This is a genomic window from Rubripirellula lacrimiformis (assembly GCF_007741535.1).
Lineage (GTDB): Bacteria > Planctomycetota > Planctomycetia > Pirellulales > Pirellulaceae > Rubripirellula > Rubripirellula lacrimiformis.
The window spans coordinates 2133846-2249188 of sequence record NZ_CP036525.1; the positions used below are offsets into that span (position 1 = coordinate 2133846).

At 57.7% G+C, this 115343-nt stretch carries 99 protein-coding genes; 69 read left to right on the plus strand and 30 right to left on the minus strand.

Annotated features, from left to right (window positions below; translation table 11 throughout):
• The first annotated feature begins 78 nt into the window (after nucleotides 1–78).
• A complete protein-coding gene (locus K227x_RS07480; RefSeq protein WP_145168948.1) occupies nucleotides 79–2421 on the plus strand; it encodes a TolC family protein in 2343 nt (780 codons plus the stop codon).
• A 382-nt stretch (nucleotides 2422–2803) separates the two neighbouring features.
• On the opposite strand, the gene K227x_RS07485 is transcribed toward K227x_RS07480, so the two are convergent.
• A complete protein-coding gene (locus tag K227x_RS07485; RefSeq protein ID WP_246146647.1) occupies nucleotides 2804–3082 on the minus strand; it encodes a WYL domain-containing protein in 279 nt (92 codons plus the stop codon).
• Nucleotides 3083–3592: 510 nt separating this feature from the next.
• Entirely contained in the window at nucleotides 3593–4579 is a 987-nt protein-coding gene (locus tag K227x_RS07495; RefSeq protein ID WP_246146649.1) for an NHL repeat-containing protein, read from the minus strand.
• Between the two features lie 142 nt (nucleotides 4580–4721).
• Between K227x_RS07495 and K227x_RS07500 the strand changes: the two genes are divergently transcribed.
• The 4 genes from K227x_RS07500 to K227x_RS07515 all read left to right on the plus strand — a co-directional run bounded on the left by K227x_RS07500 (nucleotide 4722) and on the right by K227x_RS07515 (nucleotide 8369).
• Nucleotides 4722–5918 carry an L-threonylcarbamoyladenylate synthase gene (locus K227x_RS07500; RefSeq protein ID WP_218933838.1) on the plus strand — a complete coding sequence of 399 codons (1197 nt, stop codon included), beginning with the start codon at nucleotides 4722–4724 and terminating at the stop codon, nucleotides 5916–5918.
• Nucleotides 5919–5967: 49 nt separating this feature from the next.
• Entirely contained in the window at nucleotides 5968–6447 is a 480-nt protein-coding gene (gene rpiB / locus K227x_RS07505) for a ribose 5-phosphate isomerase B (protein WP_246146651.1), read from the plus strand.
• Nucleotides 6444–7487, plus strand: coding sequence for a DNA polymerase III subunit (locus tag K227x_RS07510; RefSeq protein ID WP_246146652.1), 1044 nt, complete (start codon nucleotides 6444–6446; stop codon nucleotides 7485–7487). The genes rpiB and K227x_RS07510 overlap by 4 nt, the downstream gene beginning before the upstream one ends.
• A 150-nt stretch (nucleotides 7488–7637) precedes the next feature.
• Nucleotides 7638–8369, plus strand: coding sequence for a family 16 glycoside hydrolase (locus K227x_RS07515; RefSeq protein WP_218933839.1), 732 nt, complete (start codon nucleotides 7638–7640; stop codon nucleotides 8367–8369).
• A gap of 1 nt (nucleotide 8370) precedes the next feature.
• On the opposite strand, the gene K227x_RS07520 is transcribed toward K227x_RS07515, so the two are convergent.
• Nucleotides 8371–9216 carry a sugar phosphate isomerase/epimerase family protein gene (locus tag K227x_RS07520; protein ID WP_145177432.1) on the minus strand — a complete coding sequence of 282 codons (846 nt, stop codon included), beginning with the start codon at nucleotides 9214–9216 and terminating at the stop codon, nucleotides 8371–8373.
• Between the two features lie 50 nt (nucleotides 9217–9266).
• Entirely contained in the window at nucleotides 9267–10064 is a 798-nt protein-coding gene (locus K227x_RS07525; protein ID WP_145168950.1) for an SDR family NAD(P)-dependent oxidoreductase, read from the minus strand.
• A 217-nt stretch (nucleotides 10065–10281) separates the two neighbouring features.
• On the opposite strand from K227x_RS07525, the gene K227x_RS07530 reads away from it, so the two are divergent.
• The 13 genes from K227x_RS07530 (at nucleotide 10282) to K227x_RS07590 (ending at nucleotide 19372) form a co-directional block, all read left to right on the plus strand.
• The gene (locus tag K227x_RS07530; RefSeq protein ID WP_246146653.1) at nucleotides 10282–11088 is read left to right on the plus strand and encodes a DeoR/GlpR family DNA-binding transcription regulator; all 807 of its coding nucleotides are present in this window, start codon (nucleotides 10282–10284) and stop codon (nucleotides 11086–11088) included.
• 108 nt (nucleotides 11089–11196) lie between these two features.
• Complete coding sequence (pduL, locus tag K227x_RS07535; protein ID WP_145168951.1) at nucleotides 11197–11931, plus strand: phosphate propanoyltransferase; 735 nt, start codon at nucleotides 11197–11199, stop codon at nucleotides 11929–11931.
• 84 nt (nucleotides 11932–12015) lie between these two features.
• Entirely contained in the window at nucleotides 12016–12309 is a 294-nt protein-coding gene (locus K227x_RS07540; protein ID WP_145168952.1) for a BMC domain-containing protein, read from the plus strand.
• Between the two features lie 65 nt (nucleotides 12310–12374).
• Entirely contained in the window at nucleotides 12375–12644 is a 270-nt protein-coding gene (locus K227x_RS07545; protein WP_145168953.1) for a BMC domain-containing protein, read from the plus strand.
• Nucleotides 12645–12777: 133 nt separating this feature from the next.
• A complete protein-coding gene (locus K227x_RS07550) occupies nucleotides 12778–13965 on the plus strand; it encodes an acetate/propionate family kinase (protein WP_145168954.1) in 1188 nt (395 codons plus the stop codon).
• Nucleotides 13966–14000: 35 nt separating this feature from the next.
• Nucleotides 14001–14315 (plus strand): EutN/CcmL family microcompartment protein, encoded by a 315-nt coding sequence (locus K227x_RS07555; protein ID WP_145168955.1) that lies wholly within the window; start codon nucleotides 14001–14003, stop codon nucleotides 14313–14315.
• A 2-nt stretch (nucleotides 14316–14317) separates the two neighbouring features.
• Entirely contained in the window at nucleotides 14318–15739 is a 1422-nt protein-coding gene (locus tag K227x_RS07560) for an aldehyde dehydrogenase family protein (protein WP_145168956.1), read from the plus strand.
• A gap of 3 nt (nucleotides 15740–15742) precedes the next feature.
• Nucleotides 15743–15997 carry a EutN/CcmL family microcompartment protein gene (locus K227x_RS07565; protein ID WP_145168957.1) on the plus strand — a complete coding sequence of 85 codons (255 nt, stop codon included), beginning with the start codon at nucleotides 15743–15745 and terminating at the stop codon, nucleotides 15995–15997.
• Nucleotides 15998–16002: 5 nt separating this feature from the next.
• Complete coding sequence (locus K227x_RS07570) at nucleotides 16003–16668, plus strand: hypothetical protein (protein WP_145168958.1); 666 nt, start codon at nucleotides 16003–16005, stop codon at nucleotides 16666–16668.
• Nucleotides 16665–16946 carry a EutN/CcmL family microcompartment protein gene (locus tag K227x_RS07575; RefSeq protein WP_145168959.1) on the plus strand — a complete coding sequence of 94 codons (282 nt, stop codon included), beginning with the start codon at nucleotides 16665–16667 and terminating at the stop codon, nucleotides 16944–16946. Before K227x_RS07570 ends, K227x_RS07575 begins: the two co-directional genes overlap by 4 nt.
• 81 nt (nucleotides 16947–17027) lie before the next feature.
• Nucleotides 17028–17888, plus strand: a complete 861-nt coding sequence (locus K227x_RS07580) for a class II aldolase/adducin family protein (protein ID WP_145168960.1) — start codon at nucleotides 17028–17030, stop codon at nucleotides 17886–17888.
• Between the two features lie 65 nt (nucleotides 17889–17953).
• Nucleotides 17954–18889 carry a lactate/malate dehydrogenase family protein gene (locus tag K227x_RS07585; protein ID WP_145168961.1) on the plus strand — a complete coding sequence of 312 codons (936 nt, stop codon included), beginning with the start codon at nucleotides 17954–17956 and terminating at the stop codon, nucleotides 18887–18889.
• Between the two features lie 231 nt (nucleotides 18890–19120).
• On the plus strand, nucleotides 19121–19372 hold the full coding sequence (locus tag K227x_RS07590) for a hypothetical protein (RefSeq protein ID WP_145168962.1): 252 nt from the start codon (nucleotides 19121–19123) through the stop codon (nucleotides 19370–19372).
• Here the strand turns inward: K227x_RS07590 and K227x_RS07595 are convergent.
• Nucleotides 19369–20607: an anti-sigma factor family protein gene (locus K227x_RS07595; protein WP_145168963.1), complete on the minus strand. Its 1239-nt coding sequence runs from the start codon at nucleotides 20605–20607 to the stop codon at nucleotides 19369–19371. The two genes, K227x_RS07590 and K227x_RS07595, sit on opposite strands and share 4 nt — an antisense overlap.
• Nucleotides 20608–21074: 467 nt before the next feature.
• On the opposite strand from K227x_RS07595, the gene K227x_RS07600 reads away from it, so the two are divergent.
• Nucleotides 21075–21908: a class I SAM-dependent methyltransferase gene (locus K227x_RS07600; RefSeq protein WP_145177438.1), complete on the plus strand. Its 834-nt coding sequence runs from the start codon at nucleotides 21075–21077 to the stop codon at nucleotides 21906–21908.
• A gap of 146 nt (nucleotides 21909–22054) precedes the next feature.
• On the opposite strand, the gene K227x_RS07605 is transcribed toward K227x_RS07600, so the two are convergent.
• Nucleotides 22055–23227: a type III polyketide synthase gene (locus K227x_RS07605; protein WP_145168964.1), complete on the minus strand. Its 1173-nt coding sequence runs from the start codon at nucleotides 23225–23227 to the stop codon at nucleotides 22055–22057.
• 640 nt (nucleotides 23228–23867) lie between these two features.
• Here K227x_RS07605 and K227x_RS07610 point away from each other — a divergent pair.
• The 6 genes from K227x_RS07610 (at nucleotide 23868) to K227x_RS07635 (ending at nucleotide 31873) form a co-directional block, all read left to right on the plus strand.
• Nucleotides 23868–25721, plus strand: a complete 1854-nt coding sequence (locus tag K227x_RS07610) for a sigma 54-interacting transcriptional regulator (RefSeq protein WP_246146654.1) — start codon at nucleotides 23868–23870, stop codon at nucleotides 25719–25721.
• 2 nt (nucleotides 25722–25723) lie between these two features.
• Complete coding sequence (locus K227x_RS07615) at nucleotides 25724–26980, plus strand: glycosyltransferase (RefSeq protein ID WP_145168965.1); 1257 nt, start codon at nucleotides 25724–25726, stop codon at nucleotides 26978–26980.
• A 79-nt stretch (nucleotides 26981–27059) separates the two neighbouring features.
• Nucleotides 27060–28634: a sulfatase gene (locus tag K227x_RS07620; protein WP_145168966.1), complete on the plus strand. Its 1575-nt coding sequence runs from the start codon at nucleotides 27060–27062 to the stop codon at nucleotides 28632–28634.
• Nucleotides 28635–28685: 51 nt separating this feature from the next.
• Entirely contained in the window at nucleotides 28686–30017 is a 1332-nt protein-coding gene (locus K227x_RS07625) for a Gfo/Idh/MocA family protein (protein ID WP_145168967.1), read from the plus strand.
• Between the two features lie 124 nt (nucleotides 30018–30141).
• A complete protein-coding gene (locus K227x_RS07630) occupies nucleotides 30142–31191 on the plus strand; it encodes a leucine-rich repeat domain-containing protein (protein ID WP_246146655.1) in 1050 nt (349 codons plus the stop codon).
• Nucleotides 31178–31873, plus strand: coding sequence for a DUF2238 domain-containing protein (locus K227x_RS07635; protein WP_246146656.1), 696 nt, complete (start codon nucleotides 31178–31180; stop codon nucleotides 31871–31873). Before K227x_RS07630 ends, K227x_RS07635 begins: the two co-directional genes overlap by 14 nt.
• An 8-nt stretch (nucleotides 31874–31881) precedes the next feature.
• On the opposite strand, the gene K227x_RS07640 is transcribed toward K227x_RS07635, so the two are convergent.
• Entirely contained in the window at nucleotides 31882–33066 is a 1185-nt protein-coding gene (locus K227x_RS07640; RefSeq protein ID WP_218933840.1) for an FG-GAP repeat domain-containing protein, read from the minus strand.
• A 171-nt stretch (nucleotides 33067–33237) separates the two neighbouring features.
• Between K227x_RS07640 and K227x_RS07645 the strand changes: the two genes are divergently transcribed.
• On the plus strand, nucleotides 33238–33846 hold the full coding sequence (locus tag K227x_RS07645; RefSeq protein WP_145168969.1) for a thymidine kinase: 609 nt from the start codon (nucleotides 33238–33240) through the stop codon (nucleotides 33844–33846).
• A gap of 47 nt (nucleotides 33847–33893) precedes the next feature.
• On the opposite strand, the gene K227x_RS07650 is transcribed toward K227x_RS07645, so the two are convergent.
• The gene (locus tag K227x_RS07650; RefSeq protein WP_145168970.1) at nucleotides 33894–34601 is read right to left on the minus strand and encodes a 3-keto-disaccharide hydrolase; all 708 of its coding nucleotides are present in this window, start codon (nucleotides 34599–34601) and stop codon (nucleotides 33894–33896) included.
• Nucleotides 34598–35827, minus strand: a complete 1230-nt coding sequence (locus K227x_RS07655) for a peroxiredoxin family protein (RefSeq protein ID WP_145168971.1) — start codon at nucleotides 35825–35827, stop codon at nucleotides 34598–34600. The genes K227x_RS07650 and K227x_RS07655 overlap by 4 nt, the downstream gene beginning before the upstream one ends.
• 534 nt (nucleotides 35828–36361) lie before the next feature.
• Here K227x_RS07655 and K227x_RS07660 point away from each other — a divergent pair.
• Nucleotides 36362–37531 (plus strand): major royal jelly family protein, encoded by a 1170-nt coding sequence (locus K227x_RS07660; RefSeq protein ID WP_246146657.1) that lies wholly within the window; start codon nucleotides 36362–36364, stop codon nucleotides 37529–37531.
• A 163-nt stretch (nucleotides 37532–37694) separates the two neighbouring features.
• Nucleotides 37695–38480, plus strand: coding sequence for a glycine betaine ABC transporter substrate-binding protein (locus tag K227x_RS07665; RefSeq protein ID WP_145168972.1), 786 nt, complete (start codon nucleotides 37695–37697; stop codon nucleotides 38478–38480).
• Nucleotides 38481–38700: 220 nt separating this feature from the next.
• On the opposite strand, the gene K227x_RS07670 is transcribed toward K227x_RS07665, so the two are convergent.
• From K227x_RS07670 to ilvN, 3 genes are all read right to left on the minus strand, one after another.
• The gene (locus tag K227x_RS07670) at nucleotides 38701–39309 is read right to left on the minus strand and encodes a DUF4254 domain-containing protein (protein WP_145168973.1); all 609 of its coding nucleotides are present in this window, start codon (nucleotides 39307–39309) and stop codon (nucleotides 38701–38703) included.
• A 3-nt stretch (nucleotides 39310–39312) separates the two neighbouring features.
• A complete protein-coding gene (gene ilvC, locus K227x_RS07675) occupies nucleotides 39313–40317 on the minus strand; it encodes a ketol-acid reductoisomerase (protein ID WP_145168974.1) in 1005 nt (334 codons plus the stop codon).
• Between the two features lie 208 nt (nucleotides 40318–40525).
• Nucleotides 40526–41065: an acetolactate synthase small subunit gene (gene ilvN / locus K227x_RS07680; RefSeq protein WP_145168975.1), complete on the minus strand. Its 540-nt coding sequence runs from the start codon at nucleotides 41063–41065 to the stop codon at nucleotides 40526–40528.
• 212 nt (nucleotides 41066–41277) lie between these two features.
• Between ilvN and K227x_RS07685 the strand changes: the two genes are divergently transcribed.
• From K227x_RS07685 to K227x_RS07715, 6 genes are all read left to right on the plus strand, one after another.
• Complete coding sequence (locus K227x_RS07685; RefSeq protein ID WP_145168976.1) at nucleotides 41278–42081, plus strand: segregation and condensation protein A; 804 nt, start codon at nucleotides 41278–41280, stop codon at nucleotides 42079–42081.
• Between the two features lie 1346 nt (nucleotides 42082–43427).
• Nucleotides 43428–44267 carry an MBL fold metallo-hydrolase gene (locus K227x_RS07695; RefSeq protein WP_145168977.1) on the plus strand — a complete coding sequence of 280 codons (840 nt, stop codon included), beginning with the start codon at nucleotides 43428–43430 and terminating at the stop codon, nucleotides 44265–44267.
• Complete coding sequence (gene hemW, locus K227x_RS07700) at nucleotides 44258–45418, plus strand: radical SAM family heme chaperone HemW (RefSeq protein WP_145168978.1); 1161 nt, start codon at nucleotides 44258–44260, stop codon at nucleotides 45416–45418. Before K227x_RS07695 ends, hemW begins: the two co-directional genes overlap by 10 nt.
• Nucleotides 45419–45690: 272 nt before the next feature.
• Nucleotides 45691–46293, plus strand: a complete 603-nt coding sequence (locus K227x_RS07705; protein WP_145168979.1) for a hypothetical protein — start codon at nucleotides 45691–45693, stop codon at nucleotides 46291–46293.
• A gap of 125 nt (nucleotides 46294–46418) precedes the next feature.
• On the plus strand, nucleotides 46419–49343 hold the full coding sequence (locus K227x_RS07710; protein ID WP_145168980.1) for a DUF1553 domain-containing protein: 2925 nt from the start codon (nucleotides 46419–46421) through the stop codon (nucleotides 49341–49343).
• Between the two features lie 6 nt (nucleotides 49344–49349).
• Complete coding sequence (locus K227x_RS07715) at nucleotides 49350–50762, plus strand: DUF1501 domain-containing protein (protein ID WP_145168981.1); 1413 nt, start codon at nucleotides 49350–49352, stop codon at nucleotides 50760–50762.
• Nucleotides 50763–50815: 53 nt separating this feature from the next.
• On the opposite strand, the gene K227x_RS07720 is transcribed toward K227x_RS07715, so the two are convergent.
• From K227x_RS07720 to K227x_RS07730, 3 genes are all read right to left on the minus strand, one after another.
• Nucleotides 50816–51271: a hypothetical protein gene (locus tag K227x_RS07720; protein WP_145168982.1), complete on the minus strand. Its 456-nt coding sequence runs from the start codon at nucleotides 51269–51271 to the stop codon at nucleotides 50816–50818.
• Nucleotides 51272–51330: 59 nt separating this feature from the next.
• On the minus strand, nucleotides 51331–51555 hold the full coding sequence (locus tag K227x_RS07725) for a hypothetical protein (RefSeq protein ID WP_145168983.1): 225 nt from the start codon (nucleotides 51553–51555) through the stop codon (nucleotides 51331–51333).
• Nucleotides 51556–51669: 114 nt separating this feature from the next.
• On the minus strand, nucleotides 51670–53493 hold the full coding sequence (locus tag K227x_RS07730) for a WD40 repeat domain-containing protein (RefSeq protein WP_218933841.1): 1824 nt from the start codon (nucleotides 53491–53493) through the stop codon (nucleotides 51670–51672).
• A 128-nt stretch (nucleotides 53494–53621) separates the two neighbouring features.
• On the opposite strand from K227x_RS07730, the gene K227x_RS30325 reads away from it, so the two are divergent.
• Nucleotides 53622–54245 (plus strand): hypothetical protein, encoded by a 624-nt coding sequence (locus K227x_RS30325; protein WP_218933842.1) that lies wholly within the window; start codon nucleotides 53622–53624, stop codon nucleotides 54243–54245.
• On the opposite strand, the gene K227x_RS07740 is transcribed toward K227x_RS30325, so the two are convergent.
• Complete coding sequence (locus K227x_RS07740) at nucleotides 54233–55312, minus strand: DUF1570 domain-containing protein (RefSeq protein ID WP_145168985.1); 1080 nt, start codon at nucleotides 55310–55312, stop codon at nucleotides 54233–54235. The two genes, K227x_RS30325 and K227x_RS07740, sit on opposite strands and share 13 nt — an antisense overlap.
• A gap of 163 nt (nucleotides 55313–55475) precedes the next feature.
• On the opposite strand from K227x_RS07740, the gene K227x_RS07745 reads away from it, so the two are divergent.
• Nucleotides 55476–56846, plus strand: coding sequence for a hypothetical protein (locus K227x_RS07745; protein ID WP_246146658.1), 1371 nt, complete (start codon nucleotides 55476–55478; stop codon nucleotides 56844–56846).
• A complete protein-coding gene (locus K227x_RS07750) occupies nucleotides 56843–57991 on the plus strand; it encodes a peptidylprolyl isomerase (RefSeq protein WP_145168986.1) in 1149 nt (382 codons plus the stop codon). Before K227x_RS07745 ends, K227x_RS07750 begins: the two co-directional genes overlap by 4 nt.
• A gap of 133 nt (nucleotides 57992–58124) precedes the next feature.
• On the opposite strand, the gene K227x_RS07755 is transcribed toward K227x_RS07750, so the two are convergent.
• Nucleotides 58125–59615, minus strand: a complete 1491-nt coding sequence (locus K227x_RS07755) for a hypothetical protein (protein WP_145168987.1) — start codon at nucleotides 59613–59615, stop codon at nucleotides 58125–58127.
• Between the two features lie 474 nt (nucleotides 59616–60089).
• On the opposite strand from K227x_RS07755, the gene K227x_RS07760 reads away from it, so the two are divergent.
• The 10 genes from K227x_RS07760 to K227x_RS07805 all read left to right on the plus strand — a co-directional run bounded on the left by K227x_RS07760 (nucleotide 60090) and on the right by K227x_RS07805 (nucleotide 70272).
• Nucleotides 60090–60548, plus strand: coding sequence for a type II secretion system protein GspG (locus K227x_RS07760; protein WP_145168988.1), 459 nt, complete (start codon nucleotides 60090–60092; stop codon nucleotides 60546–60548).
• Complete coding sequence (locus K227x_RS07765) at nucleotides 60478–61218, plus strand: prepilin-type N-terminal cleavage/methylation domain-containing protein (RefSeq protein ID WP_218933843.1); 741 nt, start codon at nucleotides 60478–60480, stop codon at nucleotides 61216–61218. The genes K227x_RS07760 and K227x_RS07765 overlap by 71 nt, the downstream gene beginning before the upstream one ends.
• Nucleotides 61215–61682, plus strand: a complete 468-nt coding sequence (locus K227x_RS07770; RefSeq protein ID WP_145168990.1) for a prepilin-type N-terminal cleavage/methylation domain-containing protein — start codon at nucleotides 61215–61217, stop codon at nucleotides 61680–61682. Before K227x_RS07765 ends, K227x_RS07770 begins: the two co-directional genes overlap by 4 nt.
• A complete protein-coding gene (locus tag K227x_RS07775) occupies nucleotides 61679–62692 on the plus strand; it encodes a prepilin-type cleavage/methylation domain-containing protein (protein WP_145168991.1) in 1014 nt (337 codons plus the stop codon). The genes K227x_RS07770 and K227x_RS07775 overlap by 4 nt, the downstream gene beginning before the upstream one ends.
• A gap of 41 nt (nucleotides 62693–62733) precedes the next feature.
• On the plus strand, nucleotides 62734–64404 hold the full coding sequence (locus tag K227x_RS07780; protein ID WP_218933844.1) for a type II secretion system minor pseudopilin: 1671 nt from the start codon (nucleotides 62734–62736) through the stop codon (nucleotides 64402–64404).
• Nucleotides 64405–64464: 60 nt separating this feature from the next.
• Entirely contained in the window at nucleotides 64465–66213 is a 1749-nt protein-coding gene (gene pilM / locus K227x_RS07785) for a type IV pilus biogenesis protein PilM (protein WP_145168992.1), read from the plus strand.
• On the plus strand, nucleotides 66210–67391 hold the full coding sequence (locus K227x_RS07790; protein WP_145168993.1) for a cadherin repeat domain-containing protein: 1182 nt from the start codon (nucleotides 66210–66212) through the stop codon (nucleotides 67389–67391). The genes pilM and K227x_RS07790 overlap by 4 nt, the downstream gene beginning before the upstream one ends.
• Nucleotides 67392–67478: 87 nt before the next feature.
• Nucleotides 67479–68240: an ABC transporter ATP-binding protein gene (locus tag K227x_RS07795; protein ID WP_246146659.1), complete on the plus strand. Its 762-nt coding sequence runs from the start codon at nucleotides 67479–67481 to the stop codon at nucleotides 68238–68240.
• On the plus strand, nucleotides 68237–69043 hold the full coding sequence (locus K227x_RS07800) for an ABC transporter permease (RefSeq protein ID WP_246146660.1): 807 nt from the start codon (nucleotides 68237–68239) through the stop codon (nucleotides 69041–69043). Before K227x_RS07795 ends, K227x_RS07800 begins: the two co-directional genes overlap by 4 nt.
• 251 nt (nucleotides 69044–69294) lie before the next feature.
• Entirely contained in the window at nucleotides 69295–70272 is a 978-nt protein-coding gene (locus K227x_RS07805) for an ABC transporter substrate-binding protein (protein ID WP_246146661.1), read from the plus strand.
• A gap of 157 nt (nucleotides 70273–70429) precedes the next feature.
• Here the strand turns inward: K227x_RS07805 and asnS are convergent, their stop codons facing one another.
• From asnS to K227x_RS07820, 3 genes are all read right to left on the minus strand, one after another.
• Nucleotides 70430–71824, minus strand: a complete 1395-nt coding sequence (gene asnS, locus K227x_RS07810) for an asparagine--tRNA ligase (RefSeq protein ID WP_145168995.1) — start codon at nucleotides 71822–71824, stop codon at nucleotides 70430–70432.
• Nucleotides 71825–71878: 54 nt separating this feature from the next.
• Complete coding sequence (locus K227x_RS07815; RefSeq protein WP_145177465.1) at nucleotides 71879–73606, minus strand: divalent metal cation transporter; 1728 nt, start codon at nucleotides 73604–73606, stop codon at nucleotides 71879–71881.
• Nucleotides 73607–73826: 220 nt separating this feature from the next.
• Nucleotides 73827–74897, minus strand: a complete 1071-nt coding sequence (locus K227x_RS07820) for an FAD-dependent oxidoreductase (protein ID WP_246146662.1) — start codon at nucleotides 74895–74897, stop codon at nucleotides 73827–73829.
• Between the two features lie 162 nt (nucleotides 74898–75059).
• Between K227x_RS07820 and K227x_RS07825 the strand changes: the two genes are divergently transcribed.
• Nucleotides 75060–77030, plus strand: a complete 1971-nt coding sequence (locus K227x_RS07825; RefSeq protein WP_145168997.1) for a carbon starvation CstA family protein — start codon at nucleotides 75060–75062, stop codon at nucleotides 77028–77030.
• A gap of 126 nt (nucleotides 77031–77156) precedes the next feature.
• Here K227x_RS07825 and K227x_RS07830 read toward each other — a convergent pair whose 3' ends face one another.
• Nucleotides 77157–78059, minus strand: coding sequence for a thiamine-phosphate kinase (locus K227x_RS07830; RefSeq protein WP_145168998.1), 903 nt, complete (start codon nucleotides 78057–78059; stop codon nucleotides 77157–77159).
• 299 nt (nucleotides 78060–78358) lie between these two features.
• Between K227x_RS07830 and K227x_RS07835 the strand changes: the two genes are divergently transcribed.
• From K227x_RS07835 to K227x_RS07850, 4 genes are all read left to right on the plus strand, one after another.
• Nucleotides 78359–79831 carry an aldehyde dehydrogenase family protein gene (locus tag K227x_RS07835; RefSeq protein ID WP_145168999.1) on the plus strand — a complete coding sequence of 491 codons (1473 nt, stop codon included), beginning with the start codon at nucleotides 78359–78361 and terminating at the stop codon, nucleotides 79829–79831.
• 454 nt (nucleotides 79832–80285) lie between these two features.
• The gene (locus K227x_RS07840) at nucleotides 80286–81719 is read left to right on the plus strand and encodes a DUF58 domain-containing protein (RefSeq protein ID WP_145169000.1); all 1434 of its coding nucleotides are present in this window, start codon (nucleotides 80286–80288) and stop codon (nucleotides 81717–81719) included.
• 71 nt (nucleotides 81720–81790) lie between these two features.
• Nucleotides 81791–83221, plus strand: coding sequence for an arylsulfatase (locus tag K227x_RS07845; protein ID WP_218933845.1), 1431 nt, complete (start codon nucleotides 81791–81793; stop codon nucleotides 83219–83221).
• A gap of 157 nt (nucleotides 83222–83378) precedes the next feature.
• On the plus strand, nucleotides 83379–84338 hold the full coding sequence (locus tag K227x_RS07850; RefSeq protein WP_145169002.1) for a metallophosphoesterase: 960 nt from the start codon (nucleotides 83379–83381) through the stop codon (nucleotides 84336–84338).
• 165 nt (nucleotides 84339–84503) lie between these two features.
• Here K227x_RS07850 and K227x_RS07855 read toward each other — a convergent pair whose 3' ends face one another.
• From K227x_RS07855 to K227x_RS07880, 6 genes are all read right to left on the minus strand, one after another.
• A complete protein-coding gene (locus tag K227x_RS07855) occupies nucleotides 84504–85394 on the minus strand; it encodes a sugar phosphate isomerase/epimerase family protein (protein WP_145169003.1) in 891 nt (296 codons plus the stop codon).
• 65 nt (nucleotides 85395–85459) lie between these two features.
• Nucleotides 85460–86485 carry a zinc-binding dehydrogenase gene (locus tag K227x_RS07860; RefSeq protein ID WP_145169004.1) on the minus strand — a complete coding sequence of 342 codons (1026 nt, stop codon included), beginning with the start codon at nucleotides 86483–86485 and terminating at the stop codon, nucleotides 85460–85462.
• Between the two features lie 68 nt (nucleotides 86486–86553).
• Nucleotides 86554–87249: an orotidine 5'-phosphate decarboxylase / HUMPS family protein gene (locus tag K227x_RS07865; RefSeq protein ID WP_145169005.1), complete on the minus strand. Its 696-nt coding sequence runs from the start codon at nucleotides 87247–87249 to the stop codon at nucleotides 86554–86556.
• A gap of 129 nt (nucleotides 87250–87378) precedes the next feature.
• The gene (mqnC, locus tag K227x_RS07870; RefSeq protein ID WP_145169006.1) at nucleotides 87379–88527 is read right to left on the minus strand and encodes a cyclic dehypoxanthinyl futalosine synthase; all 1149 of its coding nucleotides are present in this window, start codon (nucleotides 88525–88527) and stop codon (nucleotides 87379–87381) included.
• A 39-nt stretch (nucleotides 88528–88566) separates the two neighbouring features.
• Nucleotides 88567–89349 (minus strand): menaquinone biosynthetic enzyme MqnA/MqnD family protein, encoded by a 783-nt coding sequence (locus K227x_RS07875; protein ID WP_145169007.1) that lies wholly within the window; start codon nucleotides 89347–89349, stop codon nucleotides 88567–88569.
• Between the two features lie 59 nt (nucleotides 89350–89408).
• Nucleotides 89409–90083, minus strand: a complete 675-nt coding sequence (locus K227x_RS07880; protein ID WP_246146663.1) for an RluA family pseudouridine synthase — start codon at nucleotides 90081–90083, stop codon at nucleotides 89409–89411.
• 466 nt (nucleotides 90084–90549) lie between these two features.
• On the opposite strand from K227x_RS07880, the gene K227x_RS07890 reads away from it, so the two are divergent.
• The 9 genes from K227x_RS07890 (at nucleotide 90550) to K227x_RS07930 (ending at nucleotide 103829) form a co-directional block, all read left to right on the plus strand.
• Complete coding sequence (locus K227x_RS07890) at nucleotides 90550–91305, plus strand: hypothetical protein (RefSeq protein WP_145169008.1); 756 nt, start codon at nucleotides 90550–90552, stop codon at nucleotides 91303–91305.
• Nucleotides 91306–91473: 168 nt separating this feature from the next.
• Complete coding sequence (locus K227x_RS07895) at nucleotides 91474–92907, plus strand: phytoene desaturase family protein (RefSeq protein WP_145169009.1); 1434 nt, start codon at nucleotides 91474–91476, stop codon at nucleotides 92905–92907.
• 82 nt (nucleotides 92908–92989) lie between these two features.
• Nucleotides 92990–93820 carry a fumarylacetoacetate hydrolase family protein gene (locus K227x_RS07900; RefSeq protein WP_145169010.1) on the plus strand — a complete coding sequence of 277 codons (831 nt, stop codon included), beginning with the start codon at nucleotides 92990–92992 and terminating at the stop codon, nucleotides 93818–93820.
• 186 nt (nucleotides 93821–94006) lie between these two features.
• Nucleotides 94007–96163 (plus strand): efflux RND transporter periplasmic adaptor subunit, encoded by a 2157-nt coding sequence (locus tag K227x_RS07905; protein WP_218933846.1) that lies wholly within the window; start codon nucleotides 94007–94009, stop codon nucleotides 96161–96163.
• Nucleotides 96160–97101, plus strand: coding sequence for an efflux RND transporter periplasmic adaptor subunit (locus K227x_RS07910; RefSeq protein ID WP_145169012.1), 942 nt, complete (start codon nucleotides 96160–96162; stop codon nucleotides 97099–97101). The genes K227x_RS07905 and K227x_RS07910 overlap by 4 nt, the downstream gene beginning before the upstream one ends.
• A gap of 80 nt (nucleotides 97102–97181) precedes the next feature.
• Nucleotides 97182–99161, plus strand: coding sequence for a zinc metalloprotease (locus tag K227x_RS07915; protein ID WP_218933847.1), 1980 nt, complete (start codon nucleotides 97182–97184; stop codon nucleotides 99159–99161).
• On the plus strand, nucleotides 99151–99747 hold the full coding sequence (locus K227x_RS07920; RefSeq protein WP_246146664.1) for a peptide chain release factor family protein: 597 nt from the start codon (nucleotides 99151–99153) through the stop codon (nucleotides 99745–99747). Before K227x_RS07915 ends, K227x_RS07920 begins: the two co-directional genes overlap by 11 nt.
• A gap of 90 nt (nucleotides 99748–99837) precedes the next feature.
• Complete coding sequence (locus K227x_RS07925) at nucleotides 99838–102102, plus strand: FAD-dependent oxidoreductase (protein ID WP_145169014.1); 2265 nt, start codon at nucleotides 99838–99840, stop codon at nucleotides 102100–102102.
• A 56-nt stretch (nucleotides 102103–102158) separates the two neighbouring features.
• On the plus strand, nucleotides 102159–103829 hold the full coding sequence (locus K227x_RS07930; RefSeq protein ID WP_218933848.1) for an FMN-binding protein: 1671 nt from the start codon (nucleotides 102159–102161) through the stop codon (nucleotides 103827–103829).
• Between the two features lie 27 nt (nucleotides 103830–103856).
• Here K227x_RS07930 and K227x_RS07935 read toward each other — a convergent pair whose 3' ends face one another.
• Nucleotides 103857–104633 carry a (5-formylfuran-3-yl)methyl phosphate synthase gene (locus K227x_RS07935; RefSeq protein ID WP_145169016.1) on the minus strand — a complete coding sequence of 259 codons (777 nt, stop codon included), beginning with the start codon at nucleotides 104631–104633 and terminating at the stop codon, nucleotides 103857–103859.
• A gap of 133 nt (nucleotides 104634–104766) precedes the next feature.
• On the opposite strand from K227x_RS07935, the gene K227x_RS07940 reads away from it, so the two are divergent.
• Nucleotides 104767–105957 (plus strand): ribonuclease D, encoded by a 1191-nt coding sequence (locus K227x_RS07940; RefSeq protein ID WP_145169017.1) that lies wholly within the window; start codon nucleotides 104767–104769, stop codon nucleotides 105955–105957.
• 684 nt (nucleotides 105958–106641) lie between these two features.
• Here the strand turns inward: K227x_RS07940 and mntR are convergent.
• The gene (mntR, locus tag K227x_RS07945) at nucleotides 106642–107052 is read right to left on the minus strand and encodes a manganese-binding transcriptional regulator MntR (protein WP_145169018.1); all 411 of its coding nucleotides are present in this window, start codon (nucleotides 107050–107052) and stop codon (nucleotides 106642–106644) included.
• Between the two features lie 218 nt (nucleotides 107053–107270).
• Here mntR and K227x_RS07950 point away from each other — a divergent pair, with 218 nt between their 5' ends.
• From K227x_RS07950 to K227x_RS07965, 5 genes are all read left to right on the plus strand, one after another.
• Nucleotides 107271–108395 (plus strand): DUF1559 domain-containing protein, encoded by a 1125-nt coding sequence (locus K227x_RS07950; protein WP_145169019.1) that lies wholly within the window; start codon nucleotides 107271–107273, stop codon nucleotides 108393–108395.
• Nucleotides 108396–108445: 50 nt separating this feature from the next.
• On the plus strand, nucleotides 108446–108721 hold the full coding sequence (locus K227x_RS07955) for a hypothetical protein (protein ID WP_246146665.1): 276 nt from the start codon (nucleotides 108446–108448) through the stop codon (nucleotides 108719–108721).
• 1043 nt (nucleotides 108722–109764) lie between these two features.
• Nucleotides 109765–109917 (plus strand): hypothetical protein, encoded by a 153-nt coding sequence (locus K227x_RS31090; protein ID WP_246146666.1) that lies wholly within the window; start codon nucleotides 109765–109767, stop codon nucleotides 109915–109917.
• A 5-nt stretch (nucleotides 109918–109922) separates the two neighbouring features.
• Nucleotides 109923–110477 carry a hypothetical protein gene (locus tag K227x_RS07960; protein WP_246146832.1) on the plus strand — a complete coding sequence of 185 codons (555 nt, stop codon included), beginning with the start codon at nucleotides 109923–109925 and terminating at the stop codon, nucleotides 110475–110477.
• A gap of 220 nt (nucleotides 110478–110697) precedes the next feature.
• Nucleotides 110698–111168 (plus strand): hypothetical protein, encoded by a 471-nt coding sequence (locus K227x_RS07965; RefSeq protein WP_246146667.1) that lies wholly within the window; start codon nucleotides 110698–110700, stop codon nucleotides 111166–111168.
• A gap of 1114 nt (nucleotides 111169–112282) precedes the next feature.
• Here the strand turns inward: K227x_RS07965 and K227x_RS30330 are convergent.
• Nucleotides 112283–112447 (minus strand): hypothetical protein, encoded by a 165-nt coding sequence (locus tag K227x_RS30330; RefSeq protein WP_218933849.1) that lies wholly within the window; start codon nucleotides 112445–112447, stop codon nucleotides 112283–112285.
• Between the two features lie 2 nt (nucleotides 112448–112449).
• Between K227x_RS30330 and K227x_RS30335 the strand changes: the two genes are divergently transcribed.
• Together K227x_RS30335 and K227x_RS07975 are read left to right on the plus strand one after the other, a co-directional pair.
• Nucleotides 112450–112617: a hypothetical protein gene (locus K227x_RS30335; protein ID WP_218933850.1), complete on the plus strand. Its 168-nt coding sequence runs from the start codon at nucleotides 112450–112452 to the stop codon at nucleotides 112615–112617.
• A 746-nt stretch (nucleotides 112618–113363) separates the two neighbouring features.
• A complete protein-coding gene (locus K227x_RS07975) occupies nucleotides 113364–114056 on the plus strand; it encodes a PEP-CTERM sorting domain-containing protein (protein WP_145169024.1) in 693 nt (230 codons plus the stop codon).
• Nucleotides 114057–115343: the final 1287 nt, after the last annotated feature.

The window sequence follows — 115343 nt, forward strand, 5'->3', positions numbered from 1 at the left end:
GGGAACATGCCATAGTCGCGTGGTGCGACTGTTGGTGTCGGCATGTTTTACGGCGGCACGACCCCGGAAGTCTAAACAATGAATCGCGTTCTGATTCGACAAGCAACTTACGTGCAACTGGTTCTCGCTGTCCTGATGGCGACGGGCTGTTCGACGACTCAACCGTTCTTTGCGGGCGAGTCACCGGACTTGCAGTACTATCTGAACACCGCGACACGGATCGAGTATCCCGATGTCGAAGTGGACAGCTTGCCTGAAACCACCTTGGCCACTCAGCCCCTGATGATCGGCAATCACGATTATCAGTTTTGGGATTTGACGGTCGAAGAATGCGTTTCGATCGCTCTGCAAAATGCCAAGTTCTTTGTCACCACCGGCGGCAACGCCGAGTTCCGACAAAACGTGGCGGCACAGTTCACCAGTGCCAGCGCCGATCAGTTGGGCAGCATCTACGACGTCGCCATTCAACAGTCGACGACTCAGTCGGTTCCGTTGACCGTCGACAGCAGCGGCAACCGCGTCCTGCCACGAGGCGTTCTGCGAGCCAATCAAGTCGGCGGAGTCGAAGATGCATTGGCCGAATTTGATGCCCAAGCCAGCGGGTTCATCAACTACGGCACCACCGACCGACCTCGCAACACCGGCGCACTGAATACCGTCAACCCGCAACTGTTCAATGCGACTGACGTCACTCAGCAAGCCGCGATCAGCAAACGATTCGCAACCGGTGGTGTCGCCACCGTGCGTCAACAAATCATCTACTCGCGAAACAACGCCGAAGTCGGCCCGATCTCGCGAGCCACTGCCAGCGATTACACCGCCGTCGTCGAAGCCCAAGTGCAACACCCGCTGATGCGGAACCGTGGCACTCTGATCAACGGTATCCCGGTTGTGTTGGCTAGCTTGAACGAAGACATCTCGATCGCCGACTTTGAAATCCAAGTTCGTAACTTGGTCCGCGACGTCGAAGTGACCTATTGGAGTCTGTACGTCGCCTATCGGGGCGTATCGACAGCCGTGATCGGTCGTAACAGTGCGATGGCAACGGCCAACTTTGCCGAACTGAATCTGAAGAACGGTACCGGTACGATCCAAGAACTGAAACAGGCTCAAGAACAGTACTACAGTTTCCGTTCGCGTTTGGAAGGTGCCCTGTCGGGATCCAACCTGCCAGGCGACGACCGCTTCGGAGTGTATGGCAACGAACGTGCACTGCGTGAACTGATGGGCCTTGCACCCACCGATGGACGCTTGATCCGACCGATCCAAGAACCGACTTTGGCCCGCGTGGAATACGACTGGGACGAAATCACGACTCAAATGCTTTACTTGAGCCCGGAACTGCGTAAAGGACGCACCGTGATCAAGCAACGCGAACTCGAACAGATGTCGGCCAAGAACCAGTTGCTGCCCGAAGTCAACTTGTCGCTGCTGTACCGCTTTGTGGGTGTCGGTGACGAACTAGGATTCGGTTCACGCACCGATGTCCCTGGTCCGCTGCCCGGCAGCAGTGCCTTGAACGATTTGACCGGTGGCGACTACCAGGAAGGTGTGCTTCGATTGGACATCACTCCACCGGCGATCGGTGGCCGCCGCGAACGGGCTCGCATCCGTGGGTCGCAACTGCGGTTGCACCAATCGCGTGCCTTTTTGCAGGACGCCGAACGTTTGATGGTCAGCCAAATCAGCGATGCCGTTGCCAAGGCTGCCACTCACTATGGACAGATGCAATCCAACGCCCAGCGTTGGCAGGCTGCGGAGACCGAAGTCGAAGCTCGATTGACCGAGTTCAAGGGTGGACGAAGCACGATCAACGTGGTGCTGCAAAGTCAGCAACGCAAAGCCGAAGCCGAAATCACCTACTACCGTGCACTTGGCGAATACAACAAGTCGCTGAACTATGTCGACTACCTCAAAGGCACCTTGTTGGCGAACAGCAACATCACGCTGGCCGAAGGCCCTTGGAACAAGAAGGCATACTGGGACGCGTTGGAACGAGCACGTGAACGAAGTGCTGGCAAGAAGGTCGTCTACGGAGTCAGCCGACCCGGAGTCGTCCGCCAAGGCCCTGTCCGTGATGCGGATTCCGTACCGGCTGCGATCGGCAGCGGTGTTGATCCAAGCGGACAACTGCCACCCGGCATGACCTGGCAAGAAGAAGACGCAATGTCCCAGTCGATCAATGCACCCCTGCAGTCGCCGCTGAGCGACATGGGATCAACGATCGACGAAATGATGCAACCCAGCATCCAGTCCGAACCAACCTTGGCACCCCTGCCATCACCTGATTCGTTGCCCGATCGTTTGAACGATGCCGGCGACATTCAACAAATGGGCTACCAAGGTCACGTCGGCGACGTGCAGATCGATGGGGCACCTGTCCCCGTCCGACGCACGCCACTACCAACTCAGGTTCGATAACCATCGGACCAACCGTAAATCTCTGGGCGGAGGCTTGCGAGGACTACCGATTCTAGCGCGTCGGAAAATATAGTTCTCGTACACGAAAAGCTTGAGCACGCTGAAAAGCGTCTCGAGCTTTTTGTCGTTGACGGATGGAGAATTCGTAAACGCCGCCAGCCGCCGCTGGCCATGACTTGCCAGCGATTTCTCTAACAGAACCGAATGGTGAATCGGCACGTGGCACTGCGACGGCCCGATCGGCGGCATGACCGCCCGTCGGGGCGGCGCAGTGCTTGGACCGGTGCGACCACTGGTTGTCCGCTTGCAATCGAGACCTGCGGATGCATGCCTGTTTGGCGGCGGCAAGTTTGCGTGATTGTCACGTCGCTGCATTGCGATTTTAGTGGCTTGCGCACAGTTCTCTCGCTCCATCAACCGAAGTCATCGGGACCGGCATCATCACATCCGTCGCAGGGACCAAACGGATGTTCTTGCAGCGTGAAAGCTGGAATTGACGCGGTTGTTCGCGGCATAAGCACAGCCCCAAAAATCGGTAGCTGCCCATGAACTTGATGGGGCTAACGACGCGGTGAGTGCGATTGCCCTTGGCGTCTGCATAGTCCATCTCAATGACGTAGTTGTCGCAATCTTGCATGGCTTGACGAAGTAAGCGATTCATCGTGTTTCCCCCCGGAAAGTGTTCTGTTGGCTCTCTGACACTTTTAGTATTGGCCGGCCCCGTGACACGTATGGTCACGCGGTGGGGAACAAGTTTCGCGAACTCGCGTTTTGGCTGCCGATAGCGATGTCGATCGCGATCGGGGGGGGGAGAGCAGCGAGCGGTCTGGATTGCGGAGCCCGGTTCAGGCAGGAACCGTCGCCTTTCAGGACGCGTGCAGCAGAGAAGTTCGAGTTTAAGTTCGAGTTCGAGTTTAAGTTGTCCTCGAGAATGCGATTCGAATGCCCGTGCCCGTGCCCGTGCCCGTGCTCGAACTTGAACTCGAACTTGAACTCGAACTCGTGCTCGAACTCGTGCTCGAACTCGAACTCGAACTCGAACTCGAACTCGAACTCGAACTCGAACTCGAACTCGAACTCGAACTCGAACTCGAACTCGAACTCGAACTCGAACTCGAACTCGAACGCTTCCCCGTTCGAATCACCAACTCTATCAACCTAAACCGACGCTCTAACCCGGCATTTGGATCCGTTGAACCCGGTGGTTATTGCTGTCCAGAACATGGACGCGATTTTTCGAATCCACCACGATCCCCCAGGGTTGGTTCAGCATTCCGGGCTCAAAACCGGGGCCTCCCCAGCTGGCGATCCAGTCGCCCTGGGGGCTCAGTCGCTGGACCCGGTTGTTCTTGTATTCGACGACCAGCACGCTGCCGTCGGCAGCGATCGCCAGATCGTAGGGATAATAGAACTGGCGATGTTCGGTGCCCGGCCCGCCCCAGACGTCGATCAACCGAGGCGTCTCTTCGCGGATGTCGAATCGCTGGATACGGTGATTGCAGGCATCGGCGACCCACATCACGTCGTTGTGGATCACCAGGCTTTGCGGGCGTACAAATTTCCCCGGTGTATCGCCGGTGCCGCCCCACTGGGTGACGAATTTTCCATCGGGATCAAATTTTTGGATGCGATCCGAGGCGTTGTATTCGCCCATATAAACGAAGCCGTGTCGGTCGCTAACGGCATCGGTAACGAATGCGAATTCGCCCGGCAACGGGCCCGCGGTGCCGCCGATCTGTTGATCCTGAAGCAGTTGGCCTTCGGGCGTATAAGCCAGCATTCGATAGTAATGGGTGTCGGCGACCAGAATTCGGGCTTGTCCGGACGGATTGGAATCGGCTGCTTGGAACGACAGTCCGGTCGGCCGGCCATTTTCCGTTTCCGGGGTCTGCCAGGATCGGATTGGCTGGCCGTCGGTGTCAAAAACCTGGATTCGTCCGGTGGTGTCGACGATGTAAAGTTGGTCAGCATCGTCGATCGTGATCGCGCGAGGTTTGACGAATCGGCCCGTACTGATTCCGTGCCGACCCCAAACCAATTCGGGGATATCGCCCGAACCGGTGGGGACGCAGCCGCCGGTTCCAGCAGCCATGATGCCGGCGGCCGAGAATCCGAGGCTGCGGATCAGCGTATGCGTGATAAAATCGCGTCGATCCAATGGATCGGTCCGTCGGGGCGATGGAGGCCTAGAATGCATCAAAGATGGGCCGACTTGTGAAGGCGATTCGGTGGCTTTTACAATGGTTGGTTGTCAGTTCAGTTTACCCGACAGGTGGCCGAGAGGTCATGTAGCGTCTTCTATGTCCAAAATTCTTGACCTCCGGGCGACCGATGACCCTCGCGACATCGTCCACCGATCGGTCCAGGCGTTGGTGGAGGGCAGCGTTGTAGGGGTGCCCACGGATACCGTTTACGGGTTGGCGGCCAGTGCGTTATCGGAAACCGCTCTCGAACGATTGTGCGAAATCAAAGGCCGCGACAAGGCATCTCCGCTCGCTATCTCAGTGGCCAGCCGCGAGGCGGCGGAAGATTTTTATTGCGGAATCGCCCCGCTGGCCCGTCGTTTGGCTTCGCGATGTTGGCCAGGACCGTTGACTTTGGTGATCCCCTGCGAATCATCTCACTCAGCCGTCCGACAATTGCCCGCCGCAGTCCAGGAACGAATTCGTGGAGAATTCGGCTGTGTCGGTTTTCGCGTGGTCGACCATCGCGTGATCACGCATATCCACCGTTTTTTGTCGGCTCCATTGCTGTTGACCAGTGCGAATTTGACGGGCCAGCCCGTTGCTACGACCGCCGAACAAGTCGAACAGCAATTGGGGGGGCAGATACCACTGCTGCTCGATGACGGCCCGACGCGTTATGGTGGTGCGTCGACGGTGGCCCGCGTTCGGGGCAACCAAATGGAAATCCTTCGCGAAGGGGGTATCGAACGAGCCGCTATGAATCAATTTATCAAGCCGATTATCGCTCTGGTCTGCACCGGAAACACCTGCCGCAGCCCGATGGCAGAAACGTTGCTGCGCGACCAGTTGGCGAAGAAACTGGGCTGTGAAGACGCCGTTCGTGTGCTTTCGGCTGGCGTTGCAGCGTCGACCGGCAGCGGAGCGACACCGCAAGCGATTGAGGTGATGGGGCGACGTGGTCTGGATTTGACTGGGCACAGCAGTCGGCCGCTGGATGATTCGGTCATGGGAGTCGCCGATTTGGTGCTGACGATGACTCGCGGTCACCGGGCTGCCATCCTGGCCGCTTGGCCGGGCCTGCACGATCGCGTGTTCACGCTTCGTCGCGATGGCGGGGATATCGCCGATCCCGTCGGGATGCCGGTCGATGTCTACGAAGGGTGTGCCGACCAAATCAGCAGCGAATTGTCCGCCTGGATCGAAGCCCTGGATGACGACTTTTTCCCTGACTCGGACTCCGCACAGACATCGTCCAGCCAGCCCACACCACCGACTGACGCCTCGTCAGATTCCGATTCCAACCAAGCGTAGAAACGAGATCACCGTGTTCAAAATAGCTATTGGAAGCGACCACCGCGGCGTGAAAATCAAGAATCGCTTGGTGCAGTCACTGACCACCGCCGGCTACACCATTTTGGATGCCGGTACCCACAGTGATGCAGCCGTTGATTATCCCGACATCGCCATGCAGGTGGCTGCCAAGGTCAGTGCCGGACAGGCCGATCGCGGTATCTTGATCTGCGGAACCGGGATCGGGATGTCGATTGCCGCTAACAAATTTGACGGTGTGCGAGCGGCGTCCTGTTATGACGAAGTCATGGTGGAAATCAGCCGCCGACACAATGACGTGAACATCCTGTGTTTGCCCGGTGACATGATCGGTGACCGGCCGATTGATGATCTGGTCCTGATGTGGTTGCAAACGGACTTCGATGGTGGACGCCATGCGGTCCGCATCACCAAAATTTCGGAACTGGAACGTCGCGGAACATCGCCAACACCAGCCAGTCCATCGTCTCAGAACTCATCGTCACCTGCGGCGTCCTCTGAATCAGCATGACAACCGAAACCGCCACCAAGATGACCGATTGGTCGACGCTGATCGGACATGATCAGGTCCGCCAGTGGTTCGCTGCTGCGATCAAACAGAATCGGCTCGGTGGCAGCTTCTTGTTCGTCGGATCACCGGGGATTGGCAAACGGACGGTTGCCAATTTGTTGGCTCGGACGCTGCTTTGCCAACGTAGCGAAGCTGCCGCCATGAACCCCTGTGGGGTGTGCCCGTCGTGTTTGCAAGTCGAAGCCGGCACGCACCCGGACGTGGTTCGAGTCGCCAAGCCAGCCGACAAAAGTCTGATTCCCGTTGAACTGCTGATCGGTTCACGCGAGGCTCGGATGCAGGAAGGTTTTTGCCGAGACCTGCGGCTGCGTCCTAGTCTGGGAAGTCGCAAAGTTGCAATCCTAGAGGACGCGGACTATCTGAACGAAGAAGGCGCGAACTGTTTGCTGAAAACTTTGGAAGAACCCCCGGCGGGCGCCATCGTGGTGCTGGTGGGGACCAGCGAACAGCGACAGTTGCCCACCATTCGATCACGTTGCCAAATTCTGCGAATGGGGCCTCTGTCGGTGGCCGACGCGTCGCTGTTGCTGCGGAAGGTTCACGGCGTCGAAGCGGACGACCAGCAAATCGCGTCCGCCATGGACGTGGCGGGCGGAGACATCGAAGTTGCCATCCGGTTGCTAAGCGGTGAATCGGATCAACTTCGGCACGCCGTCACCGCCCAGTTGGACGCCGAGTATCCCGATCCGGTGGGATTGGCTCGAGTCGTGACGGCCCACGTCGATGCGGCCGGAAAAGACGCCGGGAAACGCCGCGGTGCGATGCGCGATGTGTTTTCGATGGCGGTCCAGCACTTTCGCCGGCAAATGCGAGCCGGTGCCCTGCAAGGCGATGTCTCGCCATTGACTCTGGCCCGATTGGACCGCTGTGTGCGAGCCCTGCGGGAAGTCGATCGAAGTGCCAATCAGGCGACCTTGATCGAGTGCTTTGCCGCTGACATTGCGTCGGGAGTCACCGGGGACCGAGGCGAAATCGGATAAAACCGTCGATTTGACTTCGAATGCGTCGTCGCGGGACTCGCCAGAATTCTTGCGGAATAAGATGAATGGCGTCGTCCGCTACGTCGGTTCTGCCCTCGGATTCCGTTTCCGGTCACTCTCCTACGCACCTCTTCCAGTGAGAAATTTAAGATGCTGATTTACCGTTTTGCGATGTCGGTCTGCTGTGGCATGATCATTCCATTCGCGGGCGCACATGCCGATGCACCGGAAGAACGTGTGTTGTTCGCTGACGATTTTCAGCGCCAGGAATCGGAACCACATTTGGAACAGGTGGGCAACGGTTGGGGGACCAACAGTCGGGCCCGAGCCAAAGGGAACAAGCAGGTCGACTTGGCCGATGGTGCGATGCATATCACCAGGCATGCCGAGGCCGATCACGGCGTCTCGGTCACACAGGATGTGGCGTTTCGGGATGCCACGATTCAAATGCGATTCAAAATCGGTCCGAAAGACGATCTAGGAATCAACATTGCCGACATGCAGGAGAAGTCGGTTCATGCCGGGCACCTGTGCATGGCCCGCATCCGAACCAATCAGATCGAGATCACGGACCTGAAGACTGGGAAGATGAATCTGGAACTTCGCAAGCGACGCTTGGAGAAAACGTCCGATGATGCCGACGCAAAGTTGGTGGCCCAAAAGTCCAAGCGTACCAAGGTTCAGTTGGCTGCCGATCAATGGCACGATCTTGCCGTCACCATTGCCGGTGACGAGATGACCGTTTCGATCGATGGAAAAAAAGTGGATAGCTTTGCATCGCCCGGCATCGCACACGCCACCAAACGCAGATTGCGATTGGCTGTGGGGCGCGATGCCTGGGTCGACGACGTGCGAATCACCACGCCCGATCCGGCCAAGTAGTTTAGCCCAGGATTTCGCTTCGCAGGCGAGTCAGCAAATCGATGGCGCTGCCGATTTCGGCTTTCTGTCGCTCGGGATCCTGCGGGATTTCGCGTTCGATCGTTAGCGGGCCTTCGTAGCCAATCTCTTTCAGCGTTTTCAAATACGCTTCCATGTTGACGTCACCTTCGCCAAGCGGCACTTCACAGCCCCAGGTCTTGCCGGGCTGGTCGCTCCAGGTCCCGTCTTTGCAGTGGATGCTGCGGACGTGTTTGCCCACTTTACGCAGGGCTTCGATCGGTTCGCCCGTGCCGTACAGGATCATATTGGCCGGATCGAAATTGATCTTCAGGTTCGATCGATCGACGTGCTGGATGAATTCGAGCAGCCCGTCAGCGGTTTCCTGTCCGGTTTCCAGGTGCAGGTACTGGTCGTTGCTGGCCGCGTGATCGCACAGTTCTTGGGTGACTGCGACAATCCCGTCGTAACCGGATTCCGATGGGCCTTCGGGCACAAATCCCAGGTGCAGTGCGATCGCGTCACAGCCCAGGTGCTTCGAAAAGTCCGAGATGTCTTTCATCTCTTGCAGCCGGCTTTGCCGGGTTGCTTCGGGGACCAATCCAATGGTTTTGACAACCGTTGGGATGTCGGCATAGCTTTCGCCGTCGAAGCCACCAAAGACCGCAGTGCACTGAACATTCATGTCAGCCAATTGGCTGGCAAGAGCACGGGCAGAGTCGGCGGTTCGCTTGTCCGGATGCGGTGCGTGAAGCTGAATGGTCGGCAGCTTCAATTCCGAGATCACATTCCAAGCGACCCCCAAGCCTGCGTCGACGGATGCAAATACTCCGATAGGCCATGATTCCATCATTCTTCCTCGATTGTAGGTGGGCTGTGTGTAGGTGGGCTGTGCAGGATTCAGTTGGTTCCAGCTGGCTTTTCCTTCGTCCGGTACATCTCGCGCCACGGCAGTTGGATTCCGCCGTCGATCGTTAGCGTGCTGCCGGTGATGTACTGGCTTTTCGGATCACAAAGGAAGACGACACCGTAGCCGATTTCGTCGGGAGCCCCCAATCGGCCCATCGGCAGTTTTTCGCCTTCGCGTTGCAGTGTTTCTTCCGAGAAAAATTTGCGTTCGCCCGGCGTGTCCGTCCAGCCCGGGTGAATGATGTTGACGCGAATGCCATGGTGGGCCAATTCGCAGGCCGCGGTACGCGCCATTTGATCATTGGCTGCTTTGGCCATGTTGTAGGCCATCGCACCGGGGATTGCCATGTGCGCGTGGGGGCTGCTGATGACAACGATGTTGCCGCCACCCGCTTCGATTAACTTCTGTGCACCCGACCGGACCAGGTAGAACGCCCCCCACATGCTGATGTCGATGGTCTTGCGGAATTCGTCCAAGTCCGATTCCAGCATTAGGTGACGATCGCTGTAAGCCGCGTTGCTGATCACGATGTCCAAGCCGCCCATCTTGGCCGCGGATTCGTCAACCAATCGCTCGACTTCGGATTGAATCGCTAGATCCGCTTGGATCGCGTGCGCTTTCCCACCGGCAGCTTTGCACAGTTCAACCACCTCGTTGGCTTCCTCGGGATGGCTGCGATAATTGATGATCACCTCTGCCCCGGCGGTGGCCAGCTGGATCGCGATACCGCGCCCAATGCCGCGAGACGATCCCGAGACAATCGCTCGTTTTCCATTCAAATCGGTCATATCAATGTCGTAGTGGCTGGGGGACGAATCAGGTGTCGAAGTGCTCGGAAACAGCCTAACGGCCGATCGCGTTAGGGTCGATATCCCCGCGACAAATGAAAATGTTGCGAATATTCTGTCAAAACACCTTCTGGGTGATTGTTTTCTGTCATCGATGAGAGAAAACTATCGCTGTGTGAAGATGGCTGTTCTAGGTGGCCTTGGATGGAGATCGTGGGTGCGAAGCCAACCCATTAGCGCAAAGCGACGCGACCGACTTCGTGACCTGGTTCAGGCTCGCGGGTTTGCGTCGTTGGGCGAATTGGCGGCTTCTTTGGAAGTCAGCGAGTCCACGATTCGGCGTGATTTGGAACAGCTGGAAAAGGATGGCCATGCACGGCGTACCCACGGCGGCGCGTTTTGGACGGGGGATCCGGACACGATGGAGGTCTTCCAGACCCGTCGCGACGATTCCTGGCCGGCCAAGGTCGCGATCGGCGTCGCGGCATCGTCGATGATCGAAGACCACGACACCATTTTGTTGGATGGAGGCAGTACGACCTACGAATTGGCACGCCACTTGGTCCAGCGACCTCTGCAAGTGGTGACCAACAGCCTGCCGGTGGCTCACCTTTTATCGGCCAGCGAATCGATCGACTTGGTCATGATCGGCGGCTGTGTGCGAGGGCGAACGGCGGTGACGATTGGGCCGATGGCCGACACGATGCTGCGAAGCATCAACGTCGGCAAAGCGTTTTTGTCGGTCGCTGGAATCACCGAGCGAGGGTTTTTCAACAGCAACATGATGTTGGTGGAAAGCGAAAAAGTGATGATCGAGGCGGCTGACCGGACGATCGTGGTCGCCGACAGCAGCAAGTTCGGAAAAGTCAGTCTAAGCCGACTGTGCGGATTGCAGGACGTGGACACGGTGGTCACGGACGCCGGACTGCAAAGCGAATGGAAACAGCATCTGGAAATGGCAGACGTCGAACTAGTCTTGGCGTCTAAGAGCGAACACAAATCAACTCACCTAAAAACATCGTGATCACGCGACCCGAGGTCCTTCCAACGGGCGCTCGGGCCGCATCACCACTGTGGTCACACCCTGAATATCGTGATCCCGCATTCCATGCAAACGAGCTAATTCACCCCTATGAATTCATCCATCATTGATCGAAGCGTGATTGAACAGTTGGTTCGTGGCGCTCTGCGCCAAACGGGCAGTTCGTCTTCGGCACCCGCGACCGCGGCTGCGGCCCGGGTCGCCAATCCGGCCGGTTGGGTCGACGGAAAACCGAATTTGCGAGTCAGCATTTCGGCCCGTCACTGCCACCTAACCGATGAACACGTCGAGACGTTGTTTGGCCCCGGCGCCGTGCTGGTTCCCGAAAAAGACCTGTATCAGGATGGGTTCTATGCGGCCCAGCAGACCGTCATGGTCGTGGGCCCACGCCGCCGAATGTTGGGCAGCGTCCGCGTGCTAGGTCCGACCCGTCCCTTCAGCCAGGTTGAACTGGCGCTGACCGATTCGATTTCGCTGGGCATCGACGCACCGGTTCGCCACAGCGGCCAGATCGACGGCACGCCCGGATGCGTGTTGGTGGGGCCGGTTGGCAGCGTCCAACTGGACCAAGGCGTCATTCGCGCCGCCCGACACGTGCACATGAACCTGTCCGACTGCGATTACTATGACGTCAAAAACGGCGACATGATGCAGTTGAAAATCACCAGTCCCGATTGCAGCGTCAGTTTTGAAGACGTGCTGGTCCGTGCCGACAAGGCCGCCAAGTTAGAGGTCCACATCGACACGGACGAAGGCAACGCATGCAATCTGGATGCGGCGACTGAGGTTGTGCTGAAGAAGAGCGGCTGCGGCTGCCAAAAATAAACGACGTCAGTGCTGGAACATCATCTAGCACTGAAAACCAATACCAAACTCCTACTTTCCCTCCTTTTCAAAGGTAGTTTTACGATGGCAAAAGTTAGCGAAGCGCTCGGCATGATCGAGACCAAGGGATTCATTTCCTTGGTGGAAGCATGCGATGCGATGATGAAGGCAGCAAACGTTCAATTCATGGGCTGGGACAAGGTCGGCAGCGGCCTGTGCAGCGCATTCGTCACCGGCGATGTGGCCGCGGTCAAAGCCGCCACCGACGCTGGTGCTGCCGCAGCAGGACGCGTGGGTGAAGTCGTCAGCGTGCAAGTGATTCCTCGACCGCACGAAGACATCGCCAAGATCCTGAAGACCCCACCAGCCAAGAAGTAATTCGGCTTCGAATGCTTTCTTTGACGACCTATCCAACACAAATACCACTTTGAAGTAGCTCTCTTATGAACGATGCAATCGGGTTGATCGAAACCAAAGGCTTGTTGCCCCTGATCGAAGCCACCGACGCCATGGCGAAGGCCGCAAACGTCCAAATCGTAAAACGAGTCGACATTGGCGGCGCGTATGTTACGACCGTCGTCAGCGGTGACGTCGGCAGCGTCCGCGCAGCAGTCGAAGCCGGTGCAGCAGCAGCTGCCCAAGTCGGCGAATTGGTCGGCAGCCACATCATCGCTCGGCCTGCCGAAGGTCTTGCTGCCGCGTTGTTGTCCTAAACCTCCAACGCAGCCTTAGGCAGTCGCGACACGTCGTTTGCGCTGTGTCAGTCGTTTGGCCGGGCTAGGAGCCCGTGTCGTACTGTGCATGTTTCCCAACCCCTTTTTCAGACTCCCCTGGACGGAATAACCAGTGCTAGTTCTTGTAGCGAATCTAGGATCGACCAGCTTCAAGTATCGATTATTCGATATGGCCGACGAACGTTGTTTGGCGCGAGGTGCGGTGGACCGCATCGGTGATGCGCAAAGCGAATGTTCTGTTGAAATCGGTGATTGGAAAGAAACACGTACCATGCCGGTGCCGGATCACGGTGTGGCAGTGGCGGCGTGTTTGGAACAATTGACGGACCCTGAACATGGCGCACTGAAAGATGCATCGGAGGTTGCCGCGATTGGATTCAAGGCAGTTCACGGTGGTCGGTTGTCAGGTGTGTTTGTGGTCGACGACGAAGTGCTAGATGCGATGGCAGAGATGAACGCGGCTGCGCCCGCGCACAATCCGCCTTACATCGCGGCGATGAAGTTGTTGCGAGATCGGTTCCCCAACCTGCCGTTGGTGGCCGCCTTCGAAACCGACTTTCATCGCACCATTCCGGCAGCTCGTCGTGAATATGCGATCCCACGGGATTGGGCGGACCAGTTCCATATCCGGCGTTACGGATTCCACGGTGCCAGCCATCGGTTCATTGCCGGTCGGGTGGCTCAGTTGCTTGGTCGTAGCGATGCACGCGTGATTTCGTGTCACTTGGGCGGCAGCAGTTCGTTGACCGCGATCCAAAACGGAAACAGCGTGATGACGACCATGGGCATGACCCCGCAGACGGGAGTGCCTCAGAACAACCGGGTCGGCGACTTCGACCCATTTGCGTTGCCATTGATCATCCAGCGAACCGGCATGACGTTGGACGAAGTGCTCACCCGCTTGGCCAGCCAAGGTGGTCTGCTGGGGCTTAGCGACAACAGTGGCGACATGCGAGATCTGGAAACGGCTGCCGCGGCCGGTGACCAGAAATCTCAGTTGGCACTGGACGTCTTTGTTGAAGAGGTTCGTCGTCACATGGGCGGCATGATCGTTGCCATGGGCGGCGTTGACGCGATCGTGTTTACCGGTGGCATCGGCGAGAAAGGAAAAGAGGTTCGGGCGGCGATCTGCGCGAATCTGGAACAGCTTGGCGTTGTGGTGGACCGCGCTGCCAACGAAGCCATTGATGGCGAAGGGAACTTTCATGACAGCGACAGTCGTACGCAGTTGTGGGTGATCCCGACCAACGAAGAAGTGATCGTGGCCCGGCAAACTGTCGAGCGGTTGCAAACCTCTTAAGTCCAACGGTGAGTGCCGAAAGGCCTTTTTGAAACATGTTCATCGCACGCGTTACCGGATCGGTCGTTGCCACCCAAAAAGTGGGGTCAATGACCGGTCACAAACTGTTGGTGGTCGAACCGTATCGATTGGAAGAGAAGAAGCGAGGTTCGCTGGTCCCGACCGGGCGAACGTTCATCGCCGTCGATCCCCTCGGCAGCGGCGAAGGCGACTATGTGCTGATTTGCCAAGGCAGCAGTGCTCGGTTGACACCGGAGACAAAAGATCTGCCGATCGACGCGGTTGTCATCGGTCTGGTCGACAGCGTTCACATTGAAAAGACAAACGTTTATTCCCGAAACGATAGCTAGACATGCAATTTGACGAAAACACGATCCGCAGCGTTGTCGCCCAAGTCTTGGCCGAAGTCGGTCCTCTGCCATCCGCCCAGCCTGGTGCATCAGCCGGTGGCAAGCACGGCATCTTTTACGACGCTGACTCTGCCGTCGCTGCTGCTCGCGCAGCCTTCGAACAGTTTCGCACGCGGCCCTTGGCGACTCGCAAGCAAGTGATCGACATCATTCGCAAGATCGCCATCGAGAACAGCGAAGAACTTGGTTTGATGGAGATGAATGAAACCAAGATCGGTCGACCCGAGCACAAGATTGAAAAGCTGCGAGCGCTCGGCGAGATGTCGCCAGGAGTCGAGTTTTTGGAAACCAAGTGCTACAGCGGTGACCACGGTCTAGCCGTTATCGAACGGGCTCCCTTTGGCGTCATCGGTGCAATCACGCCTGTGACGCACAGTTTGCCGACGATCACTGGCAACGCGGTCAGCATGTTGGCCGGTGGGAATACCGTTGTTGTGAACCCACACCCATCGGGCAAATTGGTCGCTGCCGAAGGGGTGCGACGGTACAACGAAGAAATCTCGCGACAAATCGGTATCGACAATCTGATCTGCGTGATCGCTGAACCGACTTTGGAAAGTGCCGAAGCGTTGTTCAAAAACCGCGATGTCTCGCTGATCTGTGTGACCGGTGGGCCTGCGGTTGCACGTGCGGCGCTGAACAGTGGCAAGCGAGCCATCGTTGCCGGTCCAGGCAATCCGCCTGTGGTGGTCGACGAAACGGCCGACTTGGACAACGCCGCTCGCTGCATCATCCAAGGTGCTGCCTACGACAACAATTTGCTTTGCATCGCGGAAAAGGAAGTGTTTGTTGTCGAAAGTGTTTTCGACGAAATGATGGCTGCTATGCGACGCGCCGGCGCCGTCCAGTTGGATGCCGGTCAGATCGCAAAGCTGACAAGCAAAGCCATCGTCAAGGTGGGCGACGACCAACACGACGCAGCCTGCAAGGACTTTATCGGCCAAGACGCATCGGTCCTTGCTGCGGCAGCCGGTGTCACCGTTCCCGAGGGAACCGAGTTGGTGTTTGGCGAAACCGATGAACATCACCCGTTTGTCACCGTCGAACAGATGATGCCGTTCGTTCCATTTGTCCGTGCACGATGCGTTGACCACGCCATTTCGCTGGCCAAAGAATACGAGCATGGGTTCCGTCACACTGCCATCATTCACTCTCGTAACGTTCACAATATGACCAAAATGGGTCGTGAATTGGACACGACGCTGTATGTCAAGAATGGACCTTGCATGGCATCGCTCGGTTTGGGCGGCGAAGGGTACATCTCGTTCTCGATCGCGGGTCCAACCGGCGAAGGCGTGACAACACCCAACACGTTCACCCGCGAACGTCGCTGCAGCATGATCGATGAACTGCGAGTGGTTTGATCCATGCAAACCGCCCGTGTACTCGGTTCGACTCGCGCCACCGTCAAAGATAAAAGCCTTGGCGGCGTTCGCTTGGTGATTGTCCAACCGTTGCTATTGAATGATTCGCCCGACGGACCACCGTTGATTGCGGTAGATGGGTTGGGTTGCCGACGCGGCGACCAAGTGATGTTGACCAGTGACGGCACACTGGCACGCGAGATTACACAAAACGAAAATACTCCGGCGCGTTGGAGCGTCGCAGGCATACTGGACTGATTCGAATGCCCAACGGCAAAACCACAGCGACGACCGACTCCGCCTGGGTTTCCCAGATCGCGGCTGAGGTGGTTGCGCGGTTGCGGGCGACCGGATCGGAAACCAGCCGGGCAATCCATGCTGGTTCGATCATTGCAGATTCCGCCGGTCCGTCGGGATCCGTCGGATCAGACTCCGATGTCCCACAAAGTGCTTTGCTGAAGGTCATCGATACCACGGTGATTGCAAGCACGGCGGCCGGCACGGTTTTGGATGTATCCGCCCAAGCGGTGATCACACCGGCGGCGAAAGACGATGCCAAGCAAAAGAACATCACGATTTCGAGGTTGGCAAAGTGCGCACCGCCCCAACCGGTTTCGGATCCGTCGCTGACCGCCGGCATTGTTGATGTGGATACAGATCGTGGCCGATCGGTCGCCGACCAGTTGGCACGCCGAGGCATCCGGTCGATCGGTGTCGGCATCGTCCTCAGCGATACTCCCGCGCTTGATCTGGTGGGCCAATTTGCGAAAGGATCCCGAGCGGCGATGGCGGGATCGATCGAAGAAATTCGGCGGTTCGGCAGCGAGGTCGATCCCGATGTCTGGGTGCTGGACATGAAACGCATGAATTTGGTGACGGCCATCAATGCCATCGCAATCATCGCACGAACCAACGGAGCCAGATCATGAAGATGGCAAGAACGATTGGCACAGTAACGCTGTCCCGTGCACATCCGGGACTGCAAGGTGCTCAGCTTCGCTGCGTCGAAGTGATCGAATCGATCGACCAACTGGATACGCAACCATTGGGCGGCGAAATGATCGTCGCCTGGGATTTGTGCGGCAGCGGAACCAATGACTTGGTGGCGCTGGCCGAAGGCCCGGAAGCCGCTCAACCGTTTCGGCCAGACGTCAAACCTCTGGATGCTTCGATCGTAGCCCTGCTAGACGAAGTCGATTTGGGCTGATCGCCCAAGCCAACCAACCAACTCAACCAACCAATACTTCACCCTGCGAATTACGACTCGAAATTACGCGAGAATCTCATCATGCAAAACATTCATAAGATCAAGCAAGACATGTGCGACATCGGCCGTCGCATCTACAACCGTCAATTCGCTGCGGCCAATGACGGCAATATCACTGTGCGAGTCAGCGAGAACGAAGTGCTTTGCACGCCGACGCTTCATTGCAAAGGCTTTCTAACGCCGGATGATATTTCCTTGGTCGATATGACTGGCAAGCAACTTTCGGGGCGTAAGAAACGGTCCAGCGAAGCGTTGCTGCACCTGGAAATTTACAAGCAACGCGACGACATCAAAAGTGTCGTTCACTGCCACCCACCGCACGCCACCGCTTTCGCAATCGCACGCGAACCGATTCCACAATGCATTTTGCCAGAAGTCGAGGTGTTCCTCGGTGACGTGCCGATCACCAAGTACGAAACGCCTGGCGGGCAAAGCTTTGCCGATACGATCATCCCATTTGTTCATCGCACGAACGTGATGATCTTGGCCAACCACGGTACGGTTAGCTATGGCGAAACGGTCGAACAAGCTTTCTGGTGGACCGAAATTTTGGACGCCTACTGCCGTATGTTGATCCTGGCAAAACAGCTTGGCAACGTGTCCTACCTCAGTGGCGAAAAGTCTCAGGAACTGTTGGATCTGAAGGACAAGTGGGGCTACAAAGATCCACGCAACACACCGGAGTACGAAGATTGCGATATCTGTGCCAACGATATCTTCCGCGATTCGTGGGCCGAATCCGGCGTTGCCCGTCGAGCCTTTGCTGCACCGCCGGCGCTGAAAAAAGCCGCTAGCAGCGCCGCATCGGGTGCCGGGATCAACGAAGAAGCGTTGGTCAAAGCGATCACCGACGAAGTGATGCGTCAGATGCGAAAAGGCTAATCGCTGGGATCGCAAATCCCAACTACCACGAATATCAGACATCCTGAACGAAAAGACGAAATCGTATGAAAGTTTCCATCATCGGCGCCGGTGGATTGGTCGGTTCCTGTGCCGCCTACGCGCTACAGTGCGGCGGCATCGCTAGCGAACTAGCACTGTTGGACGTCAATCAAGAGATGGCCATCGGTCAGGCTTTGGATCTTCAGCACGGCAGCCCCAGCGTTGCCAATCAAGTGATCCGAGGCGGTGGTTACGAGCATATCCCCGATAGCGATGTGATCTGCATCACGGCCGGTTTGCGGCGTAAACCGGATGAATCGCGACTGGACCTGATCAATCGGAATACCGACTTGTTCATGCAGATTTTGACAGATGTCAAAGCTGCTGGACTGAAACAGTCGGCCATTGTGTTGGTGGTCAGTAACCCGGTCGATATCCTGACCTATGTCGCAGCCGAAAAACTGGGGCTGCCGGTCAATCAAGTGATCGGGCTTGGAACACAACTGGATACCATTCGTTTCTGCTCGCTGATTGCGGAGCAGCTCAATGCTCCACCGACCCAGACCAAGGCATTGATCTTGGGCGAACACGGCGAATCGATGGTGCCGATCTGGAGCAGCGCGACGATCGCCGGACTGCCACTGGATAAGTACCCCGGTTGGAATCCTAGCCTGGCCAACCAGTTGTTCACGCGAACACGCGGCAGCGGTGCCGAAGTGATCAAGCGAAAAGGTGGTGCCGGGTTCGCAGTCGGCATTGCGATTCGCGACGTGATCGATGCCATTGCCCTGGACAAGCGGTCAGTGCTGCCGGTCAGCAGCGTCCAATCCGGTTGTTACGGAATACGCAACGTTGCATTGTCCGTTCCCACCGTCGTCGGACGCAGTGGAGTCGTCGATCGTCTAGAAATCGATCTGTGGCCGAAAGAGATTCAAGGAATTCGATCCAGTGGATCGGCCCTTCGAAAAACCTTAGAGAAAGTGCTAGCACGCGTCTCCTAGAGATCTCGTTGGATTACATTGGTTGATGTCGAATGCCTCGAAACGGGGTGCACAGGTTAGTGATGTCGCAATTTAACGGCTGCGTACTGAATTTTCCTGTGACTCCCTTTCGGGGCATTTTTCGTTGAATGACACGGGGGAAGGTCAGGCCTTCGGTGGCAAACATCGGGGCGCCGTGGCCCGTGTTTCAAGTTGCGTGACACAAGCTGAGTGACCTGCGACGGGGGCGTCATGCTCTCGTCTTTAGCGATGTTGCGATCGGCCCGCGACACATCGGGACGCCCGATCGCACGCCTTCATCATCCGCCGTGCGATCGCACCGGTTCCGAGGCGGGACTGATTGCCCGATCAGAGTCGGACTTCTATCGCAAGGCTCGCTGCCTGGCCAGTGAATCTGGTTGGCGTGGGGGAGTGCGAATGGGGCTGCATCGCGGTTGGTCGGCCGAAGGAAGCTACATCTTTGTCTTAGCGGACAAGGACTAGCGGACAAGGACTAGCACCTGAGCATTGACCTGAGGCCCGCTTGGGATGGCGGCGGCTGCCGACATGCTTTGCTTCAGCGGCACGAATTTCATCCGCGATAGCCGCGATGATAACGCTTGTGCTTGTTCCGAATCCGTCGCGATCATCTGCATCCCACCGTGCTGGACGGAGGTTGGATCGATGGAGGTCGCGTTCACAAGATCCAACAATGGAGCATCCATCGCGATCGTCATTCCAACCGACGCGATCCCCTCGGAATCATCCAGCAGAGTTAAGTAAAACTCGTCCAATGCCTTCGCCGGTGCTTGCAGGTACATCAAAGCGACTTTTTCCTCGCTGTCGATGCCTACCGTTTCGGTTGCCGAATTGGCGATCGGAAGCGAGACTTGTTGACGATTGTCGTTGCTGATGTTGGCCGTTCGCATCGCTCGTTGAATGGCACCCGATGCACGTCCGGATTCGGTTTGGTGGACATCTAATACCAACACCGCCGACAGTGCCACCTTGGCGCCGGAGGGCGTGCTTTCAGCGGTCATCAGCGACGGGCCAGCAGCAGGCTCTGTGGTCAGTGGTGGCTGATTTGCCATCGGGGCGGACGCTGCGATCGTGTCTTGCGAAAGCTGGCTGTCAATGGAATCGTTGACATCTGAACCAGGGATGTTTGCATCGGCCGCAGGCGTCTGGGCCAGGCGGGATTCCGTGTTGTTCAGCGGATCCACGTCACGCTGCTGTTGGGCAGTTGGGGAACCCGCAACTTGCGATTCGGCCTGGCTCGATCCATCAGCAAGTGACGAATTGGAAGGTGACGAATTCGACTGTGCGATCGGAGGTGTCGTAGGGCTCAGGACAACGATCGCTAAAGCAACCGATGCCGCCAACGCAGCAGTGATGCCGACAATGCGACCCCAGGACACAGGTGCGTAGGAAGATGCGATGGACGTCGGTTGTTCCGAGACGCGGACCAATGGATGGTCCTCTGCCAAGCCTTCCGAACGAGCTCGTGCGACGGCTAGTTCCAGAACTCGGTTCGCAAAACCCGGGTCCAGTTTCACCTGTCGGTCTTGGCTGGAAATGGCTTGCAGGGAACGACGCTGTTCTTGCAACTGTTCCAATTGGTCAGCGACGATCGCATCCGTGCGGATCCATTGCTGGACCTCGATTCGTTCTTCGGCGCTTAACGCATCGTCCAGGTAGGCGCTAAGCATCTGGTCGATGTGGGATTGGGGAACTGTCATCGCATAAAACCGTGAATCACTAGGTGGGGGTGACGAAAGTGATTTCCGCCCGGATTCCCCTGGCCCGCTACTGCCGTTTTCCTGAGTGGATCGCGTTATCGATGGCTGACAATCTGTGTCCTGCCGCGATACTGATCCGGTGTGGCATGATAGCGGTAATGGAAAGCAATCGTTGCTCTCAACCCCGGTCGGATGCTTGGCGCGGTAGCAAAGTTCCCTTCGTGGCGGTCAAATCGCGTTCATTGACGCGAAATCCCGCGATACTGGGATCGTTTCACACCCTGCAGCGATCACTGTGGCGGCCAGCACGCCCCATCAGAAAGTTGTTTTTTGATCGTTTTCGGGTTCCTTGGTTTCAAAAGCATGGCGCACAAGCGAACAGTCGTCTGTGGCCCGATAGATAGCGAGAGCACGGATTGATGGCATCTGAGGACTACCTTCGCACGAATCGGCGGGTTTACGATTCGATGGCCGCGGCCGGCAATCCGCTGTGTCGACCGGCAAAAGATTCCGAATTAGCGGATCCGTTGGCAACCGTTGATGCGGCAGGCTGGTTGGGGAAATCGATTCGGGGCTGCCGATTGCTTTGTTTGGCGGCGGGCGGCGGGCGGCAGAGTTCGTTGTACGCGGCGGCCGGAGCGATCGTGACGGTCGTTGACATCAGCGGGGCGATGTTGGAACTGGACCGCCAGGTTGCCGGTCAACGCGGCTATTCGCTCCGCCTATTCGAAGCATCCATGGACGACCTATCGATGCTGGGCCGAGGCGAATTCGATATCGTCATCCAACCGGTCAGCACCTGCTACGTTCCGGATATCGCGAAGGTGTATGCCGAGGTGGCCAGGGTCTCGCGTCCCGGCGCGATCTACATCAGCCAGCACAAGCAGCCGACCAGTTTGCAGGCGTCGATGGACCCCCAGCCCGCAGGCGGATACGGCCTACTGCATCCCTATTACCGCGGTGAAAGGGATCAGAATCATCCTGTGCCGGCGAGCGATTCGACCGGGCGTGCGGCGAAACGGCTGCGAGAATCCGGGGCGGTTGAATACCTGCACCGTTGGGAACAGATCGTGGGCGGGATGTGCCGAAGCGGTTTCGTGATCGAGGACCTCAGCGAACCCTTCCATGCGAAGTCCGAAGGCGGCCCGGGATCGTTCGCACATCGCGCCGGATACGTGGCTCCGTACGTCCGAATCAAAGCTCGGCGAACCGTCCGCGGAAACGACAACACGCCGCCGCAGCCCGGAGATCTGAATGCAGCACCTGCGGCGAAAAAAGAGATCTGGTTGCCCGGAAAGTAGCCGCCCACCACGATCACCTGGCACCGCCGACCAATGTCCGCGGCAAGAGGCCGAAAGCCACTGCGTGGGGATCGGGCAACAAATCCCGAGGCGACGACCGTTGATTGCCGGTCGTCTTGGCCATCGGATGTTTGTTCGCTGAGCCGTTAGCGGATCAGCGCGACTTCGATTTCCAATCCAGGTCCAAAACCCAGCATCAGCCAAGGTTTCGGCTTATCGGCTTTCGTGAACCGTTCCAGGATGAACAGCATGGTTGCCGACGACATGTTGCCATGATCCGACAGCACGCCCCGCGAAGTATCGACCGCGTCACCAGGGAGTCCAAGGGTGGATTCGGCTGCGGTCAGAATGCGAGATCCACCCGGGTGGACTGCCCAACCCTGAATCGAATCGATCGTTTCGCCTTGTTCGGCCAACCACGGCTCCAAGAACGATTTCAGGTGTTTTTCGATCAAACCGGGCACTTTGGCTGACAACGTCATCTCGTAACCGAAGTCACCGATTCGCCAAGTCATTGCATCTCGGCTGGCGGGGACCAGGCACGAACCGGTGGCGGCCACGCGATGGGCGGTATTCCCAAACGCGGTGGTGTCCATTTCGGGCGATTCGATCTCGTCGATGTTCAAGCTGTTCAGGACCATCGCTGCGGATCCGTCGGCAAACAAGGCACCGCTGACGATCCGGTCCGGGTCATAGCCGTACTGATAATGAAGGCTGCATAGTTCGACGCTGCACATTAAAACGTTCGCCCCGGGCGAAGCCGCGACCAGGCCCGAAGCCGCTCGCAATCCGTTAATCGCTCCGTGACAGCCCATGAACCCAACTTGAACACGTTGAGTGGTCGCTGGCAGTCCAAGCTGGTCGATCAATTCGATGTCAATTCCGGGGGCACTGAACCCCGTGCAGGAAACGGTCACCAGGTGGGTAATCGAATCGACGGTGATGCCGCTGTTGCGAATCGCCGCTCGCGAAGCGCCAAGCGCCAATGCGGGCGCCTCCAACGCGTAACGATCGCTACGCAATTGGGTCGTGGGCCCACGGTCCTCGGGGGACGAAAGCGGCGGATAGAAGTCGTTCACGATTTCTGAGTGCGCGTTCTGGTCCAACAGGACGCTGCCGCGATGCTCGATTCCCGTCCGTCGATACAGCGCAGCCACTTTCCGCGACTGGCTGGAATTATTACACGACATTTTGTCGGCAAAACTGGCGCTGGCCAAATGATCGGCGCGATATTTGGGCACCGAAGTCCCCATGCCTCGAATCACAGCAGTGATGGACGACGTATCGGATGGGTTGGCGATGGTGTCAGTCGGATTCATGGGCCCCGTTCGGATAAGCTAGTGCAAAATAGATGCTGCGGAGAAAACGGTGCGCCGCGGTCATTTCAATCATTGTCCCGCGGCAACCATTCGATTCCGCCCGCTAAACGGGGGGGCTTTGGTAAGACGCGATCACAATCGGACTATCCCTACGGTAATGCAGAAACAGTTTTTCGGGCAGGTGCAAAATGAGTGCCGTTTTGGCGTTGCTGCCCGAACCGATCCCTCGCGGTGGTCGCCATCGCGTGCTCAGGTGCCTAAAATGACTCCCAAGCGTAGGTCTGCGGCGCACGTCAGAGGGGCCGTTGGCGAACGGGGCGATGGACGCGATCGGGATGGATTCTGGGTCTGGGAATCGGAATGTCGTCCGGCAGCCCATCGGTGTGGTCATCGGCCCGTCGAAATCTCCATTGCGTTTCGGATTCGAGGCGTTCGGTCCTCCCTTTGCTGCGTAACAGGCCATCTTTCGTCACCCAGGCCGTTTCGTTGGCTGTTCCGAACCGTTTCATGGGCTAGTCTGGCGGTCAGCAGCGTCGACGGGCTTCGTCGGTCTGCTTGGCGGCCGGTTTTTATGGGGGGGCTGGTCAGGGAGATGTGAAGGGATGAACACGCTCTGTTCACATATTGTTCCATTCTCGAGATGCATGAACGAATCATGGTTGCGTATTTGGCGGTCCGTAGTGGTCCTGAAAAGGGAAAGCAATTTCCACTGGACCGATCACGGCCGATGCACATTGGACGCGGCGCGTCCTGCGAGATCATGCTTAGCGATCCGATCAGTTCGCGGTTCCATGCGGTGGTTTATTTCGAAGATGGCAACTGGCATCTGCGTGACACCAGCAGCCGCAACGGCACCCAGGTCAATGGTCAAAAGGCTGATCACGCACGGCTGTTGGACGAAACCGTGATTTCGATCGGCACCACGGACATGCAGTTGGTCGAGCCCCAATTCGAGTCCAACGACGATGCGATGCACACGCAAACTTTGGTCGATGAGTTTCCGGCCACAGGGAGCTGGCGAAACGAGTTCGACGATCCGGTGGCCAGCGTCGCCAAAGCTGGGCACCTGATCGATCTGTATTCGTTAAGCCTGACTTTGTTGAAAAGTGAACATACCGACGAGGTCATCGAAATCGTATTGGAACTACTGTCCGACCGAACGTCGTCGGATGCTGTTGCCATTTCGTTTGATGCTGGCGAAGGAAAACTGAAAGTCCTGCGTGTCTTGCCGCAGGAAAAATCAAAAGTCGTTGCGATCAATCGGGCGATCGCGAAACGTGTGGTTCGTGATCGCGAATGCATTTGGATCAAGCGTGAACTGGATACCGACGGATCGGTGAATGATCTAGATCTGGCCAAAGCCAAACAGCCTTGGGCGGACGCGATTTACGTTCCGCTGGATAACGACGACAACCGTTACGGGGTGTTGCACCTGTACCGGCAGACGTCGACGTTCGAAGAAAAACACTTCGAACTGGCGACGGCGGCGGGGCGTCTGTTGGCCGTTGGCCTGTCGCGGGCGTTTGCGAACGATTCGTTGCGAGCCGAACGACAGCGAATCGCGGATCGCAACGCGGACTCGGACGAATTCATCGGCAGCAGTCCGACAATGCTGAAATTGAAGGCCAAGATCGAACGCGTTGGCAAAGCAAACGGGTCGGTTTTGATTCGTGGGGAAAGTGGTGCCGGAAAGGAACTGGTCGCTCGTGCGGTGCATCGATCGAGCCAACGGGCCAAACGGCCGATGTTGACCGTCAACTGTGCTGCGATCCCAAGTGAGTTGATCGAAAGTCAGCTGTTTGGGCACAAGAAAGGTGCGTTCACCGGGGCAGATGCGGATCACACCGGATGGTTTCAACAGTCGCACACCGGGACATTGTTTCTGGACGAAATTGGCGAACTGACCTTAGAGGGGCAAGCCAAGTTGCTGCGGATTCTAGAAGGGCATCCGTTTCTGCCGGTCGGGGCAACCGAGGAAGTCTTGGTGGACGTGCGGGTGCTTGCGGCGACCAATCGCGATCTGGCCGAATTTGTAAGAGAGAAGAAGTTTCGCGAAGATCTGTTTTATCGGCTCAGTGTGTTCGAGTTGGTGGTGCCACCGCTTCGTGATCGGGGCGATGACTTGGATCATTTGATCGACCATTTTCTAGACCACTTTCGCCGACAACATGGACGCAGTGGGTTGGTGCTGTCGGATCCTGCCAGAGTTCGGCTGCGTGAATACGCTTGGCCCGGAAACGTGCGGCAACTTAGAAACGTGATCGACAGCGCCGTCGTGATGGCGGATGACCCGTCGATCAACGTGGATGATTTGGGCCTTCGTGACGCGGGGTTGAGCCAACTCGATACGCTGCGGATTGACGAGTGGGAACGCAGGTTGATTCGCAAAGCACTCGGTCGCACCGACGGCAGCGTGCCCGATGCGGCCCGGTTGCTAGGGATCAGCCGCGCGACGGCGTACCGGAAAATTGCCGAATACGAAATCGAGCGTTAGTCATGCGAGCCATCCTTTCGGCGCCAGGGTCACGTGGCGATGTCAATCCGATGGTGGCCATCGGCCGGGCGCTCAAGCAGCGCGGGATGGACGTGATCATTTCGTTGGCAGAACCGTACGCACCGGTCGCCGAAGCTGCTGGTCTGACAGCCGTGCCAATCATCACAACGGCACGATTTGAACATCTGCTTGGCGACGCCAATGTGTGGAAGCCGGTCCGAGGTGCCAGAGCGATCTTTCGCGAAGTCGCAGGGAATTTCCTGACCAAACATTTCGATGTCATCCGTCAAAACCATATCGCCGGCCAAACGGTCCTGGTGTCGCACCCTCTGGATCTGGCATCACGCGTGCATCGCGATTGGGACCCCGCCACGCCGTTGGTGGACGTGCATTTGGCACCATCGATGCTTCGCACTTTGGATGATCCGCCGCGGATGACACCGTGGGCGATTGAACATTTCGGGCCACAGTGGTTGTTGCGAGCGGCGTACTGGGCCGCGGATCGGTTCGTGATCGATCCGGTCATCGCTGGGCGTGTGAACCAGATGCGGAAAGACCTTCGCTTGGCGCCGGTCACCCGATTGATCGACCAGTGGTGGCTGTCGCCCGATCGTATCCTAGCGATGTACCCCGATTGGTATGCCGCGGCGACCAAGTCGTTTGGTCCACGTCTGATGCATTGTGGTTTTCCGCTCGACGACGCCGTCGTTGATTCCGCCGCCGATCGCACTGCTCAGGTTCTACCCAGCGATCGGCCGATCGTGTTCACCGCTGGTACGGCGCACCAGCATTGCCGCGAATTCTTTGCCGATGCGGTTGCCGCATGCCTGGCGATCGACCGGCCCGGCTGGCTGGTTTCGTCGTACCCCGGCAACTTTCCGGACCAACTTCCGCCATCGATCCAGGCGCACAGTTACGTTTCGTTCGGGGAATTGTTCCCGCACGCCTCGGCGGTGGTCCACCACGGCGGGATTGGAACCACGTCACAGGCCTTGGCCGCGGGCGTGCCGCAATTGATTCAGCCGATGGCGTTTGACCAGTTCGACAACACGAATCGCGTTCAGCGGTTAAACTGTGGTCGTTGGTTGCGTCGTCCTCGCCATTTGGCCGCCGCTCTGCAACAGTTGCTAGACGACGAATCGATTCAACGATCCTGTCGCTTGGTTGCCGATTCGATGGAACGAGGATCGCCCACAGTGGCGGCTTGTGAAATCCATCGGCTGTTGTGTTCGACGGGTTCCGATGGGCGATTGAAATGATCGTGGAACGTTCGATGTCGACTGCCAACTCCTACCTACCCTCCACCCTCCACCCTCCACCCTCCATTGCCCCAATCAGATGGTCATGTCGCATATTTTACGTTTGGCTAGTGTTGCGCTGCTAGCGATCGCGGCCGGCGATGCCTTTGCTGTGGCGCCGAATCGTCCCAACGTGGTCTTCATCTTGGTGGACGACTTGGGGATGCACGATCTATCGATCGAAGGCAGCCAGTTTTATCAGACACCCAACGTTGACCAGTTGGCGCGCGGTGGGATGCGGTTTACCCAAGGCTATGCGAACTGCCGTGTGTGCAGCCCATCGCGAGCCAGCATCCAGCTTGGGAAATTCACGGCCCGTCACGGCATCACCCAGTGGATTGGCGCGGCGTCCGGAAAGGCCTGGGATCGCGACGATCGATTGTTGCCAGCCGAATATCGACATGATCTCCCCTCGGAAGATGTCGGCCTTGCCGAAGCGATGCAGGAAGGTGGCTACCAGACCTTCTTTGCTGGGAAGTGGCACCTTGGCGGCGACGGATCGTTACCCACCGATCACGGGTTTGACATCAACGTCGGTGGCCACCACCGCGGCAGCCCACCCGGTGGCTATTTTTCGCCCTACAAGAATCCGGAAATGGAAGACGGCCCCGACGGTGAATCGTTGACGCTGCGGTTAGCCGACGAAACATCCAAGTTCATCCAAACTCACAAAGACAAACCTTTCTTTGCAATGTTGTCGTTCTACACCGTTCATGGACCTGTCCAGACGACGAACGAATTGTGGAAGAAATATCAGGCCAGTGCACCGGAGTTGCCCGAAGGCGCGTCGCGATTCAAAGTGGACCGCACGCTTCCCGTTCGCCAAGTCCAAGATCATCCCATCTATGCCGGCATGATTGAAACGATGGATACCGCAGTCGGCCGCGTGATGAAGACGTTGGACGACTTGGGACTAGCCGACAACACGATCGTGATTTTCACCAGCGACAACGGCGGTGTTTCGTCGGGCGATGCGTTTTCGACCAGCAATTTGCCGCTTCGCGGTGGCAAGGGGCGACAGTGGGAAGGTGGGATTCGCGAACCCTATTACATTCGCTATCCCGGAAAAGTTCCAGCGAATTCGACCTGTGATACCCCCGTCACCGGCGCTGACTTTTACCCCACGCTGCTGGACTTGTGTGGATTGCCCGCACGGCCCGAACAACATGTCGATGGCGTCAGCTTGGTGCCTTGCCTGGACGGTGGTGATCTGGATGCTCGGCCGCTGTACTGGCACTATCCCCACTACGACAACCAAGGGGGCGAACCGAGTTCGCTTTACCGCGAAGGAAAGTGGAAACTGATCCACTATTACGAAGATGGTCGCAACGAACTGTATGACCTGTCGGTTGATCCGGCCGAACAAAGTGATCTGTCACTGACACTGCCTGTCCGCACCAAACGGATGGCCGCTGAATTGGACCAATGGCTGCGCTCGGTGGATGCGAAGTTCCCCGAGCCCGACCCACGCTACGATCCGGTACGCGGCGAGGCCAAATTCCAGCGGATTCATACCAAGGTCAAGCAACGACTTGAAGACGAGCATGCTAAGATGCTGCAGCCTGATTGGCAGCCCAATGCCGATTGGTGGGGCAGCCGAATTACCAAAGATTGAATCCAACTCTGTTCACACCTCTGACACGAATCTCTACATCGGAATAATCACATGAATCATCGTTCTGTTTCTTCCGCGGCACTTGATCGTCGGCGTTTCCTTCAATCGACGACCGCGACGGCGGCGGCCGCTTCGGTGGCAGGTGGATTTTGGACCGAAACCAGCGCCCAAGGCACCAATTCGGCCAACCAAAAACTAAAGATCCTTTGCATCGGTACGGCCAATCGTGCGGCCGAAGATATCAAGGGAGTCCAGGGCGAAGACATCGTCGGTATGTGTGATGTCGATAGCAATTACTTGGACCGCGCGGCTGCGAAATTCAGTGGTGTGAAAAAGTACGCTGACTATCGCGAAATGTATGCCGCCGAAGCGGATCGTGTAGATGCGGTCGTGATCGGTACGTCCGACCATCATCACGCACCGGCAACGATGCGAGCCATCAACGCCGGGCTACACGTCTACTGCGAAAAACCGTTGACGCACACGGTGGCCGAAGCCCGCATGATCGCCGAAGCGGCCAAGGCCAAGGGCGTCGCGACTCAGATGGGCACTCAGATTCACGCCACTAACAACTACCGACGCGTGGTCGAAATCGTTCAAAGTGGCGCCATCGGTGACGTTGGCGAAGTGCACGTTTGGGTCGGCAAAGGTTGGGGCGGTGGCGACCGACCTGACAAAGCCGATCCGGTACCAGAACACTTGAACTGGGACCTATGGCTAGGTCCAGCGCCAGAACGTCCTTATGCCAGCGGACGTTACCACCCGGCACAATGGCGTCGTTGGTGGGATTTCGGACAAGGAACGCTCGGCGACATGGGTTGCCACTACATGGACCTTCCGTTCTGGGCATTGGGGCTGCGGCATCCGATTTCTTGCGAAGCCGAAGGTCCGGAACTGAATCCCGAAACCTGCCCGCTGGGATTGACGGTGAAGTACAAGTTCCCGTCCCTGGATGGCCGGCCAGCGGTTGATTTGACGTGGTACGACGGTGACCGTTGCCCACGCGAAGTTGCTGGTGAACGAGTGCCCGGCAGTGGCGTCATGTTCGTCGGTAGCGAAGGGAATCTGTTCGCAAGTTATTCGAACTACAAGCTGTTCCCACGCGAAAAGTTTGCGGACTTCACACCGCCCGCCGAGTCGATCCCAAATTCGATCGGTCACCATGCCGAGTGGATTGCCGCCTGCAAAGATGGTTCGCCGACGACCTGTAACTTTGACTATTCCGGCGCGTTGACTGAATCGGTCCTGTTGGGCAACGTGGCCTATCGCACCGGCAAACAACTCGATTGGGATGCCGCCGCCTTGAAGGCAACCAATTGCCCCGAAGCGGACGCGTTCATTCGCAAAGAATATCGCAAGGGCTGGGAAGTCGAAGCTGTCTAAAGTACCGGTTGGAAATCACTTCGCTCTCCCCGCCCGCGGGGAGAGCGTGTTTCCAAGCGATCACTGATGGCTTGGTTTTCGATCCTGTTGAAGATCCCCCAAATCCTGCTACGGAGTATCCGCGTTGTTACGTAAAGTCCTATTGGCTGCGGCCTGCTATGCATCGGTCGGCTGTACCCCTTCGGCTCCCGCGCCCAACGCAGAGTCCGATACCAAGCAAGCTGCCACCACGCCGGCGGTCGCTGCAAAAACGGTTGCCGATGATCCGGCAGCGGTCGAATCGATCACGGCGATCACTGACAAAATTCGACGCAATTCGGCCGGTGCGATCATCGGATTGGATTTTCGCGAAACGAGTGTCAGCGATGACGACTTGGTTGCGGTCGGAAAATTCGCGGCCTTGGAACAATTGGACCTTCGGGAATGCGCGATCAGCGACGCCGGTCTGGCGCATCTGGTTTCTTTGCCCAAGTTGAAAGCGCTGCGTCTATCAGGGAAAAGCGGCGATTGCAGCGTCAGCGATGATGGCATGCAACACGTCGCTAATCTTGCCAGCCTGAAACTCCTAGCGCTCGATTACCTGTGGGTCAGCGAAATCGGTTTGGCGGATCTGAAAGGGCTGGGAAACCTACAAGAACTGTACATGGCCGAAACCACAATCGGCGATGAAGCGATCGCGGTGATGGCGAACTTTCCCAAGTTGAAAAAGTTGCGATTGGCTCGCACTCAGATCGGCGCCGATGGCATTGCGGCGCTTCCGCAGTTGAAAAACTTGGTGGACCTGGACCTCAGCGAATGTGCCCAGATTTCCGACACCGCAATGGAACCCGTCGGTCAATTGACCAGTCTTCAGAAGCTGAATCTGTGGCGAGTCAACCTAACCGATGATGGGATCAAGCCACTGGCCAACCTTGCCAACCTGGAATCATTGAACCTTGACAACACTCGGCTAAGCGATGATGGCTTGTCGGCGCTTAGCGGGCTGACCAAGTTGACGTTTTTGCACCTAGGGTCAACCTCCATCACCGATGCTGGGTTGGTGAATCTGTACCCGTTAACGGCGCTCAAAGATTTGATCGTGACGCGTACCGCCGTTACTCGCGAAGGCGTCGATGAACTGGCGAAAACGTTGCCCAACACGAAAGTTCAACTGCTGTATCTTGGCGATCAGTAGCGTGGACGCGTCGACCAACGCAGCGACGAAACGATCCATCAATGGCCAAGTGGGGTTGGTCGTTTTGACGGGAATCATGGCGTTGGTTTCCTGTTGGGATGCACCCTTCCCCGCCGAGCTGAAACTGCAACATATTCCGACGGTCGTCATCCTGTTGTTGATGACTTGGTCGACGTTTGCGTGCCGGTTTTCGATGGCGTCGTTTGTTTGTGTGGCCGTGTTTCTGTGGTTGCATATTGTCGGGGCTAGGTGGATCTATTCGTTCGTTCCTTATGACGATTGGTCCCAATCGGTTTCGGGATCCAGTTTGTCGCAGCGTTTCGATTGGCGCCGCAATCACTATGACCGTTTGGTGCACTTTGCATCGGGGATATTGATCGCGGTACCGGCGGCGGAATGTCTGCAGCGTTGGGGCGGGATGCGTCCCTTGGGTGCCGCGATTGTCAGCATCGCAATCGTGGTGGCGATCGGTGCTGTGTACGAAATCTTGGAATGGCAGATCGCAACCTTCTTTGCGCCGGCCGTGGCAGAGGCCTACAACGGTCAACAAGGCGATGTTTGGGATCCCCAGAAAGACATGGCGCTGGCCTGGTTCGGGGCAACGATATCGGCTGGGTTGCTGTTTCGCTATCGCTTTGAATCAGCCGCCGGTGGCTCCGTCGTCGATTCCGTCACGGATTAGGCCAAACGTTAGTCATTTGATTTCCAGCGGGATGGGTTTTGGTACCACACGACGTTTTTGCTTCCACGTCCGGCGACCAGTAGGTCAAGATCGCCATCAAGGTCCATGTCCACCGCGCGGATGTCATAGGATTCCTGGTCGGTGCCCACGATGTGGCGTGTGAAGTGGCCTTCGCCATCGTTTTCGTACCAGGCAGCGATCTTGTCACCAAAGGCACAGGTGGCCGCGTCGACGTCGCCATCGGCGTCCATGTCGATGGCGACCAGGGCGTGCGGTTCCTTGATCGATGGATCGATGTCGTGCCGGGTCCAATGGGGGCCTTCGAACCAGACGATGCCCCGGCCGTGACCGCGTGACGCGATGAAGTCCACCTTTCCGTCCGCGTTGACGTCGGCGGGGTGGATGTTGGTGGCGCCGGGTTCCTGATCGCTGATCATTTGTTTGGTCCAGGTATCGGTTGGATTTGATGGTGCACGCCACCAAGCGAAGTATTCGCCGGTCGACGTGGATTGGGGGCCACCTTTGGCGCCGGTCGCAGCGTCTAGATGGCCGTCACCGTCGACGTCGCCCACGCCGATGTAGTGCGTCAGCCCAGGGGCATCGCCGTCGGCGAATATTTGGGGCGTCCATCGCGGGGCCGAACTGGGATTGCTGGGAATTGCAAACCATGCCAGCGATTCGGCGTGCGGAGCCGTCGGTTGGGCGCTGGTCGCAAGCAGTTCCATTTTTCCGTTGCCTACCACATCGCCTTTCATCAGCCCGTGGATCCCGTGGACGGTGTCGTCGATCAGTCGTTTGGTCCAACGCATCGATTCCCCCTTGGTTGGCTGTTCAAGCCAGACGATCTGGCCCGGGTTGTACTGGGCGCCGATGTAATCCAGGTCGCCATCACCGTCGATGTCAAAGCATTCGCTGTGAATGTAAGTTTTCCCACCCGGATGTTCATCCAACAGAACTTCCGTCCAGTCGGGTGCAACGAACAGCCGAGTGGTGTTGCCGCTGTCGGCGATGACATCGGGCAACCCGTCACCGGTAAAGTCACCCGCCACCGCGGTCATCGTATGCAGTCCTTGGTGGACGACATGTTTCGTCCACTGGGGGGCCGCTGTGGGGGCGGCGGGCGATTGGCCCGTCGCGTGGTGAAGGTTCCATCCGACTGTGATCAGGGCTGTGGCCAGTGCAATTCGTTTCATGATGCGATTTCGTTTTGGGAGGCTGGCAGGTGATTCTGTAAGGTTGAAGCACCCTGATTGCCGACAAGGAACCGATGCCGTGTGACTTTGGTTAGCACTGTAGCATTGGAAAGTTCGGTGGCGTTGGTTCAGAAACGTCCTATCCACAGGCGAGTTGGCGGATCTGCGATCATGGCAAAACTGTTCTTTTACTATTCGACGATGAATGCCGGCAAGTCAACGATCCTGCTGCAGGCTAGTTACAACTATCGCGAACGTGGAATGAACACGTTGGTGCTGGCGCCAGAGATCGACAATCGGTCAGGCGTGGGCAAGGTCGCATCACGGATCGGCATCTCTGCCGAAGCCGAAATTTTCGACACGGCGGACAACCTGTTTATCGTAGTCGACCAGCGACTGGCGCGAGAACCGATTCATTGCGTGCTGGTGGACGAAGCCCAGTTTCTGACCAAAAAACAAGTGCATCAGTTGAGTGATGTTTGCGACCAGTTGGACATCCCGGTGCTGACCTACGGGCTGCGGACCGACTTTCAGGGCAATCTGTTCGAGGGCAGCGACGCACTGCTCGCTTGGGCCGACACGTTGACCGAGATCAAAACGATCTGTCACTGCGGCAGCAAAGCCACCATGGTGCTGCGTTTGGACGATGCCGGTCGGGTCGTCAAAGAGGGACATCAGGTGCAGATCGGCGGCAACGAACGGTACGTGCCGGTGTGCCGCAAACACTTCAAAGATGGGCTGGCCCAGGGCGGCGACCGACAGTTGCCGCTGCTGGATTGATCCGCAGCGGTGGAGTGCTGCACCGCTGCGGATTGCGTGTCCGAATTTTACGGCAGTTCGCGAACTTGGATGTTGCGAAACAGGATCGGCGCGCCTTCGGATTCTAGGCACAGGTAACCTTCGGATGGGTTACAGTCCTTTCCACCGGAGACTTCTTCGCCGTTGACCCAAAGGCGGATTTCGCCGTTCACGCCGCGAACGTAATAGTGGTTCCAGTGGCCGAATCCCTTGGAAACTTCCTTGGATGGAAAGGACCGGCTTCCATTAGGGGAAAGCGGTGGGAATGGTTTCATGGTCGATTTGCCCACGGCGAATATATCACCGTTAGTCGAAAACCAGTCGCCTTTCTTTCCGGTGGACGATTCGTACTTGTGGGTATAGCCATGATCCAGCATTTGGATTTCGATCCCGGCTTTGGGCAGTTGGCCGGGCGGCAAGCCTTCCAGAACGGAAAGTGGGACCCACGCAAAGACGCCCGAGTTTCCGCCGTCGGATTGGTGCTGCCACTCGATCGAAAGTTCGAAATTCTGGTAGCTCTTCTTCGATCGCGTGACGCCGATCGGCGTGCCGCTGCCAATCGCCACACCGTCTTTCCAGGTCAGCGTTAGGTCGTCGCCGTTGACCCGGACAAAGTCGTCTTCGCCCAGCGTCACCCATCCGGGGCCTTCGCCCACTTGGATAGGCCATGTTTGGGCAGAGGCATTGGCAATGCAGCTAGCAGCAATGATCAGCGAAAAAAGCGATCGAAGGATCATTCGTCGTCTCCGGATTCTTTCGAGGCGGGTTCGGCAGGGGCCGAATCGTTGGGGGAAGGATCGCCCAGCATACCTGAAAGCAAGCGATCAAGTTCCTTTCCGCGGGCTCGCATCGAAACCACTTTTCCATCCTGGTCGACCAAGATCGCCGTCGGGATCCCCGAGATGCCGTAATAGTTGGCCACCGGGTTGTCCCAGCCCATCTCGCCCTCTTTGTCGCTGATCAGGTTCGTCCAGGTCAGTTCTTGTTCGTCCACGTATTCGTTGCAAGCGTCCAAGGTCCGATCCAGATTGATTCCCACGATGTCAAAACCGCGATCGCTATACAGATCCAGGTTGCGTTTCATGTTCGGAATCTCGGCTCGGCACGGGCCACACCAAGACGCCCAGAAGTCCACCAAGACGACTTTTCCGCGATATGCGGACCAATCGAATTGGTCTCCGGTCGTTGTCTTGCCTTCTAGGGTCAGCAGATTGCCGGGCAGTCGCATCCGCCGTGCGGCGCCGGCCATCTTGGACGCTCGTTGTTGGATGGCTTCGTCTTTGGAATCCTGCATCCACTCGGCCATCTGTTCGTAAAAGCCGGCTGCCAGATCCGTGTTCTCCGAGGCACCGATTCCGCTGGCCAACGTGTACGCAAGGCTAAACGCAGTGCGATCGAACGAACCCGCGTCGACCATCGTTGTGATCTCGTCGATCATCTTCTGCTGTTCGGCTTTGCTGGCCCGTGGGGCGCCTGCGATCTTGATCTTGAAGCCTTCGGTCTTGGCGATCTGCTGCAGTTCGGGGCTTTCGTCCTGTGCCAATTCAGCCAGCAGGCTTTGCAAGTCTTGGTTGCGATTGCGTTGGAAACGTGCCAGGAAAGACAGGGCGGCGATCTGTTCTTCGATCGCATCGACCAGCATGCCTTGGGGGGCATCGTCAAGCTGCCGCATCGCTTCGGCCGCCTCGATCACTGCCTCGGCGCTGGCAGTGGCAGTTTTTAGGGTGCGTCCACGCAGTCGTTTGACCGCACGGATGTGGGCCGTCAACGCGGGGGCGTCGGCATCGGCCGGAAGCGCCAGCGGGTCGGCCTCCGTCTCTGCTTCCGCGGTGCGGGCTTCATAATCTGCCCGGTCTTTCGCGTCCTGAGCCGAAGATGGATTCGCGACCAGTCCGTGGACTAGAACGCCAGCCAACGCCAATGTCGCCAACCGAAAAGTCGGCGCACCAAAGAAATGTGTCATCGAAACTTGCCTGCGCTCGGGGGGGAAGGTGAAGGAGATCCGCCTACGCTAAAAGCTTAGCGATCCCGTCCCCACGGCACAAACTAGCACCGGGCAGCGGGCAAGCAAAAAAGAACTGGCCCTTCCGGGTTTGTCTTGGGAAGCGATCGGTCTGGCCATCGTAGAAATCGATTGCCGTCTTGAAGTTTTGCTAAATTTCGATAGCCGCCGACGCGACGTTTGATCGGCATGGTCTTGCCGTTGGCGGGAATCACGCGTTTGAACCTGTGCTTTGAAAAGCACCGTTGCCGAGGAAGTGTCACGACGGACACGGATCGATCCAGGCAGACTACGGTCCAAGACTCGCTTTCCTGTGCTGCGTTCGATCCGAGCGGGCGTCCGTCCTTTGTGTGGCTGCGTGCCTGAAATGTGCGTTGTTGTGAGAATCGAACCTGGTGGTAGTATTCGCTGGCATAGAGAGGAACGCGAACGTTCCTTTTCGACACCGCGGCGTGATACTGAGTGTCGCTACAACGAATGGAAAGACAAGAAATCATGAATTTGCAAAAGTATCATTCGATCGTCGCCTTTTTCGTAGCGAGTGTCGTCATGTCGTTGCTCGTCCCGTTTGTTTCCGCACAAGAGAAGGCGAGCAAACCGACGGGGCAACGCGAGACTGAATTGGAACTTTATGCCTCGCTTGATCAAGCCGTCGGCAATATTGCGTTCATGTCGAACGGACAGCTCGTCTTTAGTCATCATCCGTTTTTTAAACCTGATGTCCGTGTCGCGACCTATGACGCAGCGACTGGGGCCGTTACCCCTTTTCCAAACCAGCAATGGAATACACCTCGTAGCGAAAACGATTGGTACCTCGACGACGTGTTGGGGATTCGCAACGACGGCGACGGAGTTGTTTGGATTCTGGATATGGGGACTCGAAACGATATCACGCCAAAACTGGTTGGCTGGGACACCCAAAAGAACGAACTTCATCGGCTTCATTACATCCCGTCTCCGGCAAGTCGCGAAACATCGCAGCTTAATGATTTTGTGGTCGATACGAAGCGTCAGTTGGCGGTGATCGCCGATGAAGGCATCGGTCGCGGTGGCGATGGATCCAAGGCAGCACTGGTGGTTGTCGACTTGAAGACGGGGAAGACTCGCCGCTTGCTGGAAGGACGTGCCATGACAAAGGCGGACACGAGTTCGCCCATTCTGATCGACGGAAAACCCATGAGCGTCTCGCGTGATGGCAAGCAGTCGCCGATTTACGTCGGTTGCGACGGAATCACGTTGGACGCAGCTAGCGAGTGGCTTTACTTCTGCCCTCTATGCGGCACGCAAATGTATCGCGTTCGCATGGACGCCGTCGCAAACGAGTCGCTTTCTGAAGACGAATTGGCAAAGGCGGTGGAAACGTACAGCGACAAAGTCAACAACGGCGGACTCTCGATCGACACCGCCGGAAACCTGTACTCGACGAATGTCGAAAGCCGTAGCATTGGCTTCGTTTCCGGTGACAAAAGAAAATACTCTCCGTTGGCCTTCGATGATCGGATGCTTTGGCCCGACGGAATCAGTTTTAACAAAGATGGATACATGTACGTATCCGCAGCTCAGGTTCACTTGGGCGCACCCTTCAATGGCGGCATCGATCAAACGTCCAAACCGTTCTATATCTTTCGATTCAAGCCCCAAGCACCGGGCATCATCGGTCGCTAGCGTTTCCTCCGCTTGATCGGCTTGCCAAGGTAGGCCGGTCTGGTCACCACTGCTAGAAACACGACTGAAAACGACGCATCGATACCGGAGTGCTAGCCGCAAGACTTATTCGTCGGGCGGCATGGCATTTCGGTTCATTTCGCCAACATCGAAAATGTGAGCCATGTCCAAACAAATCACCGTCGGCGTAACCGATCTCTCGTTTCATCATGTCGCCGGCGCCCTGGTCGCGAATGTTCTGACCGAGATGGGGTTTGAGGTCGAGCGAGTTTACTCGCCTCACGAAGCGAACTTTCAAAAATTGAAGTCCGGCGAAGTGGACATGTTGGCTTCGGCATGGCTGCCGTCGAGCCACGGCGGATACAAAGGGGAAGTCGAGCGGACGGTGCCGCTGATCGAACTGGGCCTGCACTATGAACCGTACGCGCTGTGGGGCGTGCCAGAGTACGTTCCCGCGGACGATGTGCGAGAGATTGCCGATCTGCTGAAACCTGATGTCGTCAAGAAAATGAAAAGCGATATCCAGGGTATCAACCCAGGAGCCGGAATCACGCGTTTCTCGATCAAGATGATGGACGAGTATGGTTTGAACGATGCAGGGTATCGTTTTCATAGCGGCACCGAAGAGGATTGTTTCGGCGCGTTTGAGCGAGCGGTCGGAAACAAACAATGGATGGTGGTCCCGTTGTGGAAACCTCAATTCCTGCACTACCAATACGCGATCCGTGAATTGGCCGAGCCCAAGGGTCTGCTAGGTACTGTCGACAAGGCCGTGCTGCTTTTGCGGCAAGACAAGCAGTCGATGTTCACGAAGGACGAGCTTCAAACGCTTGATGGATTGAAGTTTTCAAACGACATCATCGCTGAACTGGACTACCGAGTCTGTCGAGAGGGCAAACCGCTCGACGAGGTTGCAGCGAAATGGCTAGCAGCAGATCGAACGGCTTAGTCTTGGCAAGCTGAACATCCGAAACGGTCGAAGGTGACGAAAGTCCAAGAATCTGCTGGCCAGGTTCTTTGCCGGGCATGGTGGTTCTCTTTAACAGAGAACTCGACCCAATCGACGACGAACTCGGATGGATCCATTGAACCCCAACGGGATCGCCCCCTGCCGCATGCGGCGGGGCCGGGTGTTTGGGATGGGCGTTTATAGCCGGGCGTTTGGGGCCCTACGAACCTGCGTTGTAGATCGCGGGGTTCAGCGAGGGGTCGTTGTACATCTTCATTTGCCGATACGTGCGGTGCTGTTTTTTGCCCGCAAAGATATCGTCGACCAACTGCTGCAGCGATTTTGAAAGATCAGCGTGTTGTTGTTCGCACAGGGCGATACGTTCGTTGACCTTGCCGCGGTGTTCGTCGCTCGCACCGTCGCGATCGGCCTGTTCCCGATAGTGGTACAACCGCAGCGACATGATCGATAATCGATCGATGGCGCTGCCGGTGGTTTCCGTATTGATCGGTCCATCGCTGGCAGGGACGCCAGCTTTGCACAGGATTTCGGTCAACGCGTCGTCGACCTTTTCGATCATGTCGTTGCGAGCTTGGTTGAGCTTGTCGATGGCCCGTTTGACGTTGGCGATTTCTTCATCCGTCGCCGACGGGCTGCGCGCCTTATCCTCTTGGTGCCAAAGTCGATAATTGAATTCGTGTTGCTGGCAAACGAGCGATTGAATTCCGTCAAACGGATTGTCAATCGGATCGCGGTGCCAACGATCAACGGCATCGATCTGCAGTTGAGTCAATTCGGCAATGGGCGGAAAAGATAGGGCGTCAGGCATCGATCAAACTTCCTTTTCTTCGATCCAGTTCATCATACGGCGAAGGCCGATGCCGATTTGTTCGACGCCGTGCTGACGTTCACGTCGGCGGGTTGCCTTGAAGAACGGAGCACCGGCACGGTTTTCCGAGATCCATTTGCGAGCGAATTCGCCGGTTTGGATCTCTGTCAGGATCTTCTTCATCTCGGCCTTGGTATCGTCCGTGATGATGCGAGGACCGCTGACGTAGTCACCGTATTCAGCCGTGTTACTGATACTGTAACGCATGTAGCTGAGTCCACCTTGATATAGCAGGTCGACGATCAGTTTCAGTTCGTGCATGCATTCGAAGTAGGCCATTTCGGGCTGGTAACCAGCTTCGACCAAGGTTTCGAAACCGGCTTTGACCAGTTCGCTAACGCCACCGCACAGCACGACTTGTTCGCCGAACAGGTCGGTTTCGGTTTCTTCGGCAAAGGTGGTTTCGATCACACCACCGCGGGTGCCGCCGATGCCCTTGGCGTAAGCCAGGCCGATTCGCTTGGTGGTGTCCGAAGCACCTTCGCCCAAAGCGATCAGGCAAGGCACGCCGCCGCCCTTTTCGTATTCGCTGCGGACCAAGTGGCCTGGGCCCTTGGGCGCGACCAACAGGGTGTCGATTCCAGCCGATGGCTCGATTTGGCCGAAGTGGATGTTGAAGCCGTGCGAGCACATCAGCACGTTGCCCTTGGACAGGTTATCGCGAATTTCGGTGCGATAGATGTCGCCTTGGACTTCATCGGGAAGCAGCACGTTGACCACGTCGGCTGCCTTGGTGGCTTCGGCAATCGACATGGGCTTGAAGCCGTGCGAAACCGCTAGGTCGTAGTTGGCCGATCCAGGACGTTGGCCGATGACGACGTTGACGCCGCTGTCGCGAAGGTTTTGAGCTTGGGCGTGTCCTTGCGAACCATAACCCAGGATCGCGACAGTCTTGCCCTTAAGGTTCGAAAGATCGGCGTCGTTTTCGTAGTAGATCGTTGCGGCCATGACAGAATAATCGTTTGAAATTTAGGAAACGGAGAGAGTTTTTTCTGGAAGCGGGTGGCGGCGAACCGCCGGGATGGGAACTGCGTCGGAGTCGCCCTCGGGGGACGGGGAGTCGATTGTGTTCCCGCATCGTGGACTTCGCCAGAAGTCCTTGCTAGCACCGAATAGGGAATTCTGGCGAATCCCACTACAAAGATCCAGCGAAAGTCTAGGAAGCGAAACGGCCTTCGATTTCCCGGTCGCCATCGGCGTCGCTGGTGCTGCGGACCATTGCGATTCGCCCGGTGCGGACCAGTTCGGAGATGCCGTAGGGGCGCATGCGTTCGATGAACGCCTGGACCTTGTTTTCGCGGCCGCTGATTTCAACCATCACTTCCTCGGGGCCAACATCCACGATCTGGCCTCGGAAAATGTCCACCAACTCGCGAATTTCGCTGCGGGCGGCACCGGCGGGCGCTTTGACCTTCAACAGCAGCAGATCGCGTTCGACGAAATCCTGGCTGCTGACGTCCAAGACGCGAACGACCGTGACGATCTTTTCCAGTTGCTTGCCGACCTGTTCCAAGACGCGATCGTCGCCGACAACGACAAATGTCATCCGCGAAAGTTGGGGGTCTTCGGTTTCGCCGACGGCCAGCGAATCGATGTTAAAACCTCGCGATGCGAGCATGCCCGAGATGTGAGCGAGCACGCCAGGAATGTTCTGAACCAAGGCAGAAAGAACATGGCGCTGGTTGGATTGGGACATCAGCGTGTCAGTCGAATGGGAGAGGGAGAGAGGAAACGGGAACAAAGGGGGCGGTCGGTCGAAGCGGAGCATGATAATTTTGGGGTCTAAATCCAACAAGGGCTGCGTTTGACCGGCCTGGCAGCCTAGGATGGGACCGTATGGTCCAACTTTCGGCGTCCAGGGGGACGTCGGGGCGGACCAGCCATCATGGCTCGTCAGGCAAAAACTGTATGTCTTTCCGGATCGAATTGCCGGCTTATCGAGGCCCGCTGGACCTGCTGCTGTACCTGGTACGGCGGCATGAAGTCGATTTGGCCGAAATGTCGCTCTCGAAAATCGTCGACCAGTACATCGATTACATCGAGGTCCTGAAGGAGCTGGATTTGACCGGTGTGGGCGATTTTATCGACCTGGCCAGCACCTTGGTCGAACTGAAAAGCCAAGCGGTTTTGCCGAAAATTGTGGACGAAACCGCCGAAGAAACGATCGAGGACCCGCAAACCGAGCTGGTCGAACGGCTGCTGCAGTACAAAGAAATCCGCGACGCAGCCTCCGTTCTGGACGAAATGGGCGAGCGTTGGCAGCAGCGCTACGAACGGATGAGTGACGATCTGCCGACCCGCCGAGTCGATCTGGGAGACCAGCCCATCGTCGATTTGGAAATCTGGGATTTGGTCAGCGCTTTTGGCCGGATCATGCGTGAAGCTGGCGGGCCGCCGCAAACCGAGGTCGTTTATGACGACACCCCGATCCACGTCTATATGCAGCGGATTCACGAAAAATTGCGTGGATCCGATCGGTTGCCCCTGTTCGATTTGGTGGACGGTGGAATTCACAAATCAGCTGTGATCGGGTGGTTCTTGGCAACGCTGGAATTGACCCGCCACCACGGTGCGGCGGTCGAACAGAGCGACACTGGCGACATCTACGTGGTTCGCACCCAAACCTATTCCGAAAATTTGGACGTCAACGAAGTCGATAATTACGGTGCCGAAGAGTTCAAAGACGCCAATATGCCAGGCATGCCCCGCTAACAACGCGGTGCCCGGTAGCGAAAGTCGCCAAGACTTTCGGCCCCCTCCCCCTCCCCCTCCCCCTCCCCCTCCCCCTCCCCCTCCCCCTCCCCCTCCCCCTCCCCCTCCCACTCCCACTCCCACTCCGTAGCGAAAGTCGCCAAGACTTTCGGCCCCCGCTTTCAGCGACCCTGGTGAGCCGCTGGCCGTGAGGCCACTGGCATTGGGGGGGATTCCCGGCCGCTCACGCGATCACGGCTCACTCGACCGGCCAACTTTCAGCGACCCTGGTGAGCCGCTGGCCGTGAGGCCACGGGCATTGGGGGGGATTCCCGGCCGCTCACGCGATCACGGCTCACTCGATCGGACAACTTTCAGCGACCCTGGTGAGCCGCTGGCCGTGAGGCCACGGGCATTGGGGGGGATTCCCGGCCGCTCACGCGATCACGGCTCACTCGATCGGACAACTTTCAGCGACCCTGGTGAGCCGGTGGCCGTGAGGCCACGGGCATTGGGGGGGGATTCCCGGCCGCTCACGCGATCACGGCTCACTCGATCGGACAACTTTCAGCGACCCTGGTGAGCCGCTGGCCGTGAGGCCACGGGCATTGGGGGGGATTCCCGGCCGCTCACGCGATCACGGCTCACTCGACCGGCCAACTTTCAGCGACCCTGGTGAGCCGCTGGCCGTGAGGCCACGGGCATTGGGGGGGATTCCCGGCCGCTCACGCGATCACGGCTCACTCGATCGGACAACTTTCAGCGACCCTGGTGAGCCGCTGGCCGTGAGGCCACGGGCATTGGGGGGGATTCCCGGCCGCTCACGCGATCACGGCTCACTCGATCGGACAACTTTCAGCGACCCTGGTGAGCCGGTGGCCGTGAGGCCACGGGCATTGGGGGGGGATTCCCGGCCGCTCACGCGATCACGGCTCACTCGATCGGACAACTTTCAGCGACCCTGGTGAGCCGCTGGCCGTGAGGCCACGGGCATTGGGGGGGGATTCCCGGCCGCTCACGCGATCACGGCTCACTCGACCGGCCAACTTTCAGCGACCCTGGTGAGCCGCTGGCCGTGAGGCCACGGGCATTGGGGGGGATTCCCGGCCGCTCACGCGATCACGGCTCACTCGATCGGACAACTTTCAGCGACCCTGGTGAGCCGCTGGCCGTGAGGCCACTGGCATTGGGGGGATTCCCGGCCGCTCACGCGATCACGGCTCACTCGATCGGACAACCGTTGGCGACTTTCGCTACCGATGGGCGAATTCGCGACGACGTGGCCGGGTTCCCCGTCCTGGCCGCAGGCCTGTGCATTAGGTTCAATGGGCGCTGGCATCTCCGATTGACTCCCTAGCACAGTTTCCATGGTCGAAAACGTTCCTCTTCTTTCGCACGTCCACGACGGTCTGACCATCGAAGGCTATTCTCGCGCCGCCGTTCAAACCTGTTGGCGAATCAGCGAACTGAAATTGTTGTTCGACGTCGGCGTCCAGCCCTGGGATTTCATGGGCACCCCGACCCTGTTCATCTCGCACGCGCACCTTGACCATATCGCGGCGCTGCCTGCCTACGTTTCCCGTCGACGAATGATGAAGATGGATCCGCCGGTGATCTATCTTCCCGATTCGGCGGTCGATACCGCTTGGGACATGTTGCAGACTTTCCGAAAACTGGACCGTGGCGCGATGCCATGCGAATTGGTCGGATTGTTGCCAGGTGACGAAACGAGCATCAGCCGCGAATACATCGTCACCGCTTTGCCGACGCGGCACACGATCGATTCGGTTGGATTTGTCGTGCACCAGATTCGCCACAAATTGAAGCCCGAGTTCTTGGAACTGTCGGGGGAACAGATCCGCAACCTGAAGATGGCGGGGACAGAGATCACCACGGAGTCGCGGATCCCGGTCGTCGCATACACCGGTGACACGGCGCCCAAGGGTCTCGACGACAATCCCGTGTTCTACGATGCCAAGGTGCTGATCAGCGAGATGACTTTTGTCGCGCCCGAACATCGCAAGGACAAAATCCACAAACACGGGCACATGCACATCGACGATTGGCGAAAGCGAGCGGATCGTTTCAACAATGAACTGATCATCGCTGGCCACTTGAGCACCCGGTACAACGATAGCCAAGTCAAACGTTTCGTTGACAAAGTGTTCCCCGATCGTATGGATGGCCGTCTAAAGCTATGGCTGTAGATCAGGCCGAGTTGTCGGCGTTTCAATGGCCGACACCCACGTCGGCCTACGTCCATGTGCCGTTTTGTCGGCATCGCTGCGGCTATTGCAACTTCAGCGTGTTGGCCGATCGCGATGACTTGATGGAATCGTACTTGGATGCGGTTGATGCCGAGTTGTCCGCGTTGGAATCGCCTGCGGTGCAGACGGTTTTTATCGGCGGTGGCACCCCGACTCATCTGCCAATCGACGCTCTGGATCGGTTGCTTCAGATCGTCACCAATCGGTTGCAACTCTCTGATGATTTCGAGTGGAGCGTGGAGGCAAACCCGGAAGACATCACGGACGAAAAACTAGATTGCTTGGTCGCCCACGGGATCAATCGAATCAGTTTGGGGATGCAATCGTTTCACGATGCGAAACTGGCTGGACTGGAACGCGGTCATTCGGGGGCCGGCGGTGCCGCGGTGATTCGGCAAGTGGCCGAAGTGATCCGAAATGTTTCGATCGACTTGATCTTTGCCGCTCCCGGCGAAACCGCGACCCAGTGGCGGGATGATCTGCAGATGGCGTTGTCGTTGCCGATTCAACATCTTTCGACCTATGCACTGACATTCGAAAAAGGCACCTCGTTTTGGTCGCGTCGTCTGCGAGGCGAATTATCAGCAGCCGATGAATCGGTGGAAATCGATATGTACCAGGCCGCCCGCCAGATGACCGCCGATGCGGGTTTGCAACAATACGAAGTGTCTAGTTTTGCGAAACCCGCAGCACGCTGTCGTCACAACTTGGCGTATTGGGACGGATTGGGGTGGTACGCTGCCGGGCCCGGCGCGGCGCGGTTTGTCGATGGGAGGCGCGAGGTGAACCATCGCAGCACGACCACCTATCTGAAACGGATGCGCGGTGGACTTTCGCCCGTGGCCGAATCGGATGCGATCACCGTCCAACAATACGCTCGTGAACGGGCGGCGTTCGGGGTCCGTCAAATCGATGGTGTCGATCTGGATCGGATCCATCGGGAAACGGGCATCGATATCCGTGGCATGTGCGCGGACATGATCCAGCGTTCCACCGACGAACAGTTGTTGGAAGAAGCCGACGGCCTGATTCGATTGACTCAGCGTGGCGTGTTGTTTGCCGACACGGTGGCCGGGCGGTTTTTGGATTGATTGGGGCGTCGGCTCGATGGCATTGACGGACGCTGGCACGCTGTTGATTTGGTCGTGTTCTTGAACTTAGCGTGCCAACCATCACCCGAAGCCGAGCGAGGGAGCACATCGAATCTCGCGCTCACGCAGCGGGTTACCAGTCCGACAGCCCGGTGTCGTGAAACTGGCCGATAAAATTTGACGATTGGGCAAAAAGATTTCATTGCAACGCCTGTGACGGCCGATCTTGTCGGTATCCATTCAAACTTTGGGACTGCCACAGGGCTACGACTATGTCATTGGGATTACGATTTGCGACCGGGCTGGCTTGTTCGGCACTACTCTGGGTGACCGGTTGTGTTGGACCGATGGCATGTGGACCGGGCGGTGCTTGCGGACCGGTCGCGGTCAATGCATGCGGCGGCTGTGGCGATTGCGATGGCTGCGGCGAACTGTACATCGATCCCTGGATCAATGAACCGGCCGATTGCATGGATCCCTGTGACACATGCGGGAACCACACCGGCGGATCCTGTGGTAAATGCCGTTCGGTGTTTACCGGTTTCGCCAGCATTTGGGGTTATCGCCGCGACGCAGGGTGCACTTCCTGCGGCAGCATGACCTGCGGTGGTGGTTGTTGTGCCTTCGGTGGCGGTGCGTTGGGCGGAGGCCCCAGCGACTGTGATTCAGGTAGCTGTGGCGGCGGCTGTGATTCCGGTTGCCAGTCTTGTGGTGGATCGGGCGGCGAAGCTGTCCACATCAGTACCGATTTGATGCCACCTTCGCAGTACGTCGAAAGCACACCGGCCCGCACTTATCAGCCCCGCCGGACTCGCCAGATCTTCCAACCGCGTGGCAACGTGGCACACGGTGCCCGCGAAGGCGTCGAATACTAACCGGCTTTGCTACATGCGATTGCAGTCGAAATAGGCCGCAATGGCCGATCCGTTGTGCTATCGTGGGAAACCTTCCCCCCGGATCGCACCCATGGGCTGCCAGGCCCGCTTTGGACCGGATCGCCATGTCGCTATTTATACGGTCGACCCGTTCGTGGTCCGCTGCATCACGGTTGCCGAATTCAAGCCAGCCGTTGTGGGTTGCACCGGCCGCCTGCCTCGGTTTGTTCTTGATCGTCGCCGGGGTCTTCTTGATAAGCCCGGAATCGGCACAGGCCAACGATCCGCCGGGATCCGTTGAATTCTTCGAAAACCGGATTCGGCCGGTCTTGGTCAACCACTGTTACGAATGCCATTCGGCCGAAGCCGACGAAATTGGCGGATCACTGCTGCTGGATTCATCCGACGCCATGATAATCGGTGGCGATAGCGGACCGGCGATCCAACCTGGTGACGCGGCGGCAAGCACTTTGGTGTCGGCGATTCGATACGAGTCGTCAGAGATGCCGCCCGCCGGCCGTTTGTCAGACGAAGTGATCGAAGACTTCGAGGCGTGGATCAAGGCAGGAGCCAAGGATCCGCGAAAAACCAAAGCAGCCCCCGTGACGATGCGGTCCACCATCGACCTCGATGAAGGCCGGCAATTTTGGGCATTCCGTCCTGTCCAATCTTCGTTGCCGCCTCCGCATCCTTTCGATGGTTCACGTGGCGCGATCGATCAATTTTTGTACCAGTCGCTGTCCGATGTTGATGTGGTGCCAAATGGTTTCGCCGACGATGCTACCCGGCTGCGCCGGTTAGCGTTCGATTTGACGGGTTTGCCACCTTCGCTGGAATTGCAACGTCGATGGTTATCAAATCCATCCTGGGCCAATTGGACTCGCATCGTGGATTCGATGTTGGCGTCGCCCGCATTCGCTCAGCATTGGGCACGTCACTGGATGGACGTTGCTCGGTACGCCGACAGCAACGGAAGCGATTTCAATGCGACATTTCATGAAGCATGGCGATATCGTGATTACCTAATCCGGTCCTTTGCCACCGATCGTCCGATCGACGAAATGATTCGACAACAGGTCGCGGGGGACCTCTTGCCGGCAATGACGGATCAGCAACGTTACGACAATGTCGTGGCCAGTACTTTTCTGATGCTGGGCACCAAGATGCTTAGCGAACGCGACAAGCCCAAATTAGAACTGGACGTGGTCGATGACCAGATCGATACGGTCGGTCGCGCGTTCCTTGGCCTGACGTTGGGGTGTGCCCGCTGCCACGACCACAAGTTCGATCCCGTGCCGATGGACGACTATTACGCACTGGCCGGAATCTTCAAAAGCACGGTGACCTTGAAAGGCGAAAGCCAAGAATACGTCAGCACTTGGAATCGAGTGTCGCTGCCGACGTCGGCGGAACATCGTGACGCGATTCAAGAATTTCAATCGAGTCTGCAATCGATCGAAGCGAAAATCAAGTCGGCCGATGCCCAGTGGAAACAAGCACAGGATCGATTGTCAGGCAACCAAGCCGGTGTTGTGATCGATGATTCCCAGGCAACGAAGGTGGGGACCTGGAAAGCGTCACAGTACACGCAGCCGTTTGTCGGCGTGGGCTACGTTCACGATGACAATTCGATGAAAGGCACCGCCGAAATTCGGTTCGAAGCTCGTCTGCCTGATGATGGCGTCTACGAAGTTCGTGTGTCCTATACGCCAAGTTCTAGTCGCGCCGCCAAGATCCCGGTAACGATCGAAACCGCCCACGGATCTCGCACGGTTCGATTGGACCAACGCAAAGTCACCATTGCACCGATGTGGTCTTCGTTGGGCGAATTCGAATTCAAATCTTCCTCGCCTGCCGTCGTGACCATTTCGAACGAAGGCACCAGCGGCTATGTGATTGCCGACGCGGTTCAGTTTTTGGACGTTGATCATGCACCGAAAATCGATCCCAACGTGGTCGCTGCCGCCGAATCGGCAAAGGCACACCTCGATGGACTGCGTGCCGAAATGAAGGTTTTGCAGGCGAACCGGCCGTTGCCGATTCCCCAAGCGATGGCCCCGTCGGACCGTCCCACTGCCGAATTGACCGACAGCCCCGTTCACATTCGTGGGGAAGTGCGGAATTTGGGACCGGTCGTCCCACGCGGGTTCCTGCGGGTTTGCAGCAGCGGGGATGCTGCGATGGAAGAGCCACAGGGCAGCGGCCGGTTGGAACTGGCCGATTGGTTGACCGACCCCGATCATCCGCTGGTCGCGCGAGTCTTCGTGAATCGTGTTTGGATGCACCTGATGGGTCAGGGCATTGTCCGAACGGTCGACAACTTTGGCCAGCGGGGCGAGCGGCCGTCACACCCGGAACTGCTGGACGCCATGGCGGTCGATTTCATGCGTGATGGATGGCAGCTGAAGCCTTTGATTCGTGACATCGTTCATTCGGCCGCCTATCAACGGTCCAGTCAGTATGATGCCGACGCCGTGCAGCGAGATCCCGAAAACCGTCTGTGGTGGCGGATGCACCGGCGGCGATTGCCAGCGGAAGCGATCCGCGATGCGATGGTGTCAGCCGCCGGACTGCTCAACCACACCCCAACGGTCAACTTGATGGCGGGGCACAAAGTGTTGGTTTCCAATAACAATTCCAACAGCACTGCTGGCAAGATCGACGGTATTCAGGTGCCTCGCCGTTCGGTGTTTTTGCCGATCGTGCGTGGTTACCTTCCGCCCGAAATGACGGCGCTGGATATGGCGGATCCCGATTTGCTGGTCGGTCGGCGTCCCACCACAAACGTACCCGGGCAGGCGTTGGTGTTGATCAATAGCCCGACCGTGAATGAATGGGCCCGCACAGCCGCTGACAATGTGTGCCAGCAAGAGGCAAGCTTTGAAGACCGGTTGCACAGGGTTTACCAGTTGTGTCTGCAGCGGGAACCCAGCGCCGAAGACGAGCAGATGGCGAGGGATTTCTTTGCCGGGCATCCCGATTCGGCATCCCGTTGGCATGCCTACATCGCTGCGATTTTTGCGGCCACCGAATTCCGTTTCCTGGATTAAAACGAAATGAAGTTCCCATCCATGAAAACTTATCTGACCCGTCGTCAGTTCGGCGTGACAGGCACGCTTACGACCAGTGGATTGGCCGTCTCTGGATTTACGCCATGGACCACTGCCGGCGCAGCCCAGCGGTCATCCGACTTGGCCGGTGTCGTCGACGCCTATCATGTTCGTCCTCGCGCCAAACGTGTGATCTTTCTGTTCATGCATGGTGGGCCTAGCCACGTCGACACGTTCGACTACAAGCCTCTATTGGCGCGTGACGATGGCAAGCCCTTGCCGTTCGAATTGCCGCCGAACCTGAACGCGATCCCCAAACTGCTAAACGGTCCCTGGAAATTTTCCCAGCGTGGTCAATCCGGACTGTGGGTCAGTGATTTGCTGCCCCACATGGCAAAGCAGGCCGATTCGTTGTGTGTGATCAAAAGCATGCACACCCGCGGCCAATCGCATGGTCAGGCTGTTGGTATGGTCAACACGGGCAGCGATAACTTGGTCCGCCCCAGCATCGGGGCCTGGGTCAGCTACGCGCTGGGAAGTCAGCATCCCGATTTGCCCGCCCACATGGCGATTGGACCGGCGACTGCCCATGGTGGTCCCCGCAATTACGGTGCTGCGTTCTTGCCTGCCATGCATCAGGCAACCGCGATTGGCAGCAACGGGAACTTTGGCAGTGGGAAGATTCCGTTTCTGGACGGTCCCGAGGGATCCGTCGATGTTTCCAAGCAGTTCGATCTGGTGCGCCGAATGAACCAACGTCACCTGCGGCAAAGTGGGCCAGATCGCGAAATCGAAGGGGCTATCCAGGCGGTGAATCTGGCGTCGCGGATGCGCACCGCTGCACCGGAGGTGTTTGCGATGGATCAGGAAACCGATGCGACACGACGCGCCTACGGAATCGATCAAAAAGCCACCGCTGGGTTTGGGAAGAGTTGTCTGTTGGCACGTCGCTTGGCCGAGGCTGGTGTGCGTTTTATCACCGTCAGCAGTGGCCAGGTTTGGGACCAGCACAGCAATTTGGTGGATGGTCACAATCGCAATGCGATGGCGACCGATCAGCCGATTGCCGCGTTGATGGACGACTTGAAGAAACGCGGGCTATGGGACGATACGCTGATCGTTTGGGGCGGCGAGTTTGGTCGGACTCCCGTCGTGCAGGGCAAAAATGGACGCGATCACAATCCGCAGGGGTTCACCGTCGTCTTGGCCGGTGGCGCCGTGAAGCCCGGTTTCGAGTACGGGCAAACCGATGACTACGGATATTACTCGTTGCATGACCGCGTCCATATGCACGACCTGCATGCAACGATCCTGCATGCGTTGGGCATCGACCACCAGCGATTGACCTACCGATACGCCGGTCGCGATTTTCGTTTGACCGACGTTCACGGACGTGTCGTGAACGAGGTTCTGTCCTGATTGCGTTCTGTGCTTCGGATCTGGATTCCAGTGTCTCCGAGGTCACGCATCGGCTACCACCATGTCCGTTCGATGATCGCGATGTGCTTCGTCGAATCTACCCACAGGTTCGCAACGTATTCACGGTCACCGCCTGGGTACGCGCTTGATCCACCAAAGACATAGGTGGCGGTCACATGATCCAGCGGGAACCAATCGATCGGGTCGGGCATGGTGTCGGTAAAGGTCGCCACATCCGTTTCGTCAGGAAGTGGCTCCAGAGTAAACGTATCGACCACTCGCTGGAGTGCCGCATCGTTCTCGTATTGGAAACAGGCGAGGTACAGCGGATCGATTCCCGGGTCATGTGTGTATTGATGGATCCATGCAATCCCGTTGCCGTCGGGCAACTTATCCCAGGGGGCCATCCCTTCGCGGTTCGGCGACAGCAGCGGAATCCCGCTACACGCGATCAAGACTGCTAGTGAAGCAGCGAACGTAATCGCGGTGAAGGTGCGGCGCAGGAGCATGATTTCAGTCGAGTGAGAGCACGGTTTGAGTGGTGCGGTTCTATCAGTTCGACGATGAATCAAGTTAGCCGGAACCAACCCGCACCGAAAGATTCCGTCATTGCGAATGGCGATTGCACGGGACTTTGCTTGACCAATCGTTGGATGTCGACGGCGCAAATGCAGGCCGGTACGGCAAGTATGGCCAGATGGCGGTATTCGGTCGTCCCAAGAAAACCGAGGAACGCGGTGAAGAATAGCGATCCCAGAAATGCGAAATAGCGGCGGTCATAGGCTTTTGTCATGGCATTCACAATGTGTTTGTGTGAAGGAATTGAAACGAGCGGCCGATGCGACCGAGCACACGCCAAAGAAGACACCCTCCGTCGCATCACGCCCGCGTCTTCCCGTCCGTGTCATCATTCGCTGTGGATGATCTTCCATACTCGAAGGTCGTAGTCACCCGTGGGCTGGGGTTGCGTGGATGCCACGTTTTGCCCGTTGCCGTATGCAACCAGTTCTCCACCGGGCGAGATTGCAATGTTCCCAACTTGCCCCGGTCGGTCCCGCAGAACCGCCACTGGCTGGCCCGATGTTAGGTCCCAAACGCTGACCAGTTCATCGGGTTGCATCTCGTGGATTGTATTGACGATCTTGTCCGCTGTCACAAGCATTTTTGATGGATCGAATGTCTGCGCCGAAACTGCCCGAACGCCTTGTCTTTGCGTGAACGAGTGGACGACTTCAAGTGTTTCGGCATCGAGGATTTCTCCGGCGACAACCACCAACGGACGATTGCCCGATCGAATCAGCAACTTTCCCGACCTAAAGTCACGGGATTGGAGGCCCTTGCTTGGGGGCCACCAGTGCAGCGATCTTGTTCCCGTGCACAGCAATAAACGCCCACCCGTAGCCGACCATGCAAGTGACGTGACAGGTCCCAGGATCAGGGACGATTGACACCTTTCGTCGGGCGTAAGCAGGTTCCAAATCCGCGTGTGTTGCTGGTCGTTGCCGCCCGCAGCGACTCTTGTGTCATCTGGCGAGAAGGCGATCGAAAGAACGTCACCACGGGAGTCGCGTGCCAGAATACGTTCATCGCGATGGGCCATCGATGGATCCTGGTCCAGTTTCCAGATTTTGACCACCGCGTCGGCCATGCCACAGGCCAGGGATTCGCCATCGCTAGAAATTGCAAGCGACAGGGCTGGTCGATGCGTTTGGATCACATCGACCTGTTTGCCGTTTTTGACGTTCCAGAATCGAATCGTTCCATCCTCACTGGCGCTGATGATGTGTCTTCCATCTGGGGTGAACACAACGGCGCGGATCACATCGGTGTGCCCCTTGAAGCGACGAACCGATAGGGAGTTCAAGGTGGCTGGAATCACCGGGACCGCGGGTGGCAGCGGAGGCTTGGCGTTTTTGACGTCGTCGGTGGTCTTGCTGAAGAAGTGCGGCGACGCAAACAGTTCGTAAACAGTTGTGCGTACGCGTTTCGGGTCAGCGCCGGCATCGACAAAGTGCTGACCTGCGGCGAGTGTAATCCACGGTTCGTTGCCTTCCACGCGAGCGACTTTGAATACGGATGGCCAATCGTTGCCGCCGGAGAGTTTCAAGACGCCTTGCGGTGAATCCCGCAGACTGGATGTGTGGGTCACGAATCGACCATCGCTGGACTGAATGAACGCTTCGCTGCGATCGGGCCGAAGCCAGTGGATGGTGTACGGTTCGGCGCTGGCAAGTTTGGCGCTGGCAGGTTTGGCGCTGGCAGCTTGATCCAGAGCTCGCAGAGCGATTTCACCGCTGTCGGCAGTATGCCAGCTGTTTCCTGATGCGGTTTGAATCGAGCAAACTTCCGGCTCTGGTCGTGGAACCACATCAATCAATTGCAAATTGAACTCAACCTGTAACTGGTCGTCACGCAGGGAGTATCGGATCTGGTTCCTCGCTGCTTCGTCGCCGCGTTTCACATTGACCGTTGTTTCGACCCGGAAATCTCGCCATGTTGCATGAAGTTGATGGGGGCCGGCACGCAGATGCACCGGCGCTTGCCAGTTCGACAAAGGTGTCCCATCGATGGCTAAAGTAATCAGCGGGTCTGTCCGCTGAACCGACCAGTCACCAACGTTCGTCGTCCAGTATCGCCGGTAGCGTTCGGCTGCAACTCCAAGCCCGAATACGGCCAAGAGGCAAGCGAATGCAGCAGGTTTACGAATGGTAAGAATGGAATGCATCATCATGAGCATTCTACCAAATAAATCCCGCGCAAAAAATCAAAAACCGGCAGCATCCAACCTAGAGCGATCGAAGCAAGTACCGCCCGCGTGTTCCGCCTCAACCCCCGGTCCCTCGCCCCAACAAGCTCAACTTGAACTCGAACTCCCCCCTCACCCCCGCCCCTCTCCCCCACGTTGGCCCCCGAGTAGAACTCGCGTCCAACGCGGGGGAGAGGGGAGCCAGTGTTGTGTCAGCCCTCGAACTCGAACTCGAACTCGAACTTGAACTCGAACTTGAACTCGAACTTGAACTCGAACTTGAACTTGAATTCGAACTTGAATTCGAACTTGAATTCGAACTCGAACTTGAATTCGAACTCGAACTTGAATTCGAACTCGAACTCGAACTCGAACTTGAACTTGAACTTGAACTTGAACTTGAACTTGAACTTGAACTCGAACTTGAACTCGAACTCGAACTCGAACTCGAACTCGAACTCGAACTCGAACTCGAACTCGAACTCGAACTCGAACTTGAACTTGAACTTGAACTCGAACTCGAACTCGAACTCGAACTCGAACTCGTTTCCGAACTCGTTTCCGAACTCGTTTCCGAACCCCGCGTATCGATATCTCAATCAGCTACCAGCTACGCGCACTCCAACGAGCCAACCATCCTGATCGGGGCTGCGATGGCCGAGCCCGCAGCGAATCGCCAGACACCCTCGTTGTCGAGCGTCTGTCGAATGAACCACCGGCTGGCTTACATCGAGTGAACGTACCAGCTGACTCGTTTGCTGAACTCGAAAATTTCACAGTCCGCGAACTGTTCAAAATCTTTGACCCGTTCGGCTCGCGGGTAGCTGCGGAACGGAGGCCGTCGCGAGGTCTGGTTCAATAATTTGGCAAAGTGATCAGATTCGCGTTCGGCCAGATAAAACATCATTGCCCAAGCGACGGCATAGGCTTTGGCGGTGGTGTCGGGGGACTGGAACAGGGTGTCGTCGCTGACCAGTTGCATGACCGCTTGGCTGAAGCGGACGTCGTCGCGCCCCGAAAAATTCTGCTTGATGTATTGCAGACTGTCTTGATTGATCCGGTCGCTCAATTGAGCGGCGGTGCGAGCGTTTGTCATGCCGGCCGGTTCAAACATTTGTCCGATCCCTTCGCTGATCCAGCGAGGCGTTTCGCTCATGCGACTGTGGACGCCCGAGTTGTACGCTGATTGGTGGGCGGCTTCGTGGCGAACGGTGGCTTCGGTGATCGATCGTCGACCACCATCGTGAGTGATCACTCGATTGCTTTCTCCGGCGTAGACGCCCGCAACCCGCTTCATTTCGATGTCCAGCTTCTTGAATTCGCGGTACATCGCGGCTTCATCCGGCAAGACGACGGCTACCATTGGGAAGCTGCCTTCGCGGATTTCGACTCCCCGGCGGCTCATGTAGCTGACAAATGCGCGGTGCGACTGTTCGAACAGTTTGGGCCAGCGATCGCCACGTCCTTCGGGTTGGACGACTAAGAAGTTTTTGGTCGCCTGGACTTCGAATCCACGACGGAATTCGCCATTGAGTTCGTTGCGAAGTTCGGCAGCCGAAATGGGGTCAAAGGGTTGGTTGGTTTCGCGGATTTGCGATTCCGGCAGGGCTGGATCCAGCGAATGCATCCAACCGTCACGCCCCAGGATGACCATTTCATGTGTCAGTCTTAGCAGCGGGATCCCTCTCTGGGATTTCCCCAATGCCGAAAATTCGACCATCGCGGGGACTTGCCCGTGTACGTCAGCGTGGCTGACGCAACAAAGGCAAACGGTCAGGATGGCGGCAGCGAATCGGCAGTTCATATCGCAAAGTTGTCCGCAGGCGGAGTTCGAAGGAGACGGCTATGGGAAGGCTAGGTTAGAATCTGGGGGTGCATCCGACCTTGATCCGAGGTGCGACTGCAAAGGGGGGACGCTTCCCGGATCAGGCCGACCGGTTTTTCGCATCTTGAGGGATATAACGACGATGCTTTCTCGCAGCCTGTTGATCTTTGGTTTGGCCATCGGTGGAACCATCACGCCGCTGATCCCACCAAGTCTTGGGACGGCAAGGGCCGACGACCCCGTCGCAGCCCAGGATCCGGGGCCGGATGGCGAAGGTTCGGCACCCTTGTCGCCCGCCCCAGCTTCACCGGTCGATTTGAAATCCGACGTGCTGCAGTGGGTCGAAGAATTGGATGCAAACCGTCTGACCAAACGAAAGTCGGCCGAGCGGGCGTTGATTGCCGCAGGCCCCGATGCACTGCCGTACCTGCCCGAAACAAAGCCGGGGATTTCGATCGAAGCGGCCGAGCGACTTTCGCGTGTCCGCAAGACGCTGATGAAGATGCGGACCGAAGACGAAGCGGAATCCGATGCGTTCACCGTTTCGCTGGCGGATGTTTCCAACCTGGGCGAAGCGCTCGAGGCGATCAGCCGCGACAGTGGTGTTGAATTTGATCACGAAGCGGATTCATCGTTGGCGATCTCGCCCGTTGCCGCCCCGCTGGGGTTCTGGCATGCCGTCGATTTGGTGCTGGATCAATCCAATTTGGACATCAACTTTTATGGCGGCGACGAGAGCACGCTGAAGTTGGTGGGGCGCAATCCCGATCGGCCGTCCCGTGTCGATTCAGCCGCCTACGCGGGGGTTTACCGGATCGAACCCACCGCCGTGACCTCGCGCCGAAGTCTGAACAATCCCACGCTTTCGGGGCTGAACATTAGCGTCGAAATCGCGTGGCAACCGCGAGTCACACCCATTGGATTGACGTTGCCGATCAAGCAGTTGTCCGCCAAATTGGACGACGGAGCGGACCTGGAACCACAGGAAACGGGGGAAACGATCGACGTTGCAACCAACAGCGATATCGCTTTCAGTGAGTTCTTTTTTCCGATGGAATTGCCGGCCGGACAACCCAGCAAGATCGAATCGTTGTCGGGACAGATCCGAGCTCTGTTGCCGGGCAAAAAACAACAGTTCGAATTGCCGCTGATCAGCCCGGGAACTCCCAAGACAATCGACGCGATGACGGTCGAAGTGGAATCGGTGCGTCCCAATGGACCGCTGCATGAAATCAGGGTTGCGGTCGAATTGACGGACGCGGATCGTTCGTTGGAAAGCCACCGGCATTGGATCTACGAAAACGATGTCTACGCCCAACGAAAAGATGGTTCCCGCGCCGATCATCTGGGGTACGAGGTTTATCGCCAAACGGCTTCCGGCGTCGGAATCGGATACCTGTTCGATTTGGGCGACTCGTCAGCCGCAGCCGAAGCGACGCTGATCTACCAGTCGCCGACCGCCGTGGTACCAAGCGAAGTGTCGTTCGTGATCCAGGACATTCCGCTGCCATGAACCCCAACCAAAATCTGCCGCGATGGCTGCGTCGTACGGCATTGGCATCGATGGTTTCTGCTGTTCCATGGGGGACGGCCACGTTGGCGATGACCACGTTGGCGGTACCTCGGATCGCGATCGGGCAGACGATCCTGGGCCAGGACGAAAGCCGCAATTCGGGACAGGGACAGGGACAGGGACCGGCCACCGGTGCGGCGACGGCAAACTCGAATTCGCAAACCGGGCAACGACGATCAGCGAAGCTGGAACCGAGCGACCCGTTCGCGGCGATCGATGGCCAGCCGATTTACGTGGGTGAGATCAACTTGGTCCTGACCCAGCGAATCGACGTTCGTGATCTGGAACGTGTCGGGCTGCAGGTTCAACGTGCCACCGCCCTGTTGTTGGTCCGCCGCCATTTGGCGATGAAAGCACTGCAAGGTCAGGGCGGCGAAACGCTTGCCGCCGGGATCCGTCGACGTGTTCAGGCCTATCAGAGCGAGGCGTCACGGATGGGGACCAGCATGGAAGAATTGGCCGCCAAACGCCAATCCACCGCGGACGCGATGGTGGCCGATTTGGCATGGACATCGGCCTGGACCCAGTATCTGAAAAGCCGGATGACGACCGCCAATCTGCGAAAGTTTTTTGATCGCAACCAAGCCAAGTACGGGGGCGGACGGTTCGATGTGTCGCAAGTTTTTGTGCCCGTCGATGCGTCCGATCCAGCATCGGTTGCCGCTACCGCGGATCGGATGACACAGTGGATCGAGGACATTCGCGCCGCCGCGGGGCCGGACGCCGACTCGCTGCCGACCGTGTTCGCATCCGAAGCGTCCCAGCACAGTCAGGCCGGGTCAGCCGAGGATGGCGGACATTTGGGCTGGGTCGCAAAAGATGGCGATCTGCCGGCCGAAGTCATGGCGGCGATTCGCAGCGCGACCGCTAGTCAGATGATCGGCCCGATCCAAAGCAAGCTGGGGATGCACGTGGTGCTGGTCCATCAAGCCGAGGCGGGGACCGGAACGTTCGACGAACTGACCGACCAATCCGCTCTTCGCCGCGATGCCGCCAACGCTTTGTTTGATGCGTTGGTCGCCAGCCAAAAAGACGCCAAGGTCGTCTGGTTCGGCACGCAGCTGCAAGGCGAACAAGTCCGCTGAACCCGACGATTCGCCGGGGGCGGGGACTTGGGATTGGGGAGTTCCGTCGCGGCGGTGCGGGGATCGTGGTGGATCCCGGTGCACCGAGAGTGGGATTCTGTTGAATCCCACGACGGGTGCCATTGCCGCTGGGTTACGGCAGGATCGTATTGCCCTGCTGCATGCCCTTCTTCTGGTTGGTATAGATTTCGGAGATGTCCGAAGGAAGGCTAGGCCGGCCGGTACGAGGTTCCGGTGGGAAGTCTTCCGCACGGACTGCCGATCCCATCGGGGTGGTCAACGTATCGTCGATCGCCTTCAGGTAGCTTTGCAGTTTCCAGGCGGGGATGACGGTCAAACCCAACTCGATCGCTTGGTTCTTGGCTTTGCCGATTGCGATAATCGCTTCGGTGTTGTCGGCATCCGGGTCAGCCGAATCCGTCAATTGTGGGTCTTCGCCGACCACCATGAATCGGACGCTGGCGTCCAAGGTTCCGGTGATCTCGCCCGTCGCAGACACTTCGGCTGCGACTTCGGCACCGGCTGCCATGATCTGGCCTTTCAACGCTTCGTTGTCAGGTCGTCCATCGCCATCGATGTCGATTTCACCCGCCAATGCGATCTTCACACGGCGTCCGGGAGCCCAGAACGGCGAGTAGATTTTGTCGCCAGGGATGATTGGGTTTTTGATTTCGGGGCGAGCGATCACGCGAGCCAGAGCCATGTGCGGGCCTTGGATCTGGGTGACCTGGATCGTCGCTTTGACCTGGGCATCTTGCAGACGGACATCATCCGCATCGATCACGCCAAAGGTGACATTGGGTCGCAATGCATCGGCCGATCCCAGGTTGATCGTGCAGACATTGCCACCGCGAACAACAAACCGGATCTCGCCTTGAGTGGTTTCGAACTGGTCGTTTCGTAGTTCGTTGAGTTGCAATTTCTGAGTATCGATGGTGCCTAGCAGGCGTCGATTGTTCCGTTCTAGGTCTTCCGCTTTCGCGCTGGCCTGTTGGCGGAACTGGTTGAATTCTTGCACGTTGACGTTCAGTTTGTCACGCGTGTCTTCCTTCTCTTTGTTCATTCGGGCCCGATCTTCGTCGAACTGAGTGGCCATGTTGTCGGCCTTCTTGTTCGCATCGTCAGCCTTCTGTTCGGCCAGCATCTTGGAATTGTTGGCAATCGAGATCTCGGCTTCGGCGTCCGTTCGGATCTTGGTGGCTTCTTGGCGAGCGGTCGCGTACTGCGTATTGCGGTCTCGGATCGCGTTGAGCAGGTATTCCGGCAGCCGTGGATAGTTTCGGTCCTGGGGTTCGACTTCGGCGCCGAACAGCGACATGTCCTTGGTGAACTGTTCTTCGATCGCCTGCATTTCAGGGTCATCCGAAGAGTTCTCTTTCATTTGGTCCAGTTCCGCTTGGGTGAACTGGACTTGGCCGAGCATGCCTTTGAATCGGCTCAGCTGGCCTTCCATGGTTCGCACCTGACCGCTCATCGTCTGCATCCTAGCAGCCGCGTCGTCGGCATCGATCGACATCAAATTGCCGCTTCGCCATAGGAAGAAGTTCAGCGCAATCGAAAGCACCAAGAAGATCATGCAGGCAATCAAACTGCCGCGGATGACGGAATCGTCGCGAGCCACCATAGTCGTTTCGTGCGTTTTGGAAGCGAAAGAAGCTGGGGAAAAGCCATGCGGGCCTACAGTCGACCCTTCCGAGTCGTCAGTACACCCTATTTAATCCATACGTTTATTCTACTTCCACGCAAACAGAATTGCCGGTTCTGTTCCTCGTTTCGGTGACTTTTGCTGATTATGGGCATCTTGCCGGTGCGATCATGCCACGTTGTCGGGTTGGATCGCGGGTCAGAACCCCCAATGAGTGCGGTCCGGTCGCCAGAATCCGTCCGTTTTACTGGGGCGGCATCTTTTCCGGTGGTGGCACCGCTGGCTGCCCCCATCCCCGGTTTGTGAACGCGGGCAAACCGAAACCTTTCCTGGTTCTGGTGGTTATGATAGGGAGGCATTGGTCGCCGCCGCTCATGAAAAGCTTAGCGGGGGGGCCAAGGCCGCTGTACCTCCACCCAATCGTATCACCGCTCGGAAGCCCCTGAACCTGCCATGCGAAGCCGAAAACCCCGCCTTCACCGATCCACCATTTGCCCCCGCAGCGGCTCGTTGTCCCGTGATCGTCGTTCCGGCTTTACGCTGCTGGAATTGTTGCTGGTCCTCGCGATTTTGGTCGTGATCGGCGGCATCGTGACCGTCAACATCGGCGGTGCGTCGACCGAAGCGAAGGTCAATGCGACCAAGACTCAGCTCAATGGGCTGAAAAACAACATCCAGATGTATCAGATTCGGATGAATACGCTGCCCGAGACCCTCGAAGCGCTGCGTGACGGACCAAGCGACGCTGCCAAGAAAGCCAAATGGGTCGCTCCGATCATCACCGAAGTTCCCACGGACGCCTGGGAAAACAGCCTGGTCTACACCGTCAATGGCAATACCTATGAAATCCGCAGCGGCGGCATCGATGGACAAGCCAACACGGACGACGACATCATTGTCGAAGGCTCCTGATTCCACCGTGCAACTCTTCGTTGGTCCCTCCTGTACCCGCGCGTCTGACCGATGCCAGCGCTGCGGGTTTTCACGATCCGCCTTCACGCTGCTGGAACTGTTATTGACGTTGGCCGTTTTGGCCGCGATTGCGTCGGTGGTGATCCCGCAGGTCGGGTTGATGATGGGCGATCGCCAATTGGTTCGCGCCGCCGAGCAGTTGCGGATTGAAATGACCCGCCAACGAGTCGACGCGATGCGCCAGGGGCGTGTGATGATGATCGAAGCCATGATCGACGGAGGAACGTTTCGACTGAAACCCTATTTTTCCTCTAGCGACGCTGTCGAAGCGATGGATCAAACCGGATCTCAGTCAGCACTGCTAAACGGTGCCGACCAGGGGAACGTCGCCGTGATTCAGGATTCCAGTGAATCCGAAGAAACGGTCGACTTGCCCGAAGGCGTCACATTCACATCCGTCGGCGTCGTATCCGCCGCACGTGCTTTTCAAATCGAACAACTGACGTTGGCGGACCAGGGCGAAGGCTGGAGCCGGCCGATTCTGTTTTATCCGGATGGGTCCACCAGCACTGCGTCGGTGGTGTTGTCGGCCGATGGCATTGGCCGCATCGTGGTGAAGGTGCGTGGGATTACTGGCGACGCGACGGTTAGCGAGGTGTTGGCACCATGATTCGTTCACGACGCGGCTTTTCGCTTTTGGAAATCCTGTTGGCCCTTGCGATCCTGGGCGGCGCGATGGCTGTGCTTAGCCAGATCGCGGAAACCGGGACTTCGGCAGCACGCGAAGCTCGTGATCTTTCGATCGCGCGGTTGATGTGTCAGTCCAAACTATCGGAAACCTTGCTGGACGCTGCGTCCGGCATCACACCGCAGACGGTGATGACCGTCCCGATGGAACCGTTTGATTCCGGATCTTTGACGACATTCAACTACAGCCTCGAAGTCCAGCCAGCCGCCTTGGATGGGTTGTTGGCGCTGCGCGTGACCGTCGTCGCCGAAAACCCCAACGGTGGGCCTGGGTTGGCTCAATACTCGTTGACGCGTTGGTTGGTCGACCCCGCGCTGGGATTGGAAGCCGCCGAGGCCGAGGAAGAAGCAATGAAAGAACTGGCTGCCGAAGAGGCCGCGTCATGATCCGCCGTCACCATTCGGATCGCCGTGTCTTGCAGGTCACTGCTGGGTTCACGTTGTTGGAGGTCATCTTGACGCTGGCGATGTCCGTCGTGCTGATGATCCTGGTCGGCGGAGCGATTCAGTTTTATGCGCGTGATATGAACGTCCGCGATATGGATGTGCGGCAAACTCAATTGGCCGCGGCCGTCATGCAGATGATCGAAGATGACTTGCGCGCCACGTTGCACCTGGAACCGGTTTCCATGGAAGGCTTAGAGTCGCTGTTGGCCGCTAGCGGTGGTGGCGATTCGGCGGCCGCAGGGGGGGAAGAAGATCTTTCCGCTGCGGGACTCGATTCGACCGACGATACGATCGCGGATGAAACCGCGGTTTCCGATACGGGAACCATGGATTTGCAAACCAGTGCAGCGGTGTTGGCGACCCCGGGTTTGATCGGTAACCAATACCAAATTCAAGTGGACCTCAGCCGCCTGCCGCGGCTAGAGGAATACGTCGCGATGATGGACGAAATGACCAGCGACATCGATGATGTCCCCAGCGATTTGAAAACGGTGGCCTACTTTGTTCAGCCGGCCGGAACCGTCGGCGGCGTCCAGGATCCACTGGCCACCATGACCGGTGACGAAACCACCGGCAGCGATCAATCGGACTTGGGCAGCGGAGGGCTGGTGAGACGTTCGCTGGACCGCGCGGTGACTTCCGAAGCGGCCGCCACAGGCGCGCTAGGACTGTTGAACCAAACCGGGGAATTGCTGGCTCCCGAAGTTCTGTCGATTGAATTTCAATACTGGGACGGAACCACTTGGCAATTGCAATGGAGCAGCGACGAGTACGGCGAACTGCCGATGGCGGTCAAAGTCCAGCTGACGATGGCGGATCCGACGGTCATGTTGTCGGATGGATCGGGCTTGGATCCTGATGCGACGCGAGTCTTCACGCACGTGATTCGGCTGCCGTTGGCACGCCCGATCGACACGACCGACGAAGACATGACGGGGGTGGTCCAGTGATCGCTGCCAACTCGCAAATGCCAGATTTCGCACCCTGCTCGATGGCACATCGCCGCCATCCGCGTGGCGGGTTTTTCCTGGTGCTGGTGTTGATTGTCGTCGCGGTTGCCACGATGGCGGTCTATTCGTTTACCGAGCTGATGTTGGCCTACGATGATTCGGCTTACTTGGCCGGTGATCTGGTTCAAGCACGTGTGAATGTCGAATCGGCGACCGAGTCGATGCGATTGATCCTGTCTCAACCGCCAGAAACGCGAATCGATTTTGGTGGTCTTTACAACAACCCGCAACTGTTCCAAGCGATCACGGTTTCCGGCGGCGATGACGGATCGCCGATTTCCAATTTCTCGATCCTGGCACCCGATTTGACGGAAACCGGCACCCTGGGCGGTTTGCGGTTTGGATTGCAGAACGAATCGGCGCGGTTGAATATCAACGCGTTGATCGTACTGGAAGCCAACGGCGGTGCTTTGATGCCGGTGATCGCGGCGGCCGGTGCTGATGCCGGCGGGGATGCGGTGGATGACATCGACACCGACAACATCGCAGTATCGCTGTTGATGTCATTGCCCGGCATGACCGAGGACGTGGCCGATGCGATCTTGGACTGGATCGACGAAGACGATGAACCACGCCCCTTCGGTGCCGAATCCGATTACTACCAAACATTGCCCGCCGCCTATTCGGCAGCCAATGGGCCGCTGAACAGTGTCGAGGAATTGTTGTTGGTCCGCGGTGTGACCCCGACGTTATTGTTCGGGGCCGACGCCAACCGAAACGGTGTGATGGATCCCGATGAACAGCAACGGTTTGGTGTCAGTATCGATACCGCCGGCGTTCTGGGCTGGGCCGCCTACATGACCGTGCACGGAGCCGAGGCGAACAAGCGGCGCGATGGTTCACCGCGAGTGAACGTGAATCAAGATGATCTGGAAGTCCTGTACACCGAACTGTTGGATGCGATCGGTGACGAGTCGTATGCCAGTTTCATCGTCGCCTACCGGATTGCTGGCGAATCCACTTCGCTGACCTCGGCATTGGCAGGGGCTGCCGATGGCGGGAACAACGGTGGTCAGAATCAGGACGACGAGGCTCAGCCCGGTGGCCCATGGTCGGCGGATCTGTTCGAGCAGCTCGACTTGACCGGTGGTGGTGGAACCAAACTGACTCAGATTTTGGACTTGGTCGATGCCAAGGCAACGGTCGGCCAGGGCGGGCAGGCGCGTTCCTACGATTCGCCCTTTGCCAGCGATCCGATCTCGGCTTCGGTCACGATGCCGATTTTGATGGACGCTTTGACGACTCAAGATGTCGACGTGATGCCCGGTCGGATTAATGTAAATGAATGCCCGGCTGAATTGCTGTATGGGATTCCACTGCTAAGCGAAGAGGCGGTGCAGGCAATCTTGGAAACTCGTCAGCCGGAATCGGACGACCCCAACCGGAATTTCGAAACCTGGTTGATGGTCGAAGGGTTGCTGACGCTCGATGAAATGCGACAGGTCACACCACTGTTGACCGCCGGTGGTGACGTCTACCGAGCCCAAGTGGTCGGCTACTTTGAACAAGCGGGAGCTTCGGCTCGAGTGGAAGTCTTACTGGACGCCACCACGGTGAACCCCAAAGTGATTTCCTGGCGTGACCTAAGCCATCTGGGGCGTGGCTTCGACCTGTCCGTGCTGGGTTTGCGATCCGGTGTCGTCCAGCAGTGATCGGCGCGACGGACCGAACATCCCCACCAACATGATTTACCCAACCAAGAGAAAGATCGGATGCCAAAGAAAATAGCCATCGACTGGGACGAACACGAACTTCGGTTGGTGGCCGGCCAGGTTTCCGGTTCGAAAGTCAAAATCACCGACGCCGTCGTCATTCCGTTGGACGGGTTGAACGCGATCGAAACGCTGCACAAAGCAGTCAAAGAACGCGGTTTGGCAGGGACTGATGCCCTGATCGCGATCGGACGTGGATACGCAGAACTGCGCGAACTGCAGCTGCCGCCGGTCCCCGAGGAAGAACTGCCCGACATGGTCCGGTTCCAGGCGATTCGCAGCTTTGCGTCCGCCGGCGATAGCGCTACGGTCGACTTTCTGGTCACGCGGCGGAGTGAAACCGGCGTCGAAATGATCGCGGCCGCGATCGGGCCTACCAAATTGAACGAGATTCGCAAAGCCTGTGAAGCGTGTTCGATCAACGCAAACCGAGTGTCGCTGCGACCACTGGCAGCCGCCTCGCTGTATTTGACTCAGTCGAAACTTCCGACCCAAGGCAACTTGGTGTTGGTCGACCTGCTGGCGGGTGATGCCGAGATCGTGGTCGCTCGTGATGGAAAGGTCGTGTTTGTTCGTACCGTGCGGATGCCGACTGAACTGAAGTCGCGGCCGCGTGCATTGGCGGGCGAACTGCGGCGCAGCTTGGTCGCCTGTGGAGCCGATGGGACGGCCGAACGAGTCATCCTGTGGGGACGCCAATCGGTCCACGTGGACGATCAGGCGATGTTGGCCGAAGCAGCCGGCAGCCCCGTCGATGTGATTGACCCATTCGATCTGGTCGATGTCGATGCCAAGGTTCGCAGCGAATTGCCCGATCACGTTGGGCGTCTGGCACCCTTGGTCGGTTTGTTGGCGGCCGATGAATCGCACCCCGAGCGGTTGATCGATTTCTTGAACCCGCGGAAACGCGTCGAAGAAGAACCCAATCACATCAAGACAGCGGTGATGGTGGCTGTGCCGGCCCTGTTGGCTCTGGTCGGTGGCTATTTGCTGTACGGCCAACTGAGTGAAATGGATACTCGGATCGCCGAATTGAAATCGGCCAACGCGGAAATGAAACCTGCGGTCGATGCCGCGGCCACCAGCATCAGCCGCACCGAAACCGTCGACCAGTTTTTGGATGGCGATGTCAATTGGTTGGCCGAGATGCGGCGGCTGGCAAAGGCGATGCCGCCAGCCGACAAAATGATCGTGCGAGGAATCACAGGCACGACCGATCCCCGAGCCGGTGGCGGCAAGTTGGTGATCACCGCCGCGGTCACCCAACCCGCCGTGATTGACGAATTTGAACGATCGCTGCGTGATGCCGATCACATCGTGGTCGGCGATGGTGTCAACGAAAGCAAGGACAAGGATGCCTATCGGTTCGGCATCAATGAAACCGTCACGATCAATCCGGCATCGATTCGCAACCAGCGATACGAGGGGATCCTCGCCGCGTTGATGGCGGCAACGGAATCGTCCAGTGAAGCGGAGCCTACGAGCGAAGCCGAAACAACAGACGAAGCCGAGCCTGCAAACGAAGCCGACTCGGGCAGCCCCGAGACAACCTCTGGGCCATCGGATCCCGCATCTGCGCCCGAAGCCGAAACGCCCGAAGCTGCCGAAGCCGAAGCGGAAGCTGCCGAAGCTGCCGAAGCTAAACCTGCCGACGCCGATCCGCCGCCTGAGGATTCACCCGAAGGGGATCAACCTACGTCCGAGCAACCTACTGACGAAGAATCCGCCAAGGTGGAGGTGCAAGCATGACTCAGCGCGAACGTTACTTAGCGATTCTTGTCGGCGGGCTGCTGGTTGTCGGTGGTGTGTGGTGGGGCTTTGACAAATATCGCTCTGCCGTCAAAAAACGCACCAACGAAATCACTCGGCTGGAACAAGAACAACAGCGTCTGACCGAACAGACGCTGCAAGGCGAATATGCGAATCGCCAAATGGGCGAATACATGATTCGTTCGTTGCCCGGCAATCTGGAATTGGCACAAGGGAAATATCAGCAATGGTTGATCGGCATTGTCCAAGACAACAATCTGATTTATCCCAGTGTTGACCCCACTCCGGCCCGTCCGATCGGTGGCATGTACCATCAACTAGGGTTCCGAGTCAGCGGCACCACTGACATCCCGAATTTGATTGGTCTGTTGCATTCGTTCTATGCAAAAGACTACCTGCACCGAATTCGTGAACTCGCAGTTCGTCCGAGTCGACAAGGTGGCTTTACAGTCGAAATGACGATCGATGCTGCGGCGCTGATGGCGGTGCCGAACGAATTGATCGAACCGGTCGATGCTTCCTGGCGAGTCGACGGTAGTCTGGCTGCCTATCGAGATCCGATTTTGGACCGCAACTTCTTTGCGCCGCCCAACGAAGCACCACGCTATCAGGGCAACGACGTGATCGAGGCGATCGTCGGCCGCGAAACACCTTCTCCGCTGACCTTCAAAGATACCGAAGGCAACAAGCTGACCTACGAATTGGTCGAAGGTCCGACCGAATTCGTATCGCTAAGCGGTGAAACCGGTACGTTGAAAATCAATAGTCCGACCAAGCAGGAGTTTCCGATCACGGTCCGGGCTACCGACAACGGCTATCCGGCGCGAACCAGCGAACAGAAATTGTTGGTCAAGGTGGTCGATCCACCACCGCCGCCAAAATCGGCTCCTGAAAAGCCGAAGTTTGACGATTCGACCCAAACTGTGTTGACCGCACTGGTCCAAGGTCGCGATGAATGGATGGCCTGGATGCATGTTCGCACCCGTGACCAGACCCTTCGTTTGCGTGTTGGCGATGCGTTCGAAATTGGTACGCTGAAAGGCGAGGTTGTCGAGGTTACCCCGAAGTTCGTGATGCTTGAAATTGATGGCCGGCGGTTCAGTTTGAAACCGGCAGGCAATCTAAGCGAAGCGGCCAAGGTTGCCGAACCTGAATAGTGAACGGACCCGGTGTCGGTGGCAATCTTGCTGCTGCGATGGTTCAGCCGCTTGCCCTGATTCGCCACTGTGCCGATGGACTCTGTCGTGAACTCCCCCGCCCTTGCGTCTGCGATCCGATGCGATTCGCTATCGATCCAGTATGCGGGAGGCGTTCGTGCCGTCGATAGCGTTTCGTTGACGGCGGATGCATCCAAAGTCTTGGCTCTGGTAGGCCCCAGTGGCTGTGGGAAAACGACGCTGTTGCGATTGATGGCGGGTTTGGAAAAGCCTACCCAAGGATCGGTGTCGATGGATCCGGTCGCCGCCGGCAGTCGAGGCGAAGTCGCATTCGTGTTCCAGCAGCCCACGCTACTGCCTTGGCGAACGGCGTGTCAGAACGTGATGTTGCCGTTGGAACTGATCGGTCATGGCAACCGACGCGACCAACGCGAAGTTGCGATGGAGATGCTTGCGCGGGTGGGATTGGAGGACGCATCGAAGCGGTTTCCGCATCAATTATCCGGCGGAATGAAGATGCGAGTTTCGATTGCTCGAGCGCTCGTGACGCGGCCGCGCGTGTTGTTGTTGGACGAACCCTTCGCGGCTCTGGATGACATGCTGCGAAACCAGTTGGGCGAACTGGTGATGCGACTTTGGGATGATCATCGATTCACCGCCGTGATGGTGACGCACAACATTGCCGAAGCGATTGGGTTATCGCATCAGGTCGCGGTGATGCGATCCGGGCGTGTCACATCGGTTTTGGACAACCCGCTTTCGTTCCCACGATCCGAATCGCTTCGCAGCACACCAGAGTTCGGGCGTTTCTACGGCATCGTTAGCGCGGAACTGCGAGGTGTGTCGTGATCCCTGTGGACCGCAAACAGCGAATGCTCGAATTCGCAACCAGCACTGGGTTGGTCGTCTCGGTGGCGATTGCCGGGATCGCCGCTTGGTATGGAGTGGTGGGGTGGTTCGAACTGCCCAAAGCCTTGCTGCCGACGCCCGGACAGGTTTGGGACGCTGCGGTCATCCATCGCGAAGAGTTGGTTCGGGGAACGATCGCAACCGGTGCGGCCGCGGTGGCTGGGTTGGCGGCGGCAATCATATTGGGCGTCTGGATTTCAATCGCGTTCAGTTTGTCCCGCCGCATCCGCATGGCCTTTTTTCCCTACGTCCTGCTGTTGCAAACCGTCCCGATCGTGGCGGTCGCCCCCCTGCTGATCATCTGGAGCGGGTACACGTTTCGCACCGTCGTGATCGTCACGGTGATTGTGTGTTTGTTTCCGATCGTCAACAGCGTTACCACCGGGTTGGTGTCGATCGACCGTGACGCATCAGATCTGTTTCGGTTGTACGGGGCCGGTCGGCGACGGCGATTGACGAAGCTGCAGATTCCGTCGTCGGTACAACACCTGATGTTAGGCGCGAAAACCAGCAGCGGGTTGGCGGTGATCGGCGCGATCGTGGCAGAGTTCTTTGTCGGCAACGGGACCAGCTATGACGGGCTGGGGACTTTGATGACTGGCTGGCAGGGGCTGGCCAAGACGGACGCCTTGATCGCTGCCCTGTTTGGATCAGCCGGTTTAGGGTTGGCGTTGTTCGGGGCTGTTCAGTTGGTTTCGTCGACGTTGCTGCGTCGTTGGACATCCAGTCGGCCGACGCGTTAAGAGGTCGTGTGGCGTCCGATACGTCGCATGGTTTCGGATACTGCATCGATCCGCCATCATGGGACCTGATTTGCTTCGGTCGAAATTGTGGAAGGCTTGGTGACGTGATGTGGATTCATCATCGGTGGTGGTTAGGGACTTGCCCGAAAAACGTGTCCGCCCCCTTTTGTGCAAAGCACCCGAAGGGCCGGTTCTCGGCAAAACGGGGCGGGCACTTCTCTACCGCGCTTCGCTTCATGGTTGCGGCTTGGATGATCACCGTTTTTGTCGGCTGTGGACAAAAAAGCGATTCGTCGGTCGCGGTTTCGTCTGGCGCTGGCGATCCATCGTCGGCCGACACTGCGGTGGCCGTGCAGTTGAATTGGTATCCGGAAGCCGAACACGGCGGCGTCTATCAAGCGTTTGCTGATGGGACGTACCAACAGGCCGGTTTGGACGTCGAAGTTCGTCCCGGCGGACGAGCGACACCGGTGGCGCCCGAGTTGCAATTGGGGCGTGTCCAGTTTGCGATGGCGAACGCCGATGACGTGGTTGTTTACCGCCGCGAAGGCATGGACATCGTTGCGGTGATGGCCGTGATGCAGGACAGTCCGCGTTGCATTCTGGTACGTGAAGACAGCGGCGTGAAAGATTTTGCTGGCCTGTCGGGGATGACCTTGCAGCGTCAGGCGGGCCGTTCATTCTTGGAATTCATGCGGTCCAAAGGCGTTCTGGATAATGTTCGCGAAGTGCCTTATCACGGCAGCGTTTCATCCTTGATCGCCGACCCCACGATTGCCGTGCAGGCGTATTCGTTCGCCGAGCCATTGGTCGCTCGTCAGCAAGGCGTGGAGGTGCGAACGTTGATGGTCAGCGACCTGGGTTGGAACCCGTATTCAAGTGTCCTGATCACCAGCGGCAAAATGATTCGCGAACAACCCGATCTGGTTCGACGATTCGTCGCCGCGACTCGCATCGGCTGGCAGCACTACCTGACGGATCCTGCGGCCGGCAACGCTGCGATCATGGACGCCAACCGACACGGGATGACACCCGAGGCACTCGATTTTGGCAGCAGCGAACTGCGTCCGTTGGCGCTTCCCGGCGAGATGTCGATCGACAACATCGGCGACATGTCCATCGATCGTTGGACGCAGTTGGTAGACCAGATGGAAGAGATGGACCCAGCGTCGGTGGGCAAAGTAAAACCCGAGCAGTGTTTTACAACCGAGTTTTTAGACGGGCGCTAGCCGCCGGTTGACTTACGAGCCGTTCAGACAAACACGGTGAATCACTGGGTAGCGGAAGTCGTCAAGACTTTCGATGGATCTCAGATCCAAGGCCGAAACTCTTGACGAGTTCCGCTACGAAGAACGGCCTAGACGGATGAATGAACCGGCTGGGGCCTTAGAAGTCTGCGTTGCCAGGCGTTCGTGGGAACGGGATGACGTCTCGGATATTGGCCATTCCGGTGGCGTACTGAACGGCTCGTTCCAGCCCCAGTCCAAAACCGGCGTGCGGTACGGTGCCGTAGCGTCGCAGGTCGATGTACCAGCTGTATTCTTCCTCGCTGAGTCCGGCTTCGCTCATTCGCGACAGCAACACATCGAGTCTTTCTTCGCGTTGGCTGCCACCGATGATTTCGCCCACGCCGGGTACCAGGACGTCCATCGCCGCAACCGTTTTGCCGTCGTCGCTGACACGCATGTAGAACGGTTTGATCGTCGATGGATAGTCGGTCAAGATCAACGGTCCGCCGACATGTTTTTCGGTCAGAAACCGTTCATGCTCGGCCTGCAGATCAGTGCCCCATTCGACGGGGAATTCAAATTTCTCGGTCGTTGATTTCAGCACATCGACCGCTTCGGTGTACGTCATGTGCGAAAACGGTTTGTCGATCACCGCGGTCAGCTGTTCGATCTTTCCCTTTTCGATCCGTTGGTCAAAGAACTGCATGTCTTCGCCGCAATGGTTCAGACAATCGCTGAAGATTCGTTTCAGAAAGTCTTCGGCCAATTTCATGTTGTCGGCAAGGTCAAAGAACGCCGCTTCGGGTTCGACCATCCAGAACTCGGCCAAGTGCCGCGACGTGTTGCTGTTTTCGGCGCGAAAGGTTGGCCCGAATGTGTAGATCCGGCCCAACGCGGTGGCGTAGGCTTCGCCGTTCAATTGGCCGCTGACGGTCAGGTGGGCGGGTTTCTCGAAAAAGTCGTATTCGTAATTCACCGGCCCGCCTTTCTTGGCCAGCATTTCTAGGTCCAGCGACGTGACGCGGAACATTTCACCGGCACCCTCGCAGTCGCTGGCTGTGATGATCGGCGTGTGGGTGTAGAAGAATCCATTCTCGTGAAAGAATTGATGGATCGATTGGCTGATCTGATTGCGGACGCGTGCAACCGCACCAAACGTGTTGGTGCGGGGACGCAGGTGAGCCCATTCACGCAGCTTTTCAAATGTGTGCCGCTTCTTTTGCAGCGGATAGGTTTCCGGGTCCGCCCAGCCCAGCACCCGCAGGGCGGTGGCGTGCAGTTCCGTGGCCTGCCCCGAGGCCGGCGATTCTTTCAATTCGCCGGTGACGACGACGCTGCAACCGACCGACAACTTCTGGACTTCGTCGGCATAGTTGGCCAGTTCCGCCGGCGCTACGATTTGCAGGTTCCCAAAGCAACTGCCATCGTTGATTTCGACGAAACTGAATCCGCCCTTGCTGTCGCGGCGAGTGCGAACCCAACCGCGAATCTCGATATCCGGTCCGATTGACGACTCGCTGCGTGCTTTGTCGACACTGATCCAGTGGCTCATCGATGGTCATCCTTGAAATGGCGTGTTGTGGGAAAGGGGGGCGGCAGCCGCGGGCTACGCGTCCACCTGCGTCGTACTTGGATGGCGGAGGAAATGGCCCGCGATCAATGCGACCACAAAGACCGCAAGCAGTCCCATGATGGCGTTGAAGGCCATCGGGTTGCTCTTGTCCATCGCCTTTTCATAGATCGCGGCCGATGCGGCCACGATGGCGCCAATCACCGACAGGATCATCAACACATTCCAGACGATCATGCTGGTTCCCGTCGGCTTTTCCGAACCCAGGATCCGCTTGCTGTTCATCATCAAAAAGAACGTGATGTAAGCGATCGGCAACAACATCATTCCAAAGCTGGACGTGAAAATTGCGAGCCAGAATTTCGCGTCACCCTGCCACAGGAATACCCAACTGGCACCAAACAGGCCCGCGACCAGACACCCGACCACGAACGGTGTGGTTCCATCGGGGGATCCAACGATTTCACGGAATGCGTACCCGTTGATCAGCATCAGGATGATGATCGTCGAAAAGCCCATTCCAAAGACGCCCAGACCGAACACCAAATTGGCCATCGTTTTGCCAAGCAGCGGTGCCAGGGTGTCGGATAGTTGAAACGCGTTTCGCTTGACCAGCGACAAAGCCAGTTTCTTTTCTTCGACAGGCAACTTGGCTGCCATTTCTAGTTTGGTTGCTTCGTCGGTCGTTTCGGCAGCCGCACCCAAGTCGGCATCGATGCGTCCGATCAGCGACCCTTTGACCGAATCAAACATCGGACTCGATTCCATCACGGTCAGGTCGTTGCTGGCCAGCGAGTCATCGATTTTGGCGTGGAAGGTGGATGCCGCCGCGATCACGACACAGCTGGTGACCAAGATGTAAGGGATCGCCATTCCGGTTGCCAAGTCAAAACGAGCAAGTCCGCGGAACGGTTTGTCCCAACCGCGGCTGAGCATCGAATAGGGCAACAGGAACGTCATGTTGATTCCGACTGCGGTCGCCGCCGCGGCAATCATGACGGCCCTTTGCGAACTCAGAATCGTCGTGTTCCAGTAGTCCTGTCCGGTCTGCGGCAATCCCGCGATCAACGCCGCTAGATCACCGGCAGGCGAGTTCCACTGGCCGGGGTTGGGAATCATGCCGGTAAAGATCTGGCTGAAGTCCAATTGTCCGTTGGCGGCCAGCAAGACCACGACGCCGACAAAGCAGATCACGACCATCCCAATGAGCGCCTTCAGGAACGCGTCGAAAAGCTTGGCTGACTTGCCTTCTTTGGCCTTCAACAGAACCACAAATCCGGCCGACAACAGCAGTGCGACCGTGACGATCATGCGAGTGCTGGTGGAATCCCCCAGACCTTCGCCGCCACCGATCGAAAACAGGTTCTTGTCCAACGCGTCATAGGCCAGACTGAACTGAGGCATGCACCAAATCATGTTGGCCATGCAGGTGGCGATGACCCACGACCAGCCCAACGCTGGATTGATTTCGCTATTGATCGCTTCGAACGGACGGCGACCGGTAGACAGAGTCACGTAGCTGATCGCCGACAACATGACGACGCCCATGAAGATCGCCATCAATTGCAACCAGATCATGCTGGTTCCGCCCAACACGCCCAGGAACAGCGCGCCGGCAAGCGATCCGCCACCAAGCGTGATCGCACTTTGCAGCCAACCCGGTCCCGACAACCGGATGAATGCGCCTAGAAGCTTTCCCTCGTTGGCGGCATTTTGAAGCAGTTCGCGGTCGGATTGGATTTTGTTGCTTGGGCCGTCGGTCATGGGCGTGCGAACCGATTGTTGACTCAATCGGTGTTCCTTCGAAGGGTGGGCTAGATCACAGTAGCGGCGATTCTAACCCAACCTTTCCATTCATGCTGCTACGCATCAGCAAGAATCATTCCGCCCGCTGCAGAGGCGGGACGGACTGGTCCGAACTCCCTCTGCGCCGGTGGCCTGGATTCATTTCGTCCAGTCCGCCGATCCCGACCGGGCCACATGGTTATTCCTGTTCGGCCAGATAGCGTTCGGCATCCAGGGCTGCCATGCAACCGGTGCCGGCAGACGTGATCGCTTGGCGATAGTAGTCATCGGCAACGTCACCGGCGGCAAACACGGCGCGAATGTTGGTGTTGGTGCGGAACGGTTTGGCCCACTGGATGTAGCCCGATTCGTTCATGTCGACCGCACCGCCCAGGAACGCGGTGTTGGGCGTGTGTCCGATGGCAACAAACATGCCGCCGACTTCGAGGTCCCGCGTCGAATCGTCGACCGTGCTGGCAATTTTTACTCCCGTGACCAGCTTGCCGTCACCGACGACCTCGCTGACGACGCTGTTCCAAAGGATCTCAATCTTCGGGTGATTCTTTGCCCGGTCCTGCATCACCTTGGACGCTCGCATTTCGTCGCGGCGGACGATCATGTAGATCGTGGCAGCGTCTTTTAGGTTGGCCAAGTAGGTGGCTTCTTCGACGGCCGAGTCACCGGCACCGACGACAGCCAACGGTCGACTGCGATAGATCGGCAGCGCTCCGTCGCAAACCGCACAGGCGCTGACGCCCTTGTTCTTGTATTCCTCTTCCGAGGGCAGCCCCAGATAGTTCGCTCGAGCGCCAGTGGCGATGATCACGGTGTGGGCTTTGACGGGTTCACCCGAGGCGGGTTTCAGCGTGTGTGGGCCGGCTTCTGCGAAATCGACGCTTTCGATGTCGTCGCTGATCACGCGAGTGCCGAAGTTCAGCGCCTGCTGTTTCATCAGTTCCATCAGCTCGGTGCCCTGCACCGCGTAATGTGGCTGACCATCTTTTTCGTGGCCCGCCGGTGCGGGGGGCAGGTTGTAGTGGCGGTCTTTGCTGACGGCCGATTCGACGAATGCGCGAACGTTTCCGGCTGGAAAGCCAGCGTAGTTTTCGACTTCGGTCGTGAATGCCAACTGGCCCAACGGGATCATTTCAGGCTTGTAAGTCCCCTCGTACACGACGGGGTTCAAGTTGGCACGAGCGGCGTAGATGGCGGCGGACCAGCCGGCAGGACCGCTGCCGATGATGATTGTCTTTTCGATAGTTTCCGACACGTTCAAATCGCTCCGTGCGTAAGTCGCAAGCAGGGGAGAAGCTGTTAAGATTGGTTCTTGGCCAGTATAGACGCCGCCCGCCAATGGACGTAGCGGTGGTAGGCTGGCTGTCGTCATTCAGCATATTTACAAGTATCCACGAACACTTCGAAGTCGGTATCCATGAGCACACTGTTGATCGCTGTTGGTTCGATGGTCGCTTACTGGATCGCCTATCACACCTACGGTCGATGGTTGGCGCGGAAGATCTTCCGGCTCGATCCGTCCGCCGTGGTGCCCAGTGTGGAATTAAATGACGATTGCGACTTCGTACCCACCGACAAATCGGTGCTTTTCGGGCACCACTTCACGTCCATCGCCGGTACCGGTCCGATCGTCGGCCCCGCGATTGCCGTCATGTGGGGCTGGTTACCGGCCCTGGTTTGGGTGCTGCTGGGGTCGATCTTGGTCGGCGCGGTGCATGATTTTGGGGCCTTGGTGGTTTCGATTCGCAGCAAGGGGCAAACGGTCGGCGACGTGGCCGGCCGGGTGCTAAACCGCCGCGTGCGGATGCTGTTCCTGTTGATCCTGTTCATGGCGTTGACGATCGTGTTGGCGATTTTTGGACTCGTCATCGCCGCCGTCTTCAAACAGTACCCCGCATCGATCATCCCGTGTTTGGTCCAGATCCCGATCGCGGTTGCGATCGGTACCTGGTTGCACCGCAGGAACGTCGCCCTGCTGCTGCCATCGTTGATCGCGTTGGTCGCGATGTATTTGACGTTGGTGTTTGGGAACGACGGGATTTTGGGATCCATCAACAATGCGATGGCCGGTTGGTCGGTGATCACGTGGGTATTGTTGCTGTTGGTTTATTCCTACGTCGCATCGGTGTTGCCGGTGTGGTTGCTGTTGCAACCGCGTGATTACATCAATTCACTGCAGCTGATCACGGCACTCGGTTTGGTGGTGGTCGGGTTGGTCTACGCAGGTTTGTTCGGTGGTGCACCGATCGTCGATGGCGGTGACCGGATTCCGCTGGAAATCGTAGCCCCGATGTTGCGAGCCGATCCGGTTGGCGCACCGGCGGTGATTCCGTTCCTGTTCATCACGATCGCTTGCGGTGCGTGCAGTGGGTTCCATTGTCTGGTTTCCTCGGGCACGTCCAGTAAACAGATCAAGAGCGAATCGGACGCTCAGTTTGTCGGTTACGGTTCGATGCTGACCGAAGGCTTCTTGGCGGTGATCGTGATTCTGGCTTGCGTGGCCGGGTTGGGATTGGGGGCCACCGCGGTCGGGGGAACCGAAATGGTGACCGGCAGTGATGCCTACATGGCCCGTTATGCCACCTGGGCATCGGCCAGCGGCTTGGGGGCCAAAGTGGGCGCCTTTGTGGACGGTTCGGCCAATTTCCTGCGAGCGATCTCGGTGCCATCGCAAATCGCGGTGGCGATCATGGGCGTCTTGGTGGCATCGTTTGCCGGAACAACCTTGGACACTGCCTGCCGATTGCAACGCTATGTGGTTCAAGAATTAGCGGCGACCTTTGTCGGTGATCCAGCGGCCGATTCCCGCTCCGGCGGACTATCGCTGAACCCGTTGGTTTGGTTGACCAACAAACATGGCGCGACCATCTTCGCGGTCTCGCTGGGGCTGGTGATCGCTGCTTTGCCGGCGCCCAACACACCGGTTTCGTTTACCCAGGCCATCGCGGGCGATTTGCCGGCGGACTTTGTCCAATCCGCCGTGGATCTGCCCGCTGCGGCCAGCGCCGGCGGGATCGCCGGAGCCGGATGGTGGTTGACGACTTTCGCGGGCAAAGGTGGATTGATCCTATGGCCACTGTTCGGGGCCACCAATCAGTTGCTTGCCGGATTGGCGTTCCTGGTGATCTCGTTCTTCTTATGGCGACGCGGCGTGCCGGTGTGGTTCATCGTGATCCCGATGATTTTCATGCTGATCGTTCCAGCCTGGGCGATGCTGTCCGAGTTGCCCGGATGGTTCGCGGCCGATCATCCCAATTGGGTGGTGATCATCGTGGGCATGTCGACTCTCGTGTTAGAAGCCTGGATGCTGGTCGAAGCCGTCATCCTGTGGCCCAAAGTCAAAGGCATCTTGGAATCCCCGGCCATCGCAAAGAAACGATCGACCTAAGCCGTCCTTGTCGTCGTGGAATTCCCTTTGCCGCATCAACTTCCCGTCGCCGCATCCATTTCCGCACCGGGAATTCTGGCGAATCCCAGGGCGGAACGTTGATTGGATGCGCGTCTAGCGACTTGCTTAGTGAACGTAGCCTTGGGGTGACAGCCGTTCGTGGCGACCGTTTTCCAGTTTCCACAGCCCGGTACGGCTGGTAGTCGTACCGATCTGAGTCAGTGTGGCACCTACGTCGGTGGCCAACACTTTGTCAGCGTCCGATTGGCTCATCGTGACGATCAATTCAAAGTCTTCGCCGTCGCTCCAGGCGTGCTGGAATGGAGTGCGTCCAGAGGTTTTCGACAGTTCGATCGCGTCGTCGTGAATCGGGATCGTATCGATCTTCAGTTCGCAACCGACGTCACTTTTGGCCAACAGCCGATCCAGGTCCAGTGACAGCCCATCACTGATGTCGATCGCGGCGGTCACTTGAACCAGTTCGCGAAGTTTGGCGGCCAGTTCGACTCGCGGGTTGGGACGCATGTGGCGACCACGGATACTGCCGCCGACCGGGCCGGTCACCAGAATCGCTTCGCCTTCGCCGGCGCCGCTTCGCAGCCAAGCTCCGCCGGCCGGCACATGGCCTAGCAGCGTGACGCTGATCGCAAGGGGGCCATCGTAGGTCGACAGATCGCCGCCCGCGATCGCAACTTTGAATTGGGTGGCAGCCTCGAAAATGCCTTCGTAGACTTCGCCAGCAATCCGCGTCGCGTTGGACTTTGGCAAGGCCAACGTGACCAACGCCGACGTCGGCACCGCTCCCATCGCCGCAACGTCGCTAAGGTTGATCGCCATCGACTTGAATCCAACATCGCCTAGCGAGTGCTGGTCGGACAGGAAATCCACACCGTCGATGATCTGATCGACACAGGCAATCTGTTGGCCCACGACGGGCTCGATCACGGCTGCATCGTCGCCAATGCCCACGGAAACTTGCGGCAGCGAACGGCAGCGGCCACGCAGGTAGGCGAGAAAGGACTGTTCCATGATCGATCAGATTTGTTGATTGAAAGGGTTTCGAGCAATGAGCGGCAAAAGGTGTCCGCCCCCTTTTGCCGGCAAGCCGGCCCTTCGGGTGCTTGGCACAAAAGGGGGCGGACACTTTTTTCCTCTCACGATCCTTCGGGCCCCTAGCCGGCGTCAAGCGTGGCTTTGGGCGGTGGGTGGACCGCGATTGTGGGAGCCGGATTTTGGACGCTGGAGAGAACCTCGGCAACCTCGCTTGTTTCGTGATCCGCTACACTGGCCAATGTCCCCGTTTCCCCAGCGAATCACCGGAGGTTTGCATGTCTGCGACGATTTCATCCGCCCCATCCGAAATCAAAATTACCGAAACCCAGTGCTTCATCGGTGGTAATTGGGTGCCGGCCGTCAGCGGGAAAACGTTTGCGACGATCAACCCCGCGACGGAACAGGAGATCGCGCAAGTCGCCGAAGGGGACGCCGCGGACGTCGATGCGGCAGCCAAGGCCGCACGCGAAGCCTTCGAAAACGGTCCCTGGCGGACGATGGATGCCCGCGATCGAGGCCGGTTGATGTACCTGTTGGCCGATCGGATGGAAGCGGAAATTGACGCTTTGGCAGCGCTGGAAACGCTCGATAACGGCAAGCCGTTAAAAGACAGTCGCAACGTGGATCTGCCATTGGCGATCGATTGTCTGCGTTACTACGCCGGCTATGCCGACAAGATTCACGGCAGCACGATTCCCATTCGTGGCAACCACTTCTGTTACACCCGCCGGGAACCGATCGGTGTGGCCGGTCAGATCATCCCCTGGAATTTTCCGATTCTGATGACGGCTTGGAAATGGGGGCCGGCGCTGGCCGCCGGTTGCACGATCGTGATGAAGCCGGCCGAACAAACGCCGCTGACCTGTTTGCGAATGGCCCAATTGGCCAAAGAGGTTGGCATTCCCGACGGCGTCATCAATGTCGTTCCCGGCTTCGGTCCAACGGCCGGCGCCGCAGTGGTCAAACATCCGCAGATCGACAAGATCGCATTCACCGGCGAACATCGAACGGCTCAGATCATCACCCGCGATTCAGCCGACACGCTGAAACGATTGACGTTTGAATTGGGCGGCAAAAGCCCCAATGTGATCTTTGCCGATGCCGACTTGGATGCGGCTGCCATGGGCGCCTATGTGGGACTGTTCCTGAACCAAGGGCAATGTTGTTGTGCAGGCAGCCGAGTGTTCGTCGAATCCAGCAAGCATGACGAGTTCATCGAAAAGCTGCAGGCACTGACGGCCCGGCGAAAGGTTGGTGATCCGTTCGCTGCCGATACCGAACAAGGCCCACAGGTGGATCAGGCTCAATTCGATAAGATTTTGTCGTACATCGATAAGGGCAAAAAAGAGGGAGCCGATTGCATCAGCGGGGGCAATCGCGTCGGCGACAAAGGTTACTTCATCGAACCGACGATCTTTGACAACGTTCGCGACGATATGTCGATCGCAACGGACGAGATCTTTGGACCGGTACTAAGTGTGCTGACCTTTGATGACAAAGACGACATCATCCAACGAGCCAACAATACGTTCTTTGGACTAGCGGCCGCCGTTTGGACACGCGACATCTCGGTGGCGCACGAATTTGCCGCACGCGTCCGAGCCGGAACCATTTGGGTCAATTGCTACGACGTGTTCGACGCCGCGGCCCCTTTCGGAGGGTTCAAAATGAGCGGGTATGGCCGGGAACTAGGCGAAGAAGGACTGAAGGCGTACACCGAAAACAAAACCGTCACGATCGCGCTGTAGTGCCACGTGAAGGTTTCAAAACTCTGCTTCCACCCGTAGCGAAAGTTGCCAAAACTTTCGGCATGTCCATCCTCTCATTCCAACCTTCCTCCGTAGCGAAAGTTGCCAACACTTTCGGCGTGTCCATCCAACCTTCCTCCGTAGCGAAAGTTGCCAAAACTTTCGGCATGTCCATCCTCTCATTCCTCCTTTCTCCGTAGCGAAAGTTGCCAAAACTTTCGGCCCCCCGATCCCTGCCGAAACTGTTGGCGATCTTTCGATTCAGTGAGCCGCGACGCGTGAGCGGCCGGGAATCCCCCCCCCCCGCTGCCCGTGACCTCACGGCCAGCGGCTTATCATTGCCGTTGTGACTTCCGCTCAATCGACAAACTTCTGGCGAGTTTCGCTACGATGAGTCGATGCTCGGCACGGCACCGACCTTTTGCGTCAACACAGCACCAGCACCAACGAACGCATGAACGAAATTTTCCAGCGGTCTATCGAAGACCATGTCCAGTGGCAGAGCCAGTGGCCGTGGTTGGTGCTGGCATTTCTGGCCGCGCCGTTGCTGGTCGCGGCTTGGAAACTGCGGATCTATCCATCGATGGCGTGGGTTGGTTTGTTGGCCGTGTCGTTGGTCGTCAGTGTGGTGGCGATCTTCATTCCCGGATTTTTGGTCATTGCCGCGATGGTCGATGTCGGGCTAGTGATCATCGCCGCCATCGACTTTGCGTTGCTTTACACGTTGACCAATCGTGGCGTCGAAGTCCGGCGTTCGATCCCCAAGACCTGTTCGTTGGGGGTGACCGTCGACAGTGAATTGACGGTGGAAAACCGATCGGGAATGGCGTTGATCGGCCAGGTTCGTGACGACCTGCCGGAACACTTCACGTCGTCGCCGGAACATCACGCACTGCGTCTGCCGACGCGAGGGCTGATGACCGCACGGCGGAAGCTAACACCGGGACGTCGCGGTGCGTTCGAATTACGGAACGTCTACTTGAACTTTTCAAGTCTGTGCCGATTGTGGAAACGACATTTGGTGCTGCCGCTGGCCCAACCATTGAATGTCTATCCGGACATGAAACAACTGTCCGACTATGCCCTGCTGGCGCGTACCAACCGGCTTAGTTTGATCGGTGTTCGTAAGACACGCCGGATTGGTCAGGACAGTGAATTTGAACGGCTGCGTGACTATAGCCGTGACGACAATTACCGGCACATCGATTGGCGCAGCACCGCGCGGCGACGCAAACTAACGGTTCGCCAGTTTCAAAGTGACCAGAGTCAGCGTGTGATCTTTCTGCTCGATTGCGGGCGGATGATGACCAACCAACGTGATGGGTATTCGTTGTTGGATCACGCTTTGAATTCGACTTTGATGATGGCCTATGTTGCACTGTCGCAGGGCGATTCGGTGGGCATGCTGTGTTTTTCCGACGAAATTCATTCCTACATTCCGCCGGCGGGTGGCAAAAGTCAGATGAATCGGTTGATCCATGCCGGGTTCGACCAGTTTCCTCGGTTAGTCGAATCTCGCTACGACCAAGCGTTTTTGTACCTGTCGACCCATTGCAAGCGACGTTCGTTGGTCGTGTTGGCAACCAATGTGATCGACGAGGTCAACGCGGGAGCGGTGGTGGATTATCTTGGCAACATCAACGGCCAGCATCTTCCGCTTGGGGTACTGCTGCGTGACCGCGAAATGTTCGACGCCGCGGATTCGCCCGGTGGAGATTCATTTTCGATGTATCGATCGGCCGCCGCCGCAGACATTCTGCTGTGGCGTGACCAGGTATTGAAAGATTTGGAGCACCGTGGTGTGTTGATTGTGGACGCTTTCCCCGATGAACTGACCGCCCCGCTGGTGAATCAGTATCTGGAAATCAAAGCCAAACACTTGTTGTAAGAATCGGATACTTCTTTTCCGCTCTGCCCTGATTTTTGAATTGTCGCTTCGTGATTAGAAGAGAAAATATCGTGTTGTGTGTTTGTCGATTTGCCTGTTTGTCGTTGCTGTTTTTGTCCGGCCTTTGCGTGGCCCAGGAACGGCGACCCAACTTCATTTTTGTCCTAAGCGATGACGTCGCACAGGGCGATCTCGGGTGCTACGGACAGGAATTGATTCAAACGCCGCGTTTGGACCAGATGGCGGCTGAAGGGACTCGGTACATGCAGGCCTACTGTGGGACCAGTGTCTGTGCCCCCAGTCGGTCAACGTTCATGACGGGGCTGCACAGCGGGCATTGCCCGGTTCGCGGCAATTACGAATTGGCACCCGAAGGTCAATTTCCGCTGCCGGACGAAACGGTCACGATCGCCGAAGTTGCCAAGCAAGCAGACTATGCGACCGCCACGTTCGGCAAATGGGGAATGGGGTTCTTTGATACCACCGGCAGCCCGATGAAACAGGGCGTCGACCATTTCTTTGGTTACAACTGCCAACGCCACGCCCACAGCTACTTTCCTCGCTATCTGCATAACGACGATCAGGCCTTTCCACTTCCTGGCAATGATGGCAACACGGTTGGCGAAACCTACGCCCAAGAACTGATTCAGAACGACATGTTGGCGTGGGTTCGAAGCAACGCCGAACAGCCCTTCATGATGTTCTATGCGGTGACGTTGCCACATGGTCGGCACGAGATCGATGACTACGGGATCTATGCCGATAAGCCATGGACCGACAAACAGAAAGCCTATGCCGCGCAGGTCACACGGTTGGATTCCGACATGGGCGAAATGTTTGATCTGCTAAAAGAACTGAAGATCGATGACGATACGTTGGTTGTCTTTAGCGGCGACAATGGTTCATCGTTCAGTCCGCAATCGGACATGGGGAAACTGTTTGATCAGGCCAGCAACGGGCTTCGCGGATACAAGCGTGGGCTCTATGAAGGTGCCCTGCGTCAGGCCGCGATCGCGTGGTGGCCAGGGCATGTGCCGGCCGGGCGAGTGGATAATCAACCGTGGGCGTTCTGGGATCTGATGCCGACCTTTGTCGAAGTGTCGGGGGCGACGACGCCGGCCGGATACGAAACCGATGGTGTTTCGCTGCTGGACTATTTCGAAGGGGCCGAGGCGCCCAAACGTGATTACTTCTATTGGGAACTGCACGAAGGCAAGCCCATCCGCGCCGCTCGTTGGGGCGACTGGAAAGCGGTCCAAAACGGCGTCGATCAGCCGATCGAAATTTATGACCTGGCCACCGATCGCAGCGAGTCGTCGAACATCGCCGGTCAACACCCGGATCAAGTCAAACGAGCCAAGGCGATCTTTGCCGAAGCCCATCGCCCGGATCCCAACTGGCCAATGACGGGCAAGCCAGCCGAACGGATCGAGCACGGAAACGCCGCCTGGAAAGCCACCCGCCAACGGCTCCAAAAAACCGTCGCCCCAGTCGCTCCCTAACCAACCACCAAGATCTCCATACGATCACCCGTAGTGGGGTTCGCCAGAATTCCCAGCATCACCAACGACGAGGGAATTCTGGCGAATCCCACTACGGGGATTTGGGGGGACCGCTCTTTTGCTTCGTTTCTGTTTTCACAATTTCGGTTTCATGTTCATGCGGACCTCCCTCACTCTGATCCTGCTTTTTGTCACTGCGACGGCGCGAGCCGATGAGCCCATTGCGGATGCAGCGAACGACCGTTTTGCACAGGCCGCGAATCGGACCTTTGCGGCATTCGATTCACCGCACGAACAGACGTGGCAAAGCCCGTTCTTCTTCATGCAACTGGCTGATACTCAATACGGCATGTTCACCGGGAACAAGGGTTTCGAACAGGAAGCCGCTCTGGTGCAGCGCACCGTCCAGCACATCAATCGGCTGCGTCCTCGGTTTGTGATCGTTTGTGGTGACCTGACCAACGCGACTCCCAAACAGGATCGTTATCAAGATCAGGTGGCACAGTACCGCCGCGACTTTTCCAAAGTGGACGCTGATATTCCGTTGGTATGCGTCTGTGGGAACCACGATCTGGGGAACCGCCCCACGCCCGAATCGATCGCCAGTTATCAATCCCATTTTGGCGATGACTATTTTTCGTTTTGGGTCGGTGGCGTTTGCAACATCGTGATGAATTCCAGTGTGCTGAAAGATCCCAGCGGCGCGCCGGGAGTGTATGCCGACCAGCAGGCGTGGCTGCAGCAGCAGTTGGTTGCCGCGAAAGATGCGCAGGCCAAACATATCCTGGTGTTCCAGCATCACCCGCTGTTTCTGACGCAGGAAGACGAACCGGATGAATACTTCAACATCCCGTTGGAACGCAGGACGCCGCTACTGGCGCAGTTGAAACAGGCGGGAGTCCGGGCCGTGTTCGCTGGCCACTACCATCGAAACGCCTACGGGACCGCGGGAGCGATGGAAATGATCACCACCGGACCCGTCGGCCGGCCGCTGGGCAAAGACCCATCTGGCTTGCGGATCGTGGTTGTGAATGAAGCTGGAATTCAACACCAATACTGGGGACTCGACGATGTGCCCGCGAAAGTGGACCTGTCGACGACTTCCAACCCAAAATGATCCATCGGTTGTGAATGGTGCAGCGTCGCACCGGTGCCAGAGGGCAACTGTTTGGCCAGCCGTTCGAGCGATAGCCCCGGTTCTTGCGTGACGAAACCGAGGCTGGCGGCTAAACGGCCAACGGCAACGGCAGCCCGGTCCGTCGCCGGGAATCCTTCTTCACCGCTAGCTTTGCGGCCAGTGCTGAGCGATTTTTTGTTTTAGGAACGTGACGCTTCGGCGAAGTTGTTCGATCCCGTCAACGCCATCTTCGATGCTGATCCAACCGTCAAAACCGACTCGGGTTAGTTCGGTGAATATCGCGTCGTAGTCATTCAGGCCTTTGCCGATTTCGCCGTGGCTAAGTCGTCGGGCATAGCCCACGGAACCGCCTTCTTCACGGCGCAGATCCTCGATCGTTCCTTCGGTCAGGTAGCGATCGCTGGCGTGCATCGTGACCACTCGCTCGGACACTCGTCGCAACAGTTCCAGTGGATCTTCGCCGGCGATGTACGTGTTGCTGGGGTCGTAATTGACACCAAAGTTAGGATGATCGATCGCGGCCACCAATTGGCAGAACACGTCCATCTTCTGGGCGAATTCGGGATACTCCCAAAAGTCATCCTTGTAGTGGTTTTCGATGATCAGCGTGATGCCGCGTTCCTGGGCATAGGGCAAACATTGTTGGATCGAATCGGCCGCCAGCCGCACGCCTTCGTCGATCGATAGCTCCGGACGCCGTTGACCGCTCAGCACTCGACAGTAACTGGCGCCCAGTTCATGGGACATGTCGATCCATGATTTCTGGTGCTCGATTTGTGCGGCGCGGAAATCGGCATCCGGATGAGTGAAGTCGGGCGAACAGCACACCATCGGGATCACCATGCCGTGGTCCTGGACCCGGCTTCGGAATTGCGACCAGTTCGACCGGTCCGCCATCTCTAGAAAACCGGCGTACCATTCGATGCCATCGATGTCCAAGGTGGCGGCAATGTCGATCCATTGTGCGACGGTCATCGTGCCGTCTTTGCACAACGCATGCATGTAGGCTTTGGGGAAAGCTGCGAGTTGCGGCATGATCTGATGGGGGTGGGATGTGATGGCGGGAGATGATCGGGAAGACAGGCGAAAGCGAAGCGGAACTAGTTGGGATTCAGAACCGATTTGACCACTTCGCCATGGTGCATCTTTTCGAACGCTTCGTGCCACTGACTGATCGGCCAGACACCGCCGATGATGGGGCGGACGTCCAACTGATCGCTGGCCATCAACGCGATGACGCGTTCCCAGATCGGCCAATTGTGACTGAAACTGCCCTGCAGCGTGATGTTCTTTTGAACCAACGGGTCCAGGTTGAACCCGAGTGGTTGGGGGCCCCAGCCCACTTTGCTGATCCATCCCGCGGGTCGAACCAAATCCAGTGCGATCTTCAACGTGATGCTGGCGCCGGCCGCATCGATCACTCCGTCGCATCCGAGTCCGTCGCGCTCCATCGCCCATTCTTTGGCGTCACCGATGATCGTTTCGCACCCGTACTGTTCCGCGATCTTTAGGCGGTGGGCGTCTTGGGGAAGTCCAACCAGGGCGACTTGGGCGCCGCACAGACGGGCCATCGCCGCGCACAGGATGCCGATCGTCCCTGGGCCTAGAACGATGATGCGGTCGCCGGGTTCGATGGAACCGTTTTTGACCACGGCGCTATAGGCGACGCAGCACGGTTCGGTCAAACAGGCTTGTTCCAGTGGCAGTTGGTCTGGGACACGGTGCAGGATCCGCGCCGGGGCACGCACGTACTTGGTCATCGCACCGTTGACGCCATAACCAAATCCTTTTCGGCTAGGGTCCAAGTTGTACAGTCCGCGACGCGTCATCGGACTGTTGTCGTCGATGATCGCTGCGGTTTCGCTGACCACGCGGTCGCCTGCGGACCATCCGGCAACGTTGCTGCCGACTTCGGCGATCGAGCCCGCGAATTCATGCCCTAGGACAACCGGATAGTTGACCGGCCATGAATGGTCGGCTGTCCATTGATGCAGATCGCTGCCACAGACACCAACGTTGGCGACTTCCAACAGCACGTCATCGCTGCCGATGGTCGGGCATTCGACGTCACGCAGTTCGACGGAGTGCTTTTCGGGGGAATAATTGACAACGGCGGCAGACTTCATATCGGGATTCGCCAAGGTGGGACGTGTGGGGTGGGAAGCGTCGGGTGGGAAGCGTCGACAGGGAGGTGTTACGCGGAATCGTTGTGGGCATGGACAGCGTCGCAGATCATCCGCAGCGACGATTCTAGATCTCCGTCGGCGGTTTTGAAGGACTCTGCATCGATCGTTAGCGGAGCACCCAGCACGACCAAGGGGGCGCCATGGGCGGGGCATGCGATGGCTTGTTCGATCGACAATCCGCCCACCGCCTGCACAGGGACTTTGACCGCGTCACAGACTTCGCGCAATTGATCCATCGGGCTGGGCATCCGACTTCCGCGTGCAGCGATTCCGCGTCGTTCATCGTACCCGATGTGATGGATGACGAAGTCGCAGCCCAGATCCTCCAGCCATTTGGCGCCGTCGACCATGTCGGGGCAAACCATATTGTCGCCCATCACTTTGACCCCAAAGTCACGGCCGGCATTGACGACACAGCGGATCGTTTCTTCGTGTGCACGGGCCATCACAACCACGTGTGTCGCACCGGCCTGGGCCATCATCTGGGCTTCCAGATAGCCACCGTCCATCGTTTTCAAATCGGCAACGATCGGTGTGTCCGGAAATTCGGCACGCAGGGCGCGAACTCCGTGCAGCCCTTCAGCAAGGATCAGCGGCGTCCCGGCCTCTAACCAATCGACCCCGGCACGCATCGCCATATGGGCCGTTTCAATCGCCTCGGTGATGTTGGTCAGGTCGAGAGAAATTTGGACGATGGGACGCATCGAGGGGCCTATGTGGATCGAGGTGACAATGGAAACAAGCGGCCATTGTGACGGATCCGGCGCCGCCGTTGGTCGCCAGCGGCATCCCAGAGCGAAGGAAATCCAAAAGTTCGCAGCGTCCCCTTGGACCTAAACCGAAAGTTGCACCAATTCGTTCGGCGGGGTGGGACGCGCTTCCATCGCTTTGCGTTCCAAATCGGGCGATACCAAGTTGTAGAACACGTCGCGTTGCCGCGGTTGGAAACCCAGTTCTTCGATCGCGTCGCGGATCTGTTGCAGCGACAAAAAGTGCACGGTGCCAGCTTCGGCGACCACGTTCTCTTCGATCATCAGGCTGCCCATATCGTTGGCACCAAACAGCATGGCCAGTTGCCCGATCTTTAGACCCTGTGTCACCCAACTGCTTTGGATGCTGGGCACGTTGTCCAGGTACAGTCGCGCGATCGCTTGCGTCTTCAAGTATTCGAACGATCCGGCCGCGGGGATATGCGACAGTTCGGTGTTGTCGGGTTGGAAGGTCCAACAGATGAACGCGGTGAAGCCACTGGTTTCGTCCTGTAGGGAACGCACGCGTTCGAGGTGTTCGATTCGTTCGGCCAGCGTTTCGACATGACCGAACATCATCGTTGCCGTGCTGATGCCGCCCATCTTGTGCCACACACGCATGACGTTCAGCCAGTCATCCGAGTTCACCTTGCCGCGTGTGATCTCGTCCCGGACTCGGTCGACCAAAATTTCGGCTCCGCCACCCGGGATGCTGCCCAGACCAGCGGCCTTCAGTCGCGACAGGACTTCTTCGATCGGCAGGTTGTTGACCTTCGTGAAGTGATGCAGTTCTGGTGGGCTGAAGCCGTGAATGTTGACTTCTGGGAACGACGACTTGATGTCGCGAAGCAGTTCCTCGTACCAGTCCAGTTTGAATTTCGGATGCAGACCACCTTGCATCAAAATTTGGTTGCCGCCAAGGGCGACCGTCTCTTCGACCTTCTGCAACAGTTCGGCGCGTGGCAACACATAGCCTTCGTCGCTCTTCGGGCCCCGATAGAAAGCACAGAAGTCGCAAACGGCGGTGCAGATGTTGGTGTAGTTGATGTTCCGATCGACGTTGTAGGTTCGATACGGTTCCGGGTGCATCCGCCTGGAAACCTGATCGGCGGCCGAACCGATCGCGGCCAAGTCATGGCTGTGCAACAGTGCGAGTCCGTCGGCGGGCGAAAGTCGATCTCCGGCGATCGCTTTGTCCAGGATGGGGCGGATGGTCGAGTCGGTCGTGGTCATGGTGGTGACGGGGGTTAAGGCCGAACGGGAAGGTCGGGATCAGGCCGAGGGGACAGTGGGTTTGGGAGCCAGGCCAATGCTGCTGGCACGAGCTCGGAACGTATCGAGTGCCAGTTGTTCGCCCGGGCCGAGTCGGAAATTTAGGTTCTCTGCAAAATAACGATACAGGTCTTCTTTGGTCAGCCCGTGGGATCCGGCATCGATCGCAGCGATTGATTCGAGGTTCGCAAGCCCCGAATCGCGGCTGGATTCCAAAATCGCCGCCAAACCGGTGGTGTCGACCCCTTCGCGAGCAACCCACATGGCGAACACGAACGGCAGTTCCGTCCAACGGCACCACCGATCCCCGAGGTCCCAAATTTCGTGATAGACGCCGGGGGGCGTGTGCATCGCACGGTCGCCGATCAGCAAAATGGCGTCGGCGTCGACGTCTTCTGGCGTCTGGTCAATCGCCATCGGCACGGTCGCGGGCCGCAGACCATGCATTTCCCACAACAACACCTGGGTCATCGCGGCGCTGGTGCGGCTGCCTTCGTCCAAAGCCAGTGTTTTGATTTCGGGGATCGGAACTCGGCTCAGCAACCGGACGCTCCAAACCGGCCCACGGCACCCGATCGCGGCGTCCGAAACGATGCTGTAGCCATCGCCGCGGAAATATTCGACAGACGGAATCAGGGCCACATCCAGTTTTCCAGTGGCCAAATCCGCGGCCAGGCGGCTGGGCAAATCCAGCGTTAACTTCCCACGCGACCCCAATTGATCCGCCAAGGTGTGGATCAGAGGTTTGGTATTCAGGTAGGAAACGGCACCGATGCGCAACATGGTCTGGCCTGGCGGAGAAATTTTTTTCGGTAGGCGGCGATGATACTTTGCCTGCATGCTTAACCGAAGCCATCGGTCCAAGGCAACGTCTCGACGCTGGCGGAAATCCGTCGCCCGTTGGCTGGATCGTGAAATTCGATCGATTCCGCCCTCAGCATCAACGGCCCCGGGACGGTCGGTTGGGGCGCAGACTCGTTATCCACCGAACCATAGTCCGAATCGCCGATGATCGGGTGACCGCGGTGGCTCGATTGGATCCGCAGCTGATGCATTCGCCCGGTATGAGGGAACAGATGCAGCAGGCTGCGGTCGACTGACTGGTCGTAGGCAATCACCTGGACACGGGTTTCGGCATGTTTGGCGCCGTCGACCGACGCGTCACAGATCTGTGCCAACGGCCGATCGGGAACCTTGCGGACGTGATCGGTCCATACGCTTTGCCCCGGCACGACGTGCCCGGCGACGATGGCGGCGTACTGCTTGGTCACTTTCCGGGTCGCGAATTGGTCCGAGATCAGGCGGGCTTCTTTCTTCCGCAACGCGACCAACACGATCCCGCTGACCGGACGGTCCAAGCGGTGCACGATCGCCAGATATTGCGTGCGAGGGGCCAATTGAGCCCGCAACCGAAATTCCAGGCTGTCGCATCCCGGAGGCGCCTGAGTCGACAGGCCCGCGGGTTTGTCGACGGCGATCAGGTGGCCGCCATCCCAGACGATTTTCAGTTCGGTCAATTTCAGCCCGCGGAGCGAGTTTCGGAGTCAGGCGGAAGTATCTGCTTTGCCCAGCAGTGTCCTCTGAGACACCGCCCCGTTTCAAGCCGGGGCCTCCGTTTCGATGCGTGGCCAGCGATTGGATCCCAACCGAGTCCTGTCGGGGGGCTAGTCAACCTTGCCGTCGAAGTTCGAGTTCAAGTTCGAGTTCGAGTTCGAGTTCGAGTTCGAGTTCGAGTTCGAGTTCGAGTTCAAGTTCAAGTTCAAGTTCAAGTTCAAGTTCAAGTTCAAGTTCAAGTTCAAGTTCAAGTTCAAGTTCAAGTCTTCAAACCGTCATCCAGCACCCAACTTAAACTCGAACTTAAACTCGAACTCGAACTCTTCTTCCTTTCCCCCCCCGCTTCTGCATCCCCCACAGCCGTCATCCGCCCAAGTCCATCCGCAGACGAGATCACCTGAGGGTTTCCCCCGGCGATACAATTTTCGCATGTCATCCCACGATTCCCCTGATCCGCTGCAAGACCACGACGCCAGTCGGCTGGCTGACGTCGTGCCTGACATCGCGCCTGCCGGAGATCCGACCACCCGGCAACGCCGACTGCGGCTTAGCCTGCGCGAAATCCTTGGGGGGGTGACCTTGGCCGTGTTTGCGCTCGGCTGGGGCACGACCGTCATGAAGTTGCGGTCGGTCCAGGCCGACCTCAGCCGGTTGCGATCCGAGGTCGGTTACTTGGAACCCACTGCCGAGGGGCAGATGGCGGCTTTGCGAGCTCCGGCCGATCAACCGCTGACCTATCGATTTCACGTCCGATGTCCGCCGGGGTCGGTAAAGCATCGTTTGGCTTATAGCGTTCTGCTGGAACGTGGCCAGGTGCACCCGACCTGGTTTGGGGCTGTGCCGATCGCCGCCGGCGACGCTGTCGTGACGGTTCGGATCCAGGAAGATCCGCGAGACAGCCGCTGGAAAATTTCAGTCGTCGCGGATCAGGCCAGCCGTGTTCGCCGGATTTCGACGGCATTGCCGCCCGAATGGGTTGCGATCTTTCGCGAATCCCATGAAGTCGTCAGCACCGGAATTCCACGTGGGCAGCAGGTTGCGGCCGATCCGAAACAGTCGATCCGAGTGCTGGACGAACGATGGCTGGTCGGCGAAGGCAGTTTGTTGTTGTACGGTGATAGGCCGCCCGATAGCGACCAACTGGGCGTGTACGCAGAATTGCAGCCCGACATAGGCCCGTTGTAGCGGTGTCTGATGATCCCGCCCAATAGGCTAGGATCTGACCCCGGGGATCGCCCGGCCGTCGGTTCGCTGGTCGCCCGTTCGCCGTGGAATCGGTTCGCCGGCCGCCGGTTCAAACGGGTGAATCCAACCCCTGTCCATTTTGAAACTGAAACTTACGACTGATAGCTGATGGCAAAAGACTTTCTGAAGGGTGCGGCCGACGAGTACGACGTGATCGTGATCGGCAGCGGTTTGGCCGGAATGACGTCGGCCAACATCCTGGGCCGCGCGGGGCACCGTGTTCTGTTGCTGGAACAGCATTACAAATTGGGCGGACTGGCAACTTGGTTCCTGCGGCCCGGTGGCCATACGTTTGACATTTCGTTGCACGGGTTCCCGCACGGAATGATCAAATCCTGTCGGCGTTATTGGAACAAAGACATTTCAGACCGGATCGTTCAACTGAAGAACATCCGATTCGACAATCCCCAGTTCTCGCTGACGACGACTTTCAACCGCGATGACTTCACCCGGCTGTTGACGTCCAAGTTCGGGATTGAACATTCGACCGTGACGGAATTCTTTGATACCGCGCGTGGAATGAATTTCTTTGACGACCAAACCACCACTACGCGGCAATTGTTTGACCGGTTTTTTCCCGGTCGCGACGATGTGGTGCGGCTGTTGATGGAACCGATCACCTACGCCAACGGATCCACGTTGGAAGATCCGGCGATCACTTACGGGATCGTGTTCAGTAATTTTATGAGCAAAGGAGTGTTCATCTACGAAGGTGGCACCGACGATCTGATCGCGCGGATGAAAAAGGAATTGATCAGCAACAACGTCGATATTCGAATCAACTGTGGCGTCGATCGCATCCATTTGGACAAAGGGCATGTTGCGGCGGTGGAGACCAACGGTCGAAAGATCAAGTGCCGCGCGGTGGTCAGCAATGCCAACCTGCGCACCACCGTGCTGAAGATGATCGGTACCGAGGCACTGGACCGCGACTTTGTCGACAAGACCCAAGCGGTTCGTCTGAACAACAGCAGCACGCAGGTCTACATGGCGCTGAAACCGGGGCAGGAAATCGACGAATCCAGTGGCGACCTGTTCTTTACCAGCACGTCGAAAGAGTTTCGTACCGACCTATTGCTGTCGCGAGACATCACCAGCCGCACGTTCAGTTTCTATTATCCTCGCGCACGCCCTGGCAAAAAGGATCGTTACGCGATCGTCAGCAGCACCAACGCGAACTGGTCCGATTGGGCCGATCTGAACGAACACGACTACGAGGCCAGCAAACAAGACTTGGTCGAAACGACGATCGAAGCGTTAGAAAAATACATCCCCGGTGTCCGTGATAAAATCGATCGCGCCGAAGCCGCCACGCCGCGAACCTTTCACCACTACACGCGGCACGAATCGGGAGCCAGCTTTGGCACTAAATTCGAAGGCTTGGGCGTCAGCCGTGAATTGCCCCAACAGGTTGGCGGGATGTACCACGCCGGCAGTGTCGGCATCATCATGAGCGGATGGTTGGGGGCGATCAATTACGGCGTCATCGTCAGCAACGAAGTCGATCAGCAATTGGTCCGCGAAAGTTCTCATACGACTTAGCGGTGGGGTCGCGCTGTCGACCCTGCTGCGTGCAACTTGATCTATCAATCCTTTCCTTCCTTCCACCGACTCAGGTTCTACCATGGTGACTTGCCGATATCGAAACGAAGATGACGCGATCGAGTACGCGATGTTCAGCGAAGGCAAAATTTGTCCGCTGCCCGGCGTCAACGATCAAAACTTTTTCAGTTCGAATGTCGCGGTCGATGCATCGGATGAAACCTGGCGAAACGCGCCGGACGCATTCTTGCCGCCGACCCCGACGCCCGAAAAAGTGATCTGCATCGGTTTGAACTATCGTGACCACGCCATCGAAACCGGCGCGGAAATTCCTTCGGAACCGGTTGTCTTCAGCAAATTCAACACCACCCTAATCGGACATGGCGGTGTGATCCGGTTGCCTAGCATCTCTAAGAAAGTGGACTACGAGGCCGAACTGGTCGTGGTGATCGGCAAAGAAGCCAAGCATGTGCCCCAAGATCAGGCGATGGACTACGTCTACGGGTACACCTGTGGCCACGACGTGTCGGCTCGCGACTGGCAAAAAGGTCGGCCGGCGGGACAGTGGTTATTGGGCAAATCTTTCGACACGTTTGCCCCGGTCGGTTCCTGCGTGGTGCCAAAGTCCGAAGTTCCCGACCCATCGGACCTGCGAGTGCGAATGCGGCTCAACGGCGAAGTCGTTCAAGACAGCACCACCGCTCAGTTGATTTTTGATATCCCGACGCTGATCGCCCATCTTTCCAAATTCATGACGTTAAAACCCGGCGATCTGATCTTTACGGGAACGCCGCCGGGAGTCGGGGATGCCCGCAATCCGCCTGTGTATTTGAAGGATGGGGACGAGTGCACGGTGGAGATCGACGGCATCGGAATGCTGACCAACACCTGTCAAGATGAAGTGGCACCCTAGCCCGGACGGGGGCGTCACCGATGCATCCGGTTTGGTGATTTAGGGTGACTGCGGGGAATCGCAGCCGAAAACGGAGTTGTCATCCGAGGGGATGATTTGATATGGCATCGAAGTCGACGTCCGCCGAAGTGGGGACGTCGGTGCCTTTGATTGCCCATGTCCCCCGAAATCGGTGTTGGTTTTCCTGTGAGTTCGGCCACCGCTAGTCAGCCGTTTGTCTTTCAGCCCTCGGCTCGCGCCGATGCGGCAGATCGATCGGTCGATGTGGTCGGCGAAACTCGACGCGAGATCGCAGAGATCGTGCGTGAAGTCGCGGCGGCGGTTCGCAGCGACCGGTCGCAGGCTCAGTTCGTTTCCCTGTTGGCGGACCGGACTCTACGCGCGATGGCCGCCGAAGGGGTCGTGTTTTGGCAGCGTGATTCGGCCTGCGATTCGCTTGCCTATCGCTGTGTGCATCGGATCGGACGAGTCACCGATCGTTCGATCGCCGACGAATGCCGCCCAGCCCACGAACGTTTGTTGGCCGAAATCGGTGCGGAGGGATCACCGGTGGTGGTGCCCGCGACACCGGGCGCAGTCGACCCCGACGTACCAAGCAATCCGACCGAAACGCCCGCGGCACTGGTGCCGATCGATGGGGACGGATCGCTTGCGGGATCGGACTACATTTTCGAAGTCTTTCTGGAACCCGGTGGCGGTGTCGCAACTCAGCGAGGTTATCTGCGTTTTGTCGCTCAGATGGCCGACTTGGCGGGCGAATTTTTACGTGCCGACCAACTGCGATCTCTGCGGCGTCGCGAATCCGTGGCTTCGATGGTCGACGATCTGACCGCTCAAATGCACCGCTGCAACGACCGCCAAAAACTAGGTGGTTTGATCGTCGATGGTGCCGCCGACGGATTTGGTTTTGACCGGGTCGGGCTGCTGAAGTTCCCAGCGGCCAACAAACACCATGCATCGCCTGAATTGATTGCGGTCAGCCATGTTCATGCGATCGACCAGAAATCCGCGGCCGCACAGCAGCTTCGCCAAGTCGCTGATTTTGAATTGAATGCCGACGGGTGTCGTTGGTTCGATTCGACATCGACGCCCAAGGAATCGGGTGCCGACGCGGCCCAGGACGGAAAACTCTCTGTACGCGCGATCGCCGCCGCCGTGGACTCTGCCAAAGATTCAGCGGACTACCGTTTGGTGGGGATGCAGGTCAGTGGGCAGCCTGCCATCACCGACGAATTTCGCGACCAATGGGTGCGGTTTGCGACACACGCCGATTTGGCGATGCGGAATATCGATCCGGTGCATGGAAGACGCGCCGGTGCAACCTGGACTTGGTGGTCGACCGCTGCTTCGCCGATCCGGCGATGTTTGGCTTGGGGGTCGTTGGCGACGGTGTTGACGGTCGCCGCTGTGTTTCCAATCCCGCTGGTGATTGATGCCCCGGCGGTTATTCGACCGGCCGATGCGCAGATGGTTTTCGCACCGCGCAATGCGACCGTGGATTCGATCGTCGTCCGCCATGGAGACGCCGTCGTCCAAGGACAAACCTTGTTGACCTTGTCGGATGATTTGCTGGACGAAGAAATCGGGTCGTTGATAAGTGAATTGGGCATCCTGTACCAACAGGAGCGAAGGTTCACTCGCGCGATGGCAGACGCTTCGTCCGCCAACTCACAGCAGATTGAAAAAACGCAAAGCGATGTCACTTTGGTCGCCGAGAAAATCGCGTCCGCGAATGAACGCCTGGAACTGCTGCGGATGGTCCAGAAATCTCTTGTCGTGACTGCAGACCGTGACGGGGTCGTCGATGCATGGCAGATTGAATCGCAACTGCAATCGCGTCCGGTCGCGCGCGGCGACGCCTTGATGCGAGTGATCGCGGCCGATTCGAAGTGGTGGGTTGAGGCCAGAGTGCCTCAGAACCGGGTCGCCCATCTGCAACATGCCTCATCATCGGCGTCGCCCCAACCGTCCACGGTGACCGCGTCGGATGGATCCACCGTGGGCCAGCCTGGGGAATCCAAAGTGGTCGCGCAAGTGTCGCTGGATTCGGATCCGGGGCACATCATGCAAGCGTCGTTAGTGCGGATTGGTCCGGCGGTGATGGTCGAGGGTGAATCGTTTCCGGCCACGGCGACCTTGCTGCAACTGAACGCTGGCGACGGCGCGTCGATTTTAGATCCACGCCAAAACCGCAATCCATCCGGTGCTCCGGCGCGTGCGATGTTCCGCTGCGGATACCAACCGGCGGCGTACGTATTGTTCCAAGATCTGTATCACGCGATCCGCGACACCACGCGGTTGTATTTGGCGGGTGCATCCTCTGAATCACGAGAATCGTCATGAATCGAATGTTGCCAACCTTGGCTGTGTGGATCTGTTTGACCGTTTCGTCGTCGGTGACATCGCAGGATAACGCGGGTGTCCAAGTCGACGACAGTGTTGTCCGCTTCGCAAGCGAAGTGGATGTTCCAGCGCTCGAAAGTGGTCCCTTGGCTGAAATCTTTGTTCGCCAAAACGATTCGATCGAAGCCGACAGCCCGATCGCTCGGCTGCACAGTCATTCGCTGCAGATCGAACGGCGATCGGCGAAGGCTCGCTATGATTCAGCTGAAAGGGACGCTGCCAACCAAATCGATATCCAGCGAGCCGAAAAGGCATTGGAATATGCTGTCGCGGAATTGGAAACCAAAACTTCGATGCAGAACGAGTTTCGTGGCGCTGTCGCACGGGCCGAGATCCGAAAATTGAGACTCGGCGTCGAGCTGCAAAAACTGGAAGTTCGACAGGCCGAGCTGGATCAAGGCAAGGCACTCACCAACCAGGCGCTGTTTGGCGCCGAGTTGTCGCTACTGGACAATCAACTAGAAAACATGGAAGCCCAAAGCCCGATTAGCGGTGTCGTCTTGGACGTCGCAAAGTCGGTCGGCGAATGGGTCAACAAGGGGGAAACGATTGCGACCGTCGGACGCATGGACCGATTGCATATCCACGCTTTCGTCAATAGTCGCCAACTTGCTCCCGCGCTGTGCAAAGGGTTGCCTGTCAGTGTCACCTGGAAAGACGACGTCGATGGTCGCGAAGTGTCCCTGCGTGGCACCGTGCTGTCGGTTGATCCACAATCGTTTTCAGGCGGACGTTTTCGGTTGCACGCAGAAATCGCCAACGTTCAACGCGGTGACAACCACGGTCAATGGCTGTTGCGTCCCGGAACCGATGTTCAGATGACGGTGTATCCCTCCGTCTCTGTTTCGCGGCGCCAGTCCGCATCGGGGACCCGATGAACGCGAGTCCGGCCACGGCGCATCAAAGCGATTTTCCAAACGATCGATCGGCAAGCGCTGCAAAACGATCGGATCGTCCGGTGCTGCGTCATGATTTGACCAGCATGGTGGTCGACGGATCCCATCGCGGTGTCCGCATCGTGGTCGACGAAATCAGTGGCCGATTCACGCGAGTGTCCAATGATCTGTGGCAGTCGCTGTGCAGTGGTACCGCGACCGAAGACGAATGGCAACAGGCGCGTCAGGTGGGTTGGACCCGCCATCGATCGGAAGCCAAGTCCACCAAGTTTTCGCCGCTGTACGTTCGACTGACAATCGGGTCGATCGATACCGTTGCCCAGCATCTAGCGGGTGTTACCGGGTGGTTGTTCGGCCGCAGGGCTGTCATGTTTTGGGCCACCACGATCCTGTTTGCCTTCGCATTGGTGATCAGTCATCGACAGCAGTGGATGGCGTCGTTCGATTCCTTGGGAAACTTTTTCGCCCAGGCCAATCCCATCGTGCTGGGCGGATTCTTCGTCGCCACGAAAGTGATTCACGAACTGGCGCACGCGGTGATGTGCCGCCGAGTGGGATCGCGATGTGGTTCGGTCGGCGTGCTGTTGTTATGTGGAATGCCCTGCCCTTTTTGTGATGTTTCCGATACGGCAAGACAACCATCGGCATGGCGTCGTGCATCCGTGATGTTGGCGGGGATCTATGTCGAACTGATCATCGCGTCGATCGCGACATTCGTTTGGTTGGCCGCACGGGATCCATCGGTGGCTTGGTATGCGTTCAATTTGATGTTCGTATGCGGCATCAGCACGCTGGTGTTCAATGCCAATCCGCTGATGCGATACGACGGCTACTTTGTGTTGTCCGATTGGATCGGCAGCGTGAACCTGCGCAGCGAAGCGCGTAGCGCTTTTCGTGCCTGGGTGGTGGCTCCGATCGCCGGACCCGGTTATCGAATTCGATTCAGCGGCGGCGTGCGTACAGGATGCTTGGCGCTCTATCACGCAGCATCGACGCTGTATCGGTTGGTCGTGCTGGTCGCGATCGCGTCGATGGGATTGGCGCTGGCCGATCGAATTCATTTGCGATCGGCGATGATCGCGTTGTTGGCTGTTGCTGCCACTATGATGCTTTTCCGAACGGCGAGGACTTGGGCTGCGGCGATCATCGGTCGCGGCGATTGGGGCGGAGTCTCTTCCGTCCGCCGTGGAGGGATCTTGATCGGTGGTGCTGCGTTGTCGTTGATGTTGGTTGGAATGCCGCTGCCCCGGTATCGAAGTGCGATCGGTCACGTGGATGCCGTCGAGGCGGTGCAGGTGTTTTTGCCAGTCGATTCAATCGTCGCCGACGTCAACTGCGGATTGGGGGACCATGTCCATTCCGGCACGACACTCGCTCTGCTAAGTGATGATCGGATGAAGATCGACCTGGCGTCGCTGCGCGGAAAAATTCGCGAAGCCGAGGCGATCAGTTGGATCTCCCGAAGATTCGAAATATCAAACGGCGCCGGCAGTGGCGGATCGCGGTCGGGGGTGGCTGATGCCGAGGTCGTTCATTGGAACAAGAAGTTGGCGTCGATTCAAATCCGCGCTGACAAGAATGACGTGCGAGCCCCGGTCAGCGGAATGGTGTTGCCGGCCGAACCGACGCTGCCTAACGATTCGCTTCGTGGAACGATGATGCTGGCCGATTATGTGGGCACCCTTTCCACGTCATCCAAAGCTTGGTGCCGAATCAGTCCCGACGGTCAACTGCATGCCGTGCTGCAAGTCGACGCCAGAGATCGCAACCACATTCGATTGCGATCCGCGGTGCGGATGACGATCGCAGCGAGGCCCGATGAAGTGATTGATTCGTGGATCGAATCGGTTTCGTCGATCGATTCGGATGCTGGATCCACCGTCCGACGTGGCGGATTCGAAGTGCTCTGTCCGCTGCCGATGGTCGACAGCGATCAGGTGATGGCGATGCTTGGCAGTCAATGTCGCGCGGTGGTGCGATTGCCCAACCAAAGTTTGGCGGGCGATGCATGGCAAAAATGGAAGGGTTGGAATGGCGAGTAGTTCATCGTCGCCAGCCGACGATACGCCTGAATTGCCGTCACCGGATGATCGAATGCCGGTGTCGATGGTCGACGGAGTCCATCCGGTATGGTTGGATGACGATGCGCTGCTGACGCAGTGTGACCTGCGTTTCCAACGCCGTAGCGGTCCCGGTGGCCAACATCGCAATAAGACCAGTTCAGGTGTTTTCCTGCATCACGAACCGACCGGGGTGACGGCCGAGGCGACCGAACGACGGAGCCAGGCGGACAACCGATCGGTGGCGTTGTCGCGGTTGCGTTTCCGATTGGCCGTCCAGCGACGCAGTCCATCGGTTTTGGAAATTCCAGCCAGCCCGCCGGCGGCGGAATTTCGCCAACGATACCGCGGCCATCCGTTGAAATTTCGTGACACCCATCCCGATCGGCCCGTTGTCCTGTCGCTATTGCTGGACGATCTGCACGCCAGCGGCGGGCAGCCCAGTGCGGTTGCCAAAATCTGGAAAGTTTCGACGACCAGCATCGTCAATCTGATGAAGTCACACCCGGCGGCTTTCACGTTGGTCAACGAAATTCGCAGCCATCACGGGCGCCGCCCGCTGAAGTGAAAAAGGTGCTTCATCGAAGGTGGTGGAAGTGGTTACAATGCGTGATCCACACGACATTTCTCACCGACGATTTTTAGGTACCCTGGCCCGATGTCAAAAACGACTTGGATAACCCTGTTCGCATTGATTCTGATGTGTCCACGACTGTCGGCTGCAGAAATCTTTGTGGAAACCGAAAGTTTCGAGGATCTGGGCGGCTGGAAACTGGATACCCAGTTCATCCAACAAATGGGGTCGCCCTACCTGTTGGCCCACGGTTTGGGCCAGCCCGTGGACGACGCGACGACCAAGATTCAGGTCGACCAAGCGGGGAAATATCGAGTCTGGGTTCGCACCTTTGATTGGGTCGCACGATGGGGCGCCCAACCTTCACCAGGCAAATTCCAAGTGGTGATCGGTGAATTGCCGCTGGACGAAACCTTTGGCACCCAGGGCGATGATTGGGGATGGCACGATGGCGGAACCGTCAATCTGGATGCCGGAACGACCAGCCTGCGATTGCACGATTTGACCGGATTCAACGGACGTTGCGATTGTTTGTACCTCACGACCGACTTGGCGACCGAGCCGCCGGATGCCAGCGGTGTATTGTCGGATTGGCGACGCGGGCAACTCGGTTTGCCCAGCCAACCGCGTAGCCGTGGGCCGTACGACTTGGTGGTCGTCGGTGGCGGGTATTCGGGAATGGGAGCCGCGCTGTCGGCCGCTCGAATGGGCTGCCGCGTTGCATTGGTGCAAGACCGTCCGGTCCTGGGCGGAAACGGATCCAGCGAGGTGCGAGTTTGGGCGATGGGCAACATCCGCCGAGGCAAGTTTCCTCGGATTGGTGAGATCATCGAAGAGTTCGCCGATAACGCGAAAAAGTCCCCGGGCACCTACGAAGAATTTGGTGACGATCTGAAAGAGTCCGTGGTGCGGGCTGAACCGAATATCGATCTGCTGCTGAACCACCACGCCTACGCTGCCGAAATGGATGGCCAAAAGATCCAATCCATCTCGGCTCTGGATACTCGCAGTGGCCAGGAAGTGAAGATCTTGGGCAACTACTTCGTGGACTGTACCGGTCATGGCTGGCTGGGGGGCTGGGCAGGTGCCGATATGGAAATGGCGAAAGGTGGCCGGATGGGGATGAGCAACATGTGGGCTTGGGACGAAGCCGGTTCGCCGACGCAATTCCCCAAAACGCCTTGGGCACTTGACCTGAACATGGAAGACTTTCCCTATCCACGCGATCACCATGGCCAATGGTTCTGGGAAAGCGGTTTTGACAAGGATGCTCTCGGCGGCGCCGAAGCGATCCGCGACTGGAACCTTCGCGCCGTGTTCGGTGCCTTCAACGCGATGAAGAACCGCGACGGTGCCGGTGACCATGCCGATGCGATTTTGACATGGGTGGCTTACATCGGTGGGCCGCGCGAAAGTCAACGTTTGATGGGGGACGTCGTGCTGAACCAAGATGACGTGGTCGCCAAGCGTGATTTTCCCGATGGTTGTGTGCCCAGCACGTGGTCGATCGACCTGCACTATCCCAAAGAAGAATTCGCCGACAAGTTTCCGGATAATCCGTTCATTTCCAAGGCGGTTCATGACCGACGTGTCGATCGATCGTACGGATATCCGGTCCCCTACCGGTGTTTCTATAGCCGCAATATCGACAACCTGTTCATGGCCGGTCGTTGCATCAGCGTGACGCACGAAGCTTTGGGCACGGTACGCGTCATGAAGACCTGTGGGATGATGGGCGAAGTCGTTGGCAAGGCCGCGTCGATTTGTGCCATCAACCAATGCAGCCCCCGTGATGTCTACGCCGATCACCTGGGCGAATTGTTGACGTTGTTGGAATTACCCGGCAAAGCGCGTCGCAGCACCCCTTCGGCTCCGATCGTGATTCCTGATGATGCGTTGCCTTTGGCCGGTCCGTTGGGACCACCGACTGGCAAATCGACCGACAAGTTGGAAGGAATCGTGGTCGATGACGTCAGTGCAAAATTCACTGGCAAATGGACCGAAGGAGCGGGGTTGAAAGGTTACGTTGGCTACGGCTATCGATACGCTTCGGGCAGCGGTGATGCGACCGCAACCTTTGTGCTGAAACCAAAAACATCCGGCCAATACGAAGTGCGTTTCTTTACCTCGGCCCACGAGAATCGATCCACCCGCACACCCGTCGCGATTCAGCACGGGGATCTGGTTCGCCAGCACCAAGTGGACCAGCGGCAGGATCGTGAACTGGATTACGTGGTCGTCGATCAGTTGCCTTTGCAAGCCGGCCAGGACGTCATCGTGACGGTCCAATGTGGTCAGGCCGATGGGAACGTTCACGTCGATGCGGTGTCGCTGGTTGAGGTGAAGTGAGCGACGTCGGGATGCCAGCGAAGGTCAATCGTCGGCAGCCTTGGCGATCACGATCGATGCAGGCTGCCCGAGTGGTCTTAGTCGGCGCCTTGTTGTTGTCGATTCCAAGGCCTCGAGACGCGCGGCCGGTTGCTTCGGGCGACCCGCCGCCGATCGATGCGGTCCGGTTGCTGCTGATCGATTCGGTTTTGCTGGATTCGGCGCTGCCTGAATCCGGGCAATCCGAGCCTGGGTCAATCGCCGACCGCGTCACCTTGGGCGACCATGACGATCACGGGTTGTGGGCATTGCAAGACGACGCTGGCAACACGCTAGGGTCGGTCGCTAGGACATTGCCGACCGCCCAGGACGTGGTCGGGTACCGCGGACCCACCGAAGCGCTGATTCTGTTCGACCCCGACTTGGTCATCGTGGCGGTCGATGTCTTGAACAGTGCCGATACCACCGAACACGTGGCGGCGGTCCGCGACGATGCCGGTTTCTTGAACCAGTTTGCTGGTTGGGCCTGGGGCGGGCCCAGCGGTGATGTCCGTATCGACGGTGTGTCCGGTGCCACGCTGACTTCGTTGGCGATGGCACAGGGGGTGATGCGGCGAATCGGCGGTGATCGACCATCGTTGGTGTTCCCCGACGAGATCACGGCTGACGAGCGGGAGGAATGGATTCAAAGCGATGACACGGCCAGCCGGTTGGTTCGCACCGGGCCATTGTCCGACAAAATCATCGGGTATCAGGGGCCGACCGAACTGCTGTTGCGACTTCGTGCGGATGATCGCGTCGAAAAATTGGCGATCCGGCACTCCTTCGATAACGAACCCTATGTCGATTACGTCCGGACCGAACGCAGTTTTTGGAAGCGGTTCGAAGGGCAAAGTCTGGATGAACTTTCGCGGCTGGACCCACAGGCCGCTGGCATCGAAGGCGTCTCGGGGGCGACGATGACCAGCATGGCGGTTGCCGACACCCTGGTCGCGGCGGCTGCCGAATCGGTGCGACGACAGAAAATGACCAGCGAATCGGCCAAGCGGAATGCGGCCCCGTGGGTGCGTTGGACGATGGCCGATGGCGTCACCATCGGCATCTTGCTGATCGCTGGCATTGCCAGTCGATGGGGGTGGTTTCGGTCACGATGGGGCCGGATGGCGTGGTTGATTTCGGTCGTTGTCGTGATCGGATTTTGGGCGGGCAATCTTGTTTCGATGGCATTGGTGGCCGGATGGGCGACCGAGGGGATCGCGTGGCGGTTGGCGCCGGGGTTGGCTGCGATCGCCGCCGTTGCACTGCTGGTGCCGCCGCTGACGAAGGCCAATCCGTACTGCAATCACCTGTGCCCACACGGGGCGCTGCAGCAATTGGTCCGACCGAAACCCAAATCACGTCGGCACCTGCGATTGTCGCGGCGGACCCATTCCGTGCTCACCTGGGGGCCGGGCGTGACACTGGTGATCGCCTATCTGGCGCTGCTGGCCATGCCGACCTTGGATCTGGCATCCTGGGAACCCTTTCACGCCTATCTGGTCCGCATCGCCGGTTGGGGATCAATCGGATTGGCATTGCTGACGATCGCTGTTTCGGCGCTGGTGCCGATGGCGTACTGCCGGGTCGGGTGCCCGACCGGCCGGTTGATCGAATACCTGCGGTTGCGAGCGACCAGCCACCGCTGGGGGCCTGCCGACACGGTCGCCTGTGGCTTGCTATCGATCGCCTGGGCTGTGCGCTGGTTGTGAACTTGCGGGATTGGAAGTCGCCGTTGGTCAATCGGCAGGCCGGAAGGACCGTGCCATCGCCGCCGACCAATCTCGCATTCGCTGCGGTGACAGTTCGCTGGTTCGGTCCTGGTCGCAGACATCGCCGCGAACGCCGATGCAATCCGGCACAATGTTCCACTGGGACAACACGGGAAAGTGTCGGACGCCGACGGATCCCGCCAATGCCCACCATGACGACTGCGCGCGGGCGGTTTCCGCTAGTTCGGTGATTTGGTCCCGATTCAGATGGTCCAGCGTCGATTTACCATCCTTGACGAAGGTGTCGATCAAGCATCGTTGGATTCCGGCCCGGCTAGCGGCTCGGAAAATCGTGACCGGATCGGGGCACGATGCTGCGGTATGGTCCGCGTAGGCGACCGCCACGAACTGGATCGATGGCGCCAGTTCGGATCGAACCCGGTCCCAAGTGTGGCAAAGGCGATCCATCGAAACGCTGTCACTCGGCCCCATTTTTGCGAAGGCGAATTCGGCGGGCAGGTCGCTGGCGATCCGCAGCGATTCCTGGCTTTCGCCCAAGGCGGCCGATAATCGGGGCGATTGGGGCAGATCGGCCGTCATCGCGATCGCGGCATGCCACAATTCAGCCGGTGCCGCGGCCAGAGGACCCTTGCGAGGCTCTTTTAAGTCCAGGATGTCGATCGGGTGCTGCAGGGCGATCCGCAGTTCGTCCTGGCTACGTAGGCTGACCAGCCATTGAGGGGCAGATGGGGGTGAAGGGCAATTGTGGTGCCCTCGATCGCAAGAAGTCTGCTCAATTGTCATGATTACCGCTCTGGGCGAGCCAATTGATGTCAATGTGGATAGGCGAGTGCCGCGGCGGTGGTTACAGTCGGGCGTGCTTTCAAAGCGCCATCAGACGTCATTTTTCATTAGACATCCAGCAGCAAGCGTAACGTTGAAATACGAGTCCATAAATACGGTCGAGCAGCTACAGCAGTTTTGCCAAGAGATCGCGGAATGCCCGCGAATCGGTTTTGATACGGAATTTGTCTCCGAAGACACGTTTCGGCCCCTGTTGTGCCTGATTCAAGTGGTGGCCGGCGATCGTCTAGCGATTATCGATCCGTTGGAATGCAAAGACACTTCCGCGTTCTGGGATCTGTTGACCGAGCCCGGCCGCACCGTGATCGCACACGCGGCTCGCGAAGAAGCCCGTTTTTGCATCCGATTCACCGGGAAACCGATCGCCGGGCTGTTTGATACCCAATTGGCGGCTGGGTTTGTGGGGATGGAATACCCCGCCTCGCTGGGCACCCTGGTCCAGCGGTTGGTGGGCAAAACGTTGCCCAAGGGCGAAACCCGCACGAATTGGTATCGGCGCCCATTGACCAAAGACCAGATCACCTACGCCCTGCACGACGTCACCGATCTGTTCGAAATGCACGATCAGTTGGCCAAAATGGCCGAAGACCTTCAACGTGCCGATTGGTTGGAAGAAGAAACAGCGATCTTTCAGCAAAAAGTCATCGATGCCGAATCACGCGAAAATTGGCGACGGGTCAGCGGAGCTTCCGGTCTGAATCCGCGACAACTCGAAACCGTTCGCCAAATCTGGTTGTGGCGCGAAGAACGGGCCCGCGATCTGGACCGGCTGCCTAAACGGATTTTGCGAGATGACTTGTTGGTCGAACTGGCCCGCAAGGGATCGACCGATGTGCAAAAAATTCGTGGCATTCGAGGCATGGAACGTCGCGGTTTCAGTGACCAATACGAAGCGATCGCCGAAGCGATTGGTACCGCTCTGGCAACGCCGGATGCGGACCTGCCACGTCGGCCGCGCGGAACACGACGCGTCGTGTCACCGATGCTGAGTCAGTTTTTGTCGACGTCGATCGCCTGCATCAGCCGCCAACACAAACTGGCACCGTCGATCGTAGGCAATGCCGAAGACGTTCGCGAACTGCTCGGCTACGAACTCGATCGCCGCGACAAAGACGCCGAACCTTCGCTGCTGAAAGGGTGGCGTGGTGAAATCGTAGGCAAGACGTTTCGCCGCATCCTGGCTGGCGAACTCGCAATCCGAGTGGCGGATGTCAAAGAATCCCAGCCGCTGGAATTCATCGAAGTCGACCCATCCAAAAAGTAGCGAAGCTCGCCAACGGTTTGTCGATAGAGTCGACCTTTCAACGGCAACGGTGAGCCGCTGGCTGTGAGGCCGCGGGCATGGAGGGGATTCCCGGCCGCTCACGCGATCACGGCTCACAAAATCGACAAACCGCCCAGAACTTCGGCCTCCGCCACAACACCCGTAGCGAAGCTCGCCAAGAGCTTCGGCCTCCGCCGCCCGCGGGCATGGGGGGGATTCCCGGCCGCTCACGCGATCACGGCTCACAAAATCGACAAACCGCCCAGAGCTTCGGCCTGCCGCAACACCCGTAGCGAAGCTCGCCAAGAGCTTCGGCCTCCGCAGCCCGTGAGGCCGCGGGCATGGGGGGGATTCCCGGCCGCTCACGCGATCACGGCTCACAAAATCGACAAACCGCCAAGAGCTTCGGCCTGCCGCAACACCCGTAGCGAAGCTCGCCAAGAGCTTCGGCCTCCGCCGCCCGTGAGCATGGGGGGGGATTCCCGGCCGCTCACGCGATCACGGCTCACAAAATCGACAAACCGCCAAGAGCTTCGGCCTCCGCCACAACACCCGTAGCGAAGCTCGCCAAGAGCTTCGGCCTCCACTTCTAGCGCCCAATGCCGGCGGCATTGGCCGGCCGGTATCCGCAGCTGCGGGGAGCCTGCGACAGGTCAGCCCTGACGCAGCAGCACTCACCGGGCGTTACTCTTGAGGCCAACCGTGTTCCAGCACGTGCTTCATCGCGGACAGCGTTTCTTTACTGACATGGTGCTCGATCCCCTCGGTATCGATCGCCGCTGCCCGTTCGCTGATCCCCAGCTTACGCAAGAAACGTTCGACAATTTCGTGACGTTGTCTCGATTGCGTTGCCAAGCGTTTGCCTTTCGCTGTCAGTTCGATCGGCTGGTAAGGCTTGGTCAGCACAAATCCATCTCGCTGCAGTCGACCAACGGTGTTGCTGACCGTTGCATGCGTCACATCGAAATGGTGGACCAAGTCGATCGCACGGCACTGCCCCGACCGATCGATCGCGTCTGCGATCGCTTCAACGTAGTCTTCGGCGACTTCGCTGGCGTGGTCGGAACGGATGCGTTGGTAGTTGGGCGCAGACACGGTTGGACGTCAGTCAACGGGCGAAAGGACGGTCGGCCTGCGAAACGAGGCGGCCGCAAATGAACCAGATCCCGATTGTAGCAAAAAATCACCGTTTACACCTATTGCCCTGAACAGTCGAATCGCTAGGATCTGAAACTTAGCCAGGGCTAAGTTAGCCGCGGCTGCGTTTTTTTAACTCGGCAGTTAGCCGCGGCTAACTTCGGAAGGGTGATTCGATGCGTAGGTTGTTTCGAGATTCTCGCGCAGCAGTCGATTGGCCTGCCGGTCCGCGGACCGGCAGGCCGGCGTTTACGCTGGTGGAATTGCTGGTCGTGATCTCCATCATTGGCGTTCTGGTGGGGTTGCTGCTGCCGGCTGTTCAGAACGCTCGGGAAGCCGCCCGGCGAATGATTTGCAGCAATCATCTAAGGCAAATCGGGTTGGCGTCCCACAACTATCACTCGGCATTCAATCGATTTCCCGCCGGGTACGTCTCTTTCGCCACTCGCAACGGAGTGTCGCCGCCGCAGGTTCAAATGGATCCGTTGACCTGGGACGCAGGGCCGGGTTGGGGGTGGGCTGCCGGATTGATGCCCTTTGCCGAACAGTCGGCGATTGCTGACCAAATGCACGCCGACGAACCGATTTGGTCGGCCAGCAATCGAGCGGTGATCGAAGCGACGGTATCGGTCTTTTTGTGTCCCAGCGCCTCCGGCGGTGACCAGCCGTTTGATGTGCTCAATGAAATCGGTCAGCCAAAGATCATCGATGGGCATCCGATTCGTGTTGGACGCAGTCACTATGTCGCCAGCCACGGGCAAGAAAGCTGCTGGGGGGAATGCGGGTCTGCGGCGACGGGAGAAATCTTCGATAACATTTATCAAGGAACGACACGTATCGTCGCCATTGACGGTGATGCCGGTACCGTTGCCGACGGGCCCTTCTTTCGCAATTCGAAGACACGTCTGCGGGACGTCATCGATGGAACGTCCCAGACGATCTTCTTTGGCGAACACAGTTCGGCGCTCAGCGAAAAGACATGGGTCGGTGTCGTCCCCGGCGCTTACACTCACCCACGACTTCGGTCACCCGAAAATGGTGCAGATGCTGCGGCAACGCTGACTCTGGTGCATGCCGGCCCATCGGGCGGCGAACTGGACATCACCGGGCATCCGATCATTCACCCGGTCAATTTTCCAACCTATCACGTTGGCCAAATGTATTCCGAGCATCCCGGCGGTGGATGGGTCGCGATGGGCGATGGTTCCGTCCGGTTTGTGACCAATTTTGTTGACCTGTACCTGTGGGCCGAATTGTCCAGCATGGATGAAGGCGAAGTGATCGATTGGGAACGGCTATGATCCGGTTTCGAAGAACAGCCGGTTCGGCGCACGGGATTGTCGTCGCTGTCATGTCCGTGTTGGTAGCCGGGGCGATCGTCCTGTGGTGGTTGCGGCCCACCGAGGTCACGCTGGGCGACCACCAATACGATGTCGTCACCGCTTTGTACCGAGTTTGCAATCAACGCAGCGCGGATGGCTTGCGAGCGATTGAAGAGATGGGGCCGTTTGATGGGAGTGACGAAGGGGCGCAGGCGATCCACCAGATCATCACGCTAGGCCGCGCGGGACAGTGGCAAGATGCGGCAATCCTCTGCCGCCAAGCGATGGAAGATCAGGTCCGCTGACCGCCCTGTCTCGGATAAAAAATTCCCCGACGCCAAATTACCCCAACGCCAAATTCCCCCGACGCCAAATTCGCCGGATGTCAAATTCAACGTGCCACTGAATCCCAATCCGTATCGGTCGCCAACAAGCTGTGCGATGGCAAGACACGAAGCCTTCTCTACGGTGGTCCAGTTGCACGAGTGAGAGGCAAGGTGCGGTGGCCAGCGAAGGGCGAGACATTTGGGGGAAGGTAATTTGGTTGTGAAATCGTGAGGTCAAAACACGCATCACACTTCCCCCTCGCTCGGGCTGTGCGTGTGATGCGCGGGTCACCCGGGTAGAAAACCTTTTATTCCCGCCCGACCCAGGCCAGAATCCTCCTCAACCGCGTCCCACTTTCTCGGACTGCCTGACCTGCTTGCCGAAAACTACACTGTTGACGTTCTAATCGCCATTTACGCGATCGAGTATTGGCCCGCCGTGCTCGGCACGCTCGGCATGCTCGGCATGCTGTGCTGGATTGCGCAACACATGATCCGACGCAAGCCGATAACGATACGCTTACTGCTCGCATGCACATTTGTTTTCGCTCTTGGCATCGCACTCTGCCGACTTTCGGTGTCGTCGTGAATCCAGATTCTTGGCGACTCATTTCACGCAGTCTGGACTACCCAACGTTGCCGCATTCGCCGACTTTCTCCATCTCCGATGCGAAGCGATTTATTGCGTGTCCTCGATGATTTTGGTTGTACAATCACGATTTGAACCTCAGATGAGTTCAAACGATTGCTGACGACTGGATCAAGTCGTGTTGATATTTCGCTTTCACGAAATGGCGGCCGGTGCCGTTGGACAAGGTTCGTATCGCGGGGAACCATGGGATGCACTCGAAGGCCGCGAGTCATGTCAGTCGGTTTGGTCTGAGTCTTTCGAGCGGCCTCGGTGATCGCGAACGTTACGGTTGAATGGGGCTTGCGCTTTTGGGATCTGCAAGCACTGTGGAACGCTTCCGCACTCCGATTTTCGGCGTGTAACGTTCCAATCCTGCTTTCAGGCATACACTATGACTCCCCACCAAAAGCATCCCTGCGAACTCACCCGCCGAATGGCCGAGGACATTGTCATTCGCAGCTTGGCCCAGTCCACGATCGTTGCCTGCACCTATCACGTCCGATCAGTGACCACCGTATCATCGCAGCGGATGCTGACGAAGTGAAGTTGATGGCTCGTGACGGCGAGCGAGAGCAGGTGCCAGTGACGATGAGCTCCAGCGAATTCGTAAGCCGCTGGTGCCTTCACATTCAGCCGGACCAGTTAGCGAAGACTCGTTGCCTAGGTGGATGGAGCAGCAATCGCCGAGGCGCCTACCAGGATCGTTGCCGCGAGCAGTTGGAGGCAGTGGAGGGATGGCGACTTGAAGAACCATCAGCTGACTCGTCCAAGGCAGCGCTCGCCCAGTCGCCAGACCAAGTGTGCGAGCACTGCGGCAGCGACCGGATAGAACTGGTCCAAGATACGCCGAAGCCTTCATGGGCAGAGATCTTCTGGCGAGAGGACGATCGCTGCCCGGAGTGGTACGCCGACCGGCAGCGGGAGTCGCATCGTCGTCTCTGGACAGAGCGCAATAGTACCGATTTTTACGATTGGTACCTGGAAACCCAGGTAGAAAGTGCAGAGGGAATCGAGCGGGAGCCAATCGCCATGGTTCAGTTGCCGCTGGCAGGATTTACGGGCGATCTCGGCTACCCCCAGTCGTATCTGGTAGACTCATTCTGACGGGTCGGTCGTCTCGGCCTACGTCCGCTGCGCTGGCCCCAGTGCGGCGACAAAGTTCAACGCACGATCTATCCGTCAGCCAGGCGGCAACCCCAACATGCAACACTGGGATCTTTCACGCCTGGCCGAAGGATAGATCGCAATTCGTTATCCGACTGACGTAAACCACCGTGCATTCGCGTCACGAATGCCAAAGTTCTTCCAGCCGAAAGCCTCCGCTATGCGATTGATTGCCGCAGTCCTGTTTTTCGTAGCTTGCGTTTCCATCGCTAACCAGCCGGCCACTGCTGACGAGCCGGTTACCTTGATGGGCACGATTTCGCAATGGAGTTACCCCAATTCCAAGTTCAATGGTGCAGAGATGTCGGATGCCGCCACGGTTAACAGCGATGGCAATCGCACTGTGCAGTCGCTTGTATGCAAGGCCACAATGACAACCGACGACTCGATCGAAAAGGTACTCGACTTCTACAAGACAAAATTGGCCCCGGACAACAACGCCGACGACAAGATGAAAGCTAAACTCAAAGACGGTCGATCCGTTCTGGTGTCCGACGACTCCGAAGGCCGCCCATTTGCCCTCCATACGATCCTCATCAATACTAAAACGACTTCCACTACGTTGATCGTATCACGTGGCAGCGGCGAGACCAAAACTTACATCGTCTGGAAACACTACGTCAGACTCTAAAGTTGCGGGGCGCCAAACGATGCTACCGAGCGGCGAAGTCGGGCGTTTTGAAATGGTTGATCTTCTGTCGCCGCCGGCTGATCGTCAACGTTATCCCGCTAATGCTAATGAAAAAACAATTCATAGTAGTTGTTGCAACAATCATGCTGCCGGGATGCAACTCGGACCCGACAACAGACTCCGTAGAGAATCTCCCTGGCAATACTCAGGCGAATTCAGTTGTCAGTGTCCGGTCTCTCTTGGTGAGCCCGACGAAACTTGTCCTGGACCCAAAAGCAAGTCGTGTTGGTGATTTTGGCGGGCTAACTGATGGCTGTGATGACGGATGCTTGGAGGTGACGGCATTAGACGATGGCCAGTGTGAATTTGAATTCAAACACGGTGGATGTGGTGGAGTGTCATCAACATATCGCTGCCGAATTCCAATTGCTGGCGCTGCCGTTACAGTAGAGGTCGTTAACGGAGTTCTGACGCCCTCCTTCGAGCTAAAAGAATCCGACATCATCGCAAGAGACGGCCCAAACGCGGGGTGACAAAACGATACACGCGAAGCCGGACTTGCGCGTGTTCTTCAATGTTAGTATTATCGTTCCGGATCGGTGATCGTAGCCGTTGAACTTAATCGACTCATGATGGGCAATCGCTGGATTGCACCCGAGCGGGTGCAATGACGGCGCCACTTTGACGATTCACGATGGTCGGGCTCTTATCTTCTCGCGTCAGCATTGTGCTGGCGATCTCCATGTGCTTCGGCATTGAGCCGGTTGCGGTGTGACGTTGATCGCGTCCTGCCGTTGGGCACGGTTTTTTCGGCGACGGGTTCCGGATAGCTAGAATCGTTTCCCGAATAACTCGTCAAAAAGAAATGGGATTCCGCGCTCAGGTTGCCAAACTGTTCTCAACTGGTGGGACAACTTGTGATCAGCGTCGTGCTTGGAGTAAACTGGCAGTGTTGCGGGAGCGACCGATTGGATTGATTCCGCATAGGCTTCCCCCAGTTCGGCGATCATGAGTCGACAAAGTTCAACGCACGATCTATACGTCAGTCAGGCGGCAACCCCAACATGCAACATTGGGATCTTTCACGCCTGGCCGAAGGGTAGATCGCAATTTGTTATTCGACAGAAATGGAGTCTCCTGTGAAACCTTTGCCACTTTCTTTGCTGGCTTGCTTGCTAGCACACATGCCGGCAATTGCGGATGACACATTCACGTCGCCGCGTGTGATTGTGAACGCCGAGATCGCGGCGGTTCCGAATGGCGACCAGGAGGTCTTCACCGGTGCTTGTCTCTATTGCGACGTCATCGAATCAAGCTATCTCGCTGAATCCCAGCGTGAGCAAACCCGTGTTGCGAATCGGGAACAAGAAGTCACGCTACTGCAATCAAGGCTCGTTCGGTTTGGTGTACATCAACTACGGTTCACTGCTGTTGGGGGCGATGAGCTAACGACAGAAGACGTCATCGCCCGTTTCAAGGCTAATCCACTGGCGCTGATGCTACCGCATGGCGCAAAGCTACACCCACAGTTGGCGTCATCTCTCATGCCAGATACGGTGATTGTCTCGCGTGTTGATCGCCGGCCGACGCCGCTTAGACTGGTTCCACGTCCAGACGGCGGATGAAAATCCAATGCGCGTCAGCGGCGGAAAACGTGCGATTTGAACCCTAGCCAATCTCCGGCGGCGACGTGATTGGTGCCGTTATCCAGACGTGCCCCGAGGGCATAGAGCAAATGGACAGCCCGTACTCTCCACCATCCACTCCCTCTCGCACATCCGTAGCCTATAAGCCCAAAGAATTGCGGAACGAATGTCGTGCTGCAAGGCTCGCTGGTGGAATAGCGTTTGGACTTACTGTCAGGCTATTCGAGCCGGTTGTAACCGGTTGTCTCTGTTCACGTCCCCCCCGATCTTTGGTTCTATCGAGATCATTGTTTTTCTAACGCTAACCATAGATTTTTGCGTATCCATAACTACTCAGTTTGCGATCAAGACAATGCATTTCTAATGCAAAATGGACGGGAAGCATACCAAGTCCTGGATAACCAATAACGATTTGACATCGCGAGCTTGCGAGCCGACGTCCCAGTTCTTTGACCCCGCTTGAGCCGGGGAGAGTCAATCCTTCGTCGATATGTTTTATCATTGATCTGCACCTACAAGCTTCATCCCTCGTCTCCGTGAGTTTTTCTTATGCTTCGATCCGTTGCACTTCTTTTGTGTCTTGTGCTGACAGCAAGAGCGCATGCAGACCTCGTCTTTTTCGAGGACGTGGGAACAACTGCCTCATCATCTGGGCAGACGATTGCTTCGTACTCTGGTTTTACGTCCAGCCTTGTGTTTGAGGGCAGCATCCCTGCGTCTACGGTGATCACCCCATCAGCTCAACAGTCCAGTGGTTATGCTGGGGCCTCAGGTGGATCCCAGTTCGGGTTGCTTGAGTCCAGCGGGCAGGCGACAGATTTAATCATCCGCGGCATTGATACCACCCTGTACGTGCCGAACTCATTCGATTTGTCATTTGGGTTACGGAAAAGTCTTCCCGTTGGATTCTCTCGCCCGCTACTGATATTTGCCACCACTAACGACGTCGATTTCTCACTTGTGGACCAACCCTTCACTCTCTCTAATTCAAACTGGCAACAGTACACCGGCATCGGGTTGGACCTTCCGTCTAGCACTAACCTCAGCCTTTACATTTCCAAATCACCAGGGGTGATTGCTGGCATCGACGTCTTTGTCGATGACATTCGTCTAGATGCCGTGACCGCAGTTCCGGAGCCTTCGTCTTTCACGCTAGCTTTCATAGGTGCGGCGACAGTGCTCGTCCGTCGTAAGCGTCAGCAGAGGATTGGCGGACAGAAGACTCGACGAACCAAGCGGTGAATGCGGAGTGGCCGACCGCGCGTTTGCAAATGGAAGATCAACCGCGGCCACTCGGTTATCGCAAACGTTTGTACTTAACCGACGCGTCTTTTCGTGCATCGAAACCGATGGTCTCCGCGCACAGCCCGTGATCTTAACGCTTGATGGCGCTCCGTGATCGACTCGCATGACTGCCGACAACGATCACTGACGTCACGACCAAAAACTTGCGGGCCGATTTGATGCCCGCTATGCTGGCGTCTTGCCGACCGCTAGTCCGGCGACTGGTTCGGGCAAACGAATAGCCAAGTCCTGCAGCGGAGTGCGGCATCTGGCGTTTGGGAATTGAAAATCAATCGGTGGTACCCGCTGAAGACCAACGTTCTGCTGACAAGCGAATAGACATGCTTCGTTGCCGCTTCGGGATCTTGACGCTCTTTGTTGTGATAGCTGTATCCGCGGTTGGCATTTCGTTTTTCACGCCATTTTCGCCTGAAATCTCATGCCACCAACTTCGCATGGTGCGCGACTCCGAAAATCGAATCGCACAATTTGATATCCGGAACGACGGGGGCTTGCCCATTTGGTATCGAGCTGTCGACCATCGTCCATACGTTGCCGTGCTTGCGCGATACGATTTGGCAAATGATGCGGCAAACGGTCTTGTTGATCACAGCTGGCTTCCAGTAAACACGCGTGGGTTGTGGCGAGTGAAGTGGGGATCCTCGGGGAGTTGGGATCGCATGTCTCCTGGCGCACTCATCTCTTGTAGGGAAGGCATGGACACTGGGGATATAGCTTATCCTTTGCGGATTCAGATAGAACTACGCGACTGGCGAGGTAGGACTGCATCAGCTAACACGTATGTTCGCGATAGCACCCAAGTGAATTCGTCAGACTAGTCGGAGCAGAACAATGGCATGCACTGGAGAACGGCTTGCGGCGTTTGCTGGAATGGAAAGTCTTTCGTCCCCCCTCCCCGTGATGCTTGCCGTTGAACTTAATCGAGCGGGCTCCGGTGCAGTGGGGAGTCGCGGCTTGTTTAGCTGGCGGTGGTCAGCTTAGTGGCACGCATCCATGCGTGAAGGTGAGTGGGCATCCGTGCCAACTTGACTCAGCTGGGTGATCGTCGAGTTTTCTTGCCGCACGTGTGTCGTGCCCGCTGCCATCTGGTCTCGGTGGCGTCCTGCGGACGCTGTCGGTCGGCGGCCGTGCCGGAAGGTTGCCTGCTGAGTCTCTTGTTGGCCGCGGGCGGTGTTTCTGGTCCGTCTGGAAGTCTTCGGGCACGGGTTCGGTTGTGGCGAACGT

What these genes read in the sequence shown, in the direction of transcription:
- K227x_RS07480 (WP_145168948.1), top strand. Translation starts at nt 79, where the DNA reads ATGAATCGCGTTCTGATTCGACAAGCAACTTACGTGCAACTGGTTCTC.
- K227x_RS07485 (WP_246146647.1), bottom strand. Translation starts at nt 3,082, where the DNA reads ATGAATCGCTTACTTCGTCAAGCCATGCAAGATTGCGACAACTACGTC.
- K227x_RS07500 (WP_218933838.1), top strand. Translation starts at nt 4,722, where the DNA reads ATGTCCAAAATTCTTGACCTCCGGGCGACCGATGACCCTCGCGACATC.
- K227x_RS07510 (WP_246146652.1), top strand. Translation starts at nt 6,444, where the DNA reads ATGACAACCGAAACCGCCACCAAGATGACCGATTGGTCGACGCTGATC.
- K227x_RS07515 (WP_218933839.1), top strand. Translation starts at nt 7,638, where the DNA reads ATGCTGATTTACCGTTTTGCGATGTCGGTCTGCTGTGGCATGATCATT.
- K227x_RS07520 (WP_145177432.1), bottom strand. Translation starts at nt 9,216, where the DNA reads ATGGAATCATGGCCTATCGGAGTATTTGCATCCGTCGACGCAGGCTTG.
- K227x_RS07525 (WP_145168950.1), bottom strand. Translation starts at nt 10,064, where the DNA reads ATGACCGATTTGAATGGAAAACGAGCGATTGTCTCGGGATCGTCTCGC.
- pduL (WP_145168951.1), top strand. Translation starts at nt 11,197, where the DNA reads ATGAATTCATCCATCATTGATCGAAGCGTGATTGAACAGTTGGTTCGT.
- K227x_RS07540 (WP_145168952.1), top strand. Translation starts at nt 12,016, where the DNA reads ATGGCAAAAGTTAGCGAAGCGCTCGGCATGATCGAGACCAAGGGATTC.
- K227x_RS07545 (WP_145168953.1), top strand. Translation starts at nt 12,375, where the DNA reads ATGAACGATGCAATCGGGTTGATCGAAACCAAAGGCTTGTTGCCCCTG.
- K227x_RS07555 (WP_145168955.1), top strand. Translation starts at nt 14,001, where the DNA reads ATGTTCATCGCACGCGTTACCGGATCGGTCGTTGCCACCCAAAAAGTG.
- K227x_RS07560 (WP_145168956.1), top strand. Translation starts at nt 14,318, where the DNA reads ATGCAATTTGACGAAAACACGATCCGCAGCGTTGTCGCCCAAGTCTTG.
- K227x_RS07565 (WP_145168957.1), top strand. Translation starts at nt 15,743, where the DNA reads ATGCAAACCGCCCGTGTACTCGGTTCGACTCGCGCCACCGTCAAAGAT.
- K227x_RS07570 (WP_145168958.1), top strand. Translation starts at nt 16,003, where the DNA reads ATGCCCAACGGCAAAACCACAGCGACGACCGACTCCGCCTGGGTTTCC.
- K227x_RS07575 (WP_145168959.1), top strand. Translation starts at nt 16,665, where the DNA reads ATGAAGATGGCAAGAACGATTGGCACAGTAACGCTGTCCCGTGCACAT.
- K227x_RS07580 (WP_145168960.1), top strand. Translation starts at nt 17,028, where the DNA reads ATGCAAAACATTCATAAGATCAAGCAAGACATGTGCGACATCGGCCGT.
- K227x_RS07585 (WP_145168961.1), top strand. Translation starts at nt 17,954, where the DNA reads ATGAAAGTTTCCATCATCGGCGCCGGTGGATTGGTCGGTTCCTGTGCC.
- K227x_RS07590 (WP_145168962.1), top strand. Translation starts at nt 19,121, where the DNA reads ATGCTCTCGTCTTTAGCGATGTTGCGATCGGCCCGCGACACATCGGGA.
- K227x_RS07595 (WP_145168963.1), bottom strand. Translation starts at nt 20,607, where the DNA reads ATGACAGTTCCCCAATCCCACATCGACCAGATGCTTAGCGCCTACCTG.
- K227x_RS07600 (WP_145177438.1), top strand. Translation starts at nt 21,075, where the DNA reads ATGGCCGCGGCCGGCAATCCGCTGTGTCGACCGGCAAAAGATTCCGAA.
- K227x_RS07605 (WP_145168964.1), bottom strand. Translation starts at nt 23,227, where the DNA reads ATGAATCCGACTGACACCATCGCCAACCCATCCGATACGTCGTCCATC.
- K227x_RS07610 (WP_246146654.1), top strand. Translation starts at nt 23,868, where the DNA reads ATGCATGAACGAATCATGGTTGCGTATTTGGCGGTCCGTAGTGGTCCT.
- K227x_RS07615 (WP_145168965.1), top strand. Translation starts at nt 25,724, where the DNA reads ATGCGAGCCATCCTTTCGGCGCCAGGGTCACGTGGCGATGTCAATCCG.
- K227x_RS07620 (WP_145168966.1), top strand. Translation starts at nt 27,060, where the DNA reads ATGGTCATGTCGCATATTTTACGTTTGGCTAGTGTTGCGCTGCTAGCG.
- K227x_RS07625 (WP_145168967.1), top strand. Translation starts at nt 28,686, where the DNA reads ATGAATCATCGTTCTGTTTCTTCCGCGGCACTTGATCGTCGGCGTTTC.
- K227x_RS07640 (WP_218933840.1), bottom strand. Translation starts at nt 33,066, where the DNA reads ATGAAACGAATTGCACTGGCCACAGCCCTGATCACAGTCGGATGGAAC.
- K227x_RS07645 (WP_145168969.1), top strand. Translation starts at nt 33,238, where the DNA reads ATGGCAAAACTGTTCTTTTACTATTCGACGATGAATGCCGGCAAGTCA.
- K227x_RS07650 (WP_145168970.1), bottom strand. Translation starts at nt 34,601, where the DNA reads ATGATCCTTCGATCGCTTTTTTCGCTGATCATTGCTGCTAGCTGCATT.
- K227x_RS07655 (WP_145168971.1), bottom strand. Translation starts at nt 35,827, where the DNA reads ATGACACATTTCTTTGGTGCGCCGACTTTTCGGTTGGCGACATTGGCG.
- K227x_RS07660 (WP_246146657.1), top strand. Translation starts at nt 36,362, where the DNA reads ATGAATTTGCAAAAGTATCATTCGATCGTCGCCTTTTTCGTAGCGAGT.
- K227x_RS07665 (WP_145168972.1), top strand. Translation starts at nt 37,695, where the DNA reads ATGTCCAAACAAATCACCGTCGGCGTAACCGATCTCTCGTTTCATCAT.
- K227x_RS07670 (WP_145168973.1), bottom strand. Translation starts at nt 39,309, where the DNA reads ATGCCTGACGCCCTATCTTTTCCGCCCATTGCCGAATTGACTCAACTG.
- ilvC (WP_145168974.1), bottom strand. Translation starts at nt 40,317, where the DNA reads ATGGCCGCAACGATCTACTACGAAAACGACGCCGATCTTTCGAACCTT.
- ilvN (WP_145168975.1), bottom strand. Translation starts at nt 41,065, where the DNA reads ATGTCCCAATCCAACCAGCGCCATGTTCTTTCTGCCTTGGTTCAGAAC.
- K227x_RS07685 (WP_145168976.1), top strand. Translation starts at nt 41,278, where the DNA reads ATGTCTTTCCGGATCGAATTGCCGGCTTATCGAGGCCCGCTGGACCTG.
- K227x_RS07695 (WP_145168977.1), top strand. Translation starts at nt 43,428, where the DNA reads ATGGTCGAAAACGTTCCTCTTCTTTCGCACGTCCACGACGGTCTGACC.
- hemW (WP_145168978.1), top strand. Translation starts at nt 44,258, where the DNA reads ATGGCTGTAGATCAGGCCGAGTTGTCGGCGTTTCAATGGCCGACACCC.
- K227x_RS07705 (WP_145168979.1), top strand. Translation starts at nt 45,691, where the DNA reads ATGTCATTGGGATTACGATTTGCGACCGGGCTGGCTTGTTCGGCACTA.
- K227x_RS07710 (WP_145168980.1), top strand. Translation starts at nt 46,419, where the DNA reads ATGTCGCTATTTATACGGTCGACCCGTTCGTGGTCCGCTGCATCACGG.
- K227x_RS07715 (WP_145168981.1), top strand. Translation starts at nt 49,350, where the DNA reads ATGAAGTTCCCATCCATGAAAACTTATCTGACCCGTCGTCAGTTCGGC.
- K227x_RS07720 (WP_145168982.1), bottom strand. Translation starts at nt 51,271, where the DNA reads ATGCTCCTGCGCCGCACCTTCACCGCGATTACGTTCGCTGCTTCACTA.
- K227x_RS07725 (WP_145168983.1), bottom strand. Translation starts at nt 51,555, where the DNA reads ATGACAAAAGCCTATGACCGCCGCTATTTCGCATTTCTGGGATCGCTA.
- K227x_RS07730 (WP_218933841.1), bottom strand. Translation starts at nt 53,493, where the DNA reads ATGATGATGCATTCCATTCTTACCATTCGTAAACCTGCTGCATTCGCT.
- K227x_RS07740 (WP_145168985.1), bottom strand. Translation starts at nt 55,312, where the DNA reads ATGAACTGCCGATTCGCTGCCGCCATCCTGACCGTTTGCCTTTGTTGC.
- K227x_RS07745 (WP_246146658.1), top strand. Translation starts at nt 55,476, where the DNA reads ATGCTTTCTCGCAGCCTGTTGATCTTTGGTTTGGCCATCGGTGGAACC.
- K227x_RS07750 (WP_145168986.1), top strand. Translation starts at nt 56,843, where the DNA reads ATGAACCCCAACCAAAATCTGCCGCGATGGCTGCGTCGTACGGCATTG.
- K227x_RS07755 (WP_145168987.1), bottom strand. Translation starts at nt 59,615, where the DNA reads ATGGTGGCTCGCGACGATTCCGTCATCCGCGGCAGTTTGATTGCCTGC.
- K227x_RS07760 (WP_145168988.1), top strand. Translation starts at nt 60,090, where the DNA reads ATGCGAAGCCGAAAACCCCGCCTTCACCGATCCACCATTTGCCCCCGC.
- K227x_RS07765 (WP_218933843.1), top strand. Translation starts at nt 60,478, where the DNA reads ATGAAATCCGCAGCGGCGGCATCGATGGACAAGCCAACACGGACGACG.
- K227x_RS07770 (WP_145168990.1), top strand. Translation starts at nt 61,215, where the DNA reads ATGATTCGTTCACGACGCGGCTTTTCGCTTTTGGAAATCCTGTTGGCC.
- K227x_RS07775 (WP_145168991.1), top strand. Translation starts at nt 61,679, where the DNA reads ATGATCCGCCGTCACCATTCGGATCGCCGTGTCTTGCAGGTCACTGCT.
- K227x_RS07780 (WP_218933844.1), top strand. Translation starts at nt 62,734, where the DNA reads ATGGCACATCGCCGCCATCCGCGTGGCGGGTTTTTCCTGGTGCTGGTG.
- pilM (WP_145168992.1), top strand. Translation starts at nt 64,465, where the DNA reads ATGCCAAAGAAAATAGCCATCGACTGGGACGAACACGAACTTCGGTTG.
- K227x_RS07790 (WP_145168993.1), top strand. Translation starts at nt 66,210, where the DNA reads ATGACTCAGCGCGAACGTTACTTAGCGATTCTTGTCGGCGGGCTGCTG.
- K227x_RS07805 (WP_246146661.1), top strand. Translation starts at nt 69,295, where the DNA reads ATGATCACCGTTTTTGTCGGCTGTGGACAAAAAAGCGATTCGTCGGTC.
- asnS (WP_145168995.1), bottom strand. Translation starts at nt 71,824, where the DNA reads ATGAGCCACTGGATCAGTGTCGACAAAGCACGCAGCGAGTCGTCAATC.
- K227x_RS07815 (WP_145177465.1), bottom strand. Translation starts at nt 73,606, where the DNA reads ATGACCGACGGCCCAAGCAACAAAATCCAATCCGACCGCGAACTGCTT.
- K227x_RS07825 (WP_145168997.1), top strand. Translation starts at nt 75,060, where the DNA reads ATGAGCACACTGTTGATCGCTGTTGGTTCGATGGTCGCTTACTGGATC.
- K227x_RS07830 (WP_145168998.1), bottom strand. Translation starts at nt 78,059, where the DNA reads ATGGAACAGTCCTTTCTCGCCTACCTGCGTGGCCGCTGCCGTTCGCTG.
- K227x_RS07835 (WP_145168999.1), top strand. Translation starts at nt 78,359, where the DNA reads ATGTCTGCGACGATTTCATCCGCCCCATCCGAAATCAAAATTACCGAA.
- K227x_RS07840 (WP_145169000.1), top strand. Translation starts at nt 80,286, where the DNA reads ATGAACGAAATTTTCCAGCGGTCTATCGAAGACCATGTCCAGTGGCAG.
- K227x_RS07850 (WP_145169002.1), top strand. Translation starts at nt 83,379, where the DNA reads ATGCGGACCTCCCTCACTCTGATCCTGCTTTTTGTCACTGCGACGGCG.
- K227x_RS07855 (WP_145169003.1), bottom strand. Translation starts at nt 85,394, where the DNA reads ATGCCGCAACTCGCAGCTTTCCCCAAAGCCTACATGCATGCGTTGTGC.
- K227x_RS07860 (WP_145169004.1), bottom strand. Translation starts at nt 86,485, where the DNA reads ATGAAGTCTGCCGCCGTTGTCAATTATTCCCCCGAAAAGCACTCCGTC.
- K227x_RS07865 (WP_145169005.1), bottom strand. Translation starts at nt 87,249, where the DNA reads ATGCGTCCCATCGTCCAAATTTCTCTCGACCTGACCAACATCACCGAG.
- mqnC (WP_145169006.1), bottom strand. Translation starts at nt 88,527, where the DNA reads ATGACCACGACCGACTCGACCATCCGCCCCATCCTGGACAAAGCGATC.
- K227x_RS07875 (WP_145169007.1), bottom strand. Translation starts at nt 89,349, where the DNA reads ATGTTGCGCATCGGTGCCGTTTCCTACCTGAATACCAAACCTCTGATC.
- K227x_RS07890 (WP_145169008.1), top strand. Translation starts at nt 90,550, where the DNA reads ATGTCATCCCACGATTCCCCTGATCCGCTGCAAGACCACGACGCCAGT.
- K227x_RS07895 (WP_145169009.1), top strand. Translation starts at nt 91,474, where the DNA reads ATGGCAAAAGACTTTCTGAAGGGTGCGGCCGACGAGTACGACGTGATC.
- K227x_RS07900 (WP_145169010.1), top strand. Translation starts at nt 92,990, where the DNA reads ATGGTGACTTGCCGATATCGAAACGAAGATGACGCGATCGAGTACGCG.
- K227x_RS07910 (WP_145169012.1), top strand. Translation starts at nt 96,160, where the DNA reads ATGAATCGAATGTTGCCAACCTTGGCTGTGTGGATCTGTTTGACCGTT.
- K227x_RS07920 (WP_246146664.1), top strand. Translation starts at nt 99,151, where the DNA reads ATGGCGAGTAGTTCATCGTCGCCAGCCGACGATACGCCTGAATTGCCG.
- K227x_RS07925 (WP_145169014.1), top strand. Translation starts at nt 99,838, where the DNA reads ATGTCAAAAACGACTTGGATAACCCTGTTCGCATTGATTCTGATGTGT.
- K227x_RS07930 (WP_218933848.1), top strand. Translation starts at nt 102,159, where the DNA reads ATGCAGGCTGCCCGAGTGGTCTTAGTCGGCGCCTTGTTGTTGTCGATT.
- K227x_RS07935 (WP_145169016.1), bottom strand. Translation starts at nt 104,633, where the DNA reads ATGACAATTGAGCAGACTTCTTGCGATCGAGGGCACCACAATTGCCCT.
- K227x_RS07950 (WP_145169019.1), top strand. Translation starts at nt 107,271, where the DNA reads ATGCGTAGGTTGTTTCGAGATTCTCGCGCAGCAGTCGATTGGCCTGCC.
- K227x_RS07955 (WP_246146665.1), top strand. Translation starts at nt 108,446, where the DNA reads ATGTCCGTGTTGGTAGCCGGGGCGATCGTCCTGTGGTGGTTGCGGCCC.
- K227x_RS31090 (WP_246146666.1), top strand. Translation starts at nt 109,765, where the DNA reads ATGACTCCCCACCAAAAGCATCCCTGCGAACTCACCCGCCGAATGGCC.
- K227x_RS07960 (WP_246146832.1), top strand. Translation starts at nt 109,923, where the DNA reads ATGGCTCGTGACGGCGAGCGAGAGCAGGTGCCAGTGACGATGAGCTCC.
- K227x_RS07965 (WP_246146667.1), top strand. Translation starts at nt 110,698, where the DNA reads ATGCGATTGATTGCCGCAGTCCTGTTTTTCGTAGCTTGCGTTTCCATC.
- K227x_RS07975 (WP_145169024.1), top strand. Translation starts at nt 113,364, where the DNA reads ATGCTTCGATCCGTTGCACTTCTTTTGTGTCTTGTGCTGACAGCAAGA.